The following is a 115,343-nucleotide window of genomic DNA, read 5'->3' as shown; positions in this document are numbered from 1 at the left end:
CCGAAATCATCGAAGACTTTCTTGCATACAAAGAACGCCTTAAAGAACTCGGTAAGCAACTGCACCGTAAAGCGAACACCTAACCCCCAAAGAAGCAAAACTTACTCGGCCTTCAAGCGATCTTTCATTCGCGTACGTTTCGCAGGGCTCAACACCGGTGGCGGTTCGTTTTTGGCGAGTTTACGCACCGCTTTCTGTAAAAGCTGGTTATTGGGGTATGAAATCATTTTCCCATCATCGTCGAGCAGAATAATCTGAAACAAATTAATCTCCACAATTTCACCCGTGACACTGGAAGCACCATCAATGATCTCCATCTTATCGCCGATACGCACAGGGAAGCTAAAAAAGATTAAAACACCCGCCGTGATATTACTCAAAATCGACCACTGCGCGACCAACGCCACCGCCAGCATGGCCAAAATCGAAGAAGCCACCACCACCAACCCCCGATAATCAATTCCCCAAGCCAGTAACAGCATCACCGCCGTCAGAATAATCAGCACGACCCGAAAATATTTATACACTTGCGCATGGCGGGCAGGCGGCACATTTTTGAGGTGCCCTAAGGAGGTGATAATCCGCTTCAAAAACCAGTTTAGAACAAAATAGCCCAACAGAATCAGCGCCGTCAAAATCAACGGCATTAACGAGATGGGGGAATAAGACAGCAAATCAGCCATAACAACGAATCCATTACAGTACGTATTTATTGTGACGGCGTTTCAGAAAAAAGACAATCAGTCCTTCAAAATATTTTCGGCCACCTGATTTCGGCCACCTTTTTTCGCTTGGTACAGCACCTTATCGGCCAAAGAAATCAGCTCTTCCATAGAGGGGATATGGCGGCTCTCAACCGCAACCAAACCGATACTAACGGTCACTTGGATGGTTAACCCTTCACCGACATCCATCTCGGCTTCTTCTACCGCATGACGAATCCGATGTGCAAACTCGATAGCCCCCTTAGAGGGCTGGCTTTCCAACAAAATTAAAAACTCTTCGCCCCCGTAACGGCAAATCAGGTCTTCTTTGCGACATTCATGCTCGAACAGCTCAGCCAGACCTCTTAAAACCCGATCACCGGAGTTATGCCCATAGGTATCGTTAATTTCTTTAAAAAGGTCTATATCCAACATCAGCAAACACAAAGGCTGTTGATTACGTTTGGCCAGACTCCAAACTTTGTCGGCATGCTCAAAAAACGCCTTACGGTTCATCAACCCCGTCAAATAATCCTTAGTCGCTTCATTACGCAGCTGTAATAAAACCGACCCCAGCTGCTCCATCAGTTTCATCCGATCGGTGATATCATGAATAATGCCCACAAACTTCAACTGCTCGCTCACCCTGAGCGGTGTCACCGTAATTTCGACCGAGATTTCCGAACCATCTTTTTTAAGCGCCTTTAACTCGCGCCCCTTGAACAACACTTTTTTACGCATCGAAGCCGATTTCATATAATCGGCATGGTGTTCCTTGTGCTCCCCTTCCGGAATCAGGATTTCAATTCGTTGCCCCATCAGCTCCTGTGATGTATAGCCAAACGTTTGCAAGGTAATCTCATTGAAATTCTCAATGGTGCCCTCGGCATCGGTAATAATGCAAGCATCCACCATACTGTCCAAGGTCCCCTCGTAAAGGTTCTCATAGCACAGAATTTCTTTTTGCAAGGATTGCACTTTTTTGACCAGGCCTGCCTTACGTCTCAGGAACAGCAATAATAATAAACTCAACAGCAACAACACCGTCAAAGACAGTGTCTGATAAAAGCGCACGTTATCAATTAAATTCTGATTCTTACTGAAAGATTCACTGAATAGCTGCTGATTCACTCTCACCAACTCATCCAGAGCATCCAGTGCGGCGCGGTCATTCACCTTAACCAATCCGTCGGTTCGTTGCGGCGACCACCCTTCTTGAATCGCCTGTTTCAAGATGGGCATCTTCTTCCAATATTCCTGAAACGTGTCTTCAATTTGTCGAATCAAGCGTTTTTCTTCAGGCGATGTGGCCATCTTTTGGAGAGCGGTCAAATTTTGGGTAATGGCTTGATAATTATCGGAAAGCTGCTTGATCGTATTGGAATCGTTTCGAAGAACCGCATTTTTGAAGTGATGAATAAAACCGCCGTAGCCCGACGCTTTATATAGGTTGAAGTAGAGTTTGTCTTTGGTTTCATACAAACTGTACTCATTCGCCCACTCAGCCTGCAACCATTTAATGCTCACAAAACTGACAACATTCATGGTAATGGTCAGCAAGATCATCAAGACCAGAATAATACTGTTCGATGAAAAGAGCTTTTCCAACTCCGCGAACAAGCGATGTACCAGAGATGACTGAATCGGCGTTTTCACAGAATGCTTACCACCTTATTCTTTGTGTAAGCCCCATGATATTAAAAAGCGTTTCGGATGTAAAAATAATTTCCCCCTAAATGCGTGGAAATTACACCACTTCGGCCAAATCACCTTTCTCTTCTAACCAGACTTTGCGATCCGAAGAGCGCTTTTTCGCCAACAGCATATCCATGACCCTTTCAGTGGTTTCCGTTTCCAGACTGAGCTGAATCAAGCGGCGTGTTTCCGGCATCATGGTGGTTTCTCGCAACTGCTTCGGGTTCATTTCACCCAAGCCTTTAAAGCGTGTCACTTGTACTTTACCGGGCATTTTTTCCGATTCGACACGGTCCAGAATGCCGGTTTTTTCGGCTTCATCCAACGCATAAAACACCTGTTTACCGACATCCACCCGATACAGCGGCGGCATGGCTACATAGACATGACCGTTCTCCACCAGCTTCGGGAAATGCTTCACAAACAGTGCGCAAATCAGGGTCGCAATGTGCGCACCGTCCGAATCGGCATCCGCCAGGATACAAATCTTACCGTAGCGTAAACTCGCTAAGTCTTCCGTGCCCGGATCCACGCCGATGGCGACACTGATGTCGTGAATTTCCGCCGAGGCCAACACCTGTCCCGGGTCCACTTCCCAAGTATTCAGAATCTTGCCGCGTAGCGGCATAATGGCCTGGAAGTTTTTATCACGCGCCTGCTTGGCCGACCCGCCGGCGGAATCCCCTTCCACCAGGAACAATTCCGTTCGGTTCAAGTCCGATTCGGTACAATCGGCCAATTTACCCGGCAGCGCCGGGCCGGAAGTGATTTTTTTACGGGTGATCTTCTTGGCTTTCTTATTACGGTTATTGGCGTTATTGATAACAATCTCGGCAATCTTTTCCGCCACATCGGTATGCTGGTTCAGCCACAAACTCAAACTGTCTTTCACCACCCCGGAAATAAACGGCACACATTCACGCGACGACAAGCGTTCTTTCGTCTGGCCAGCAAATTGCGGTTCACGCACCTTGGCCGACAACACAAAGGCTACATTTTGCCAAACATCTTCCGGCGTCAACTTCACCCCGCGCGGCAACAAATTGCGGAATTCACAAAACTCCCGAATCGCATCCGTCGCCCCCGCACGCAAACCGTTCACATGGGTTCCCCCCTGCGGCGTCGGAATCAGATTCACGTAACTTTCCAGCAGGTTTTCAGACGGTTCGTCCAACCAGGTAATCGCCCAGGAAACCCCTTCATTTTCATTATGCGACTCGCCGACAAAGCCTTCCAGCGGCGAGCGTTCAACGCCGTCGAGCGCCTGATTCAAATAATCGCGCAAACCATCGTCGTATTGCCACTCGATTTTTTCCTGCCCCGGCTCGTCAACAAACGTGACTTTCAGCCCTGGGCTGAGGACGGCCTTGGCACGCAATAAATGTTTTAATTTGGTCAACGCATATTTGGGTGTGTCAAAAAACGTGGCATCCGGCCAGAAGCGCAAAGCGGTACCGGTATTCTTCTTACCGACCTTACCGATCACTTCCAGCGGCTCGACCAACTCACCGTTTTCAAAGGCGATCTGATGCTGTTGCCCGCCCCGTTTGATTTGAATTTCCACCCGCTTCGACAGGGCATTCACCACCGACACGCCCACCCCATGCAAACCGCCGGAGAATTGATACGCTTTACTGGAAAATTTCCCGCCGGCATGCAGTTTGGTCAAAATGACTTCCACCCCCGGCACACCTTCTTCCGGGTGAATGTCGACCGGCATGCCTCGTCCATTGTCTTCCACCATAATGGAGCCGTCTGCGAAATGCGTCACCGTGATTTCCGAAGCATGGCCGGCAATGGCTTCATCCACACTGTTATCGATTACCTCTTGCGCCAAGTGATTGGGACGCGTGGTATCGGTATACATCCCCGGTCGTTTTCGAACCGGATCCAGCCCTGTTAAAACCTCGATTTCGGACGCATTGTAATTTTCGCTCACGTAAGGGAACTCCTAAGTGGTAAGTCATGTGGTAAGTATTTTTCAGTTGAGTTATATTAACCCTAATATTCTATGGATTCAAACGGGAAGCGAACCAATGCCTAATCGAGACTATCACGACGAACGCCGTCAATATGAGTTTGCCACACTCAATCATGCCGATTTGCATCTCGACCCTTTTCAACAGTTTTCTGAATGGATGGACTTCGCCTACGAACGAATGGCACAAGACCCGACGGCGATGAGCCTTTCCACAGTGGATGAAACCGGTCAGCCGCATAGCCGTATCGTGCTGCTGAAAGCATTTGGCCGTGAAGGCTTGGTTTTTTACACCCACTACGAAAGCGATAAAGGCCAGCAAATCATCGCGAACCCGAAAGGCGCCCTGCTGTTTTTCTGGCCGGAGCTGGACCGTCAAGTACGCATTGAAGGCACTTTGGAAAAAATATCCCGCGACGAGTCGGAAGCTTACTTTAAATCCCGCCCGCGAGACAGCCAACTGGCCGCACTGATTTCGCAGCAAAGCGCCGAAGTCCCGGGCCGAAAAACGCTGGAACAGAATATGGAAATTGCTGCCGAAGAGCATTTGGGCGAGATTCCCTGCCCGGAACACTGGGGCGGTTATCGTTTGACCCCAACCTATTTCGAATTCTGGCAAGGCCGCCCCAACCGCTTACACGACCGTTTCCGCTTCGCCCATTCCGACGAAAACGACCAGGCCTGGCATATTGCCCGATTATCGCCCTAACAACCCGAATTAAATGATGTTTAACCCGTTACAAATCAGAGAAGCTTAATGCCGCAACAGAACATTCAACTGGACCCGTCTTGGCTGGCCGTGGTCGGCCAGGAATTCGACCAACCTTACATGCAAGAGTTAAAGGCGTTTCTGACCGCCGAAAAAGCACAGGGGAAACGCATTCTTCCGAAAGGCCGTCAGTGGTTCAACGCACTCAACAGCACCCCCTTCGATAAAGTCAAAGTGGTGATTCTCGGCCAGGACCCTTATCCGACGATTGGCCATGCGCATGGCCTGAGCTTTTCGGTCTTACCGGACGTCAAGCCCTTGCCAAAGTCGCTGCTGAACATTAATAAGGAGTTGCAAGACGACCTCAATGTCAACAACCAGCACTGCGGTTATTTGCAGCCTTGGGCCGACCAAGGGGTCTTGTTGCTCAACGCCGTTCTGACCGTCGAAGCGGGCCAACCCAATGCCCACCAGAACCGAGGCTGGGAACAGTTTACCGATGCCATCATTCATGCCCTGGCGACGCAACGCGAACATTTGGTGTTTATTTTGTGGGGCGCTTACGCGCAAAAGAAAGGGCGTTTCATCGACCCGCAACGACATCTGATTTTAAAAAGCCCACACCCGTCACCGCTCTCCGCCTATCGCGGTTTTTTCGGCAGTCGGCCTTTTTCCCGTGCCAACCAATATTTAACGCAACATCAGCAAGCCCCCATTGACTGGCAGCTGCCGGTAAACTGACAAAATACCTGCCAACGACTTATTCGCTCGACCAATCATCCTTCTCAAAATTGGCGGTTACCAGAATCTGCACTCGACGGTTCAAAGCCTTGCCTTCCGGCGTGTCATTCGATGCAATCGGGCGAAACTCGCCATAACCGGCAATACCGAACAACCGCGGTGATAAATCACTGTTCTCATACAACAAGCGCATCACATTCTGCGCCCGCATGGTGCTCAAAAACCAGTTATTTCGCAGAGCCGAATTCGGATCGATTTTGTCGTTATCGGAATGCCCTTCCACCGAAATTTCCGCGCGCCACTTCATGTGGTCCGCCTCAGCGTATTCCACCACATTGTCCGGCATATCCGCGAGACTGAGTTTAAACAGTTGCAAACCGCCAAGGGCTTGCCCTAAACGTATCAGCTCATCTTTCAACGATTCGGACGGTTCAAAACCGCCTTTGACATAAGCGCCGTTCTGGTCAATATTGATTAAGATTCCGTTGGTTTTACGCGCCAAGGTAATGGCTTGTGCGCCAGCCATCTGTTCTTTCAAGTCAACATAAGCCAAATCCAACTGCTGCTCGGTCCACTTTTGAATGCGCGTAATTTCACCTTTGTTCAACACGATCATCATAATGAAAAACGTAATCAGCAACGTGATCACATCCCCAAACGAAAACAGCCAGGAACTGCGTGCTTTCAACGCCTGCGCACTCATTCTTCACCCTCCGGCACCAGTTGGGGCACCAAATAAATCTCCACCCGGCGATTTTCCGGTTCCAACGGATTATTCGTCACCGGCCGAAAACTTCCGTAACCGGCTATGGAAAAGAAATGACTGGGCAACCCGGTGTACAACTTCAGCAAACTCATAATCGCGTAGGCCCGGAAAGTACTCAACTCAAAGTTGCTGCGATACAGAGCGGTTTTCGCCAAAGGGCTGGCATCGGTGTGGCCTTCCACCCGAATGGTGACTTGGAAGGTTTCATCCGGTCGTAAAATGCTGTTGACTAACTTTTGATGGCGCTGCCCATAGGTCGGCAAATCCAATTCATTCAACAGCTGTACAAAACGGTTAATGTAAGGCAGGTAACGCGGACTCACTTTGGCCCGCGCAGGCGCAAACAGGTCTTGTTTGGCCAAATCCGATTCATCCAACGTAAATCGAACCCCTTTCGACAAGGTGTTTTCAATGTGCAGCCATTCAAGCCCCAGTTGTTTTTTTAAATGCACGGAATCCTGGTAGAGATTATTCACCAAACGCTGGTAATCACGCTTGGGTTTGGAACCCTCCAGCTCCACCATGGTAATAATCAACACAAAAAAGGCCAGCAAGGAAGTAAACAAGGCGATAAAGACAATCTGCCAGGCCTGGTTACGTTTCATGCGCTGAATGGCACGGGCTTCTTCCGCTTGAACGATGGCTTCCGATTTCATTACGCGCCTCCGTTACCTGAGCGTCAGCTCCAACCGCTCTTTGTTTTTTTCATTGACGAACGCGGTCAGGCTTTCACGCAACAACAACGGCGGCTGTTCGTTTTTCAACCCCAGCACACCATACATCAAAATTTCGTTTTTCAGCGCTTCGGCGTCCGACAAGACTTTCAACTTACCGGCAATCGGAATAAAAACAAGGTTGGCAAACAAGACACCATAGAAAGTCGTCACCAGCGCCAAGCCCATCCCTTGCAGTAGGTTATTCAACATATCATCGGACTGCCCGGGCGTATAGGTGGTGGTATCCCCCCCCATTTGCGAGGTCATCATCATAATCAACCCCATCACCGTTCCCATCATACCGAATGCCGGGGCGTAGGAAGCCATGTTATTGAACACGTCCTGACAGTTGAGGTGTCGCAACCGCATGGCATTCAAGTGGTTTTCCAAACTGGTGGCCAAGTGGTCCTTATCCCGATAGACCATCATTTCCGACAACGCAAAACGCAGAAACGAATCCGAGAGCAATTCAATCTCTTTTTCCAGGGCTAAGACCCCTTTACTTTGCGCAATGTGACTGAGGTAAACGATTTGTTCAATGGCTTCGTTTTCCGATTCCGGTTCGGATGCGAACACCTTTCCGATGCCGCGGAAAAAACAGCCCATTTGAGAGAGCGGATAATTGATGAGCGTGGCAGCGAAGGTACCGCCCAGGACGACCAGTAACCCTTGAAAATTGAAAAATGCAGACAGCAACTGGCCTTTTTCAAAATCGACCATGCTCAGAAGTACAATCAAACTTCCGAAAAAGACGCCAATGAAGGTTGCCAGTTTACTCATTTATCGTTTCGTTTCAGCGCACCCCACTCTTTTTATCGGTTGAGTTATCGTGCTGGATGTCAGAGTGCGCTAAAAACCATTCCTCTATTTTCTGGTTGATTTCGGCCACCGTCAGATCTGCAGTTTCCAACGGCGGGCTAATATGAATATCCACAATACCGGGATATTTGATAAAGCTGTTCTTGGGCCAGAACCGCCCCGCATTATGCGCCACCAAATACACTGGCACATCGGCCTTTTGGGCCAGCAGGGCGCCACCCGGCTTAATCTTGCCCGGTTCACCCGACGTCATACGAGTGCCTTCCGGAAAAATCACCACCCAAACATCCTTATGGAGACGCGCCACACCTTCGCTCACCACTTGTTTAATCGCCTGTCTTCCGGCATTCCTGTCAATCGAAATCGGGTCCAGCAACGCCAGTCCCCATCCGAAAAACGGAATCCGCAACAGTTCTTTTTTCAATACGAATGTTTGCCGTGGGAAAATTGCCTGGAAAGCCAAGGTTTCCCATGTCGATTCATGTCTAGCAAGAACCAAACCAGTTTTCGAGAAGTCCAGATTCTCCTGGCCATGCAACCGATAAGAGACACCACAAGTGATCTTCAGCCACCAGATGCAAAACCGAGCCCAATAGTGGATAAACTGGTAACGGGCGCGGTTCGAGAAAGGCCGGAACAGTTGACCCACCACCGAAAACAGGATCACCGACACCAACTGCCCGACCACGAACAAGATTGAACGGAAACCGTAAAATCCTTTTTTCAATGCGCTCATCGTAACGCCTCCGCCACCGTCAATAAATTGTCAAAAACCGGCACGCCCGACAACATCGGGTCTTGTGTCGCCAAGGTTCGTGGACCTTTTCCGGTTTTCACCAGATAGGGCATCATCCCCTTGGCCTTTGCCACGGCAATATCTGCCAAGGTATCACCCACCATCGGTTTCCCCACCAAGGACACGCCAAAACGGTTTTCAATGGCCTGAAGCATGCCCGTTCCCGGTTTACGACACGGCGAGTCATCTTCCGCCACATAAGGCGAATAACTGATCCAATCCACTTGCGCGCCCTGCTCCGCCAGCAACGCCACAAATTTCATGTGCATGGCGTGCAGCGTCTCGCGCGAATAATAACCGCGCCGAACCCCCGACTGATTAGTGGCCACCGCCACCGTCCAGCCCGCTTGTTTCAGTTTTGCGATGGCTTCCAAACTGCCCGGCACCGGGTGCCATTCATCTGGGTGCTTGATATAAGCATCCGAATCTTCGTTCACCACGCCATCACGATCCAATACAATCAATTTCATGCGATTTCCTTAACAACCCCCAATCGTAAAAATAACCAGGCCTGGTTATTTTACAGTTTCAAAGACATAGAACAAAAACGGACCCGACAGCCAGAGACTGCGAGCCCGTTTTCAATACCTACAAGGGCTTACAGGCGCGAGATATCCGCCACCTGTAAGAACAGTTGATAAATTTGATTCAACAGCGCCAAACGATTTTGTTTGACGGCTTCCGAATCGGCCATGACCATCACCTGATCGAAGAAAGCGTCCACCGGCTGACGAATAGTGGCCAACAACGCCATGGCCGCCGCATAATCGCGCCCGGCAATTTGGTTACTGACCGTTTCACGCAGGGCATCCAAGGCTTCAAACAAATCCTTTTCGGCCGTTTCTTCAAACAGCGTCGTATCGACTTCCTCCGGCAAATCGCCGTCGTATTTCTTCAGAATGTTGGCGATACGTTTGTTGGCCGCACTCAAGCTGTCAGCGCCTTCCATGTCACTGAACTGGCAGACCGCATCAATGCGTTTGCCGAAATCCAACGGATGGGCCGGCGCACAAACGCGTACCGCTTCAAATTGTTCGGCGGACACGCCTTTCGCCGCGTAGTAGGCTTTCAGACGGCTGACGATGAAATCGTAAATGTCATCCACCAAGGTCTCGGAAACCGGGATGTCGGCATGCAAATCCAAGCTGAATTGAATCAACAAACGCAAATCCAAATCCAGCTCTTTTTCGATGATGATGCGCATCAAGCCCAAGGCGGAACGACGCAAGGCAAACGGGTCTTTATCCCCGGTCGGCACCTGACCGATACCGTAAATACCGGTAATCGTATCCAGCTTATCGGCAATCGCCAGAGCTTGCGATACCGCCGATGCCGGCAAATCATCCCCGGCAAAGCGCGGCTGATACTGGCCGTCAATCGCTTCGGCCACCTGAGCGTTTTCGTTTTGCGCTTGAGCATAATAACGCCCCATCACGCCTTGCAAATCGGGGAATTCGCCCACCATTTCGCTCATCAAATCGCATTTCGACAAACGCGCGGCCCGTTCCAGCACCTGTGCTTCTTCACCCAGCGGCTTACCGATTTTTACCACCAGGGTTTCCAATCGCTCAACCTTGTCATACAAGGTACCCAATTTTTGCTGGAACACCACGGTTTTCAAACGCGGCAAAAAGTCGTCCAACGGTTGTTTACGATCCTGATCCCAAAAGAATTTGGCATCCGACAAACGCGGACGAATCACCCGTTCGTTGCCTTTTTTCACCGCTTCTGGATTGGAGCTTTCGATATTGGACAGGGTGATGAATTTCGCCATCAATCGACCGTTCGCATCGAGAATATGGAAATATTTCTGATGGCCCTTCATGGCGGAAATCAAGGCTTCGGAAGGCACATTCAGGAAACTTTCGTCAAAGTCGCCCACCACCGCCGTCGGCCATTCATTCAAGGCCGCCACTTCTTCCAGCAGGCTTTCATCAATTTCTGCTACGCCCTTGACCGACTCGGCCGCGGCGATGACTTGTTGACGAATGCGCTCTTGACGCGCATCGAAATCGGCTTCCACATAGCCTTGTTCCCGCAGTACGGTCAAATAATCACCAGGCCTGGTGATTTCAATCGCTTGTGGCGCGTGGAAACGATGGCCGTGTGTTACATTCGAGGTTTCGTGCCCCAGCACCGTGGCCGGCACCACCTGATCATCCAACAACATCAACGCCCAATGCACCGGACGCACAAACTCCACATCGGAACTGCCCCAGCGCATACGCTTTGGAATCGGCAATTTCGCCAAGGCTTGATTCACAATCTCCGGCAACAAATCGGCCGCCGCCTGACCTTTTTGCTCCAGATAATACACCATCCAGATGCCTTTATCGGTTTCCAATTCCGACAGGTCGCTGACGTCGGCACCACAGCCACGCGCGAAGCCTTGCAACGCTTTGGTCGGATTGCCGTCGGCATCAAAAGCGGCTTTTTTGGCCGGCCCTTTTCGCTCAACCGTTTTATCTTCTTGGCGGGTTTGCAAACCTTCCACCCTCACGGCCAAGCGACGAGGCGAGGCATAGGCTTGCGCGGCGTCATAGTTCAGCTCGGCGTCATCCAAGCCGGCTTTAACACCCTCCACAAACGCCTTGGAAAGGGTTTTCAAGGCCTTCGGCGGCAGCTCTTCGGTGCCAATTTCAACTAAAAAATCTGTTGTATTCATATTCATGGTCATCTTATTGCCCTCCCTCTTTGACCAGAGGGAAGCCGAGCGCTTCTCGTCCTTCATAATAGGCTTCGGCGATTTGTTTCGCCATGTTACGCACCCGCCCGATAAAGCGGGCGCGCTCCGTCACACTGATGGCATGACGTGCATCCAACAGGTTAAAGGCGTGCGAGGCTTTCAATACCTGTTCGTAAGCCGGCAGCGGTAATTTGTCCGCCACCAATTTTCCAAAGACGGCTTCGCACTCATCAAATGTACGGAACAGAATCTCGGTATCGGCCTTTTCGAAGTTATAAGTCGACATCTCCACTTCATTCTGATGAAAGACATCCCCGTAAGTGACTTTGCCTTCCGGCCCATTCACCCAGGTCAGGTCATACACACTGTTGACCCCTTGCAGATACATGGCGATGCGTTCCAGACCGTAAGTGATTTCACCGGTCACCGGACGACATTCCAAGCCGCCGACTTGCTGAAAGTAGGTGAACTGAGTCACTTCCATCCCGTTCATCCAAACTTCCCAGCCCAAGCCCCAGGCGCCCAGTGTCGGGGATTCCCAATTATCTTCCACAAAACGGATGTCATGTTCCAACGGGTCGATGCCGAGGGTTTTCAACGATTCCAAATACAATTCCTGAATATTATCCGGTGACGGCTTCAGCATCACCTGAAACTGATAATAATGCTGCAGGCGATTGGGGTTTTCACCATAGCGACCATCGGTTGGACGACGACATGGCTGTACATACGCCGCACGCCACGGCTCAGGGCCGACGGCTTTTAGAAAAGTGGATGGATGGAAGGTTCCCGCTCCCATTTCGTTGTCGTACGGTTGCATAATGACGCAACCTTGTTCCGCCCAGAAGGCTTGTAGGGTTTGAATCAACCCTTGAAAAGTTGAAATATCCGTTGCCGCGTTGTTAGACACTGTGTTTCCCTGTCTGTTTGATACTGTAATGGGTTTGAATCACCGGGGACACGCTGCGTTTGGAGGCTCCAAGCCACCGCATCACAATTTACGCAAAACCCCGGCCTTTCTGACGTAAAATACCGCTAATTATAACAACTTATTGGATAAAAAAATGCACGAACCACAGCGGATTGACGCAAAAGGACTGAAATGCCCAATGCCGGTGATTAAATTGCAGCAGCGGGTCCGCCAGTCAACACCCGGCGAACACTTGATTATCGAATGCACCGATCCAGGCGCTGAAAAGGACATTCGCAGCTGGTGCAAAGTCAACAAACACCCGTTCATTGGCACGACCCCAACGGATTACGGTTGCGAAATTGAGCTCGAAGTCGGCTAAATTCAGTTCAAACGGTTTCAAAAAACCGGAACGAGAAGGTTTTCTTCATGATTAAGGCTAGTATTTACGGTTTTTGTTCAGGTATAATCGAGTTTAACGTATTTTAGAGCAGGTACTAAATCGGCCTTCCGCCGGTTTACAAACACTTAGATAAGACTAGTGAACCAGTTAAAAGCAAGCTTACATTTTATACTGTTACTGACACTGATTTTCCTGTTTGTCGTTCAGTTCGCCACCGCCTCTCAGCCGGCGGAGAAGGAACGACTCCCTCTCCCACCGCTCATGAGCGACACCAACCTCATGACCAAGCAGCCTGAAAACAACTGGCATAAACACCACGTCACCATTCAAAAAAATGGCAGTCTGTCGCAAGCGCTGGATTCACTTGGCATCCCCGCAGGCACCACATTTAAAATTGCTTCCAGCCAACATGGCGAATGGTTAACCCAGTTACGAGTGGGCGACGCCTTAGACATTTGGACCGACCAGAACAACCAACTGCAAAAAATTCTCTACCCAAAACACGATGCCACCCATTATCAACTAGTCCGCCAGGATAACGATGATTTTTTAATTCAAAAAATCGAACATCCGGTGGAAACCAAAGTGGAAACCGCGGCCGGCACCATTCAACATTCGTTTTACCTGAGCGGTACCGAAGCCGGTCTCAGCGCAAAAACCATTATGAATTTGGCCGATATTTTTTCATGGGAAATCGACTTTATTCGTCAACTGCGCCCGGGCGATCCATTCAAGGTTATCTACGAAAAACATTTCATCAACGGAAAGTACATCGGTGACGGCGACATCCTTGCGGCGGAGGTTGTCACTGCCGGCAACGAACGTCACACTGCTTTCCTGTTGCGGGATGCCAATGACAAAACCGTGGGCTATTACGATGAAAATCGCCGCAACTTGCGCAAAGCTTTTTTACGTAATCCGGTGGACTATGTTCGCATCACGTCCCGTTACAGACCCAAACGCTACCATCCGGTTTTGAAAAAATGGCGCGCTCACCGCGGCGTGGACTACGGCGGCCCCGTCGGCACCCCCATTCACGTTACCGGTGACGGCCAAATCGTCAAACGCGCCTGGAGCCGCAGTTATGGCCGCGTAATTTTTGTCAAACATGCCGGCAAATACACCACCGTTTATGCTCACATGTCCAAATTCGGCAAATACAAGAAAGGCGCCTGGGTCAGACAAGGCGATACCATCGGCTACATCGGTCAAACCGGCTTGGCCACCGGACCGCACTTACATTACGAGTTCCGCAAAAACGGCCGCCATGTCGACCCATTGAAAGTCAAATTCCCGGATGCTGGACCGGTTCCAAGACAATACCGCGCCCAATTTGACCAATACGCCGGCTTGATGACAGCTCAAATGGAGCGCCTCAACCCTCACACCCAATTGGTGTCCAACTTTGAATAAAGCCGGAAACGGTCTAGGGAAAGATCTCTATATCGGACTCATGTCCGGCACCAGCCTGGATGGCGTTGATGCCGCTCTGGTCGATTTTTCACAAGCCCATCCTATTCTGAAAGGCTTTCTCACCCACCCTTACCCAAGCCGCTTGCAGAGCAAACTCAATCAACTCAATGAACAGCCGCAGGCCAGCTTAAAAAACCTGTGCCAATTGGAATACGACGTCGCCATACAGTTCATTCAGGCGACCCAAGCCCTGCTTGAACAGACCGGTACGCCATCGAAAACGGTGACCGCCATCGGTAGCCACGGTCAAACGGTATTCCACGCGCCAGACATTCCGATGAGCCTGCAAATCGGCCATCCAGCGTTTATCGCCAAACACACCGGCATAACCACCGTGGCTGACTTTCGCATCGACGATCTCGCCAACGGCGGACAAGGCGCCCCGCTTGCTCCGGCGTTCCACCGCACACTTTTTTCACACGCCGAGCGTCTGGCGGTCATCAATATCGGTGGCATCGCGAACATCAGCTACCTGTCACCAACAGACACGCTTGGCTTTGACACCGGGCCAGGCAATGGCTTAATGGATGACATCTGCCGCCAGCATTTTGGATGCGACTACGATGCCAATGGACTATTGGCGGCCCAAACCGAACCAGACAGCCCGTTGTTGGCACAGTTGTTAGCGGACGATTACTTTACCCAGCCCGCCCCCAAAGCCACCGGAAAAGATTATTTCAACCAGGCCTGGCTGGATCGGCAACTGGCCTCATTGGGTTCGGAACAACCGAACCCGACTGTCCTTTTATCGACACTGAACCAACTCACCGTGGACACCCTGATTCAAGGACTGCAAACCTTACCGGAGCCTCCCGTCGAGGCATTGATTTGCGGCGGCGGCGCTGAAAATAAAACACTCTTAAAACGATTGCAAGCCAAGCTGAACTACCCGATCAAGCCCACCACCGATTATGGTGTTCACCCTCATGCCATGGAAGCGATGATGTGCGCCTGGCTCGCTCAGCAGCGCCTATTGAATCAAGCCATTCCACTGGCCAGCATTACCGGCGCTAAACACGACTCCATACTAGGCGGCATCTGGCACGCTTAACACGAGCGAATGCCTTTAAATATCACCAGGCCTGGTGATATTCGGACAATAAAAAAGCCGCTCAATTGGCGGCTTTTCAGTCGGAAACAATCGTCCAATCACTCTGCGGCTTCCCGCGCATGTGACTCACCGCGTTTTTCCATCGGCAAATAACAGGAATTGCCGGCACCCGTGTAAATCTGCGTCGGACGGAAAATTTTATTATTTTGCAGTTGCTCACGCCAGTGCGCCATCCAGCCGGCGGAGCGCGCCACTGCAAAAATCGGCGTGAACAAGCCAGCGTCAAAGCCCATTTCCTTGTACAAAATACCGGAATAGAAATCGACATTCGGGTAAACCCCTTTATGGCTCAATAAATCTTCACACACTTTTTCCACTTCCATGGCCGTGGCAAACGCCTGACTCAAGGAACCGGCATCACTTTTCTTTTGCAACAATTCGGAAGACAGCTTTTGCAGAATCGTGGCGCGCGGATCTTTGGTTTTATACTCACGATGCCCCATCCCCCAAATCACTTTCTTTTCCGCCAAACGTTTTTCAATGTAAGGCCGTGCATTTTCCGGCGAACCAATTTCATCCAACATTTCGATGACTTTCTGGTTGGCACCACCGTGTAACGGGCCGGACAAGGACGCAATGGCCGAGGAAATGACCGAACAGGGGTTCGCCAACGTCGATCCGGTCACCATGGTGGTAAAAGTTGACGCATTGATGGTGTGCTCGGCGTGTAGAATCAAGCAGGCATCCAACAATCGCGCCCAGTCCTTATCGGGCTCCTCACCGGTCACCATATACAAAAAGTTTTCCGCATAGGTCAAATCTTTACGCGGCTCGATCGGATCGTAACCATTGCGCATGTGTTCCCACATCGCTACCAAGGTGCCCATATGGGAAATAATGTTCACCGTCACTTCGTTAATATACGCTTGGTTTTCGGTACCGCCTTTCATGTATTCGGTACTGGGGTAAAAGCTGGCCAAACTGGCCACCGCAACTTGCAGCATATGCATTGGGTGCGTGGTGGCCGGCAGGTTTTTCATAATCTCACGCAAATTGTATTTAACGCGACGGGCATTGCGGAGCTGGTTTTCAAAATCCGCCAATTCACTGGCCGTCGGCAAATTGCCAAACAGCAACAAAAGCGTGGTTTCCTCGAAAGAAGAATATTCAGCCAGCTCCATGATATTGTAACCACGGTAGGTCAGAATACCCTTTTGACCATCGATATAAGAAATTTCAGACTCTGTTGCAGGCACACCCGCCAGACCAGGAATGTATTCCATAATTTACCCTAGAAAATGATTTCGGACACAGCAACACACCGGGTTGACCGGGTGATGACCGTGCCGTTAAATAAAGCGTTTATCGAATTTTAAACACTGAACGATGAACCGCAACCACAGGTGGTTGTCGCGTTGGGGTTCTCAATAACAAAGCGTGCGCCTTGCAGGTCTTCAAGATAGTCAATTTTTGCACCGACAAGGTATTGAAAACTCATCGGGTCAATCATCAGCTTGACGCCCTCTTTTTCAACGACCGTGTCGTCTTCCGCTTGAGATTCGTCAAACGTAAAACCGTATTGGAAACCGGAGCAACCGCCGCCGGTGATGTAAACTCGTAATTTCAAATTCGGGTTACCTTCATCCTCAATCAAACCATTGACTTTTGAAGCCGCGGCTTCGGTGAAGTTAACCGGGGTAGGCATTTCAGACATGATCGCCTCCTACTTTATCGCAAAGTTTAATTGTAACAAAAGCCCGCGGCGGCGTCAGTAATTCATAACTGAAGTATCGAAATGGCATCACGGCATCAACGCAACTTGTTGCAACCCGGCGCTTTCCGGCAATCCGCTCAAAACATTCATATTCTGAACCGCTTGCCCAGCCGCGCCTTTCACCAAATTATCGATCACGGAAGACACCACCACCTTATTACCGCCTTCCGGACGGTATACCGCCAAACGACACATATTAGAGCCCTTCACCATCCGGGTTTCCGGCAAACTGCCCGCCGGCATCACATCCACAAACGGTTCATCGGCATAGGCGGTTTCCAGCACCGATTGCAGCTCGGCTTGCGAAGCATCTTGGGTCAAGGTCATGTAAATACTGGATTCCATGCCCCGCACCATCGGCACCAAATGCGGCACAAACGTCAAATCGACCGGTTCCCCCGCCTGCTGATGTAATTTTTCCAACATTTCCGGCAAATGACGATGCCCCGCCGCGCCATACGCCTTGAAGCTTTCACTCATCTCCGCGCCCAACATGGCAACGTTCGCGCCACGACCCGCGCCACTGACACCGGATTTACCGTCGGCGATAATGCCATCGGTTTTGACCAGACCGGCCTTTAAAAAGGGAACGGCTCCCAGCAAAATACTGGTTGGGTAACAACCTGGGTTGGCAATCACTTGCGCTTTCTGAATCTCTTTCCGAAATAATTCCGGTAACCCATAAGCCACCTGCGACATCACATCCGGGCAGGCATGCTCCATGCCATACCATTTTGACCAGGCCTGCATATCTTCAATCCGAAAGTCGGCCGCCAGGTCGATGATTTTTACACCGGCCGCCATCAGTTCTTTCGCCATGCTCATCGCCACCCCGTGCGGCGTGGCAAAGAAAACAACATCGCACCCCTTCAAAACCGCTGGCGAAGGCTCGGAAAACGCCAAGTCATAATGACCGCGCAGGTTCGGGAACAACTCCGCTACAGGCATCCCCGCTTCGCTTCGAGAAGTGATGGCGACGACCTCCGCATTCGGGTGACTGGCCAGCAAGCGCAGTAATTCCACCCCCGTATAACCGGTTCCTCCAACGATTCCTATTTTGACTGTTGCGTTTTCCATATTCCAACCATTCGGCCCTGACGCCGGTTTATTTCGTTACTATAAGACAAATATTTTAGCATTTTCGCTTTCAAAGCATAACGCCCTTTCAAACAAAACTGCCAGGCCTGGCCAATTCTTTAAAAAAACCAAACCAAATGCCAAGCACAAAAAAGCCCGCACAAAGCGGGCACTTAAATTCTTTTGACGAAATATTGGAGATTAAACGCACATAAAAGACTTGAGCATATGCACTCACCGCCAATAAAAAAGGCCAGCATAAGCTGGCCTTTGAAAATGAGCTGAAATGATTTTTCAGCCTAGACGGTACAAATTTAAGATGAGAACAAGGCGGATTTGAAACCAGCGCGCAGTGGACATTTAAGTCCATGAGCACTGGAAGTTCAAGCCCAACGCGGTTATCGCTGAAATTTGAACGCCCTAGGCGAAAAATTACATCATGCCGCCCATGCCTCCCATTCCACCGGCTGCAGCCGCCGCTGCATCCGCAGCGCCACCGTCTTTCGCCGGAAGATCCGCAATTGCCGCGCCGGTCGTCAAGACCAGACCCGCGACGGAAGCGGCGTTTTGCAAGGCCGAACGCGTGACTTTCGCCGGATCGATGATACCGGCTTCCAGCATATCGACATAGGTTTCAGAAGCCGCATCGAAGCCCATGTTATCTTTGGATTCCATCACTTTATTGACGATGACGGAACCTTCCAGACCACAGTTAGCGGCGATCTGACGCATTGGCTCTTCCATCGCGCGCAAAGCGATTTCGATACCGACTTGCTGTTCGTCGTTATCGCCTTTCACTTTTACTTTAGAACGCGCACGAACCAAGGCGACACCACCACCGGCAACGATTCCCTCTTGAACCGCCGCGCGAGTGGCGTGAAGCGCATCGTCAACACGGTCTTTCTTCTCTTTCATTTCGACTTCAGTCGCGGCACCCAGCTTGATCACCGCAACACCGCCGGACAATTTGGCCAAACGCTCTTGCAGTTTTTCTTTATCGTAATCCGATGTGGTGTTTTCCACTTGAGAGCGGATTTGGGCACAACGTGCATCAATGTCTTCTTTTGAACCGGCACCGTCGATCAATTTCGTGCTGTCTTTACCAACAACCGCAGACTTGGTTTCACCCAACATGTCCAGCGTGACGTTGTCCAATGTCAGACCCACTTCTTCAGAAATCACCGTACCACCGGTCAAGACCGCCATATCCTGAAGCATCGCTTTACGACGTTCACCGAAACCTGGCGCTTTGATGGCCGTGGCTTTGACGATACCGCGCATATTGTTGATAACCAGTGTTGCCAAGGCTTCACCGTCCACGTCTTCCGCAATGATCAACAATGGACGGCCGGCTTTGGAAACCGCTTCCAACGTTGGCAACAAATCACGGATGTTGGAGATTTTCTTGTCGTGTAGCAGGATGTATGGGTTTTCCAGCTCCGCAACCATTTTTTCCTGATTAGTCACAAAGTAAGGCGATAGATAGCCACGGTCGAATTCCATCCCTTCAACCACGACCAACTCATCATGCAAAGAAGACCCTTCTTCAACGGTGATGACACCTTCGGTCGACACTTTTTCCATCGCATCAGCAATCATCTTACCAACCGACACATCCGAGTTAGCGGAAATTGTCCCAACCTGAGCAATGGAGTCAGTCGTAGTACATGGCACAGACATTTTTTGAATTTCTTCAACAACGGCTTCCACCGCTTTGTGAATACCACGGTTCAAGTCCATTGGGTTCATACCGGCGGCAACCGACTTCATCCCTTCGCGAACGATGGATTGCGCCAAAACGGTCGCCGTCGTGGTACCGTCACCGGCCACGTCATTGGTTTGGGAAGACACTTCCTTCACCATTTGCGCGCCCATATTCATGAACTTGTCTTCCAATTCGATTTCACGGGCAACGGACACACCATCTTTAGTCACGGTTGGCGCACCGAATGATTTTTCAAGAACCACGTTACGGCCTTTAGGCCCCAAAGTAACTTTTACCGCATCCGCTAGGACATTAATCCCTTCAACCATTTTTTCGCGGGCATCTAGGCCCAATCTTACGTCTTTTGCCATCTTTTCAAATCCTTATGTTTAAAATTCTCAATAATGTTGATTATTCGACAATTGCAATAATGTCGTCTTCACGCATTACTTTCAAAGCTTGCCCGTCTTCGTCTTTGACTTCCTGACCGGAATATTGACCGAACATTACTTTGTCACCGACTTTGACCGTCATTGAGATAATGGAACCATTATCGGCCGCTTTACCTGGCCCAACAGCAACCACTTCACCCATGTTTTCTTTTTCTTGGGCGGAACCCGGCAGTAAAATACCACCCGCGGTTTCTTTCTGTTCTTCCACTTGACGAACGACCACACGGTCATGCAACGGTTTAATTTTCATAGGATTCTCCTAAACATTTGATAAATCATGGTATTAGATTACTAAAAAACTCAACAATTAGCACTCTACCACAGAGAGTGCTAATTATTTTATAAATCGGTTAGTCACTGTCAAGCCTTATGGGGTCAGTTATTTTTTTTTCAAGGAATGAAATGGAAAAATTTCAGAAAAACATAAAACGCCCAGGCCTGGGCACTTCAGGAGATGACAATGAGTGTTAAAACCTCAGTTTTTATAATATCGCCACACCCTAATGCTTTCAGCTTCGGGATGATAAAGCTCATAGTCTTTTATCGCCAATTCACTTTGTTTCGGTAAACCACTTCCCGGCCTTCCAATAACCAAAGCCTCGCCTTGCCAATAACGTTGTAAATCAGCTAATAACAAACGATATTTACCCATACTCGGGTCGGCAATGTAAGCTTCACCATAGCGAATTCCCCTCAATACCACAAAGTGATTGATGCCGTCCTTTCTCAAAAGAATCACGACCGGCCCCGATAAACGCTTTGCTTGCTCCAGCGACAATTTAACCCCCATAGCTTGATACCCAAGTCGAATCAATGTCTCTTTCATATCTAGCATGGAAAACCCTTCCTTAATACGATCTTTCGTTTCATCCTCAGTCAAACGAGCCGTCATATCGTAGATAATGACCCCTTCCCGCCAATTATCACCAAAATAATAATTTAAAATCGTCGCAATCGAAGCGGAACCACAGGAATAGTCCAACCCTTGGGCCACAACACCCTCACGTTTCATCGCCTGCCAAGTCTTCAATGTCGGCAAATCACCGCTCCCCTTCACCAGAGAAGCCGGCAAAACAACAATACTCAAACTCAGAAGAACAAATAAAGATATCTGCTTCATAATTTTTTCGAAAACGTTAAAGCCAAAGTCGGGGCACTACCGGCATCATCGTTCAGACCAAATTGAACGGTTGGCGTGGCAACTACGGTATCCCAAACGCGATAAGAACCTGAAAAACCAATATTAATCGGTTCTGAAGAAGAGCCCTGCATTTTCACACCGTCCAGTTTCATATTATCGTAGTAACTCCAGTACAACCTGGAGCTTAATGAGAAACGGCTATTAACGGCAAAACCAAACCCGGAATAAAGCCCAACTCCTTGTCCCGGTTCATATTCATGCCCATCAATTCGGTTCGCAAACGTATATTCATAAGACACACCACCGAACAAAATGACTGGATCAACATTTTTCGTAAAATCGAGACTTGGAGACACCATCCAATGCCCCGAACCATTGGACAACAAATTAAACCAGTCCTCAGGCGGTTCATAATAACTTCGCTCGCCCGTGGGGGCCGATGCCCGTAACGACAAAGTAATACTTGGGTATCCTCTTTGCTGTGGCAATGCCAAATATTGAAAACCAAACTGAACATCCCCCATTTTGGCTCTGTCTTCGTTTTTAACAAAATCGTTACCTGACACATATTCCGCATGAGAATAAACATAAGGCACACGAAACCATGTCTCCAGTCGGTTAGCAAAACCATGACGATACCCTAAAGCCAACTCCAACCGTCGCACCGTTGTATTAAAAATTTCCTTTGAATTAAACATCCCTTGATAGGTATATCTCTGACGATTGTAGCGAATTGAAAAATCCAGCTCTCCTTGCCCACTTTTAAGTAAGACAGTTGTACCACGCAAAAAATCCAAAGGTGGCTCCGTGTTTTTTTCGCCAAAATTTTCCGCTTGTTTTTTGGAGGGTGGAACATGGTTTGGAGGAAAAAGGACATCTTCTGGTGCAGAAACAGCTTTTATAGGTGAAGCTTATTTAGTAACTTATGACGGTATAAATGCGCCGATAAGTTCTTATGAAACAATTGAGGAACACTCACTCGTTGCTTACGCTATCGGCGAAGATGTTTATGGTTCGGTATATCAAAATTTCAGCAAATGGAATCGTACTTGGACAGGATGGAAATACCATACCAGCCATTACTAAATTAATTAAATAAAATGTGCAGGTTTAAGCAATATATTTAGACCTGTTAGATGCAATCTAGCTATCCCATATATCATTTTTCAACATAAGAGCTTCAAGTTTCGCTTCTTCATTGCCCTCGTAACGATTAACCAATTCATTAAATTTTTGTTTCATTTTTTCCACTTGTTCCGGCTGCTTAGCAATTTCATCAATTCGTCTATCCATTGCTAAAAAATGCGCGGTTTGTTTATCAATAACCGACTGAACATCCGGGAAATACTCTTCATATCCATATTGTTGCAATATACCCAGCAATCCGCCTATTTCAGCTTTTTTGTCATTAGTTACTGCCGATTCCATTTGCTGTTTTAACTGATTAACCACAGGCTGATTTTCAGGTAAATTTTCTGATAGAAGTTTTTTACCAGACTGAAGCAAAATAAAATCCGAGTTTTTAATTTTTTGATAAATATCTTCCGATTGGGTAGCAATGGAATCTCGAACAGAAGCTTCTTTTGCATCTTTCGAAATACTTACAGAATCACTCCCCTTTTGGGCACCTTCAGAAACATTTGATTCCAAACCGGCACTTATTGCCGGTTTAACATTAAAATTAACGGCACTGGCAATACCGATTCCAGCCGGTACATTTGAAATAGTCATATTACCCCCCTTGTACTATAATTACCTAGGTATACGTCTCTACACGCACATACCTAATATATCGACAAAACGATTACCTTCTTAAGCTTCTGCCATCACTCAAAGGCAGTTCTTAGAATACGTAATTTCAACAAGCAAAAATAACGCCAACCAATGAGAATGGTTATTAATAAAAAACGCCCAGGCCTGGGGGTTTTATGAAATGAGAGACTTCGAACAAATTTAAATGCAATCTTAATCCACCAGAACCAGATTATCGCAATGAATCAAAAACTCGCCTTCCGAATAGCCAAGCAAGTCGGCAATATCCGATGACGAATGACCGATGATTTTTTCGGCTTCGTAATAAGGGTAGTTGACCAAGCCGCGCGCGACTTCCTGGTTCTTTTCATTAACACAAATCACCATTTCGCCGCGCTGGAATTCGCCGTCGATGGCTTTGACACCAATCGGCAACAAGCTTCGGCCGGAAGATTGCAACGCTTTTACCGCGCCATCATCCAACACCAGTTGCCCTTTCGCTTGAAGATGCCCGGCCAGCCAGCGCTTACGCGCGGTCAATGGCTCCAAATCGGGAATCAATAACGTCCCCAGGTTTTCACCGGCGTGCAAACGTGGCAAGATATTTCCCTCCCGACCGGAAGCGATAAACGTGGCGGTCCCCGAACGCGCCGCGCGTTTTGCGGCCATCACCTTGGTGAACATCCCACCTTTACCAAGACTCCCCCCTTCCGGGCTGGCCATGGCTTCAATATCTTTACGACTGACTTCGGCCTCCGAAATCAGCGTGGCTTGCGGATTGGTACGGGGATTATCGTTATACAAGCCGTTTTGGTCGGTCAAGATCACCAACACATCCGCCGATACCAGGTTCGCGGTCAAGGCCGCCAGGGTATCGTTATCGCCAAAACGAATTTCATCGGTCACAACAGTATCGTTTTCATTGATAATCGGCACGACATCATGTTCTAACAAGGTTTGAATGGTATTGGACGCATTGAGATAGCGAGCGCGATTCGACAGGTCGTCGTGCGTCATCAAAATTTGCGCGGTACGCAGACCGTTTTTCGCAAACTCGGATTCATAAGCTTGCACCAGCCCCATTTGGCCGACCGCGGCGGCGGCTTGCAGTTCATTAATTTCGGACGGACGTTTCGCCCAACCCAGTCGCTGCATCCCTTCCGCGACAGATCCAGATGAAACAATCACCAGCTCAATTCCTTGTTGTTTCAACTGCACCATCTGAGAAACCCAGTCTGCCAGCGCAGTTCGATTCAGCCCTTTACCGTCATTCGTCAATAAAGCACTGCCGATTTTCACCACCCAGCGACGGGACTTTTCGTGTATGTTTGAACGTGTGACCATCTGTTACGACTCTTCGTCTGTTTCTTCCAGAGCTTTCAAACGATTTTGTTCCAGCCCGTAAGCGATCTCTTTCATTAACGCTTCGGTGCCGGTTCGATTCACGGCGGATATCGAATACACCGGCCCCTGCCAGCCTAGCTGCTCGATAATACCGTTGCACAACTCACTGGCTTCATCTTCCGGTAGCAAGTCGGTTTTATTTAAAACCAACCAACGTTCTTTGCCGGCCAAAGCATCACTGTATTTTTCCAATTCTTTTTCAATCACATGAACCGATTCGACGGGATCAGAACCGTCAATCGGCGCAATGTCCACCACGTGCAACAACAAGCCGGTTCGAGATAAGTGCTTCAAAAACTGTACGCCCAAACCGGCCCCTTCGGAGGCCCCTTCAATCAAACCGGGAATGTCCGCAATGACAAAACTCGACTCCGGCGACACCCGCACCACCCCCAAGTTTGGGTAAAGTGTCGTAAACGGGTAATTCGCTACCTTTGGACGCGCGGCGGAGACAGCGGTAATCAAACTGGATTTACCGGCATTCGGCATCCCCAACAGCCCGACATCGGCTAGAACCGACAGCTCCAACGAGAGATTACGCTCATCCCCCGGTTCACCCGGCGTGCATTGACGCGGCGTACGGTTAGTACTGCTTTTGAAATGCACATTTCCCAACCCATGGCGGCCACCCTTAGCGACCAGCAACACCTGGTCATGTTCGACCAGATCGCCAATCACTTCCTGGGTATCCAAGTCTCGCACAATGGTACCGACCGGCACGGGAACAATCAAATCCTCCCCTGCGCGGCCGGTTTTTTGCTGCCCCATTCCGGCCTGGCCATTTTGAGCTTTATAGTCTCGGGTATAACGGAAATCAATCAAGGTGTTGATATTGCGGTCGGCTATCAAATAGACACTGCCGCCATCCCCGCCGTCACCGCCGTTCGGGCCTCCAAACGGAATGTATTTTTCGCGACGAAAACTGGCCACCCCGTTCCCTCCGCGACCGGCCGCGACTCGAATATTGGCTTCATCAACAAATTGCATGATTGGAAATCCTAATGTGTCTTAATGATCACTAAGCGAATAAGAGAGCTTTGCACCCAAAGGGCATAAACACGAGATAGTTACACGAGTAAAAATGAGAGAAAATCCGTCTGATTTTTGTTGAAAAACTGGCTAATAGCTCGCTATTAGCTGCGTTTTCCGCCTCAATCAGCCAAATTTTCTCTCATTTTTCTTCGCATCCTACTCGTGCAAAGCTCTCAAAACAATTATTTTAGCTCAGCGCTTCACCTTCGCCTAGAAATAAAAAAGCCCCGACTCGCGGGGCTTTCTGTAAGCAATTACGGCTGACTGAAATCAGTCGGCTTTAATTGTTACGTAAGTACGTTGAGGCTTACCTTTGGTAACGAAAGCCACTTCACCAGTCGCTTTTGCAAACAAAGTGTCATCCTTACCGCGACCAACATTATCACCGGCGTGGAATTTGGTTCCACGTTGACGAACGATAATGCTTCCCGCTAGAACTTGCTCACCACCAAAACGCTTAACGCCTAATCGCTGAGCATTAGAGTCGCGACCGTTTTTAGTACTACCTGCAGCCTTTTTATGAGCCATGGTGACATCTCCTGTTAACCTGTCTGCTCCCTACTCAGAAACAACTCAGATTCTATTAATCAATTCAAAACTGACTGAATCAGTTCGAAATTACGCTGAAATTCCTGTGATTTCAACTTCCGTATAATTTTGACGATGGCCTTGCTTAGAACGTGATCTGTTCTTACGACGACGGAACTTGATGATTGTCACTTTTTTACCACGACCGTTTTCTGTAACGGTTGCCGCAACTTTGGCACCTTCAACAAGAGGTGCACCTACTTTAACGTCTGCACCTTCACCAACCATCATGACCTGATCGAATTCTACTTTATCCCCTTCGTTTGCATTTAGGGACTCAACACGCAGAACTTGACCTTCACGAACACGATATTGCTTACCACCGGTTTTAATTACCGCATACATCTTGGAAACTCCCGGTTTCAAATATTCATTTATTCTGTTATTTCACGCCGTCAACAACGGCAAAGGCGGGATTATATAACCTTTTATATTGCAGGTCAAACCCCATATCGGAAATAATTTATAAAATAATTTCAAACACTTTTTAAAAGTCCGACTTGGTATCAGATTACCGAAAAAACCGATTTATGACTTTGCTTCGCATGCGTTTCATACTAAACTTTGTCTCTCTGAGACTAACAAGTAACACATTACAATAAAATACATGACGCTTTCCGAAATCCGACAACTCATCCAGCACGACATCCAAGCCACCGACCAGCTAATCCTATCTCGACTGGCATCGGATGTCGTGCTCATCAACCAAATCGGCCACTACATTGTTAACAGTGGCGGAAAGCGTTTAAGACCCCTACTGGTATTATTATCGGCTCGCGCCTGTGATTACGACGGAAAAGACCACCTAACCCTGGCTGCCGTTATCGAGTTCATCCACACATCCACCCTACTCCACGACGACGTGGTGGATGAATCCGAAACCCGGCGTGGCAACAAAACCGCCAACGAAGTTTGGGGAAATGCCGCCAGTGTCCTCGTCGGAGACTTCCTTTACTCGCGTTCGTTCGAAATGATGGTAGAACCTGGCTTGATGCGCGTCATGGAAATCATGTCGGAAACCACCAACGTCATCGCCGAAGGCGAGGTGTTGCAACTGTTAAACTGCCACGATGCCGACACCACCACCGAACGCTACATGGAAGTCATCCATCGCAAAACGGCCAAGTTGTTCGAAGCCGCGACACTACTCGGCCCGGTTTTAGCGAACAAACCGGAATTGGAAGCAGGCTTTACCGCCTATGGCCGTCACCTGGGCGCGGCTTTCCAATTAATTGATGACGCACTGGATTACATGGCCGACGCGGAAGAATTAGGGAAAAATCTCGGGGATGACCTGGCGGAAGGGAAACCGACTTTACCGTTAATTTACATTCTGGAAAACGGTACCGAAGCCGAAAAGGATTTGGTGCGCCGAGCCATTGAAACCGACGGCATTGCGTTATTGCAAGAAGTCACTGACATCATTCAAAACTCTGGCGCGCTGACCTTCACACAACAGGTTGCTCAATCCGAAGCCGATAAAGCGAAAGCGGCTCTGTCTGATTTGGCCGAGTCGCCACTGAAAACCGCACTGCTTTCACTGGCCGACCTCGCCGTACAGCGCAACCATTGATATCAATGATGTAGGCGCGACGGCATTTTGCTTTTTTCGCGCTGGCCAAAGTGCTTATCTAATGTGCGTTGTAACTCATGATGTTCACGCTCAGCCTCTTCAGCCGCAATGGCTTCTTCCAATTCTTTACGCTCAACGTCCACAAACCGTTTATATAAATCCAAATTATCAATCTTGGTTTTATCCCAGTCGATACGACGCATCAACCAGTTGACGAAAAAACGAATCACATGACATTCGTCCTTACTGGCGTACAACAATTCAGGCTTGGGTCGAAAGCCATGTAAACGCTCCACCAGAATCAATTGCTGATCGACATCCGGACGAAGTCTCAAGAACCCTTGATACGCTTCATCAAAACTCGTGCTGTAATAAATCCGTACCACCTTGTTGATACTGAACATGGCTTTGGTCAAGATAGTGGATTCCCGCTTGCCATTCACCCCAACAGTGTAGATAAAAATGTTTTGAGTCATGATCGAGCGGGCAAAACGCTCCACTTCATCAAATGGAACCACTTTTTTCAGGTCTTTTTCCAGCACCTGAACCTGACGTAACTCTTCCGATTTGCGTTCCAGCTTTTTAAAGAAATACCTTAAGGCTGGGGTAATTTCCATCTTATTCATCATAGACACCTCTATAGTAGGTATCGGCCAATCCAGCAAACCATTAAACAAAAAATCACATTAAAAGCCAAAAACAAAAAAGGGCCTAAAAAGGCCCTTTTATAACAAGCGGTTAAACGCCCGGCAACCCCTAGAAGGGTACATCGTCATCGTCAAAATCATTGGCCGTGTAAGCCGGAACCTGTTGTGCCGGGGCCGGCTTATTCGGTTGCTGACCGCCACCAAAGCCTTGTTGCGGCGCTTGTTGACCAAAGTTTGGCTGTGCGGCTTGTTGCTGCGGCGCGCCGCCCATTGGGTTGCCACCCATCGGATTTGGCTGGGTCATTTGCGGTGCGGTTTGCCCGCCGCCAAAACCGTTATCGTAAGGCGCGTCCGACTGTCGGTTTCCGCCACCTAACATTTGCATCTGACCATTGAAGTCAATCACGACTTCAGTGGAGTAGCGATCTTGGCCGGTATTTTGGTCTTGCCATTTGCGCGTTTGCAACTTTCCTTCCAAATACACTTGTGACCCCTTGGTCAGATACTGCCCGGCAATCTCCGCCAATTTACCGAAAATCACCACACGGTGCCATTCGGTTTTTTCCTGCTTTTGTCCGGACGCCTTATCTGTCCATTGTTCTGAAGTAGCGACATTCAGATTGGCAATCGCATTACCGTTTGCGGCATACTTTACCTCGGGATCACGCCCCAAAGTACCAACCAAAATGACTTTATTTACTCCACGCGCCATACCTATACTCCAAAAATTCTTTCATCTTTAATCTGGAAATCATACCCTGTTTGACGTAAAAAAGATATAACTTACGCAAGGCCTTTTTCCAGATAGCCAATCAAGCCCGCCTCATCCACTTTCGTCCGATCGACCTTAAAATACACTCGCTGCTCGTCAGGCAAAAACACAACTTCGTGAACACCGTCGTAAGCCAATAGTTTTGCCGTATAAGCATCGCGCTCAGCCTCGTTCAACGCACCGGCAAACGGAACCGATGCAATGCTCAGCGGCAACGGCTTCACCATCGTGGCCGCCACCGTAAACCAGACCAATCCCATGCCGGCCGTAAACAGAAACAAACCATCGGCGCCATAGGTTTGGTAAAACCACCCACCCAAAGCACCGCCGCAGGCCGCGCCTAAAAACTGACTACTGGAATAAACACCGCTGGCCGTGCCTTTCTTATCCGCGGGCGACAACTTGACCACTAAAGACGGCAAACTGGCTTCCAATAAGTTAAACGCGGTAAAGAACACCAGCAGAATCACGAACATCGACCAAAAACCTTCTGCGCCATACAGCAATGCCAACTGCATCAGACTCACCGTCAGCACCGCGCCGACAAAAATCGGTTTCATTCGTCCTTTGGATTCCGCCTGAATGATAAACGGTACCATAAAGGCGAACGACAGCAACATCACCGGCAAATACAATTCCCAATGATGCAATGAGTCCAACCCGGCCGTATCGCGAATCAAGAATGGCACGGCAATAAACATCGCCGTCAAAATCGCATGCAGGACAAACACCCCGATATCCAATCGCAGCAATTGCGGGTTTTTGATCACATCTTTAAATTGGCTCGGGTCGGCCTCGGCTTCCCGCTGAAAGGTTTGGTTGGAAATTTTCGGCACCATAAATATGACCAACAGAACCCCCAAAATAGCCAGGCCTGCAATCACCCAAAAAATGCCTCGCACGCCAAACAATTCGCCTAACATTGGACCGGCCACCAGAGATACCGTAAACGACAAACCAATGGTTATGCCAACAATCGACATGGCGCGCAACCGGAATTGCTCCGATACTAAATCTGCCACCGTCGCCATCAGAACCGCCGCCACAGCACCCATCCCCTGAAGCGCTCGCCCGACAATCATCATTTCAATGGAATCGGCCAAAGCACACACGATTGACCCAACCATAAACACCAACATGCCGAGAATAATGAGTGGTTTACGACCGAAACGGTCCGACAGCATGCCATATGGAATCTGCAACAACGCCTGTGTTAAGCCGTAAATCCCCATCGCGATCCCGATTTGGGTCGCGGTCACACCTTCAAATTCCTCGTGCGCAAATAAAGCAAACACCGGAAAAATCATAAACAGACCCAGCATCCGGGTGGAGAAAATTCCCGCAACGGAAAAAGCGGCACGCCTTTCCGTCGGGCCCATGCGACGGCTCATTTCAGACATTTATGGTATCCTGTCATTGTTGTTTCGGTGCGGCCATCCCGACCGTTCCATGGATTTCAAAAAATTGCCCGCATTATAGCACTGTTCCACTTAACGGAAAAAGGAGCCTCAATATGAATTCAATACTTTCGATTTTGTTGGTCGCCACCCTTATCGTTTCCAGCCAGGCCTGGGCGGATGAGGATAATAACCGGTTTAACCGAATCAGCTTTGCCGAAACCGTTTCAGAAACGGTCAGCAACGACCAAGTCACCGTCCACTTTCTGGCCCGAGCACAAAACCAGGACCCGGACACGGTTGCCCGAGAAATTAACCAGAAAATGGAACAAGCCAAACGGATACTTGACCGCACCTCTGGCCTCCAAATCCAAACCGGCAATTACCGGATTCACCCGGTCTATGACAAAAACCGGAAAATTCAAGACTGGCAAGGTCAGCAATCCCTGAGCATCGAAACCCAAAACACACCAGGCCTGGCCGAAATTCTGGCGGATCTGCAAACCCTATTGAACTACAACGGCATGCAGTTTTCGGTGTCTCGCCAACAAACAGAACACGTTATGAGCCGGCTACTTAAACGCGGCATTCAGGCCTATCGCGACAAGGCCAAACAAATTGCCCGCGCCTTCGGAAAAGAGGCCTTCAACATCACCGAAACTCACATCGAAAATACAATGCCGCCCGTCCTTTACCGCCAACCACGCGCCCTGGCGATGACCGCCATGAAAGCCGAATCGGCACCCGTAATGGAAGCCGGCCAAAGTGACATCCGCCTCACCATCTCCGGCGTGGTCACAATCCGTAACGACACGTTTTAAAGAGGTTTTTCCAACCTCACAAAAGGGTGTCAGCATGTGAAATTTGCTATAATGCTTCCTTTGCTTTGATTCAACGGCAGGCGGGTTTTACATGCTAGAAGAGATTATCGTTCGTGGCGCACGCACGCACAATTTAAAAAACATCGACATTGCGCTTCCCAGAGACAAGCTGATTGTCATCACCGGCCTGTCCGGCTCCGGGAAATCGTCTCTGGCGTTCGACACCATTTACGCCGAAGGCCAGCGCCGTTATGTGGAATCCCTGTCCGCTTACGCCCGCCAATTTTTATCGGTGATGGAAAAACCGGACATAGACCATATCGAAGGCCTGTCGCCTGCCATTTCCATCGAACAAAAGTCCACGTCGCATAACCCGCGCTCCACCGTCGGTACCGTCACCGAAATTTATGACTATCTGCGCTTGCTCTATGCCCGTGCCGGCACCCCGCGTTGCCCCACTCACCACTGTGACTTAGTGGCGCAAACGGTCAGCCAAATGGTTGACCACACACTGGAATTGCCCGAAGGCAGTAAATGCTTGCTGGTTGCTCCGGTAGTACGCGGCAAAAAAGGCTCCCACCAAAACCTGTTGGACGAGCTGCAAGCGCAAGGCTATGTTCGAGCCCGTATCGACGGCAAACTCTTAGAGCTTGGCGGCGGCATCGAACTGGATAAAAAATTCAAACACGACATTGAAGTGGTGGTCGACCGCTTCAAAATCCGCCCGGACATCAAACAACGCTTGGCGGAATCCTTTGAAACCGCGTTGCACCTCGCCGACGGCATTGCGCAAGTACTTCCCATGGAGGAAAGCGACGATTTTCAGCTATTGTTTTCGGAACGGTTTTCCTGCCCACACTGCGGCTATTCTGTACCGGAACTGGAACCGCGCATTTTTTCATTCAATAATCCGCACGGTGCCTGCCCGACCTGTGACGGCCTAGGGGTCAAACAAACCTTCGACCCGGCTCGCGTCATTATGCATCCGGATTTAAGCCTGGCCGGCGGCGCGATTCGTGGCTGGGATCGCCGCCACAAGTACTATTACGACATCCTCAAGGCCGTCGCCGACCACTATGCCTTTGATGTGGAAACCCCTTGGACCGAACTGGATAAAAAACATCAAGACATCATCCTCTATGGTTCCGGCAAAGAAAAACTGCCACTGCCTCACGGCCGTTATTCGGACACACGCCGCTTTGAAGGCGTGATACCAAACATGGAACGCCGTTACGCCGAAACCGACAGCAAGGCCGTGCGCGATGAACTGGAGCGGTTCCGCGTATCGCACTTATGCAGCAGCTGCCACGGCACCCGTCTCAACGAAGCAGCGCGAAATGTATTCGTCGCTGAAAAAACGTTACCCGAACTGACTGAACAACCCATTGGCGACCTGCACACTTTCTTCACGGATCTAGAACTGGACGGCACCAAAGGTCAGATTGCCGAAAAAATCATTAAAGAAGTCCATGACCGATTATCTTTTTTGGTCAATGTCGGCCTCAACTACCTGACATTGAACCGAAGTGCTGACACCTTATCCGGTGGCGAAGCTCAGCGCATCCGTCTCGCCAGTCAGATTGGCGCCGGATTGGTCGGCGTCATGTATGTTCTGGACGAGCCATCCATCGGGCTACACCAGCGCGACAACGACCGCTTATTGAATACCCTGAACCATCTACGCGACCTGGGCAACACCGTCATCGTGGTCGAACATGATGAAGATGCCATCCGAGCCGCCGATTATGTGTTAGACATCGGTCCAGGTGCCGGAGTACATGGCGGCCGAGTCATGGCACAAGGAACGCCTGACGATATCATGGCGACCAAAGCCTCACTGACCGGACAATATCTCACCGGTGAACGCGCCATTCACATTCCGGAAAAACGTCTGCCGCGCACTAAAAGCAAAACCCTGAAAATTCAGGGCGCATCCGGCAACAATTTAAAAAACGTTGATTTGGACATTCCAGCCGGTTTATTAACGTGCATCACAGGGGTGTCGGGTTCCGGAAAATCGACTTTAATCAACGAAACCCTATACAAAATTACCGCGAATCAACTGAATAAAGCCTCGCTGGAACCCGCCACTTATGAAAAAGTTTCGGGCCTGGAACATTTTGACAAGGTCGTTAACATTGATCAAAGCCCAATCGGCCGCACCCCACGCTCCAATCCGGCCACCTACACCGGTCTTTTCACCCCGATTCGCGAGCTGCTGGCGGCGACACCCGAAGCACGAACGCGCGGCTATACCCCAGGACGTTTCAGCTTCAATGTTAAAGGCGGTCGCTGCGAAGCTTGCCAAGGCGATGGGGTTTTAAAAGTGGAAATGCATTTTTTACCCGATGTGTATGTGGCCTGCGACGTCTGCCAAGGTGCGCGTTATAACCGTGAAACCCTGCAGGTGGAATACAAAGGTAAAAACATTCATGAGATTCTGGAAATGACCGTAGAAGATGCTCGCGCCTTTTTTGACGCCATTCCCGTCATTGCGCGTAAACTGCAAATGCTGATGGAAGTCGGACTCGGCTACATCAAGCTAGGACAAAGCGCCACCACGCTTTCCGGCGGCGAAGCACAACGGGTGAAACTGGCGAAAGAACTCTCGAAACGCGATACCGGCAATACACTCTATATTTTGGACGAGCCAACAACCGGTTTGCATTTCCACGACATTGAGCTATTATTAAAAGTCATTCAGAATTTACGCGACCAGGGCAATACCATTGTGATTATCGAGCACAACCTGGACGTAATTAAAACAGCGGACTGGATTGTTGACCTCGGCCCAGAAGGCGGTTCCGGCGGCGGCGAAATCATCGCCATCGGTACACCGGAAGACGTAGCGAAAAACAAACAGTCATACACCGGCCACTACTTGAATAAAATATTGGAAAGCGGCCGAAGCAAAAACGGATAAACCACCAGGCCTGGTGGTTTTCGGCTTCCCCTGAGAGGGCTAAACCCATGCTTAACACAGCACTACGAAACATCTGGATCGGGCTTGCGCTCTTCTCGACAACGCTAATGGTTTCGGCAAGCAGTCTAACCAATGATTGGCAATCACCAGCGTACATTCAAAAAGCGTTTTCGGAGATTGCCTTGAAAAATGAATACCGGAAAACAGATGGTCGAGTCATCAAATGGCAGAAACCCATTTATTTCGAATACCAATATTATTTTCTTCCGAAAAACGACTTAGTCACACGCATGACCGATGCGCACTTAGACCAACTGAAAGAAATCACAAATCATAAAATCCAAAGCAGCGATCCTACCCACCCGGCCAACTTCAAAATTATTTTCACCAAAGACCGTTACTATCAAATGGCCATCGACACCTTTGCCCCTTCGGATGTGAAAAACTTATCTCGAGAAAGCCATTGCATGGGAACATACCATTTAAACAAACAGCATGAAATTGTGCATGCTGCCATTATCATTCCAGTGGACCACGCTATGAGCCGCGGCTTACTACCTGCATGCATTGTAGAAGAAGCCACACAGGTGATGGGGCTTCCGAATGATTCCGATTGGGTTAACCCAAGCATTGCCAATGACAAAAGCCGCATTGACCTATTAACCGGATTGGATTATATGCTACTGAAGCTACTGTACTCACCTGAAATTAAAGCCGGAATGAATCAAAATGACATTCAACCCATTATTCATCGAGAGCTGCAATTTTATCAACGTAATGGCTTGATACGCAGGGCGGGACACTTAGTCAACAAGTCCGGTTTGTACCCGCTTTTGAACTAAACCGCCAAATCCTGAATGACGATACCGGACAACATCAAACCGAAGATGCCCGGCATGTAACTGGCCGTTCCATTGACAACACGACCGCGCGCGCCCTCAATTTCTTCCATTGGGCCAGGCTCTTTCGGCAGCTCGGTGGAAAACACCACCCTAACCCCTTTATGAATGCCTTGTTTTTTTAGGCGTTGACGCATATTGCGCGCCAGGCCACAGGTATGGGTTTTCGACAAGTCGGTGATTTGGATTTTGGACGGGTCAATACGCCGTCCGGCCCCCATACTCGACACCACGTTAAACCCTTTTTGAAAGGCGGTGGCGACTAAAGCGACCTTACAATTCAAACTGTCAATCGCATCCACGACATAATCAAAGTCATTTTCAAGTAAAGAGTCCATATCTTCGGGTTTCAAAAACTGCTCAATAACCGTCACTTCGCAGTTCGGATTAATGTCTTGAATCCGGGCTTTCATTGCCATGGCCTTATTTTGTCCTTGGGTGGATCGCAAGGCAATAATTTGCCGATTCAAATTCGATGGCGAGACCTGGTCATGATCAACAATGGTGAGCCGCCCCACTCCGGCCCGAGCCAGCGCTTCCACGACAAAGCCGCCGACACCGCCTACTCCGGCCACCAAGACATGACTTTGTTGAAGGCGCTCAATGCCATCATCATCAAAAACCAACCGACTTCTTTCAAACAGGGCTTCCATTTTTATCCTTTAAAAATAATCGTTTTGCATTTTCACAGGTTGCCGTAATCACCTCTTCCGGTGAAACCTGTAATAACTCTGCTATTTTAATCGATAGAGCATCAAGGCCAGACAAAGGATTACCCTGCGGTAAATTCATGCCAAAAGGCGCATCAGACTCTAAAACCAACGATTTTAGCCCAACCGCCTGCACCATTTCATGGTATCGACGCGCATTGTCATTTAGCAAAACAGAATTCACCCCAATGAACTGACCAGCTTCGACAAACTGTTCGGCCATCTTCGCCCCTCCGGAAAATCCATGCATAACACCAGCTACCGTTAATGAACGTAAGTGACGAAGCATTAAATTAAAGGCTTTCGTACAATGAATTGAAACCGGCAATTGAAAGGTTTCGGCTAGGCCCAGCTGATGTTCAAACACCGCCTCTTGCCAAGCCATCTCCACACGCCCTTTTCCCTTATCAAGCCCAATCTCTCCGATCGCGGACAAATGGCCACGATGCGTTTTTAAAAACGCATCCAGCTCAAACAATTGTTGCTTGTAATCCGGCGTAATAAACCATGGGTGCAAACCAACAGCAGAAAAGATTTGAGGGTGTTTAAGGCTGAGTTCGACTGTTTTGAGAAAATCAGAAGAAGACGTGGCGACACTGAGAAAATAGTGTGCGTGTGTAGGGTTTTCGAATGAACTAGGCCGCAAGCTGGTTGCGAGCAGGTCATCTGAAAAAAAATCATCTGCCAGATGACAGTGTGTATCAAAAAAGCAGGACATAAAAAAGCCAGCTTACGCTGGCTTACGACTTAGTCTTCAGAGGAGTCGGCTTCGGCCCCTTCAGGGCGGTCAACCAATTCCACATAGGCCATCGGCGCATTGTCGCCTGGACGGAAGCCGCATTTCAAAATGCGAATATACCCACCAGGACGAGACTCATAGCGAGGACCCAATTCTGAAAAGAGTTTACCTACGGCAGCTTTATCACGCAAACGTGAAAAAGCAACGCGACGGTTATGAACGCTGTCTTGCTTGGCCAATGTGATTAACGGCTCAGCAACACCACGCAATTCTTTCGCTTTAGCCACTGTCGTTTTGATCACTTCATGTTCGATCAAAGACGCAGACATGTTTCTGAACATCGCTTTACGATGCGAGCTATTACGATTTAATTTACGACCACTTTTACGATGACGCATGGTAGCTTTCCTTTAAAATTATGCTGACTCTTTACTCACCAGGCTTGATGGCGGCCAGTTTTCAAGTTTTGTACCCAAACCAAGACCTCTTTGTGCAAGCACGTCTTTGATTTCTTGTAACGATTTTTTACCCAAGTTTGGTGTTTTTAACAAGCTGGATTCGGCACGCTGAACCAAATCACCAATGTAATAGATTTGCTCGGCTTTTAGACAGTTCGCAGAACGGACCGTCAATTCCAAATCATCGACAGGTTGCAAGAAAATCGGATCAAACTCATTTTCTTCTTCTTCCTGTACGACAATCTCTTTGTGTTTCAAATCAACAAAGGCAATCAACTGATAATGCAAGACAGTGGCGGCTTGTTTGATCGCGTCTTCTGGATCTAAAGTACCATCAGTCACTACATTCAAAATCAGTTTATCCAAATCGGTGCGCTGTTCAACACGAGCATTCTGAACTTCGTAGCTAACGGTTTTGACAGGGCTGAAACTTGCGTCCAGCTTCAAAACACCAATATTAGCCGATTCAGAATCGTCAGTTTGAACTGAAGCACGATAACCAATTCCTTTTTCCACTTTCAATTTCATTGAAAGTTCCGCACCTTCACTCAAGTGAGCAATGATCAAGTCTGGGTTCATGATTTCTGAATCGTGATTCAGCTGAATATCACCTGCCGTTACAACGGCTGGACCTTTTTTCGATAAGGTCAACTCGGCTTCAGAGGTTTCATTTAATTTAATGGCAACCTCTTTCAGGTTCAGCAAGATTTCCAAAACATCTTCGCGAACACCTTCGATAGCTGAATATTCGTGTAGTACACCATCAATCTGAGCTTCAACAATCGCCGCACCCGGCATTGAAGATAATAAGATTCTTCTTAAAGCATTCCCTAGAGTATGCCCAAAACCACGCTCTAGAGGCTCAAGAGTTACACGGCTATTAAAACCGCTCACTGTTTTAATATCTACTAAACGTGGAGTTAGTAGCTGCTCTAACATCTCTTGCATTAGAAGTTATCTCCGTTTCAAAGGGTTACTTAGAGTAAAGCTCGACAATTAGATTTTCTGAAATATCAGCAGATAAATCTGAACGATCAGGTACAGACTTGAATACACCTTCAAATTTGGAAGGATCAACTTCTACCCAACTTACATTGCCAGCTTGATTGCTCAACTCAAGTGCAGTTGCAATACGAGATTGGTTGCGAGACTTTTCTCTAATGCTAACAACGTCACCAGCAGACACTTCATAAGAAGGAATGTTGACCGCTTGCCCGTTTACTTGAATCGCTTTATGCGAAACCAACTGTCTTGCTTCTGCACGAGTCGAAGCAAACCCCATACGGTAAACGACGTTGTCCAATCTGCTCTCTAGCAATTGCAGAAGGTTCACACCCGTTGACCCTTTACGACGGTCGGCTTCTTTATAGTACAAACGGAACTTCTTTTCCAGAACTCCGTAAATACGACGAACTTTTTGTTTTTCTCTTAACTGTAAACCATATTCCGTCACACGCTTACGGCCGGCACCATGCTGACCTGGCAACTGATCGATTTTACATTTTGATTCGATGCTACGAACACCGCTTTTCAAAAATAGATCCGTTCCTTCACGACGTGATAGTTTACATTTTGGACCAATATATCTAGCCATCTTCTACCTCTGAATATTAAACGCGACGTTTTTTAGGCGGACGGCAACCGTTATGCGGGATTGGTGTCACATCGGCAATCGATGTAATTTTAAAACCAACACTGTTCAATCCTCTAACAGCTGAATCACGGCCGGGTCCAGGACCTTTAACCATAACATCCATATTTTTAACACCATATTCCGTAGCCATTTGGCCAGCACGTTCTGCGGCTACCTGAGCTGCAAAAGGTGTACTTTTACGTGAACCACGGAACCCACTTCCACCGGAAGTTGCCCAGCAAAGTGCATTACCTTGGCGATCCGTAATCGTCACGATGGTGTTATTAAAAGTAGCGTGAACATGCGCAACGGCGTCCGTTACAACTTGTTTTGCTTTCTTCTTAACACGTGAATTTGCTTTTGCCATATCTAATCTCTAAATTTATGCTTAACGCTTAATAGGCTTTTTAGGGCCTTTACGAGTGCGAGCATTATTTTTGGTACGTTGTCCTCGCAAAGGAAGACTTCTACGGTGACGAATTCCTCTATAGCAACCCATATCCATCAAACGTTTGATGTTCATGGTTACATCACGACGAAGATCACCTTCAATTTTGTACTTAGTCACTTCGGAACGAAGTGCTTCTAACTGTTCTTCAGTTAGTTCACGAACTTTCGTTGTTGGATCAATTTTCGTGCTCGCACAAATAGTTTGCGCTGTTGTCTGTCCAACACCGTAGATCGATCTCAATCCAATAACGACATGTTTGTTAACTGGAATGTTTACGCCGGCAATACGAGCCATTTTGCGCTCCTTAACTATCCATCTACCGAAAAACGAGCGATTATACTCATTTCCAGGATTAATTACTAGTAGTAATCTTAATTTTTAGCCAATTAAGAATTACCGCCCTTTTAAGTTAGCTTTTCTCATCATACTTTCGTATTGACCTGATTGCATGTGCGCTTGAATATTCGTCATGAAATCCATAACCACAATTACAATAATCAGCAACGATGTTCCACCAAAATAAAAAGGAACATTCCAATACAAAATTAAAAATTCAGGCAACAAACAAACCAGCGTGATGTAAATAGCACCTGCTAGTGTCAGTCGACTCATGATCGTATCAATACGACGAGCTGTTTGTTGACCCGGTCTGATTCCTGGGATATAAGCCCCTGACTTTCTCAAGTTGTCAGCCGTTTCGTTCGGATTAAAAACGATCGCCGTATAGAAAAAGCAGAAGAAAATAATGGCCATTGCATAGAACAGGATATACAAAGGCTGGCCAGGAGACATTGTCGTTGCGATGTCTTTCAGCCAACCCATGTTCTCTGCTGTTCCAAACCAACCACCAAGCGTTGCAGGAAACAGAATAATACTCGATGCAAAGATGGGCGGAATCACACCTGCCATGTTTAGCTTCAACGGCAAATGGCCTTCTTGCCCACCATACATTTTGCGGCCTCTCATTCGCTGAGCATAATGAATTGGGATACGTCTCTGCCCTCTTTCAACGAATACAACAAACGCAATCACCAAGAACACCAGTGCCAACAGAACAAAGGCAGTAATGGCATGCATCGCGCCTGTATTCACCTGCTCAAAGGTTCCACCCAAGGCTGAAGGTAATCCGGCAACGATACCGGCAAAGATAATCAACGAAATACCATTCCCTATGCCGCGCTCGGTGATTTGCTCACCCAGCCACATCAAAAAGATGGTACCGCTGACCAAGGTCGCCACCGCAATAACTTTAAACAAAAAGCCTGGATCAACCACGACAGACATCCCATTGATATTCTGGGATTCCAAGGCAATCGCAACACCCAACGCTTGGAAAGTTGCTAACACAACGGTTCCATAGCGAGTGTATTGTGTGATTTTTCGTCTTCCTGCTTCACCGTCTTTTTTCAACTGCTCCAACGTTGGAGAAACAACGGTCAGCAGTTGCATAATGATCGATGCGGAAATATAAGGCATGATTCCGAGAGCCAGAATGGACAGTCGCTCTAAAGCCCCACCCGAGAACATGTTAAACATGTCTAGGATCGTGCCCTTCTGCTGCTCAAACATGGCAGCCAGCGCAACTGGATCAATCAAAGGAACCGGAATATGAGTCCCCAAACGATAAACGATGAGGGCTCCCAAGACAAAAAAGATTTTTTGACTTAGACCACTTGTACCTGAATTTTCAATTGACTGACTTTTCATAATCAAGCTTCTACTGATCCGCCAGCCGCTTCAATAGCGGCTTTTGCACCAGCGGTTACTTTCAAACCTGAAAGTTTAACAGCCTTAGTCAACTCACCGCTATTAATCACTTTTACCGACTTAATCTTTTCAGAAACTAAATCGGCTGCTTTTAATGCTTGCAAATCGATCACATCTGAATCCACCGAAGACAGTGTATCCAAACGAATTTCAGCCGTAAAAGCGGCTTGTCTAGAGGTAAAGCCGATTTTTGGTAAGCGACGCTGCAAAGGCATTTGACCACCTTCGAAACCAATCTTCGGCATACCACCGGAGCGTGATTTTTGACCTTTATGTCCGCGCCCAGCCATTTTCCCGTTTCCGGAACCTTGACCACGACCTTTACGCTTAGCAAGTTTCTTTTCGCCTTCAGCTGGCTTTAAAGTATTTAAATGCATATTATGCTTCCTCTACTTTAAGCAAATAGGAAACTTTATTGATCATCCCTCTGTTTTCAGGGGTATCAACAACCGCTACAGTTTGGTGCATTTTTCGCAATCCTAGGCCTGCTACACAAGCTTTATGCGCAGGCAGTCGTCCGATTGTGCTTTTAACCAAAGTAACATTGACTAATTTCTTATCTGACATTTTATTCACCTAAAATTTCTTCGACGGACTTACCGCGCTTGGCCGCAATTGATTCCGGGCTACTCATTCCAGTCAAAGCATTAACAGTCGAACGTACAACGTTAACTGGTCGTGTCGTTCCAACGCATTTTGCCAATACGTCTTTCACTCCCGCCGCTTCTAAAACAGCACGCATTGCGCCACCGGCGATAATCCCAGTACCGTCAGATGCCGGCAATAACACGATATTGGCCGCACCTTGCTTGAAGTTGATCGGATACTGCAATGTACCGCCATTCAGGTGGACATCTTTCATGTTACGGCGCGCTTTTTCCATTGCCTTCTTAATTGCAACTGGAACCTCGTTTGCCTTACCACTTCCGTAGCCAACACGACCTTCACCGTCACCAACAACCGTTAGTGCTGAAAAACCGAAGACACGCCCACCTTTTACAACTTTTGCAACTCGGCGAACTGAAACCAGTTTCTCAATAAGTCCGTCTTGACCTTCTTGTAATTCTTTTGAAGACATTGTTATCCCTTCTTTTAAAACTGAAGACCGTTTTCTCGAGCAGAATCTGCTAGAACTTGAACACGACCATGATATTTAAAACCAGAACGGTCAAATGCAACAGACTCAATGCCCGCAGCCTTAGCTTTTTCCGCTATTGACTTACCAACAAGCTTCGCTGCATCTTTGTTTCCACCAAAGGCAACTTGCTTTTTAATTTCTGCTTGGACTGTAGAGCTTGACGCAACAACAGATGAACCATCTGATGAAATGATCTGAGCATAAATATGCTTAGGAGTTCTGTGCACACAAAGGCGTGCTCTATCCTGTGAAGCCAATTTTGCTCGCGTTTTTTTCGCTCTACGAAGTCGGGTAGCTTTCTTATCCATTTATAATCCCAACCTTTATTTCTTCTTAGCTTCTTTGCGCAAGATATATTCATCCGCATATTTAACACCTTTACCTTTATAAGGCTCGGGTGGGCGATAGCCGCGGATTTCGGCAGCAACTTGTCCTACAACTTGCTTATCTGCACCTTTAACTACGATTTCAGTTTGGCTTGGTGTCTCAACAGTAATACCTTCTGGCAACTCATGATTAACCGGGTGAGAAAAACCAAGCGTTAGGTTTAAAACCTTTCCTTGAGCTTGTGCACGGTAACCAACACCAACTAACTGAAGCTTTTTCTCAAAGCCTTCAGAGACACCAACAACCATATTGTTGATAATGGATCTAACCGTTCCGGCTTGAGCCCATGCATTTTTACTATTGCTCTTAGGAGCAACGGTCACTACACCATCTTCCAATGAAATCGTCACAACAGGGTTAAAAGAGTTCGAAAGCGCTCCCTTCGAACCTTTGACCGACACGTCGGACCCCTTTACAGACACTTCAACACCAGATGGCAGAGTGATAGGAGACTTTGCAATTCTAGACATTGTGATCTCCCCTTATGCTACGTAACAAATAATCTCACCGCCGATGCCAGCAGTGCGGGCATCACGATCAGACATAATTCCTTTAGAAGTCGACACAACGGCCACCCCTAAACCACCAATTACTTTCGGCAATTCATTTTTGTTTTTATAAACACGCAAACCTGGACGGCTGACACGTTTTAACATTTCAATGACCGGCTTTCCTTCGAAATACTTCAAATCAACCGACAGTTCTGACTTACCGTTCTTATCACTTACGCTGTATGCGCTAACATACCCTTCACCAGCCAAAACTTTTGCAACAGCAACCTTAACTTTGGAAGAAGGCATAACTACATTTGCATGACCAGCGATTTGGCCATTGCGAATACGGGTTAGCATATCAGCTATTGGATCAGACATACTCATAAATATTTATCCTTACCAACTTGCTTTTCTTAAACCAGGTACATCACCTTTCATTGCTAATTCTCTTAGCATGTTACGTGACAATCCAAACTTTCTATAAACACCATGAGGGCGCCCTGTCAAACGACAACGATTCTGCTGTCTTACAGGTGATGCATTACGTGGCAGTTTCGCCAATTTTTCCATTGCATCCATACGCTCTTCAAAGGTCAAAGACATATCCACTGATGCTTTTTTCAGCTCAGCTCTTTTCGCTGCGTATTTTGCAACGGTCTTTGCTCTTTTCTTTTCTCTTTCAATCATTGATTGCTTTGCCATGGGAAACCTCTACCTTACTTCTTAAATGGGAAATTAAAGGCTTCTAAAAGAGCTTTTGCTTCATCATTTGTCGAAGCAGTCGTCGCAAAGCTGATATCCATCCCGCGGATTTTATCAACCTTCTCAAACTCAATCTCTGGGAAAATGATTTGCTCTTTGATACCTAGATTGTAGTTACCACGACCGTCAAAGGCATTTGCTTTAACACCTTGAAAGTCTCTTACTCGAGGTAAAGCAACATTAATCAGCCTATCCAAAAACTCATACATTCTGGCACCGCGCAAAGTCACTTTACAGCCCAGCGGATAACCATCACGCACTTTAAAGCTTGCAACAGAACGTCTTGCCAATGTACGAATAGCTTTTTGACCAGTAATGGCTTCCATGTCTGATACGGCATTATCCAACACCTTCTTATCAGCAATCGCTTCACCAACACCCATATTGACTGTAATCTTTGTCAACTTAGGAGCCTGCATTACAGACTTATAACCAAATTTTTCTACCAATGAAGATACGATTTGGTCGTTATAAATTTTTTGTAATCTTGCCATATCTCAACCTACTTAAGCGTCTACCAAATTGCCGTTAGACTTAAAGAAACGTTTCTTAACGCCATCTTCGTCACGAACACCAACTCGGTCAGCTTTCTTTGTTTCAGGATTGTATAAAGCAACATTAGAAGCATCAATTGGCATTTCTTTTGAAACAATACCGCCTTGCTCACCCGTCATAGGGTTCGCTTTTACGTGTTTCTTAGCCAAATTAATCCCATCTACTATTAGCTTACCATTTTGCATAACCAGGGAAACAGAGCCTCGTTTACCCTTGTCCTTTCCAGCAATAACGATAACCTCATCACCTTTTTTTAGACGATTCATTATCCGTTCCTTATAAAACTTCTGGAGCCAACGAAACGATTTTCATAAACTTATCGTTACGAAGCTCACGTGTTACTGGGCCAAAAATACGCGTACCAATCGGTTCAAGCTTCGAGCTAAGGATTACTGCCGCATTCCCGTCAAACTTGATCTTAGAACCATCTGGACGTCTTACACCTTGCGCCGTACGCACTACAACCGCATCAAAAACGTCACCTTTCTTGACCTTTCCGCGCGGAGCCGCTTCTTTAACAGCTACCTTAATAACATCACCAACACTTGCGTAACGACGCTTAGAACCGCCCAACACTTTGATACATTGAACTTTTCGCGCGCCACTGTTGTCAGCAACATCAAGCACAGTTTGCATTTGAATCATGATGGAACTCCATCCATAAAATTTAAATAACACAAAAACCGCCAAAACAACTAGTTCCTTCAATAGGCTTGGTTGTTAAGACGGTAAAAAATTTGGGCAATTATATCAGATAAAACTCAAAAGTCTATCACTAAATTATAGTGCAGCTTTTTCGTCAACCGACACGAGAGACCAAGACTTTCTTTTGGAGATAGGCGTACACTCTGAAATAGTCACTCTATCACCAACTCCACAGGCATTATCCGCATCATGCGCCATAACCTTTGTGGATTTTCTCACGAATTTTTTATACTTAGGATGCTTGATATAACGGTTAGTCATAACAACAATTGACTTATCCATACCGTTGCTAACAACAACACCTTGCATTGTACGAGCTTTCTTTTCCATACCAGCCATTCTTATTTACTCACTTTTTGACGAATGATGGTTTTAACTCGAGCAACGGAACGACGAACAGTACGTAGCTGAGCCGTGTTAGACAGCTGGCCTGTCGCATGTTGCATTCTCAAGTTAAACTGTTCTTGCAGAAGATCCAACAAATCTTTTCTCAAATCTTCTACAGATTTTTCTTTCAATTCTGCAGTCATAATCACATCACCGTTCTTGTAACAAATTGTGTTTTAAACGGAAGCTTTGCGGCGGCCAATTCAAAGGCTTCGCGTGCAACAGCTTCATCCACACCTTGCATTTCATAAAGTACGCGTCCTGGCTGCACCTGTGCAACCCAGTATTCGACGCTCCCTTTACCTTTACCCATACGCACTTCTAGGGGCTTATTGGTAATTGGTTTATCAGGAAAAACGCGAATCCAAATTTTCGCACCACGTTTTACTTTACGCGTCATCACTCGACGAGCGGCTTCGATCTGACGTGACGTCATACGACCACGCTCCATCGCTTTCAAGCCGAACTCACCAAAGCTAATTTTGTTACCGACATTTGCAAGACCGCGGTTACGTCCTTTATGTACTTTTCTGAATTTTGTACGTTTTGGCATTAACATAACAACTATTCCCCTTATTTACGGCCTTTCTTGCCTTTCGACTGCTTCTTATCATCATTTACCATTGAGATTTTTTCCAGTTTTTCACCTTTAAAGATCCAAACTTTAACCCCAATTTTCCCGTAAGTGGTGTCAGCTTCGAAAGTGGCATAGTCGATATCCGCACGCAATGTATGCAACGGTACACGACCTTCACGATACCATTCTGCGCGAGCAATCTCAGCACCGTTCAAACGTCCAGAAACATGAACTTTGATGCCTTCAGCACCTAGACGCATTGCATTACTGACCGCACGCTTCATAGCACGTCTGAACTGAATACGCTTTTCCAACTGCTGGGCAATATTTTCCGCTACCAGTTTGGCATCCAATTCAGGTTTTTTAATCTCTTCGATGTTGATATTAACTGGAAGACCTGTTTTAGCAATCAAAGACTGCTTCAACTTTTCAATATCTTCCCCTTTCTTGCCAATAACAACACCAGGTCTGGCCGTATGTACCGTAACACGCACACCATTAGCAACACGCTCGATGTTGATTTGACTCACGGAAGCATGCTTCAATTTCTCATGCAATTCTTTACGAATTTCTACATCACTGATCAGGAAGTCAGAGTAGTTTTTGCTATCTGCATACCAGCGTGCATTCCAATCTTTTGTAATCCCTAAACGGATTCCAACCGGATGAACTTTTTGTCCCATTCTGACTCTCCTTACTTATCGCCAACAGTCACAGTAATATGACTGATGCGTTTTAAGATTCGATTTCCGCGACCTTTCGCTCGCGCGCGCATACGCTTCATAATCGGGCCTTCATTGACATAAGCCGCCGTTACCTTTAGCTCATCAATATCCGCACCTTCGTTATTTTCAGCATTTGCAATCGCCGAGTTCAAAACCTTCCCAATCAATTGAGAAGCTTTTTTGTCGCTGAAAGCCAAAATGTTTACAGCGGTTTCCACATCCTTACCGCGAATCAGATCTGCAACCAGACGCGCTTTCTGAGGAGAAATGCGGGCAAATCTATGAGTAGCACTAACTTGCATAATATTTCTCCTTATCTAGACTTCTTGTCTGCTGCATGACCACGATAAGTACGAGTCATCGAAAATTCACCAAGCTTATGTCCAACCATGTTTTCTGAAACATAGACCGGGATATGCTCTTTACCGTTATGTACTGCAATCGTCAAACCAATCATATCAGGAAGAATCATTGATCTTCTTGACCATGTTTTTATGGGACGTTTATTACCAGATTCTTGTGCCTCCATCACTTTTTTCAACAAGTGATGATCTACAAAAGGTCCTTTTTTAACTGAACGTGGCATAGGGTCCTTCCTTATTTGTTTCTACGACGTACAATCATTTTTTCTGTACGTTTATTACTACGAGTTTTCTTACCTTTCGTCGGAACACCCCATGGCGTAACAGGGTTACGACCACCAGAAGTACGACCTTCACCACCACCGTGAGGGTGATCCACAGGGTTCATAGCCACACCACGAACCGTCGGTCTAACACCTTTCCAACGTTTAGCACCGGCTTTACCTAGCTTTCTCAATGAATGCTCCGGGTTACCAACTTCACCAATTGTCGCGCGACAGTCGGCCAAAATTTTACGCATTTCACCGGAACGTAGCTTAACCAAGACGTAAGCGCCATCGCGGCCAGCAATCTGAGCATAAGCCCCAGCACTTCGCGCGATTTGAGCACCTTTACCAGGTCTCATTTCAAGCGCGTGCACAATCGTACCAACAGGAATATTGCGCAACGGAAGTGCATTACCCGCTTTAATTGAAACATGTTCACCTGATTCAATTGGATCACCAGCCTTCACATGTCTAGGCGCTAGAATATAGCGTCTTTCACCGTCTGAATATTTCAGCAGAGCGATGTGTGCTGTGCGATTTGGATCATATTCCAAACGCTCCACAACAGCGGTTACGCCGTCTTTATTACGCTTAAAGTCTACTTGACGATAATGCTGCTTATGACCTCCACCTTGGTGTCTAACAGTAATGCGTCCGTTCGAGTTTCTACCACCTGATTTCGATTTCTTTTCAAGTAGGGCTGCATGCGGCTTACCTTTATGTAAATCCGGCTCAACAACACTTACAACAAAACGACGGCCAGGCGAAGTAGGTTTTGATTTTTTAATAATTGCCATGACAACCTCTCTTATTCTGCGCCAACAAAGTCAATTTCTTGACCCGGCACTAAGCGAACGATAGCTTTTCTCACGCCATTACGCTTTCCAACCCGGCCTCTAAAGACTTTTGTTTTGCCCTTAATATTGATCATATTGACCGACTGAACCTTTACGTCAAACAACTCTTCTACGGCTTGCTTAACTTCAGGCTTTGTCGCACCCGGTATGACTTTAAACACATACTGCTCGGATGAATCCGCCATCAAAGCTGATTTTTCCGAAACATGAGGAGCCAATAACACTTTTAGCAAACGTTCCTTACTCATCCCAACTTCTCCTCAAGCTGCTTAACCGCACCTTGCGTTACGACAATCGACTTAAACCCAACCAAGCTGACCGGATCAATGGAAGCCACATCACAAACATCCGCATGATATAAATTGCGCGCAGAAAGGTATAGATATTCGTCAAAACCTTCTGTAATCACCAAGGCATCTTTCAAATCAAGTGTTGCTAACTTAGCAACAAATTCTTTTGTCTTAGGCGCTTCAACCTTAAAGTCATCCACAACAACCAATCGATCTGTTCGTACCAACTCAGAAAAAATTGATTTCATGGCACCGCGATACATCTTCTTATTCACTTTCTGAGAAAAATCACGATTATGCCCAGGAAAGGCACGACCACCACCAACCCAAATTGGGCTACGAGACGTACCTGCACGCGCGCGACCGGACCCTTTTTGAGCCCATGGCTTTGCACCGCCACCGCTTACAGCGGAACGATTCTTTTGGCCTTTCGTACCAGAACGTGCGCCTGCCATATAGGCATTAACCACCTGGTGAACAAGAGATTCATTAAATTCAACACCGAAAACGTCATCAGAAACGTTAACCGCCCCTGTTTCTTTTCCACTGGCTAGCTCTATTAATTTCAAATCCATCGTGCCCACCTTACTTAATTGCCTTGCGAACAATCACAGTGCTACCTTTCGCTCCAGGCAAAGCACCTTTAATCATTAGCAATGAATTTTCAACATCAACTTTAACCAATTCAAGATTTTGAGTGGTTTGCTTGACGTTACCCATGTGACCAGCCATTTTCTTACCTTTGAAGACTCGTCCAGGAGTCTGGTTTTGACCGATCGAACCAGGAGCACGGTGAGAAATAGAGTTACCGTGAGTTGCGTCTTGCATTTTGAAATTATGACGCTTCACACCACCTTGGAAACCTTTACCTTTAGTTGTACCGGTAACGTCCACCAAAGCGACTTCTGAAAACTTTTCTACTGTAATTTCAGAACCAGGCTCTAAACCTTCAACCTCTGAAACATCTTCCAATCTAAACTCCCACAGACCCACACCGGCTTCAACACCGGCCTTAGCAAAATGCCCTGCCGCAGGCTTAGTCACACGCCCAGCGTGTTTAGAGCCAAACGTTACCTGAACAGCATCATAACCATCAGACAAATCATTTTTAATCTGTGTAACACGGTTTGGAGTTACCTCAACAACCGTCACTGGAGTCGATACACCATCCTCGTTAAAAATACGAGTCATACCAATTTTGGTACCTACAACACCAATACCCATATCGTTACCTCATTATTATTTACTCACTAACCATTACGATTGATGGTTAATGCCAACCAAGACAATTTTATTATCTCAGCTCCAGCTGTACGTCCACACCAGCTGCCAGATCCAACTTCATCAACGCATCAACGGTTTTATCCGTTGGGTCAACGATATCAAGCAAACGTTTGTGCGTACGAATTTCATATTGATCTCTCGCATCTTTATTAACATGCGGAGAAATCAGTACTGTAAAACGCTCTTTTCGAGTAGGCATAGGGATAGGCCCCTTAACTTGAGCACCGGTTCTTTTAGCAGTCTCCGTGATCTCACGAGCAGACTGATCAATCAAACGATGATCAAATGCCTTCAAGCGAATTCGAATATTTTGAGTCGCCATAACATCTTTTTCTCATATTACAAAAAAAGAAAAGCAGTGGTGTGATTAACAGACCACTGCTCACTAAGGATGCGGATTGTAACAATAATCCAATTTAATATCAAGCAATTATTCAACTGCTTGAGTTAAATTTTATTATTCAATAATTTTAGCTACAACACCTGCACCAACTGTACGTCCACCTTCACGAATCGCGAAACGTAGACCTTCGTTCATTGCGATCGGGTTGATCAACTCGACAGTCATTTGTACGTTATCACCAGGCATAACCATTTCAGTTCCGGCTGGCAATTCACATGCACCTGTTACGTCCGTTGTACGGAAGTAGAACTGTGGACGGTAACCTTGGAAGAATGGTGTGTGACGACCACCTTCATCTTTGGACAACACGTATACTTCTGCTTCGAACTTGGTGTGTGGTGTAACCGTACCTTTGTGTGCTAGTACTTGACCACGCTCGATGTCTTCACGCTTAGTACCACGCAATAGGATACCAACGTTGTCACCGGCTTCACCTTGATCCAGAAGCTTACGGAACATTTCTACACCAGTAACGGTTGTCGTTGTCGTTGGGCGGATACCGACGATTTCGATTTCTTCACCAACTTTTACAACACCGGTTTCAACACGACCGGTTGCAACGGTACCACGACCTTGAATGGAGAAGATGTCTTCTACTGGCATCAAGAATGGCTTGTCTGTTTCACGCTCTGGTGTCGGAATGTATTCGTCCAATGCATCAACCAAACGACCGATCGATGGTTCACCGATTTCAGAAGTGTCGCCTTCGATGGCTTTAAGTGCAGACCCCATGATAACTGGCGTGTCATCACCTGGGAAATCGTAGGTATCTAGAAGCTCACGAACTTCCATTTCAACCAATTCTAGCAATTCTTCATCATCAACCATGTCGGCTTTGTTTAGGTATACAACGATGTATGGTACACCTACCTGACGAGATAGCAGGATGTGCTCACGCGTTTGCGGCATTGGGCCATCGGCTGCGGAACAGACTAGGATTGCGCCGTCCATTTGAGCGGCACCTGTGATCATGTTTTTAACATAGTCGGCGTGACCTGGGCAGTCTACGTGTGCGTAGTGACGCGTTTCTGATTCATACTCAACGTGTGCTGTTGAGATGGTGATACCACGTTCACGCTCTTCTGGTGCGTTGTCGATGTTAGCGTAGTCTTTCGCTTCGCCACCGAACTTCTTACCTTGTACAATTGTTAGCGCCGCCGTAAGAGTTGTCTTACCATGGTCAACGTGACCAATCGTACCAACGTTTACGTGCGGCTTACTACGTTCAAACTTTTCCTTTGCCATTTTTAAAGTCCTATTTTTTTAAATAAGTTAAATTATTCGCCTTTTTTGGCCTTAGCAATAATCTCTTCTTGAATATTGGCTGGTGCGTCCGAGTATTTATCGAACACCATGCTGTATGAAGCTCGACCTTGAGTCAACGAGCGCAACTGAGTGGCATAACCAAACATCTCAGCCAACGGTACTTCCGCTTTCAATTTCTTACCGGTCGGAATATCTTCCATGCTTTGAACCAAACCACGACGACGATTCAAATCACCCATTACATCCCCCATATACTCTTCAGGGGTTGTCACTTCAACCGCCATCATTGGTTCAAGGATCACAGGGTTAGCCGTCACGACACCGTTCTTAATACCCATACTGGCGGCCACACGGAATGCCGTCTCATTCGAGTCAACATCGTGATAAGAACCGTCAAACAAAGTCACTTTCACATCCACCATCGGATAACCGGCAATAACACCGTTCTCAAGTTGTTCCTGACAACCTTTTTCGACAGCAGGGATATATTCTCTTGGAACCACACCACCGACAATTGCATTCACAAACTCAAAACCAGCGCCCGCTTCTTCTTGCGGCTCAATCTTCAGGACAACATGACCGTACTGACCACGACCACCGGACTGACGAACAAACTTACCTTCGGCTTCAACGGCTGTTTTAATCGTTTCACGATACGAAACCTGTGGTGCACCAATATTGGCTTCCACATTAAATTCACGCTTCATACGATCAACCAGAATATCTAGGTGCAACTCACCCATACCGGACATAATTGTCTGCCCAGTTTCCTCGTCCGTGTGAACACGGAAAGAAGGATCTTCTGCAGCAAGCTTCTGCAAGGCAATACCCATTTTTTCTTGGTCCGCTTTGGTTTTCGGCTCAACTGCGATTGAGATAACCGGCTCAGGAAATTCCATACGCTCTAGAATGATCTTCGCGCTTCCATCACACAGCGTATCACCAGTGGTTGTATCTTTTAGACCAACCGCACAAGCGATATCCCCAGCACGAACTTCCTTAATCTCTTCACGCGAGTTCGCATGCATCTGCAAGATACGACCAACACGCTCACGCTTATCTTTCACGGTATTATAAACAGGGCTACCGGCTTCCAGAACACCTGAATAAACACGGAAGAATGTCAACGTCCCGACATAAGGGTCCGTCATAATCTTAAAGGCCAATGCGGCAAACGGCTCATCATCAGATGACTTACGGGTCGCCTTTTCACCATTTTCCAATTCACCTTCAATCGCAGGTACATCAACTGGAGACGGCATATAATCAATAACGGCATCCAAAAGCGCTTGAACACCTTTGTTTTTAAAAGCCGTACCGCAGAACATTGGAACGATCTCAACATCAATACAGCGCTGACGAATACCGGCTTTAATTTCCTCTTCGGAAAGCTCACCTTCTTCCAAATACTTATCCATCAACTCTTCAGACGATTCGGCCGCCGCTTCAATCATCGCTTCGCGATATTCTTCAGCTTGATCCTGCAATTCAGCTGGAATATCTTCATAGGTAAATTCCATACCCATGTTTTCTTCTTTCCAGTAAATCGCTTTCATCTTAACAAGATCAATGACACCCTTGAACTCTTCTTCAGCGCCAATTGGCAACTGCATTGGAACCGGCATCGCACCTAAGCGCGTCTTAACCTGCTCAACCACATTAAAAAAGTTCGCTCCAGAACGGTCCATCTTGTTGACAAAGCCCATGCGTGGCACGCCATACTTATCCGCTTGACGCCAAACTGTTTCAGACTGAGGCTCAACCCCGCCAACTGAACAGAAACACGTGACCGCGCCATCCAATACTCGCAAGGAACGCTCTACTTCAATCGTGAAGTCAACGTGACCCGGAGTATCGATGATATTAACGCGGTGTTCAGGGTATTGTTGAGCCATACCACTCCAGAAAGTGGTCGTGGCAGCGGAAGTGATTGTAATCCCTCTTTCCTGCTCTTGTTCCATCCAGTCCATGGCTGCACCACCGTCATGGACTTCACCAATCTTATGAGAAACACCTGTGTAAAACAAAATACGCTCTGTCGTTGTTGTTTTACCAGCATCAATATGCGCCATGATACCAATGTTACGATATCTGTTTAAGGGGGTTTTACGTGCCACTTTAATAAACCTTTTGTTTGAATATAAATAATAAAGGCCCACTTACGGGCCCAATTTAGATTACCAACGGAAATGCGAGAAAGCTTTGTTCGCTTCCGCCATTCGGTGGGTATCTTCTTTCTTCTTAATCGCGGAGCCGCGATTTTCCAAAGCGTCAGACAACTCACCTGCCAGGCGCAACATCATGCCTTTCTCACTGCGCTTTCTGGCCGCTTCAACAACCCATCTCATTGCCAAAGCTGTTTTACGTTCCGGTCTTACTTCAACAGGAACCTGATAGGTAGCACCACCTACTCGGCGAGACTTTACTTCAACCATTGGTCCAACATTTTCCAATGCTTCTCTCAAAAGCCCAGCATGCTCTCCGCCTTTTTTTCTTTCAACCACGATATCCAGTGCGTCATAAACAATTTTTTCAGCAACGGCTTTCTTTCCGCTGACCATAATCATGTTTACAAACTTGGTTAAAGTGGTATCACCGAACTTAGGATCCGGTAATACTTGTCTTTTAGGTATTTCTCTTCTTCTTGCCATTCTTACTCTTCCGGTATAAATTTACACTAAACAATTGCAAAACGTATGTTTAAGGATTAACCCTTAGGACGCTTCGCACCGTACTTAGAACGACCTTGTTTACGACCATCAACACCTGCGCAGTCCAAAGAACCACGAACAGTATGATAACGCACACCAGGTAAGTCTTTTACACGACCACCGCGAATTAGGATCACGGAGTGTTCTTGCAGATTGTGACCTTCACCACCGATATAACTTGAAACTTCATATCCGTTAGTCAAGCGCACACGTGCAACTTTACGTAGGGCAGAGTTAGGCTTTTTAGGGGTTGTTGTATAAACACGCGTACAAACACCACGACGCTGAGGACATGCCTCTAACGCACGAACGTTTGATTTTTTCGGTTTATCCTTACGCGGCTTACGCACCAACTGGTTAATAGTAGCCATTACTTCTCACTCCATATTAAGACTTTCAAAACATCTTAAATTATCAAAAATCATCGCGACACTAAAACGCCACGAATAAGGTTGTGGGATTTTAGAGATCCCACGTTACATTGTCAAGTATAAGTTAATGAAATTATTCAATGAATTTCAAACTTATTCCGACACTTCGGTTACAGACGAATCTTCTTCTACCATCTCTGGTTGAACTGTTTCATCATCCTGTGCATCCATGAAAGCGGTTAGCTCTCTCTGGGTTTTTTCATTCGCCTCTTTTCTGGCTTGGTGATATGCAAAACCGGTACCGGCAGGAATCAGGCGTCCCACAATTACATTCTCTTTCAAGCCGACCAGCTTATCTTCTTTACCGCTGACAGCCGCTTCCGTCAGAACGCGGGTAGTCTCTTGGAAAGAAGCCGCCGAGATGAAGGACTCCGTTGCCAAAGAGGCTTTGGTAATCCCCAAAAGCACTCTCTGAAAGCTTGCTTCAACATTACCTTCTGTCGTAGCCCCCTCATTCAACTCAAGCACTCTTGCAAACTCGGCTTGCTCGCCTTTAATCAAGCCCGTATCACCGGAGGCCTTAATTTCAACCTTACGCAGCATTTGGCGAACCACTGTTTCAATGTGCTTATCATTAATGCGAACACCTTGCAGGCGATAAACATCTTGTACTTCATCAACGATGTATTTCGTCAACTCCTCAACGCCCAGCAATCGAAGAATATCATGTGGGTTTGGATTACCATCCACAATAACATCCCCTTTTTCAACGCGCTCACCTTCGAACACATCAACACTACGCCATTTCGGAATCAACGTTTCATGTTGCTCGCCACTGTCTTGTGTAATGACCAGACGCTGTTTACCTTTGGTTTCTTTACCAAAGCCGACCACACCGGAAACTTCCGCCATAATAGCAGGCTCTTTTGGAATACGCGCTTCGAACAAGTCCGCCACTCGAGGTAGACCACCCGTAATATCTTTTGTTTTGGAAGATTCCTGAGGGATTCTCGCCAAGATATCACCGCCACCGACTTTATCAGCTTGGTTCACCACAACGATTGAGTTTTCTGGCAAATAATAAATCGCTGGCGTTTGAGTACCCGGGAACGGAACCACTTCACCGGTTTCATCCACCAACTGAATATAAGGTCTGGCTTCCTTCGTAGCAGAAGATCGTTCTTTGGCACTCTTAACAACATGCGTCGTTAAGCCAGTCAATTCGTCGGTATGTTCTTCAACAGCGCCTTCAAAGTTCCCGAACTGAATTTCACCTTCCGCTTCAGTAATAACTGGGTGCGTATGCGCATCCCAAGTAGCCAATACTTTACCGGAAGTTGCATCCGTACCATCCTCAACATTCAAGACAGAACCGTAAGGAATTTTGTACCGCTCTTTCTCACGACCCATCGAATCCAAAATGGAGATTTCACCAGAACGTGACGTTACAACCAGTTGGTTTTCTGAGTTTTGAATGGTTTTAAGGTTGTCAAATTTGACCTTACCTTCGTGCTTCACTTCAACCTGGCTTTGCGCCGTTGAAGCGGACGCCGTACCACCGATGTGGAAAGTACGCATGGTCAGCTGAGTACCCGGTTCACCAATGGACTGTGCCGCCATAACACCGACCGCTTCACCCAAGTTCACCATGTGACCTCTAGCCAAATCGCGTCCATAACATTTTTGACAGATACCGAATTTGGTTTCACATGTGATTGGCGAACGCACCTTGACAGAATCCACACCGGATTCATCAATCAATTTAACCAAGCGCTCATCCAACAGCGTTCCATTGGCCACAATCACTTCGCCATCCAAAGCAAGTACATCTTCAGCAACCACGCGCCCTAGAATACGTTCTTTCAACTCTTCAACAACTTCACCACCTTCAACATGAGGGGCCATAGTGATGCCGGCATTCGTACCACAGTCTGCTTCTGTCACAACAACATCTTGCGCAACATCCACCAAACGACGTGTTAGATAACCGGAGTTGGCTGTTTTCAAGGCTGTATCCGCCAAACCCTTACGTGCACCGTGCGTCGAGATAAAGTACTGCAAGACGTTCAAGCCTTCACGGAAGTTAGCGGTGATAGGTGTTTCGATGATGGAACCATCCGGCTTCGCCATCAAACCACGCATACCGCCAAGCTGACGCATCTGCGCAACGGAACCACGCGCCCCAGAATCGGCCATCATATAGACCGAGTTAAAGGAGGTTTGCTGAACTTCCTTACCTTCCGAATCCGTTACTGTTTCAAACTGCAGCTCATCCATCATGGACTTGGTAACCAACTCATTGGTATGCGACCAAATATCCACAACCTTGTTATAACGCTCGCCTTCTGTAACCAGGCCTTGCGCAAACTGCTTTTGAATCTCTGCAACCTGATCATCAGCGCGTTCAATAATCGGCGCTTTATCATCTGGAATCAACATATCGTCAGAACAGAAAGACAAACCAGCCAAAGTCGACCATTTAAAGCCGGCATACATGAGCTGATCCGCAAAAATAACGGTCTCTTTTGGCCCCAATAAACGGTAGCAAGTATTCAATGCCTTAGAAATGTTCTTTTTGGTCAAGTTCAAGTTCAACAAGTCAAAACTTAAGCCCTTCGGCAGAATGCTTAACAACAATGCTCGACCAGCCGTCGTATCCACCAAGCCTTTTTTAACGGACTCGACACCTACATCGTCAATGACCGTCTCTTCTATTTTCAGTTTGATCTTGGTATGAACGTGGACAGCACCCGCTTCCATGGCGCGCTGAACCTCCATCCAATTTGAAAATGCTTTCCCTTCACCAATCGCATTCACACGTTCACGCGTAATGTAATAAAGACCCAAGACAACGTCCTGAGACGGCACGATGATCGGATCACCATTCGCAGGTGACAAGAGGTTATTAGTGGACATCATTAACGTCCGCGCTTCCAACTGCGCTTCCAACGACAACGGAACGTGTACGGCCATTTGGTCACCATCGAAGTCGGCGTTAAAGGCCGAACACACCAATGGGTGCAAATTGATCGCTTTACCTTCGATCAGGACCGGCTCAAACGCCTGAATACCCAATCTGTGCAATGTCGGAGCACGGTTCAAAAGAACCGGGTGTTCACGAATCACTTCATCCAAGACATCCCATACTTCCGGCAAGCCTTGCTCAACCATTTTTTTGGCGGCTTTAATGGTGGTTGCCAGACCACGTTTTTGCAATTTACTGAAAATAAATGGCTTAAACAGTTCCAATGCCATTTTTTTCGGCAAACCACACTGGTGAAGGCGTAAAGACGGCCCGACCACGATAACCGAACGGCCCGAGTAATCCACACGCTTACCAAGCAAGTTTTGACGGAAACGGCCTTGTTTACCTTTGATCATATCCGCCAAGGATTTCAACTGGCGCTTATTCGTACCGGTTACGGCACGACCACGACGGCCGTTATCCAACATCGAGTCAACCGACTCCTGAAGCATACGTTTTTCGTTTCGAACGATAATGTCCGGCGCCATTAAATCCAACAGGCGCTTCAAACGGTTGTTACGGTTAATGACACGACGATATAAATCATTCAAATCGGAAGTCGCGAAACGACCACCGTCCAAAGGAACCAAAGGTCTCAACTCGGGTGGCAATACTGGCAGTACGTCCAAAATCATCCACTCTGGCTTATTACCCGATTGAATAAAAGAATCGATTAACTTCAAACGCTTTGAAATCTTTTTCTGCTTGGTCTCAGAGCTGGTGGCATCCATTTCTTCACGCAGACGAGTCGCCTCCGCATCCAAATCGATGGATTGCAGCATTTTCTTAATGGCTTCCGCACCCATTTGCGCTTCAAACTCATCACCATACTCATCCATGGCATCCAAGTATTCTTCTTCGCTCAACAGCTGCCACGGCTCCAACGGCGTCAAACCAGGATCGACAACCATAAAGGCTTCGAAATACAGAACCGCCTCAATTTCTTTCAGTGTCATATCCAGCATCAAGCCGATACGGGATGGCAAAGACTTCAAGAACCAAATATGTGCAACGGAAGTGGCTAGGTCAATATGCCCCATACGCTCACGACGCACCTTGGATTGCGTGACTTCAACACCACATTTTTCACAAATGACGCCGCGATGCTTCAAGCGCTTATATTTACCACACAAGCACTCATAATCACGAATTGGCCCGAAAATTTTGGCACAGAAAAGCCCATCTCTTTCCGGCTTGAACGTACGGTAGTTAATGGTTTCCGGTTTTTTGACTTCGCCATAAGACCAAGAACGAATCTTTTCCGGTGAAGCAAGTGTAACTTTAATCGTATCGAATTCATTCGATACATTTTGTTTTTTCAGGAATCCTAACAAATCTTTCATTATTCTTGCTCCAACTCAATATCAATACCCAAAGCGCGAATTTCTTTGCGCAATACGCTAAACGACTCTGGAATACCAGGTTCCATATACTCGTTACCATCGACAATGTTTTTATACATTTTAGTACGCCCGTTTAAGTCATCCGACTTCACCGTCAACATCTCTTGCAATGTAAAGGCCGCACCGTAAGCTTCCAATGCCCAAACCTCCATCTCACCGAAACGCTGACCACCAAACTGGGCTTTACCACCCAATGGCTGCTGAGTAACCAGACTGTAAGGTCCAGTTGAACGCGCGTGCATTTTATCATCGACCAAGTGGTTCAATTTCAAGTAGTACATGTAACCAACTGTCACCGGACGATCAAATTCTTGACCCGTCACACCATCAAACAGTGTCATTTGTCCAGATTCAGGCAAATCAGCCAAACGTAGAAGCGACTTAATTTGACCTTCCGAAGCCCCGTCAAATACCGGGGAAGCCATTGGAACACCTTTACGCAAGTTACCCGCCAGCTCAATAATTTCAGCATCACTTAGGCTATCGAAGTCAACGCTTTGACCCTGTGTTTCGTTATAGATTTGATGTAAGAAACCTTTCAGCTCCTTAATGTCAGCTTGCTGTTCCAGCATGACATTGATCTTTTCGCCCAGGCCTGCCGCGGCCAAGCCTAGGTGAGTTTCCAAGATTTGCCCGACGTTCATACGAGACGGAACACCCAGAGGGTTCAAGCAGATATCGACCGGACGCCCGGTTTCATCATAAGGCATGTCTTCAACAGGACAGATTCGAGAGATAACACCCTTGTTCCCGTGACGACCGGCCATTTTATCACCCGGTTGAATGCGACGTTTGACCGCCACATACACTTTTACCATCTTCGAAACACCCGGCTGCAAATCATCGCCTTGTGTTAGCTTTTTCTTCTTCTCTTCGAACGCATTGTTCAATTCTTCTTTCTTCAACACCAGTTGTTTTTCTAGCGCCTCTAAGTGATTGACCAATTCTTCGTCTTTCAAGTTCAGACCGAACCATTTTTCAGTCGGTAAATCTGCAAGCATTTCGGCTGTGACGGCTTTACCATCAACCAGCTTTTTGCCAACTATCATCTGCTCAATTCGTCTCAGGGTATCGACTTCCAAAATTTTATATTGCTCGTCGATATCTTTACGAACACGCTGCAACTCATCTTCCTGAATCGCCATAGCTCGCGCATCTTTCTTAACGCCTTCACGGGTGAAGACCTGAACATCAATAACCGTTCCTTCAACGCCTTTACCAACACGCAAAGACGTATCTTTAACGTCGGATGCTTTCTCACCGAAAATCGCACGTAGAAGCTTTTCTTCCGGCGTCAACTGGGTTTCACCTTTTGGCGTCACCTTACCAACCAGAATATCGCCCTGCTTCACTTCCGCGCCGACATACACGATGCCAGACTCGTCCAAGCGAGACAACGCCGCTTCACCGACATTCGGAATATCGGATGTAACCTCTTCCGGCCCGAGTTTGGTATCACGCGCCAAACACGTCAACTCTTCAATGTGAATGGACGTATAACGGTCTTCTTGAACCACGCGTTCGGAAACCAAAATGGAATCCTCAAAGTTGTAACCATTCCAAGGCATAAACGCGATGCGCATATTTTGACCAATGGCCAGTTCACCCAAATCGGTAGAAGGCCCATCAGCCAAAACATCACCGCGAGACACGGCGTCACCGGCTTTCACGATTGGCTTTTGGTTGATACAAGTGTTTTGGTTCGAACGCTGATATTTGATCAGGTTATAAATATCCACACCGGTCTCACCGACAGCGATTTCATCCTGATTCGCACGCACGACAATACGGGCGGCATCAGCGGAAACGACTTCACCGCCACGATTGGCAATCACCGTTACACCCGAGTCAATGGCAACGGTTTTTTCAATCCCGGTCCCAACCAAAGGCTTATCGGCGCGCAATGTTGGCACGGCCTGACGCTGCATGTTAGAGCCCATCAAGGCACGGTTAGCATCATCGTGTTCCAGGAATGGAATCAAGGACGCCGCCACCGAAACGATTTGCTTCGGCGAAACATCCATATAATCGATGTCTTTAGACGAGGCTAAAATGGTTTCATTTTTATGTCTCGCCGTCACCAACTCATCGGTCAGATGGTTCTTTTCATCTGTTGCCGCACTGGCCTGAGCGATGACGTACTGCGCTTCATCAATCGCAGAAACATATTCGACTTCATCGGTAACTTTACCGTCCACAACCTTGCGGTAAGGTGTTTCTAAAAAGCCATACTTATTGGTTTTTGCATAAATCGCCAAAGTATTAATCAGACCGATATTTGGTCCTTCAGGCGTTTCGATCGGGCACACACGTCCATAGTGCGTCGGGTGAACGTCACGCACTTCAAAACCAGCACGCTCGCGCGTTAGACCGCCAGGCCCCAAGGCCGAAACACGACGTTTGTGGGTGACCTCGGATAGCGGGTTCACCTGGTCCATAAACTGAGAAAGTTGGCTGGAGCCAAAGAATTCTTTAATGGCAGCCGAAACCGGCTTAGCGTTAATCAAGTCCTGCGGTAACAACCCATCGGTTTCCGCTTGGTTCAAACGCTCTTTTACAGCACGTTCAACACGTACTAAACCGACACGGAAAGCATTTTCAGCCATTTCACCCACGGCACGAATACGACGATTACCCAACGTATCAATATCATCAATAGTGCTCAAGCCATTACGGATATTCAACAACTCTTTAACCACATCAACAATGTCTTCGTTTTCAAGAACCAAACTGCCATCATTGTCTTTACGACCCAAACGACGGTTTAATTTCATACGACCAACAGAAGACAAGTCATAGCGCGAATCATCAAAGAATAAGCTGTTAAACAACGCTTCAGAAGACTCTTTCGTCGGCGGCTCACCTGGGCGCATCATACGATAAATTTCAATTTGCGCTTCTAATTGTGAAGTGGTGGTGTCCAGGTTCAGCGTATCGGAAATATAAGCACCATTTTCCAAGTCATCAATAAACAGAACTTTAAAGGACAACCCTTTGATGCCTTTGATGGTTTCCACCAGGTCTGCCGTCATGACTTCATTCGCACGAGCCACCAACTCACCGGTTTCTTCATTCATAATCCCGGAAGACAGAACCTTACCGACCAGAAACTCATCCGGGACGATAATCGATTTAATTTTCGCTTCTTGTAACTGCTTAACAGTGCGCGCCGTAATTTTCTTCCCGGCTTTTACGAACACTTCTTTACCATCGGTAATATCAAACGCTGCAGACTGACCTTTTAGCTGTTCCGGTACCAGTTTCATGACAAACTTGCCAGACTTGTAGCTAATCTCTGAATGATCAAAGAAGGTATCCAAAACCTCTTCTGTCGAGAAGCCCATGGCGCGGAAGATGACGGAAACCGGTAGCTTACGACGACGGTCAATTCGAACAAATACACAATCGTTGTGATCAAATTCAAAATCCAACCAAGAACCACGGTATGGAATAATACGGGCGTTAAACAGCACTTTACCGGAAGAGTGAGACTTACCGCGATCGCTGTCAAAAATAACCCCTGGAGAACGGTGCAACTGAGTCACAATAACTCGCTCAGTACCGTTAATAACAAAGGTGCCGTTTTCCGTCATCAACGGAACATCGCCTAGATACACTTCCTGCTCTTTAACATCCTTAACAGGGCGTTTACCCGCTGGTGCATCTTTATCAAACAACACCAAACGCATCTTAACGCGCAATGGCGAAGAATAAGTGACACCGCGTTGCTTACATTCTTTTACGTCAAACTCAGGTTGACCCATCGTATAACTGACATATTCTAAATCCGCTGTACCCGCTACACCATGAATCGGGAAAACGGAAGAAAAAGCAGCATGCAAACCGACTGGATCACGCTCCAGCGGCTTTTTATCAACTTGCAAAAACTCTTTAAAAGACTCTTTCTGCAAAGAAAGAAGATATGGAACTTCCAGAATAGAAGGTCGTCTCGCAAAATCTTTACGAATACGTTTCTTTTCAGTTAAAGAATAGGCCATCAATTACCCCAACATTCGACTAAATTAAAGGAAGAAAAAGTCTTCCCAAAAAATGCATAAAACTGTAATAACAGCGGCTTGCAACAGCCTTCCTATTGATTACACTTTTACACACTACCATAAACAACAAAAGGCCGACGCAAAGCGCCAGCCATTTTTCATGCTACAAGAGCGGAATTGAAAGTCTTACTTAACTTCGACTTCAATTCCAGCTTCTTTAAGATCGTTAGCAAGTGCTTCTGCTTCTTCTTTAGAAACACCTTCTTTAAGCGTGAACGGAGCGCTTTCAACGGCTTCTTTAGCTTCTTTAAGCCCAAGACCCGTTGCACCACGAACGGCTTTGATCGCAGCCACTTTATTGTCACCAGCGCCAGTAAGAACAACGTCAAACTCAGTTTTCTCTTCTGCCGCACCGCCAGCGTCGCCAGCAGGACCAGCTACTGCAACAGCCGCTGCAGATACGCCAAATTTTTCTTCCATTGCTTCAACAAGTTCAACAACTTCCATTACGGACATGTTAGCAACAGCTTCTAAAATATCTTCTTTTGTAATTGCCATTTTTATTTCCTTAAATTAATAATTTCGAATCAAGCGATTAGGCCGCTTCTTCTTTTTGCTCTTTAACAGCAACAAGACCGCGTGCCAATTTAGCCACAGGCTCTTTCATGACATACAACAACTTGCTCAAGGCTTCGTCGTAAGTCGGTAGTGCTGCAATAGCAGACAACTGACCAGCATCTAGAACGCCATCACCAATGGACAATGACTTCACAACCAAAGCTTCATTCGTTTTTGCGAAATCTTTGAAAACACGCGCTGCATTCCCTAACTCTTCTCCAGAGAAAGCAAAGATCAACGGACCGGAAAAAGTGTCGGCCATGTCTTCAAATTTTGTTCCCGCCACAGCACGACGAATCAATGTATTTTTCACAACTCGAATTGATACATTGGCTTCACGTGCTTTAGAACGAAGTTCGGTTAATTGCTCAACAGTCAATCCGCGATATTCAGCCGCAACCAATGAACCCGCTTCCGCTGCAATCGCAGAAACTTCTTCAACAACGGCTTTTTTATCTTCGATTTTGAGTGCCATATAACCTCCAAAACAGTTTGGTCAGAAACCAAACTCCTCCATCTACGTAGGCTTAAATCTATTAAGAATGTGCTTCACATTCGCCTACGGTCTGCGATGGGCACTCGCTTAACTTAAGGAGCCCCAATTCGCACTTCTGCAAAATGCAGAAATTCTTACAAAGTTGATTGATCAATCAACAAACCCGGCCCCATTGTGCTGGAAACACTGACTTTTTTCATGTAAGTCCCTTTCGCAGCAGCTGGCTTAGCTTTGTTCAAATCTTCAATCAACGCATTCAAATTTTCTTTCAGTTTTTCCGGTGCAAAATCCACCTTACCAATGGATGCATGAACGATACCGGCTTTATCAGCGCGGAAACGAACCTGACCGGATTTAGCGTTTTTGATTGCCCCGACAACGTCCGGCGTAACCGTTCCGGTTTTTGGGTTTGGCATCAAACCTCTTGGCCCCAATACCTGACCAAGCATACCAACCACACGCATCGCATCCGGAGACGCGATGACCACGTCAAAATCCATCATGCCGCCTTTAATTTCAGCTGCCAACTCATCCATACCAACGAAGTCCGCACCGGCTTCTTTCGCCGCTTCAGCATTCCCTTCGCCTGTAAAGACGGCAACACGCACATCTTTACCCGTACCATTCGGCATAACCGTCGCACCACGAACAACCTGATCGGATTTACGAGGATCAATACCCAATTTAATGGAAACATCTACTGATTCAACAAATTTCGCTGTTGCCAACTCGGATACCAATGAAAAACCTTCTAAAGCATCATAAGCCTTCAGGGCATCAAGTTTTTCAGCATAAAGCTTTTGTTTTTTCGTCAACTTTGCCATCTTCGATTACCCCTCTACATTCAAGCCCATGCTACGAGCGGAACCAGCAATGATTTTCACTGCGGCATCCAAATCGTTTGCATTCAAATCGGCCATTTTGGCGTTTGCAATTTCTTCCAACTGCGCACGCGTTACTGTTCCAACCTTATCCATATTTGGAACACCAGACCCTTTAGCAATACCGGCCGCTTTTTTCAGCAGGATAGACGCTGGTGGTGTTTTGGTAATGAACGTAAAGCTACGATCGTTATAAACCGTAATAACAACCGGAACAGGCAAGTTCTTTTCAAGGGATTGAGTCTGTGCATTAAATGCTTTACAGAACTCCATGATGTTCACACCGTGCTGACCCAAAGCAGGACCAACCGGTGGACTAGGGTTTGCATTTCCCGCAGGAACCTGCAACTTGATATAGGCTTCAATCTTCTTAGCCATGTCTTTCTCCTTGTGGGTATAACGTCTTTCGACTTCCCAGGGTTAAAAACTCCAGCGCTTAGCAGCGCCGGACATTAATTCTTTTCGACCTGAGTAAACTCAAGCTCAACCGGCGTAGAACGCCCAAAAATAAGCACGGAGACCTGTAACTTATTCTTATCGTAATCCACTTCCTCAACAACCGCTTCAAAGTCATTGAACGGGCCATCAATAACACGAACCATTTCGCCCGGTTCGTAAATAACTTTTGGCTTAGGCTTATCGACACCGTCTTCAACTTTTTGAAGAATTCGATCGACTTCTTTTTGCGTAATCGGCGCTGGGCGATCTGAAGTCCCGCCAATAAAACCCATCACCTGAGGCACACTTTTAACCAGATGCCAAGTTTCTTCGTTCATTTCCATCTGAACCAAAACATAACCCGGGAAGAACTTACGCTCAGACGTACGCTTTTTACCTTCGCGGATTTCAACGACTTCTTCAGAAGGCACCAAGATTTGCCCAAAGCTATCTTCTAAGCCAGCACGTTCCACGTATTCCGCCAAGCTTTTCTTGACCTTATTTTCATACCCGGAATACGCATGAACGACATACCATCTTTGAGCCATACTAACCACCTTGTCCTGTTAAGATTTGAACAGCCCACAAAAAGAACATATCCACCAACCACAAGAAAATACTCATCACGATCACCACGACAAAAACGATCAATGTCATCTGAACCGTTTCCTGGCGGGTTGGCCAAATTACTTGCTTCACTTCCTTCTGCGCATGAGAAAGGTAGCTAAACCACGCCTTGCCCTTCTCAGACTGATAAAAAACCAAACCGGCTACCACAAGACCGCCAATCAGCCCAAGCACTCTTACGACAGCATGGACATCCGAATAAATGTAATAACCGGCTAAACTCAACAAAAGCAACGCAAGAGAAACAAACACTTTCATCGTTTCGATCGCTTTGGCACTTGAGTGATTTTCTGCTTTTTGACTCATATAATTAACTATATTCTGAAATAAAAACGACCTGTCCAACCGACAAGCCGTTATAAAATATGGCAGGGGTAGAGGGACTCGAACCCCCAACACCCGGATTTGGAATCCGGTGCTCTACCAATTGGAGCTATACCCCTGTAACCGAAAACAAACTAATTTCGGCTTTCGAAAAAAAAGGGGATTATACATCCCCTTTTTTTGTTTAGCAAGTAGTCGCTATTTATTATTCAATAATTTTAGCTACAACACCTGCACCAACTGTACGTCCACCTTCACGAATCGCGAAACGTAGACCTTCGTTCATTGCGATCGGGTTGATCAACTCGACAGTCATTTGTACGTTATCACCAGGCATAACCATTTCAGTTCCGGCTGGCAATTCACATGCACCTGTTACGTCCGTTGTACGGAAGTAGAACTGTGGACGGTAACCTTGGAAGAATGGTGTGTGACGACCACCTTCATCTTTGGACAACACGTATACTTCTGCTTCGAACTTGGTGTGTGGTGTAACCGTACCTTTGTGTGCTAGTACTTGACCACGCTCGATGTCTTCACGCTTAGTACCACGCAATAGGATACCAACGTTGTCACCGGCTTCACCTTGATCCAGAAGCTTACGGAACATTTCTACACCAGTAACGGTTGTCGTTGTCGTTGGGCGGATACCGACGATTTCGATTTCTTCACCAACTTTTACAACACCGGTTTCAACACGACCGGTTGCAACGGTACCACGACCTTGAATGGAGAAGATGTCTTCTACTGGCATCAAGAATGGCTTGTCTGTTTCACGCTCTGGTGTCGGAATGTATTCGTCCAATGCATCAACCAAACGACCGATCGATGGTTCACCGATTTCAGAAGTGTCGCCTTCGATGGCTTTAAGTGCAGACCCCATGATAACTGGCGTGTCATCACCTGGGAAATCGTAGGTATCTAGAAGCTCACGAACTTCCATTTCAACCAATTCTAGCAATTCTTCATCATCAACCATGTCGGCTTTGTTTAGGTATACAACGATGTATGGTACACCTACCTGACGAGATAGCAGGATGTGCTCACGCGTTTGCGGCATTGGGCCATCGGCTGCGGAACAGACTAGGATTGCGCCGTCCATTTGAGCGGCACCTGTGATCATGTTTTTAACATAGTCGGCGTGACCTGGGCAGTCTACGTGTGCGTAGTGACGCGTTTCTGATTCATACTCAACGTGTGCTGTTGAGATGGTGATACCACGTTCACGCTCTTCTGGTGCGTTGTCGATGTTAGCGTAGTCTTTCGCTTCGCCACCGAACTTCTTACCTTGTACAATTGTTAGCGCCGCCGTAAGAGTTGTCTTACCATGGTCAACGTGACCAATCGTACCAACGTTTACGTGCGGCTTACTACGTTCAAACTTTTCCTTTGCCATGATGCAAACTCCGTTAAAACAGCGACAAACCTCAAAAGGCACGCCCGCCTATATTAAATTAAAAATGGAGCTCTCAACCAGGATCGAACTGGTGACCTCATCCTTACCATGGATGCGCTCTACCTACTGAGCTATGAGAGCAAATATTAAAAAGGCCCTCGCCATTAATCCACCTTGGTGCAGACCAACAAAGAGAGCCTTGAATTGGAGCGGGTAGGGGGAATCGAACCCCCCTCATCGGCTTGGAAGGCCGAGGTAATAGCCGATATACGATACCCGCATAATGTAAAAACTCAATTGAAAATGGTGGAGGGTAGTAGATTCGAACTACTGAAGGCATAGCCAGCAGATTTACAGTCTGCCCCCTTTGGCCGCTCGGGAAACCCTCCCAATCAAATTGATGGGCGTATTTTAAAGGAAAAATACTGGGTGTCAAGAAAAAAACCGGAATTTTTAAATTTTATCCGGAAGAGACTTTTCAGCTGATTTCACCGGTATTTTTCAACGGCAAACAGAGACATTTCAACTGAGATTCCCCACCTCAAAAACACCTTAAAAATGAATAGACGACTTAAAGCCATTCACACCCGCATTCAAGCCATTGTCGCTAAAGACTTATTCCGCTTTCCCCGCCACGGATGCCAGAGATTGCAACACGTCTGCCACCTTATTTAAGGTCGGCTTGCATTTCGACAAGTCAAAACGTTTCGCTAGGGCTTGCGGGTTTTCATAGCTTAACCACACCTTATCATCCAAATCTTGCGTAATCAGCATTTTCAATGGTAGCTCAATGCCGACTTGCGAATCGCATTGCATCAGCTTCGTACCGACTTTCGGGTTACCAAACATCACCATCGTATTCGGCGCTAAAAACAAATCCACTTTCTGAGCGCCCGCCGCATGGTCCACGGTGGCGAAAATCGTCATCCCTTCCATCTCGATAGCGCTTTTCAACTTCGTCACCGTCTGCTGAAAGTCATTTTCGCTCTGCACCTCAATCAATTCGGCCTTCGCCGACATGGACAACACCATCACCAAACCTCCAATTAAATAAGCCAGCTTTCGCATAGAGACTCCTAATTTAATTACTCAGCAAAATCCAACCGATCCTGAACCGACTCTAAGGCCTTCATGGCGCAGATCTCATCCTTGTCTCCGCCGGGCGCGCCGCTGACGCCAATCGCACCGATTCGCGCACCGGCTGCCGTAATGGGCACGCCGCCTTCCATGACAATCAAACCATCAATGTGATTCAGTTCCGGGCGAATATCCGCCCGCAGTTTTCGAAATTCGCCGGATTTCAACCCGGACATCACCACCATATTCGCTTTTTCCTGAGCAATTTGCAATGTAAACCGGGCGGCCAGGTCATCGCGCATGGCGGAACGCAAATTGCCGTTGCGATCCACCACCACGGCACTGACTTGATATCCGTCTTTTCGACAGGCCACCACACTGGCCATGGCAATTTCGTTTGCCAGCTCCAAACCAATATTTTTAGTCGTCACCACATCCGCCGCTTGAACCGGCGCCATCCCGGCCCAGAATCCCAACGCAATCCAGCCACCTAAATCACCCAGTCGTTTGAATACCCTCATCTTTTGCTCCTTTATCGCTCATTCAATGCATCGCCTCTTATTTCAGCACAAGCTTTTGTTTACAATATGCAACCTCTGTGAAACCGAAACCGGATGGCACCGCCACTGATTATTATGCATACCGACTGTCAGCTCGACCAATTCAAAATTCTCTATCAGGACGACCATCTGGTCGCCATCCACAAACCGGCCGGGTTATTAGTGCACCGTTCCCCCATCGACAAACACGAAACCCGCTTCGCGCTGCAAATGACGCGAGACGCCATCGGCCAATCGGTCCACACGTTGCACCGTTTAGACAAAGCCACGTCCGGCTTGTTGCTGTTCGCGCTGGATCGCGACACCGCCCAACGTATGGGCGAACAATTCGAAGCTCATCAGGTTGAAAAACATTACCAAGCCATTTGCCGAGGCTGGACACCCGAAAGCGGCGAAATCAACCATGCGCTGAAACACAAACTCGACAAAATTGCCGACAAACACGCTCGTCAGGACAAACCACCTCAAGAAGCCGTCACCCGGTTTCAGCGCCTCGCCACCGCGGAAATCGCACATCAAATGGGCCGTTACGACCACCAACGCTATTCACTGTTGAAACTCATGCCGCAAACCGGCCGCAAACATCAACTTCGCCGTCATCTAAACCATATCAATCACCCAATCATAGGCGACGTGCAATACGGCGACCGACACCACAACCATTTCTTTCACGACTGGCTCGGGCAACACCGCCTTTATCTCGCCGCCACGGATCTCATCTTCACGCATCCGGTCACCGGCGAACACCTACACTTGACAGCCGAACCGGAAACCGCCTTTCAAACCGCGTTCAACGCTTTGAATTGGCAAAACTCGCCAGGCCTGGACGATTAAATCCTTTTGCCCAGGCCTGAGGATTTTGAACCCTTTCCTGAAATCGGCCAGGCCTGGCCAATTTCGGTATTCGTGCAGAGTTCGATTTCCAACGGTGGGATTTGTATAATGCCCGTCTAACCGATGGCAATTTTCACCCACAACCGAACGGGGCACTTATGACGGACTGGCCAACACTTCTGGATTTCGACCAAAACCATATCTGGCACCCTTATGCCAAAATGCCCGCCGACATTCCCGCCATCGGCGTCGCCAAAACCCAGGGCTCCATCATTACCTTGGCGGACGGCACCGAACTGGTGGACGGCATGAGCTCTTGGTGGGCCGCCATGCACGGTTACAACCACCCAAAAATCCAGCAGGCCATGCACGAACAAATCGACACCATGCCGCACATTATGTTCGGCGGCTTCACCCACGAACCCGCGATTGAACTGGCCAAACGTTTGGTCAAACTCACCCCGGACGGGTTGGAAAAAGTCTTTCTGGTCGATTCCGGTTCCGTGGCGATGGAAGTCGCCATCAAAATGGCCATGCAATATTGGATCAGCCGCGAGCAACCCAATAAAAACAAACTGCTCAGTTTCGAACACGGCTACCACGGCGATACCTTCGCCACCATGGCCACCTGCGATCCGGTCAACGGCATGCACAGTTTGTTTTCACAAGTGTTACCGCAACATTTCTTCGCCCCCGCGCCACAAATGGGCTTCGACATAAGTTCCGACGACACCGACATCGCCGCCGTTCGCCAGCTTCTGGAACGGCACCATGACGACATCGCCGCCGTCACCATCGAACCGATTGTGCAAGGTGCCGGTGGCATGCGCTTTTATCGTCCGGACTTCCTGCGCCAACTGCGCGGCTTGTGCGACGAATTCAGTGTCCTGCTCATTGCCGATGAAATCGCCACCGGCTTCGGCCGCACCGGCAAACTTTTCGCCTGCGAATGGGCCGACATTCGCCCGGACATTATGGCGCTCGGCAAAACCCTCACCGGCGGCCACATCACGCTCGCCGCCACACTCGCCACCACGGACATCAGCGACACCATCAGTCAAGGCCAACCGGGCATCCTTGCACACGGCCCCACCTTTATGGGCAACCCGCTGGCCTGCCGCGCCGCCATCGCCAACATTGACGTTCTGTTGGATTCCCCTTGGCAAGACAATATCCAGCGCATTGAAGACCACTTTAACGACATCTTATTGCCGCTGAAAGCGCAAGATGGCATCGCCGACACCCGCGTGCTTGGCGCCATCGGCGTCATTGAGCTGGAACGTGGCGACTTAGGCCCGCAAATTCAAGCCGCCGGCATCGAAAACGGCATCTGGGTCCGCCCTTTCGGCCAATTGATTTACACCATGCCAGCGTATAACATCCCGCAAGCACAACTGAACCAACTGACCAACGGACTGACTCAGGCGGTCAAAACCGCCGTACAATCCGCCACCCAAAGCGCTTAAACCCTGATTCAAACTCAACGGCCGACAAACACACCCAAAAAGCGCGCAAAAACGATGACGCGCGAATAAAACTTCCCTTAAAATGGCTGGAAAACACCTCTGAATTTCCATTTGAGACCCCAGCCATGGACAACTTCAACGAGTTTATTGACCTACTCAAATCCCTGATTCGCCAACCCAGCGTGGTCGGCGCCGAACATTCTTTTTTCCGCGTTCTGCAACGCGAGCTGGAAGAGCGCGGCGCAAAAGTTACTTGGTATGAAGGCCTGTTAGTCGCGCAAGGCGACCGGCCGGACAGCACCTTTTTATCCAGCCACATCGACCGCCACGGGTTGATTTGCACCGGCCCCAACGAATTCCAATTCGCCGCTTTTATCGCCGGACGCATGACCACTTTGCACGGCAACGATGTCAGTGACGAGCTGAAAATGACCTTGATGAATCGTTTCGAAAATACGCCGGTGCTGGCGTATGAACCCTGGTCGGGCGCCTACCGCGGTTCCGGCACCATCGATAACGCCTACATCTGCGAATTCCGCAACAACCTGATTTTTGAAGTGAAGGGCCTGGAACACTTGGTCGCCGGTACCCCGGTGGGATTTCAGGACAAACTCAAAATCAATGAAGGGCTTTTATCCGGACAACTCGATAACGTACTCACCGCCGCCATGCTGGTCCACCTGTTCAGCTTGGGCTATCAGGGCACGGCGTTTTTCACCGCCGAAGAAGAGTCCGGCGGCAGCTGGCGTTATCTATTGGAATGGTTCCGCCGCTTTGGAAGCCCCACCAACCAGCTCTATGTGCTTGACACCAGCCCTTACAAAAACCGCACCGAAGCCGACAAACAGCAGGTGGTGCTCAGGAACCGCGATGAAAACGCCGAGTTCAATACCCAAGCCACCGGGCAACTGGCGCAACTCTGTTACGAATTGGACATTCCTTACAGCTTTAAGGACGAATACATCGAACAACTCAATCAACAGGCCAAGTTGAACGGCCAACCGAAACAAAGCATCGGGCGCACAGAGCTGGGCCGCATCACCGCCAATGCCAACGGCCTTGTGCACGGCACCACCTTACAGATTCCCACTACCGGTTACCACACCATGGACGAAACCGCCTCCATCGAAGCCTGCCAAGCGTTCTTGACCGTCCTGAAAAAGATCGCGGGATTGGAATGATTTTGTCAGACATCTGAAACGAAAAAACGCCCAGGCCTGGGCGTTTTTAAAGAAGGTTATTCATGTCGAATGCGCGGCCGCCGCGCAATCCCCGACCTTAGACCTCAATGATCTCGAAGTCGTGACTCATCTCAACGGAATGCTCGAGCATTTTCGACACCGAGCAATATTTTTCCGCCGACAGCTTCACCGCCCGTTCGACCTTTTTCGGGTTCAAGCCATGGCCGCTCACTTTGAAATGCACGTGAATTTTGGTGAACACTTTGGGAATGGAATCGGAACGTTCGGAGGCGATTTCCACTTGGCAATCGGTGACGTCCTGCTGGCTTTTCTGCAACATCATCATCACATCGATGCTGGTACAACCGCCCAGCCCCAGCAGCACCATCTCCATCGGACGAGCACCTTTGTTTTCCCCACCGACTTCCGGCGCCGCATCCATCAAGACAGCGTGTCCGCTTTCGGTTGTGCCTTCAAAGGCCATGCCGCCCTGCCATTTCACTACTGTGGCCATACATCCTCCTGAAATATTTACGATTCGTCTTCCGGGTGTTCAATCAAATCTTCGACCACCACCACTTTGGGTTTAGGATAATAGTTAAATTCCGAGGCGGACGCAATGGTGTAAGCGCCCATTTGTTTCGCCACCAGCACATCGCCCACCGCTAAATCCGGCAATTCAATGTCTTCGTCGATGACGTCCACACTGTCGCACGTCGGGCCCGCCAGCACGCTCGGGAAAAAATCCCCGGTCGGGTCGAACGGTTTTAACGGGGTAATCGGATATTGCGCATGGTCATACATCTGACCACTCAAGGCTCCATAAACGCCATCGTCCAGATAATACCAGGTTCGCGCACCGCGCTTGGCTTTACCGACAATCCGCAAGACCTCAATCATTGACGGCGCGGAAATAAACCGCCCCGGCTCGGCAAACACTTCAATGCCCTCCGGCACATCCAACAAAGCGTCACGAATCGGCGCACAGAAATCGTCAATCGGCATCACCGGCCCTTGATAAGACACCGGGAAACTGCCTCCGATGTCCAGCCACTTCCAATGCACATGTGTCATTTCTTGCATCGCCGCCAACGACGCCTGAATCGCATTCACTTGGGCAAACGGTGACAGGGATTGCGAGCCCACATGGAACGACAAACCGGACACGATCAGACCGTGGCTCACAGCCAAATCGACCAGGCCTGGCAGTTCTTCCAGGGCACAACCGAACTTACGGGACAAGTCCACCGTAGCGTCTTGACTGCGGAAACTGACACGAATCATCAATTCCACGTCGTCCTTATAAGGCACAAACTTCATGACCTCGGCCGGGTTATCCACCACAAACCGCCGGCAACCGAATTCCAGCGCGTGACGAATTTCCTTATCCTTTTTAATCGGATGAGTGTGAATGCACTGTTCGCCGGCCACGCCCAAACCTTTTACCAAATCCACTTCGCCGGCGGTCGCCAGGTCAAACTGGCCGCCGAGCTTTTTCAAACGGCGAATCACTGCCGGATGTGCTAGGGATTTAATGGCGTAAAAAAGCGACACACCCGGCAAAGCGTTTTGCAAAGTGTGATACTGATATTCGATTTCCTGCAAGTCCAGCACCAAAAACGGCGTCTCATGCTCCTTCAACAACTGGCTCAGCGTCGAGCGGTCGAATTGTTCGAGTTCATCCGGGTGCGTTTGTTCCGCAAAATATTGGACAAGTGCGTCTGTGTTCAAGGTCTGTTTTATCTCCTAATGGCCCGCGGGCCGAGTCATAAAATCGGTTTAACCAACGTTAAACCATGGCGTCCTGCACGTATTTCGGCAGGGCAAAAGCTCCGGCGTGTAACGCCGGTGTGTAAAAACGGGTATTCAAATTCGCGGCGTCGTAACGCTGTTGCAAAACGGCCACGCTTTGCGTGTTCAAATCGGTACGATCCGTCGCCCAGGCGAAGGTCATTATGCCGCCCACATAGGTCGGCACCGCCGCCGAATAAAACGTCGCTTCGGCAAACAACGGCGACAAGCGCTTGTAAGTGGTGGTCACTTCATCGGTTTGCATAAAGCTCACCCCGTTCTGTGCCACAAACACCCCACCGTCGTTCAAGCAATTTTGAATGCCTTGGTAAAAACGCGAGGTGAACAACACTTCACCCGGCCCAATCGGGTCGGTGGAATCGGAAATAATGACATCGAATTTTTCGCTGCACTCGGTCACGAAATCCACCCCGTCGGCAATCACAATATTGGCTTTCGGGTTCGAAAAGGCCCCGTCGGAATGATTGGACAAATATTGCACACACATATCAATCACCTGCTGGTCGATTTCCACTTGGGTAACCGATTCCACTGTGTCGTGCTTCAGCACCTCGCGCAGAATACCGCCGTCGCCGCCGCCGATAATCAGCACTTTTTTGGCGTCCCCATGCGCCAACATCGGCACGTGCGTCATCATTTCATGGTAAATAAACTCATCCTTCTCGGTGGTTTGAATCACGCCGTCCAACGCCATCACGGTGCCCCATTGCGCGTTGTTGAAAATCACCAAATGCTGGTGACCGGTATCGACTTCAAATAACACTTCATCCATCACGAACTGCTGTCCCCAGCTTGGATAAAGCGTCTCCAAATAGGTTTGAGTGGTTTTAGGCATCGGTCACTTCCCCTCTGAGAATATTTTCCAGGCCGACTCTTTCCGGCGTAAAGGCCGCTTTCAAGACATCAATGGCTTTTTCCGGCTCCGAATCGCCGCACATAAAGACATCGAAAGCGGCATAGTTACGCTCCGGCCAGCTGTGGACACTGATGTGCGATTCGGCCAGCACCGCCACACCGGAAATGCCGCCGTTCGGTGTAAAGTGATGCAGGTGAATATGCAACAAAGTCGCTTTGGCTTTTTCAACCCCCTCGCGCAGGGCTTTTTCCATCAACTTCAAGTCGTCAAGACGCGATGCGCCCCAGAAGTCGGCAATCAGATGCGTGCCGGCGAAGGTTTTGCCGTCCCGGCAAATAAAATGATCCAACGTTTGGTCTTCAATGGCTTGGTCGTGAGCCGGCCAGCAGTCGTTGACAACAGCGGTTTTTTCAATCACTTCGAAATGGTCGTTACTGGTGACCAATACGTTTTCAGAATAGGGCATGTTAGGGGTACCTTATAAAACACCCGGCCAAAAGGAGGTATGCGACCCGGATGAATGATTAAATATAATTTACTGAACAAAGGCTGAGTTCAGTAAATCCCAGCCACGTGCAACACGCACGTGAGGCAATAACCATTTTTCTTTCTGTTGCCTAAAAATTCGCGAGGCGAACTGAAGGTTTCTGTGTGAAAAAGGAAGAGCGTATTATTCCGCTTTTTCAAAAAGTTGCAAGCTTTTTATTGAAAATTTAATGCATTTTTCATGACGTATTTGGCGGCACCGGACAGCGCCGCCAAGAGAGGCTTTAACGGAACAATTCCGCCAGTTTTTCGCCCGGATTATCGGCGCGCATAAAGGCTTCGCCCACCAGAAAACTGTTGACCTGATGGTCGCGCATAGTTTGCACATCGTCCGGCCCCAAGATTCCGCTTTCGGTAATCACGATGCGATCATCCGGAATCATCTCCAACATGCGGATGGTGGTGTCCAGCGACACATCAAAGGTGTGCAGATCGCGATTATTGATGCCGATCATCGGCAACGGCAAACGTAAAGCACGTTCCATTTCGTCTTCGTTATGCACTTCCACCAACACGTCCAGCCCAAGCTGCAGGGCGGTTTCGGTCAATTCATACATCTGGGCATCGCCGATGGCGGCGGCAATCAGCAAGATACAATCAGCACCAATGACGCGCGCTTCGTACACCTGATAATCATCCACAATGAAATCTTTACGGATAATCGGCAAGTCCACCGCTTCATGCACCTGCTGCAAATACGCATTCGAGCCTTGGAAAAAATCCTGGTCGGTCAAGACCGATAAACAAGCGGCACCATGTTCGGCATAACTTTGGGCAATCTCCACCGGATTGAATGGGTCGCGCAACACGCCTTTGCTTGGCGAGGCTTTTTTGATTTCGGCAATCACCGCCGACTGACCAACGTCCAACTTGGCTTGCATCGCATCGGCAAAGCCTCGTGTCGGTGAAGTGGTCATCATCAAGGCTTTTTGTTTCATTTCCCGAAGCGGAATACGTTCGCAACCGGCTTGGATTTCTTCAAGCTTACGTAAAATGATTTTTTTCAGGATGTCCGGTGTCTGACTCATAGTGTTATTCTTACTGTCTTCTTTTATTAGGTGTTTTGTGTTGAGGTTCGGCCGCTTCCCAGCCACGCCGCCGCCAAGATCATAATGGTAAAACCAGCCAGGCCTGGGCGTTTTTGTTTAAGTGCCCTTATAAGAAGCTTTGGGTCTTTTGAATGAATTCGTTCAGTTTCTGGCGGGCTTTGCCTTCGGCAATCACCAGTTTCGCGCGCTCAACCCCTTCCTGATAAGACGGCGCCAAACCGGCCACGTAAATCGCCGCACCGGCATTCAAGCACACGATGTCTTCCGCCGCACTGTGATCGTTGGCAAACACCGCATGAATGATGTTCAAACTGTCTTGCGCGGAGTCCACGGCCAAATCGGCTAAATCCGGATGATCCATGTCAAAGTCATAAGGGTCAATGGTCCATTCGGTGATTTCACCGTTTTTCAATTCGGCCACCTGGGTCAGACTGGCGATACTGATTTCGTCCAAACCGTCGTCGGCATGCACCACCATCACGTGCTGTGCGCCCAGTTTTTGCAACACTTCGGCAAAGGGTCTCAATAACGATTTATCGTACACACCCAACACCTGAGCAGGCGCTTCGGCGGGGTTCGTCAACGGTCCCAACAGATTGAACACCGTGCGCACACCAATTTCCTTACGGACATTAACCATGTGCTTCATGGCACTGTGGTGCAAGGGTGCGAACATAAAGCCGACGCCGACAGACTCGACACATTCGGCCACTTGGTCGGCATTCAGGTTCAGATTGGCTTCGGCGGCTTCCAACACGTCGGCACTGCCCGATTTACTGGAGATGGAACGGTTACCGTGCTTGGCGACTTTACCGCCGGCGGCGGCCACCACGAAAGCGGAAGCGGTTGAGATATTAAAGGTGTTGGCGCCGTCACCGCCGGTACCGCAGGTATCGACAAGATGATTTTTGTCCGGAACCTGAACCGGCGTCGCCAGCTCGCGCATCACTTGTGCGGCGGCGGCGATTTCATCAATGGATTCGCCCTTCATTCTCAGGGCCATTAAAAAGGCACCGATTTGGGCGGGGCTGGCTTCGCCGGACATAATGTGCCGCATCACAGAAACCATTTGCTCGGAAGACAGGTCCTGATGTTCCAATAACCGTTCTAGCGCATCTTTTAACTGCATAACTCACCCCTCATCGCCCAAATTTTCAGGCCGATTTCTGATCCTTTTGTTCAAGAAAGTTTTTCAACATCGCGTGCCCTTGTTCCGTCAAAATCGATTCCGGATGGAACTGCACCCCTTCAATCGGCAACGTTTTATGACGCACGCCCATGATTTCATCCATCTGGCCTTGTTCGTCCTGGGTCCAGGCCGTGATTTCCAGACAGTCCGGCAAAGTGGCTTGCTCGATGACCAAGGAGTGATAACGCGTGGTCTCCACCGGATTCGGCAGTCCATTGAACACCCCGACATTGTGATGATACACCAGCGAGGTCTTGCCATGCATTACTTCCTTGGCGCGAACAATGTGGCCACCGAAGGCTTGACCGATACTCTGGTGACCGAGGCAAACCCCTAAAATCGGCACTTTACCGGCGAAGTGTTTAATGGCTTCCACCGAAACACCGGCTTCGTTCGGCGTACAAGGACCGGGGGAAATCACCAGATAATCCGGGTTCAGTGTTTCAATCGTTTCCAAGCTGATCTGGTCGTTGCGGTGCACATCGACATGCTGGCCGAGTTCACCGAAGTATTGCACCAGGTTATAGGTAAACGAATCGTAATTATCAATCATCAACAACATAATTTATTCTGCCTTCGACACTATCGATGTCCGACATCGGGATTATCGGTTTTCAGGCCTTTGGAAACGAATTCCACCGCCTTGAAAATGGCCCGGCCTTTGTTCATGGTTTCGTCCCATTCGGATTGCGGCACCGAATCAGCCACGATACCGGCACCGGCCTGGACGAACAGACGCTGGTCTTTAATCACCGCCGTGCGAATCGCAATGGCGGTATCCATATTGCCGTGCCAGCCGAGATAGCCAACCGCACCCGCGTAAATGCCACGCTTGACCGGCTCCAGCTCATCGATGATTTCCATCGCGCGGATTTTCGGCGCCCCGGACACGGTTCCGGCCGGGAAGGTGGCGCGCAGAACATCGACGGGCGTCATGCCCGCTTTGGCCCGACCGTTAACGTTGGAAACGATGTGCATCACGTGCGAATAACGTTCCACCACCATTTTTTCGGTCAACTCCACCGAACCGATATCGGAAATCCGCCCGACATCGTTACGGCCTAAATCAATCAACATCAAATGTTCGGCCACCTCTTTCGGATCGGACAACAAATCGACTTCCAATGCCTTGTCTTTTTCCGGCGTCACACCACGGCAGCGCGTACCGGCAATCGGCCGCACCGTGACGGTGTTGTCTTCCAGCCGTACCAAAATTTCCGGCGAGGAACCGACGACCTGAAGATCTCCAAAATCCAAGAAAAACATATAAGGCGACGGATTCAAATAACGCAAAGCACGGTACAGATCAATCGGCGCGGCGTCGTAATCAATCGACATTTGCTGTGAAATAACAATCTGCATGGCATCACCGGACAGAATGTATTCCTTGATTTTCGCCACGGCGTCTTTGAAAGGGCCTTCGCCAAAGCTGGATTCAAAATCGGCTTCTTGCGGAATAAAATCACGCGGCACGTCATTCGGCACCGGCATCGGCTGATTGATCATGGCGACGATTTCTTCGATGCGAGCTTCCGCTTGCGAATAGGCATTTTGCTGCGACAAATCCGCATGCACAATGACGTGCACCTGACCGCTTAGGTTATCAAACACTACGATTTCTTCAGACACCAACAATTGAATATCCGGCGCCTGAATGTCATCCTGCGTCGGTTCAGTGTCACGCAAACGTTCTTCAACGTAACGCACGGTATCGTAACCGAAATAGCCAACCAATCCGCCGGTAAACGCCGGTAAGCCCGCCTGCGGAAACACCTGATAACGGGCTTGATAGGCTTCAATCCATGCCAGCGGATCATCGGACACCTGCTGTTCAACCGCTTCATCACCATCCAACAATGTGATTTGGTTCCCGCAAACCTGTAATCGCTTACGACATGGCAGGCCGATAATCGAGTAGCGACCCCACTTATCTCCGCCCTGCACCGATTCCAGAAGGTAGGTTTGGGGCTGGGCGGCCACCTTATGATAGACACTCAAGGGCGTGTCGTAATCGGATAAGATGGTCCGCATCACCGGGGCGGTTTTATAGCCCTGCTGAGATAAGTTGCGGAAGTGGGCATCACTCATTGATAGCTGACTCTTTTTGATTTGAACGTTCGGCTCTTTCGAGCTTTTTAAATAAATAAGTTCGATACAATCCGGAAAACGAGCACCAGAACGGCTTGGTCAACACCAGAAAAAAGGCTTTCAGGTAGCGATACAGTTCAAACAGTCGGTGCTTCATCGTTTCAAACGCATGTCGGTTCGGATTATTTGGCTTCCAGATAGGTCGGCAGTTCCATAAAGGAATCCATCACCGCATCCGGTTCGTAGTTTCGAATATCTTCGCCATGATTATAACCGTAAGTCATGCAGAAAATGTGAAAACCAGCCGCACGCGCTGCTTTCACGTCGGATTTCGAATCACCGATCATCAAGGCGTTTTCCGGCGCTACACCCAATTGCTCCGCGGCGTGCAGCAACGGCATAGGATGCGGTTTTTTCTCTTCACAGGTATCGCCCGACACCACGACTTCAAAATAATCGTAAAGTCCTTTGTCTTTCAACAACGGAATCGTAAAGGCTTCGGCTTTGTTGGTCACACAGGCCACACGGTAACCTTGCGCTTTCATCCACTCAAGACCATCCACTACTCCGTCATAGACACAACTGCGCTTGGACGTATTGTCCTGATACAGTGACAGATACAACGGATAGGCCTTATCCATCAGTTCAGGTTCCGGCATACCGTCCAGGTCATTGATCAGAGCACGCTCCACCAAACGCTGTACGCCATTTCCGACCCAGTTGCGTACCGCTTCTTCACCGCGAAGTGGCATGCCCAGTTGTTTCATCATTTCATCTACGCAGTAGGCCAAGTCCGGCACACTGTCAATCAAAGTTCCATCCAAATCGATCAGGATGAAGCCCGGTTTAATTTTCTGTTGGCTCATTGAGGTTTCCAAATAATTCGAATTATTGTTAGAGAGCGTTTCACGAGATGGATGCACGGATAAAAATGGCTAAAATTTCCCTGAATGTCGTTGAAAAACTGGCAAATAGCTCGCTATTCGCTGCGTTTTCCGCCTAATTCAGAAAAATTTTATCTCATTTTTCTATCGCGCCCCACTCATGCAAAGCTCTCTGTTAATCTAAAGCACGACTTCATGCATCCCGAAAAATAATAGCCGTTTAAAACGACAAAACGCCAGACAGAGCTGGCGTTCCGTACCGCGCTATCCGTGATGTCTGGCTGAATTACGCTTTAGCCAATTCATCACGCATTTGTTGGATGACCGTGTCGTAACGGTTGGCATCGCCCGCGTTGGCTTTGCCGAAAATACCGGAACCGGACACAAACGTATCACAACCGGCCGCCGCGACTTCTGCGATGTTTTCCACTTTCACACCGCCGTCGATTTCCAAGCGAATATCTCGCCCGGATTCGTCGATCAGTTTGCGCGCCGCTTTTAATTTTTCCAACGCTTCCGGAATAAACGCCTGCCCGCCGAAACCAGGGTTAACGGACATGATCAAAATCATATCGATTTTATCCATAACGTGTTCCAAGTAGCTCAAAGACGTGGCTGGGTTAAAGACCAGACCGGCTTTACAACCTTCGCCCTTGATCAACTGCAAGGAACGGTCAATGTGTTCGGACGCTTCCGGGTGAAAAGTGATGTAATCCGCACCGGCGCTGGCGAAATCCGGAATAATGCGATCCACTGGCTTCACCATCAAATGCACGTCGATCGGAGCTTTCACACCTTCTGCATCCATGAATTTTTTCAAAGACTCGCACACCAACGGCCCGATGGTCAGGTTGGGCACGTAATGGTTATCCATTACGTCGAAGTGTACTACATCCGCACCGGAGGCAATAACGTCTTTGACGTCCGTTCCAAGTTTGGCGAAATCGGCCGACAAAATCGATGGCGCAATCCAGTTTTCTTTTTTAGCCATGTCGTAATCCTTTTGAGAATGAAATTGAAATTGCGGGCATTTTACCAGACTCGCCGATTTTAAAAAAGAAAACATTATCTTACCCAGGCCTAGCCAATTGTTTGATTTTAGGCAAAATGTCAAACGACGTGCCGTTTGAAATACGGCAACGCAAAACTCTCTGATAATTCCGTTGATTTGGGATAAAATCACCCACAAAAGACAACGGTTACCGCCTAGCGGATAACCACGACACAACCACATGCGTCACGAGGAGATGTCATGGATCACTTCCCGGCTTTAAAATCACTAAAACGCGGCATTCGAATCACTGAAGTCATCGGGCTGATTATCATTGCGTTGGCGACCATCATTGCCGGCATTCAAGAAGTCATGGTCATGGTGCAAAATATGAAAGTCACCCTTGGCGACCTGCTGCTACTGTTCCTTTACCTGGAAGTACTGGCCATGGTCGCCATTTATCTCGATTCCGGTAAATTACCGATTCGTTTTCCCATGTACATTGCCATTATCGCCCTGGCGCGTTATCTGATTCTGGACATGAAAAACCTCAACGAATGGCAAATGATTGCGGTGGCCGCCACCATGCTCATGATTGCCTTGGCCGTCATCATCATCCGTTACGGCCACTTGAAACTGCCCTATGGTGATCGAAAGCAGTTAGAAGAGAATTTGAAAAAATAAACTGGAAGAACGCTATGCAACCACTTTACGAGTCAAATCTGACCAGCCTGCCCTTAATCAACAAAGGGAAGGTTCGCGACCTTTATGATGTGGACGATCGTCACTTGTTGATTGTGACCACCGATCGCATTTCCGCTTTCGACGTGGTCTTGCCAACGCCGATTCCAGGGAAAGGTCGTATCCTGACCGAAACCGCTCAGTTCTGGATGAATAAAGCCTCCCATATTCTGCCAAACCAAATGGCCGACGATGTTCAATTGGCCGACATCCTGACGCCCGAAGAACTGAAACAATTGGATGGCCGCGGCATGGTGGTGCGTAAGCTTAAACCCTTGCCCGTGGAGGCCATTGTTCGCGGGTATCTGGTCGGGTCCGGTTGGAAAGAATACAAGAAAACTCAAACCGTCTGCGGCATCGAATTGCCCGCCGGTTTGAAAAAAGCCGAACAGTTGCCGGAACCGTTGTTCACGCCGTCCACCAAAGCGGAAATCGGCGATCACGACGAAAACATCTCTTATGATGAAGTGGTGAAACTCATCGGTGAGGATAAGGCCAGCCAAGTCAAGCAATACAGCCTGGCGCTATACCAAATGGCCGCAGAGTTCGCCCTAGAACGTGGCATTATCATTGCCGACACCAAATTCGAATTTGGCGAAGACGAAAACGGCGTCATCCATTTGATCGATGAAGCCTTGACCCCGGACAGTTCACGCTTCTGGCCGGCGAAGACTTACCGAGTCGGCAAAAACCCGGACAGTTTCGACAAGCAATACATTCGCGACTACCTGGAATCGCTGGACTGGAACAAAACCGCTCCCGGGCCGGAACTCCCACAAGAAGTGGTCGATATGACCTTGGAAAAATACCATGAAGCTCAGGCACGCTTAATGGAAAACTCTTAATCCAAATCATGGCAAATTACTGATGTTCCGCGCACTGCTTCCTTATGCCGACGCTTTTTTGACTGCAACCGACCCGGCCGCGCCGGACGGTTTCTTCATTACCGGCACCGACACGGAAATCGGCAAGTCTTACATCACCTGCCGCATCGCGGAATATCTATTGCAAAAACGACCAGGCCTGCTCATTTCGCCCAGAAAGCCAATTGCCTCCGGTTGTCTTCCGCAACCGGACGGTCACCTGCTATCAGAAGACGCCGACTCGGTACACCGCGCCAGTCAGACACCGGACGACTTGGAAACCGTATGCCCTTATCGCTTTGAACCCCCGATCTCACCGGCCCGTGCCATTTCGCAAGCCGATTCACCGATTGGACTGAATGAATTGGAAGAGGCCTGCCAAGCACCGAAAGGCCGCTTTCGGTTGGTGGAAGGCGCGGGAGGCCTTTATTCACCGCTTACGCCCGATGGGAATAACCTGGACTTAATTGAACGTTTAGGCCTGCCGGTTGTTCTCGTCGTCGGCAATAAACTGGGCTGCCTGAATCATGCCTTACTGACGATCCGGGCCTTGGAAGCGGCGAATCAAACGATTGCCTTAATCGTGCTCAACGACCTGTCCGACAACGCCGACCCGGAAAATTTCACCGACCTGCAATCGCTGGTCTCTTATCCCTGCGCCCACACGCCCTATCATGGTTACCAAGGCCAGCTTTAACGTTTTGCTGACAGCCTTCCGCGAACCTTCAAAAACAGCAGCACCAAGACCCCACCCAGCACCATAAACAGCAACGCCAGTGGCCACAGCGTCCAAACGATTTCCCAACCATTCGCGACCACAATACTGGTTGTCCCTATCTGCTCGGTTAACCCGTATTCCGATAACATCGCATCACTGTAAAACCACAGCAAAAACGCCAAGGCGAGCCCAATTCCAATACACATTGCATTTCTCCCTTCACTTTTGGGCAGACATAAAAAAAGCCCGATCAAAGTCGGGCTTTTCGAGTTTGAATCTTTGCGTTTAACTTACTTAACGCGCTGATCCAAAGAACCGTTTGCATAGCGAGCTTGCATTTCTTCCAGACCAAGAGACTTGATCTTATCGGCGTGACCGGCACAACCGAACGCTTCGAAACGCGCTTCACAGATACCCATCATGGCATCTTCTGCGGCTTTCAAGAACTTACGTGGGTCAAAGTTAGACTTGTTTTCTTCCAAGTGCTGACGAACCGCACCGGTAGAAGCCATACGCAAGTCGGTATCGATGTTTACTTTACGAACACCGTATTTGATACCTTCAACGATGGCGTCAACAGGCACACCGTAAGTTTGGCCCATGTCACCACCGAAGTTGTTGATGGTTTCCAACCATTCTTCTGGAACAGAAGAAGAACCGTGCATTACGATGTGCGTATCAGGAATACGCTCGTGGATTTCACGGATACGATCGATACGTAGTACATCATCAGAAGGCTTGGACGTGAACTTGTAAGCACCGTGAGACGTACCCACAGCAACCGCTAGACAGTCAACGTTCGTTTCTCTAACAAACTGTGCCGCTTCTTCCGGATCCGTTAGCAGCGCGTCAGCGTCAAGCTTCTCATCAGAGCCGTGACCATCTTCTTCACCCATCATACCGGTTTCTAGAGAACCTAGGCACCCTAGCTCACCTTCAACCGTTACACCACCCGCGTGTGCCATTTTAACCACGGCGGCCGTGATGTCACGGTTGTATTCGTAAGACGCTGGCGTCTTCATGTCAGACATCAAAGAACCGTCCATCATAACGGATGTGAAACCAGACTGAATCGCGCGCAGACAAACACCTTCATCCGAACCGTGGTCCTGGTGCATAACAACTGGAATGTGTGGGAACATTTCAACCGCACCTTCAATCAGGTGACGCAGCATTGGTTCGCCGGCATATTTACGCGCACCAGCCGACCCTTGAAGGATAACTGGCGAGTTGCATTTGTCCGCAGCACGCATGATTGCACGCACTTGTTCCATGTTGTTTACGTTAAACGCCGGCATACCGAAGTTGTTTTCTGCCGCGTAGTCCATTAGTTCACGAAGTGTAATCATCGCCATGTGCGAGACTCCTCTATTAGTTTAAAAAATCAATCGTTGTATTCTAACAAGCTTTCTTTTCATTAAAAAGCTTAATAAAGTTTTGGTTTTTAAGGTTTTCTATCGCTTTATCTTATGGAATCTTAACGATTTCCATTTGGTTGGTGCCGCCCATCAAACCGCGTGATTGACCACGCGTCACGATAATCAGATCGCCCGTTTTAGCGACACCTTTCTGTTTCAACTCATCCAGAATTTCGTTTTTCACCTCATCATCCGTCAAGTCGCTGTAATCAACGCTGGTTGGGTAAACCCCACGATACAAAGTGACTTTACGACGCGTTTCCAAATGCGGCGTCAAAGCAATGATCGGAATCCCCGAACTGATACGGGACATCAATAATGGCGTATTACCCGATTCCGTCAAGGCGGCAATGCATTTCACACCAAAGTGATTGGCGGCATACATGGCCGACATCGCGATGGTTTCGTCAATTGCGGTAAAGGATTCATCAATACGGTGAGTCGATTCACGTGTACTACGTGATTTTTCAGCTTCATGCGCAATGTCGGACATGGTCTTAATAACCAAACTCGGAGAATGGCCTGTGGCGGTTTCACCGGACAGCATGACAGCATCACTTCCGTCCATAACGGCATTCGCCACGTCAAAGACTTCGGCACGCGTTGGAATCGCGTTCTCAATCATAGTTTCCATCATCTGAGTCGCCGTGATGGTAATACGGTTCAACTGACGGGCGCGCTTAATCATTTTCTTTTGCAGGGCCGGCAACTGAGCATCACCAACTTCGACCCCCAAGTCACCACGGGCAATCATGATGACATCCGACGCCAGAATAATGCTGTCCAAGGTAAAATCATCATTAACCGCTTCGGCACGCTCAATTTTGGAAACGATGCTACACACCAACCCGGCTTTTTCAGCTAACGAACGACAAAACTCAACGTCTTCGGCGCTTCTCGGAAAAGACAAGGCCAGATAGTCACACTGAATTTCCGCCGCGGTCAAAATGTCTTCTTTGTCTTTTTCGGTCAAAGCGGATGCGGATAACCCACCGCCCAGCAGGTTAATGCCTTTGTTGTTGGACAGCTTACCACCCACAACAACAATACAGTTAACGCGCTCGCCCTCGACACTTTCGACGTCCAGCACCACTCGTCCGTCGTCCAGCAACAAACGATCGCCGGATTTAACGTCGTAAGGCAAGCTTTTATAGGTTAACCCGACTTCTTTTTGATTACCGGCCGTCGGATCAACATCGTTATCCAGTGCGAACTTATCGCCCGGTTCCAAATAAATGCTGCCTTCGGAGAAACGCGCAATACGAATCTTCGGCCCTTGCAAATCCACCAAAACACCAACTTCACGGTCCATTTTGGCGGATAACTCGCGTACTTTTTTCGCTCTGATAATATGATCTTCGGCGTTACCGTGCGACATATTAATGCGCACAACGTCCACACCGGACTGGATCATTTTTTCCAATTCGCCTTCACGATCCGTTGCCGGCCCCAAGGTCGCAACAATTTTTGTTCTTCTTAAACTCGATGGCATAAACTTTATCATCCTCAAACGTCTCATTGCGTCTCGACAGAAAGCAAGATGACTCGCGAAATAAACTTCCCTGATCGGGGACCCATCACCGGGTCAAAATTCATTTACCGAGGCATCCTCTCACCTTTCAATTACGAAGCGTCAATGAATGGTTAAATTAAAATATCAAACATAAAAGGCCAAGCCACTTTGCTTGGCCTAAAGAGTTACGGCTTATTTTTGTGCCGCTTTTTCCAGCATTTCAACAGCCGGTAGTTTTTTGCCTTCCAAGAACTCTAGGAAAGCACCGCCGCCGGTTGAGATATAAGAAACTTTATCGGCGATGTCGTACTTATCAATCGCGGCCAGCGTATCCCCACCACCCGCGATGGAGAAAGCGGACGACTCGGCAATCGCCATGGAAATCGCTTTGGTACCTCCACCAAACTGGTCGAATTCGAAGACGCCCACAGGACCGTTCCAGACAACCGTGCCAGCGTTTTTAATGATGTTCGCCAATTCAGCGGCCGAATCCGGGCCGATATCGAAAATCATGTCGTCATCCGCGACATCCGCAACGGCTTTCGTTTCCGCCGCCGCCGATTCGGAGAATTCTTTACCGCATACAACATCAGACGCTAATGGAATCGCAGCGCCGCGAGCTTCCATGATTTCGTTCAACTTTTTACAGGTTGGTACCAAGTCGCTTTCAGACAACGATTTACCAACATTATAACCAGCCGCTTCGATGAAGGTATTGGCGATACCGCCACCCACAACCAATTGATCCACTTTTTCAGACAGCGACTCAAGCACGGTCAACTTAGTGGAAACTTTGGAGCCACCTACAATCGCGACCATTGGGCGTGCTGGGTTATTCAATGCCTTACCCAACGCGTCCAATTCCGCCGCCAACAAAGGACCGGCACACGCCGTGCCAGCGAAAGCGCCCGCACCATGTGTAGACGCCTGCGCACGGTGCGCCGTACCGAATGCATCCATGACGTAAACGTCACACAAAGCCGCGTATTTTTGAGACAAAGCTTCGTCGTTTTTCTTTTCGCCGACGTTAAAACGAACGTTTTCCAACAAAACCACTTCGCCTTCCGCGATATCAACGCCGCCGTCAAGGTAGTCTTTAACCAAACGCACTTCTTTGCCTAGCTTTGCAGACAAATCGGCTGCAACCGGCGCCAAAGAGAACTCTTCTGCATATTCACCTTCCGTCGGACGCCCCAAGTGAGACATCAACATGACTTTTGCACCGGCTTCCGCCGCCATTTTAATGGTTGGCAAAGATGCACGGATACGCGCATCAGAAGTCACTTTTCCATCCTTAACCGGAACGTTCAAATCTTCACGAATCAATACTCGCTTTCCAGCCAAGTCCAAGTCAGACATTTTAATTACAGACATATTCAGTCCTCTTTCTTAAAGTTTAAAAACACTTTTCACTCGGGAAAAGCGCATTCGATTGTCAAAAATTCATTTTTCTTTTCCGCACTGAATCAATGCCGACAAGAAAAATGAATAAAAGACCGGGTCAGAGAACCCGGCCTTTACCGTCACGAATGACGCTTAGTGCGTTCCTACGTGCTCAACAACGCGCATCATGTTACAGGTATAACCGTACTCGTTGTCATACCATGCAACGACTTTAACGAAAGTAGGATCTAGTGCGATACCTGCTTTAGCGTCAAAGATGGATGGGTGAGAATCACCACGGAAGTCAGTTGAAACATTGGCTTCTTCAGTGTAACCAAGTACACCCGCCATTTCGCCTTCAGACGCTTTCTTCATCGCGGCACAAATGTCGTCATAAGAAGTGTCTTTTTCAAGCTCAACCGTTAGATCAACAACTGACACATCAGACGTTGGTACACGGAAAGCCATCCCCGTCAACTTACCGTTCAACGCTGGCAATACTTTACCGACCGCTTTCGCTGCACCAGTAGAAGAAGGGATGATATTCTCAAGAATACCACGACCACCACGCCAGTCTTTCATAGAAGGACCGTCAACGGTTTTCTGAGTGGCGGTTGCCGCATGAACAGTTGTCATCAGACCACGCTTGATACCGAAGTTGTCGTTCAAGACTTTCGCCACTGGCGCCAAACCATTAGTTGTACAAGAAGCGGCAGAAACGATTGCTTGACCAGCATATTCTTCATGGTTAACACCGTAAACGAACATTGGCGTGTGGTCTTTAGAAGGCGCGGATTGAACCACTTTTTTCGCACCGGCGTCGATATGTGCCTGACAGGACTCTTCAGTTAGGAAGAAACCAGTACATTCGATGACTAGGTCAGCACCTACATCAGACCACGCTAGGTCAGCTGGGTTACGCTCAGCGGTGATGCGGATGGTTTTACCGTTCACAACCAAGTTACCGTCTTTCACTTCAACTGTTCCGTCAAAACGACCGTGAACAGAATCATACTTCAGCATATAAGCTAGGTATTCAGGATCTAAAAGATCGTTAATTGCAACAACTTCAATATTTGCAAAATCTTTTGCTGCTGCGCGGAAAGCCATACGACCGATACGGCCAAAACCGTTAATACCAACTTTAATAGTCATTCTTATTTACTCCTAAAATACGCCAGACCCGACCGGCAAACCAGCCAGGCCTGGTAAAAAATGAAATGGGTTATTTACCAAGAACCTTGTTCGCGGTGGCCACCACCTTCTCAACAGTGAAGCCGAACTCTTTGAACAGCTCACCCGCTGGAGCAGATTCACCGAAGGTTTTCATGCAAACGCAATCACCGTCCAGGCCAACATACTTGTACCAAGACTCCGCCACACCGGCTTCGATCGCAACACGCTTAACGCCTGGAATCAACACGGAATCACGGTAAGCTTGATCCTGCTCGTCAAACGCATCCGTTGACGGCATGGAAACAACACGCACGTTTGCATCCATGGCTTCAGCAGACTCAACCGCCAAACCAACTTCAGAACCGGTCGCAATAAAGATGATGTCTGGTGTACCGTCACAATCTTTCAGTACGTAACCACCTTTTTCGATGTTTTTCACTTGCTCAGCCGTACGCTCCATTGGCGTCAAACCTTGGCGAGAGAAAACCAATGCAGTCGGTGCGTCACCACGCATAACCGCCAGTTTCCAAGCCACAGCCGACTCAATCGCGTCACACGCACGCCATGTTTGGAAGTTTGGAATCACACGCATCGTCGCCATTTGTTCGACCGGTTGGTGTGTTGGGCCATCTTCACCCAAACCGATGGAATCGTGTGTGAAGACATAAATCGTACCGATTTTCATCAAGGCCGACATACGCAAGGCATTACGCATGAACTCCATGAACATGAAGAAAGTAGCGCCGTAAACCTTGAAACCACCGTGCAGAACCATCCCGTTCATCATGTGCGCCATACCAAACTCACGCACCCCCCAAGACAGGTAGTTACCGTTTGGATTCGCATGATTCACTTTCACGGTGCCAGACCAGTTCGTCAAGTTAGACCCGGTCAAGTCAGCGGAGCCGCCGAACATTTCAGGCAAAATCGGTCCCATCGCTTCGATCGCGTTTTGAGACGCTTTACGTGAAGCGATGTTTGGCATCTCGTCTTGCGTTTTAGCGATAAACTTATCCATTTCCATTTCAAAGTTCGCTGGCAATTCACCGGCCATGCGACGTTCAAATTCCGCCGCCAATTCTGGGAATTCAGCACGATACGCTTCAAACTTAGCGTTCCATTCCGCTTCCTCTTTCGCGCCCTGCGCTTTGTGGTCCCAGCCTTCATATACGTTTTCCGGGATCACAAACGGCTCGTGTTCCCAACCTAGGTTTTCACGCGTCAACTTAATTTCTTCGTCACCCAAAGGGGCACCGTGACAGTCGTGCGTACCACACAGGTTTGGCGAACCGAAACCGATTGTCGTACGGGTACAGATCAGCGTTGGTTTGTCGTTAATGGACTTGGCTTCACGGATGGCTTTATCGATCGCATCGGCATCGTGGCCGTCAACGTCACGAATCACGTGCCAGTCGTAAGATTCAAAACGGCCCGCGACATCACGTTCCATCCAGTCAGAAATGTGACCGTCGATGGAAATATCGTTATCATCCCAGAAAGCGACCAGCTTACCAAGACCCAAAGTACCGGCCATGGCCGCCGCTTCATGAGACAAACCTTCCATCAAACAACCGTCACCCATGAAGACATAGGTATAGTGGTTCACGATGTCGTGGTTTTGTTTATTGAATTGCGCCGCCAAAGTGCGTTCGGCAATCGCCATACCCACCGCGTTTGTCAAACCTTGTCCTAGAGGACCGGTCGTGGTTTCGATACCCTCGGCATAACCGTATTCCGGGTGCCCGGCTGTTTTAGCATGCAATTGACGGAACTGCTTAATGTCTTCCATTCCTAGGTCAAACCCAGTCAAATGCAACAATGAATAAATCAGCATGGAACCGTGACCATTCGACAAAACGAAACGATCGCGATCGGCCCAGTTTGCATTGGTCGGGTTGTACTTCATGTGGTCATTCCACAAGACTTCGGCGATATCAGCCATCCCCATCGGCGCGCCTGGGTGACCAGACTTGGCTTTTTGGACGGCATCCATGCTCAACACACGGATCGCATTGGCTAGTTCTCTACGAGTTGACATTGGCAACTTCCCTCAAGTTATAAAAATTCGGTGTCCTTATTCACTTTAAATTTTTGGCCTTTTTGACCCTTTTTGAAAGTGACAAGTGCAAAATTGGACGAACATTTTCTCTCAAAATGACAAAATCATCAAGTTTTCTTATCTTTCAGCGGAGAAATAAGCACTGAAAAAAATTGGTTTTTTTCACTATTTCTTCACGCAAAACCTAATAAAACAACCGTATAGGCGGCTTGGAGTATATGATGCTTTTGATTTGCACCAGGCTGTTTGAAAGTTTTATGAAAGGCGCTCCAACCCAAAATAAATCCCTTAAAATCTATGCTAGAATCAAAATGGCTTGACGTTTTCTCTTTTCAAACAAGGAGTTCGCTATGCCTCTCAGACTGAAAGACCTCGTAAAAACGGCCAAAGCCAATATTAATGAAATCACTTGCGACCAGGTTGAAGACTATCGGGCGCAAGGCTACAAAACCCTCGATGTCCGCGAAGCCGCGGAATACCTTGACGGCACCATCCCCATGTCTCTGCATATTCCCAGAGGTATTCTGGAACCCAAGTGCGATATGTGTTTTGAAGGACATGAATCGGAGTTGTCGGACCTGAACCAGCCCTGGATTATTTTTTGCCAAGCCGGCGGGCGCGGCGCACTGGCCGCTTACACCATGAAACAGATGGGCTATACCAATGTAATCAACCTGGCCGGGGGGTTCAATGCCTGGAAAGCCTTTGACGGGGCGATTGAAACGCCCCCAATTGAAGACGGCTTGATTCGTTGCGACCACCCTTGGAACCCGGGGTTCCAAGGCGAATAACCCACATTTGGCTGAAACAGGACTTTCTAGGCCGTCTCAACGGCGGCCTGCTTTCGAGCCCGCCACCCGTCATGGAAATTTTCATACAGCGACAAGGTCGCCGGAATCACCAACAAAATCAATAAGGTCGAAAACATCAACCCAAAGGCAATGGACGCCGCCATCGGAATTAAAAACTGCGCTTGCAAGGACGTTTCAAACAGCAAGGGGGTCAAACCGGCAATCGTTGTCAGCGAGGTTAGAAACACCGCTCGAACCCGCTGCACCACCGCTTCCTCCAACGCCTGATTAATCGCCATGCCTTCTTCACGAAGCCGCTTGTAGAAACTCACCAAAATAATCGAATCGTTAACCACAATGCCGGACAAACCGAAAAAACCAAACAACGATAAAATCGTCATATCGATGCCCAGCACCCAGTGCCCCATAATCGCACCGATCAAACCGAACGGAATCGCCATCATCACCACCAGTGGCCAGCCATAGGATGCGAATACCCAAGCCAACACTATGTAAATCGTCGCCAACCCGATCAGCAACCCGATTTTCATATCGCCCATGGTTTCGGCCTGATTGGCACTCTGCCCTTCCATCGAATAACTCAATCCGTATTGCGCCACCAATGTTTTCAACGTGGTTTCTTCTAGCTGTGCCAAAATGCGATTGGCGTTATTCACACTTTTATCCACTTCCGCCTTAACCGTAATCGTCAACCGGCCATCCACATGACGCACCGCATCAAAACCTTGCTTGTTTTTCCATTTCGCGACCGAACTCAACGGCACACTTTGCCCGTCCGGCGTCATCACCTGCATGCTCCCCAGCGTCGCCAACTTAGCCTGCTCGCCACGCGGATACTGCACCCGAACCTCTACTTCGTCCTCACCATCGGTAAAAATTTGCGCCAACCGTCCGGAAAAGGCATCCGACAATTGCTGCCCAAGCGAGGCATAGGTAAAGCCCAGTGCCTGCCCTTGCGGCGTCAATTCATAAACCAACTGTTCTCGCCCGTACGGCAAATCGTCTTTCACCCCCGACACGCCGCGAATTTGCGACAACACCTGTTGTAAATCCAGCGATGCTTGTTTCAATACGCTCGGATTCGCGCCCCAAAAGCGAACTTCGATATCGCTTCCCGGCGGACCGTTACGCGGTGCTTCAATGGACAAAACGTCCAGACCTGGGACTTTTCCGGCTTTCTCCTGCCACACCTTGATGAACTCAGGGTTACGGGTTTCACGCTGATCCGACTCCACCAGTTCGATATTAATGCCCCCGAAGTTAGCCCCGGTTTCCCCGTTATTGGTTTCGTTATGATGCACCACTGCTGTTTTAACGATGCCCGGTTCCAAAGCTTGCTCCGTCTCCAGCAACGCCTGATAGAGGTTATCCACATAGCGCGCTGTCACCTCTGGCGGCGTTCCGGCCACAAAACGCACATCCGCCAACAAACGCGTCGATTCCGGCGACGGAAAAAACACAAACGCAATCCGCCCACCGGCCAGCAAACCAATGGCAAAAATCATCAACGCTAAGGTGGAAGCCAAGGTAATGGCACGATGCGACAATACCCAACGCGTTAAGCGCCGGAATTGCACTTCACGAAAATGGTCAATCGCATTATCGAGCCGATAACGGAAAGAACCCTCTTTCGGCGGTTGAATCTTTTTAAAGGCATGGCGTAAATGCCCCGGCAGCACCGCAAAACTTTCCAACAGCGACGCCATAATCACCGCAATAATGACCAGCGGAATCGCAAACAGAATGTTCCCGATTTCGGCTCCAATCAACATCAAAGGCACAAATGCCGCCGCCGTGGTGATGGACGACGCCGTGACCGGCGCCAGCATCCGGTGCGCGCCACCTTCGGCGGCTTGCAGCGCCGGTTCGCCCATTTCATAATGGGCCAGCGCGTCCTCACCGACCACGATGGCGTCATCAACGATAATCCCCAAGGCCATAATCAAAGCGAACAAACTGATCATATTGATGCTACCGCCCAGCAGATACATGATCATCAGCGTCGCCATAAACGAAATCGGAATCCCGACCGCCACCCAGAAGGCCACCCGACCGTTCATAAACAAATACAGAATCAGAATCACCAGAATCAAACCACCCACGCCGTTGTTCAGCAACAACATGATCCGCTCGTTCACCAGTGCCCATATTTCGTCATACACTTTCAACTGAATACCGCTCGGCAACGTCGGTTCGGTTTTCGCCAGCCAGTCTTGCATGATTTTTGACGACTTCAACGTATCACCGGACTCGGCGCGTTGCAGTTTCATTTCTATCGCAGGGTGCCCTTCTACCATAATGATGGGCGCATTCTTTTTCGGGCGACGCTCGATATTGGCGATGTCCCCCAACAGAACATTCTGGGTATCGGACACCACCAGCGGCAAGCGTTCGAAGTCCACTTCACTTCGTCCTTGTTTGATGGCCCGCAAATCGCGCACACTGTCGTCATCGCCCACCGAGCCAGCCGGAAAATCTCGGCTCATGCCCGCTAACTGGCTGGAAATGTCTTGCATGGTCAAGCCATAATTTTCCAAGGCTTGCTGCGGCACTTCCACCGCCATTTCCTCTTCCGGCATCCCAACGTAATCGACCTTATCAATGCCTTGGTCCAGCAACTGACGCTCAAATTGACGTGCCAGGTGACGCAACTCTCTTAAGTCACCGTTATCGCTGATCAACAATAAACGCGCCACCATCTCATATCGGATTACGCGGCTGATCATCGGGGTTTCCGAGTCCTGCGGCAAGTTGCGCAACTCATCCACTTTCTGCTTCACCTGATCGACCGCTTCGATCATATTGGTGCCTTCCTTGAACTTCAGGGTAATCGACGAAATTCCCAAAGCGGACGTGGAGGTCATTTCGTCCAGGTTATCAATATTGCGAATCACCCGCTCAATCGGATCGGTAATCGACGTCTCCACATCCTCGGCATTCGCCCCCGGCCACACCACTCTCACGGTCGCATAATCGAGTTCAAAATTCGGGAAAAACTGAACATTCAGTTTCATTAACGCCACCAAACCCAGCAAAATCATGACAATCATCATCAGGTTGGGCGCCACTTTATGGCGGGCAAAAAGCCCGATAAAGCCGTGCGACTTAAAGCGATTTTTATGCGGGTGATACCCCGAATAATCCTCTGGATGCTCTTCCGGACGGGTAATATGCGACATCTATTCCACCACCAACACTTTCAAACCGTTGATGGCATTCGGCAAATGGGTAATCGCCACCTGAGTGTTATCAGGGAAATCCCCGCGAATCATCGCCCAAACATGGCCATCCACCATGACTTCACCGAGATTTTCAATCGTCATACTTTTCAGCTTATTATCAACAATCGTGTAAATTCGGTCCGCACCATACACAGCTGAATAGGGCACCGCCATCACATTCGGCACAGGCCGACCATAAAGATTCACCTGCCACAAATCACCAGGCCTGGCGGTTTTAACCGTCGTCGGCACGGCAAAAAAAGCGTCCAAACCGCTCGGCGTCGCTTCCCCGGCCAAACGTTTCAGTGGCAATTTATACACCTGCCCGTTCAGCTTTAACTCAGCTTCCAGGGTGACGCCGTCTTCAAGCGCGTCGTAAACTTTGTCCAACTCAAAACCGGGAATTTTGGCCCGCAGTTCGAGCGTATCCAATCCATAGAACGACACCATCGGTGAATTGGCGGCCACACGATCACCTTCCGAGACCGAGACTTTAGCGACCCGCCCGTTATAGGGTGCCACCAGCCGCCCACGTTCACGGTTCACTTCCGCTTGCGCCAAATTCGCCTGCGCCTTTTCCAAGCGCGCTTTCAATTGGGCGACCTTGGCTTTATTTTCCTCAACCGCCAGTTGCGCACCGACCACGGTATATTCTTGTCGCACCAAAGCTTCTTTGGTTTTCTCCACCGTCGATTTGGAGGCCAAGTCCTTTTTAATCAATTCAACGTTACGCTCCACGTCATTCTGTTTAATTTTCAGAACGCGTTTTTCTTTATCCAGGCGCTTACGATTCGCTTCATACAACAGGCCTTGGATACGCAATTCGGCCTCGGTATCGGCCACATCCGCCTTAGCAATCTGATACGGCAATTCGATGTCCGCTTCCGCCAGCGCGACCAGGGAATCGCCTTTCTGAAAAGACTGGCCTTCTTTGACCGGCAGGCTTGCGACAACGCCGGCCACCGGTGCCGCCGCCGTGACCAATGCATTGGACTCGACCGTGCCGAATAGCGAAATCACCGGTGCCAAGCTTTCCGACTGGGCCGTCATGGCCGTCACCGGCCACACCTTTTCCTGAACCTGAACCGGTGGTTGGGCCGGTTTGGTCATTTTCAAAATCGCAAACAGGGCCACCGCCCCCAGCACAATCAGTAACGGCACCACCCCTTTTCGCATTATTCTCAGTTTTTGTAACACCGCCATAGGTTCCTCTTTCATCCTCGGGTCATCACACCCACCACACAGGGCATTCCCGGGTTCTTAAGCAAACAAGAGTCCAGATTATAATGTATCCATTTTAAAATACGTAACCCATGCACCCACAACCACATAAAAAATACTAATCCAAAGCCATTCAAAAAAACGCGCCGTAAAGACTTGCACCCATAACTTATATAAATAGAATTTATCAAGAGATTATTATTATAAATAACCTTATTTTTTATAGGAGAGAGATAGGTATGAAAAAGTCCGTACTCAGCATTGCCTTGCTAACCGGGGTGGCTTTGACCGCTCAGGCCAATCAACCGACCGAAGCGGAAGCACGTAGTTTGGTCAAAGACTACATGAGCCAGTTAAAGCCCGCTTTAATGAAAAGTATGAAGCAAGGTGGCCCGGTCAATTCCATTGAAGTTTGCCACACCAAAGCGCCGGCCATTGCCAAAGAACTGTCTGAAAAAAGCGGCTGGAACATCAATCGTGTCAGCCTGAAGCCACGCGGTGCAACCGCCACACCGGACGCTTGGGAAAAAACCGTTCTGGAACGCTTTGACGCTCAACTGGCCGAAGGAAAACCAATCAAAGGCATGGAAGTTTCCCAAGTTATTATTATGAACGGTGAAAAACAATACCGTTACATGAAAGCTATCCCGACAGCAGCGGTCTGCTTGAACTGCCACGGAACCGATGTTCAACCGGCGGTCAAGAAAGCCATCAGTGAATACTACCCTGACGATCAGGCCGTGGGCTATTCCAAAGGCCAGATTCGCGGTGCCTTCAGTTTCACCAAAGCGCTGTAACAGCGACCTCTAAAACCGGCCAGGCCTGGTCGGTTTTCACTTTCGAACCGCCCCTCTTACGATTTCGATTCCACTTCCCATTGATGATGCCCCGGCTTGTTTCGAAAACTGACCGGCTCCTGATGAATCATCACATCGGCATTCTCGAAACGACGGAGTAAACTTTCCGTCACCTCTTCGGCGATTTGATGCCCCATCCACAATGAAAGATGGTCATCCAGCTCCAAATCCAATTGAATAAACACCGTCGGCCCGGAACGAAAGGTCCGCAAATCATTAAACCCGCGTACCTGAGGGTGATTTAAAACAATCTCCCGAATCTCGTCACGCATGCTATCCGGCAACTCACGATCCAACAATTGGTTGGCCGAGGCCACCGCCAGCTTCACCGCCTGCCAACCAATCCAAGCCCCAATCACCAAGCCCAGCGTCGCATCCACCCAAAACCAAGCGGACAACAACAACCCGACCATCACCGCAAAGTTCGCCCCCAGGTCGGATAAATAATGCAACGAATCCGACTCTATAGCCGAAGAATGCGTTTTACGAATCACATAACGCTGAAACACCACCAAAGCCAAGGTCAACGCCATGGAAAACACCATCACCCAAACCCCCAAGCCAGCCTCGCGCACCGCTTCCGGAAAAAATAACCGATCCAAGGCGTGTAACACCAGATACAAGGCCGACCCGGCAATAAACACACTTTGCGCCAGAGATGCTAGAGGTTCCGCCTTGCCGTGGCCCAGGCGATGCTCATTGTCGGCCGGCATTTGCGCCACATGCACGGCAAATAAAATCATCACCGAAGCCACTACATCGACGGCCGAATCCAGCATGGACGCTAACACACCGACCGAACCGGTTTCCCACCAGGCATAGGCTTTCGTCATCAGCAATACCAACGCCACAAATACCGACACATAAGTCGCATAACGTGTGAGTCTCAACGCACTCAAAACCTTTCCTCATGCCACAAAACCACCAGGCCTGGTGGTTTTTACCCAAAAATTAAAATGATTATCAATTCAAGTTGAACTCAGCTTACCGCATCTTGTGCCGAAATAAAATCTTGAATTAAGTGGTGTCTTTCCGCTTCAATCGCCCGGCCAATGTCCGCGCCTTGCACGCCGGTCGCCAGTATCGCTTGATTATCCACTTGGCCAGCGGCTTGCGCCAACGCCAACCAAAACGCTTTTTGTGGGTATGGCTGCTGCTCAAACCCCAAACGCCCTTTGGCATCGGCTTCGCAAGCCGTCAAAAATTGTTCAAAGGTCACCAAATCTTTCAAGGCTCCGCAAGCGGTCAAGGCTTTCAAATAGGTTTTTGGTTTCAAGGCCGGGTGACCGTCTCTGTTCAGGCCTTTATGAATCAAACCATGGAATTCGGTCACTTTTTCCGCGAACTGCTGCTGCTTTTTCGGCACACGATACCGTTCACAAAAAGCTTTCACCAACGGCACGCCAGCTTGTTCATGGCCGTGGTGTTTCGGCCAAAGCGCCGGCGGCGTCACGCCTTTGCCCAAGTCGTGTAGTAAGGCCCCGAGACGGACTGACAAATCGTCCGACAGCCGGGCCGAAGCATCCAATACCATCAAGGTATGAATCCACACATCGCCTTCCGGATGGTACTTCTCCGGCTGGGTGACGCCGTGCAAGGCGTTTAATTCCGGGAACAAAACCGCGGCGGCTTCAACGCTGTCCAACGTTTCGAAAAACACACTCGGCGTGTCGGTGTTTAAGGCTTTGACCACTTCCTGCCAGACCCGTTCAGGCGTCAAGGCCGACAATTCCCCCGACGCCGTCATACGCTGCATCAGCCCAGCCGTTTCCGGCGCGAGCTTAAAACCGAAAGGCGCCAATTTGGCGGCAAAACGCGCCACACGCAACACGCGTAGCGGGTCTTCTTCAAAGGCATCCGATACATGACGCAACACCTTATTCTGTAAATCTTTCCGCCCGCCATAAGGGTCGATAATGCTACCGTCCGACTCCTGAGCCATCGCATTAATGGTTAAATCCCGTCGAATTAAATCCTCTTCCAAAGTCACCGCCGGATCGTACGACATTTCGAAGCCATGATAACCTTGGCCGACTTTGCGTTCCATACGCGCCAGAGCATATTCTTCTTTAGTTTTGGGATGCAGAAAGACAGGGAAATCCTTACCGACCTGATCGAAGCCTTGTGCCAGCATTTCCGCAGGCGTGGCACCCACCACGACCCAATCATGGTCATAAACCGGAATACCGAGCAAAGCGTCTCGTACCGCACCGCCGACAAGATAGGTTTTCATAGCGTTCTCACAACTTTCATTCATGCGCACATCATAAAACAAAAAAGCCGTCAAATGACGGCTTTTCTTGAAAGGGTTAAGAGCGTGCTATACCAGTTCGTCGGCGTCTCGACCGGCTTCCTGACGATAGAAATGATAGCGTTCACGCAAGTTGCTCGGCGCGATATAAGGCGCCAACGTATGCTCGACACTGGTCGGCATAAAGCCGAAACGACTTTCAAAATCGTTATCGGATACCAAATCGGCTTGCATCAATTTCAACTGAACCTTAGACACGGAACGGAACGGCGCCAAAGGCCCTAATGTACTCATAAAACGGGCATTCAACGAACACATCGGCAAGACAATGGCGTCGTCCTTCATCATCATATCGCGCACCAAACCGGCCAAATCCTTCAGAGACATACGCTCTTCCCCAACCAATTCGATTTTCGCGCCGAACGCGGTCTTATCATGAATGCTCATGACCAGCGCTTTAGCAAAATCCTTAACCGACAACGGCTGTACCGCTCGCCCGGCATTCGCCACCGGCAATACCGGCAGCCATTCCAATTGCGCTTTGAAACGGCTGGAAACTTCGTCCCCGTCCCCCAGCAACAAACCGGCACGTAAAATGGTCACCTTGGCCGATGCGATGGTGTGCATAATCGAATCGGCTTCACCCAATTTATACAACCAGTCATGACGGGCATTGCTCGCATCCGCGCCAATTTGGGAAAGCGACAGCACGCGCTTCACGCCGGCCGACTCAACCGCTTTTTTAATTTGCTGATTCACCTGAACCAACTCCTTGTCGGCCACCGCTTCGGTTTGAGTCGTCATATCCGCCGTCAAATTCACCACGACATCGACCCCTTTCATAGCGGCTTTCAAGCCCTCGGTTTGCAACAGGCTGTCCAGTTGAACCAAACGGGTGTTTGGAAAAAGCAAAAACTCACGGAAACGTTCCGGACGACGCACTACGACGGAAACCTCATAGCCGTTTTTTGATAATTCGTTCACAACGGAGCGCCCGACAAAACCGGTTCCGCCCAGTACAACTACTTTATTGCCCGTCATAACCTTTCCCATTTTTAAATTGATCGGAAGTGAAAACAGCCGGTAAGAATAAAGAAATTCCCCTCAGAGGTCAAGAATTTAACTCAGGCATCTCTGTTTGATTAAATCAGAGATACCCTAGGAATCCGGCTCGCTTTAAAATAAGATTTTGTTAAAATATCGCCATTTTACAGCCACCCGTTTTCAATGAAGGACATGTCGATGTCATTAACCGTATCCGCTTTTAAAAGCCCAAAAAAAGAAGAACTGTATCTGTTCGTCCCGCAAGAAGACGGACTGGAAAAACTGCCCGACGAACTGCTGGTGATGTTTGGCGAGCCAGCCCATGTAATCGATTTTGAACTGACGCCTGACCGTAAAATGGCGCGTGTCGATATCGAAGAAGTTCGCACCTCCCTGGAAAGCAAAGGGTATTTTATGCAAATGCCCCCTTCCGAAATAGAAAAAATGGGGGACATGCCAGCCCCACCGGAACACCTCGATAACATTTTTTAAAGACGAACTCAGCGCCCCCAGACGCTCTCAACCCCTTCCATTAAATACCCGATTGTTTCAGTCGGGTATTGATAATTCCGGTTTTGTCGTTAAAATAGACCACACGACAACATATCGATTCACCTTGTCTTTCGGATGAATCGACACATACGAATTTCAACCCGATTCAATCAAATTTAAAGGAATGCATAATTATGGCTTTCACACTTCCTGATTTACCTTATGATTACGACGCTTTGGAAGTTTCCATCGACGCACGTACCATGGAAATCCACCACACCAAACACCATAACACTTACATCACCAACCTGAACAATGCCATTGCCGGCACTGAAAACGAAGACAAGTCATTGGACGAGTTGATTGCCAATGCCGGTTCGATTTCACCTGCGGTGCGTAACAACGGTGGCGGGCACTGGAACCACGCTTTCTTCTGGGAAGTGATGACCGGCGACAGCATGGGCACGCCAAGCGGTGCTTTGGCGGACGACATCAACGCCACTTTCGGCGGCCTGGATGCCATGAAAGAAAAATTCAACACCGCTGGTGCCACTCAGTTCGGTTCCGGTTGGGCTTGGCTAACGGTTGCCGCTGACGGTAAGCTGCAAATTTCTTCCACACCGAACCAGGACAACCCTTTGATGGACGTCGCTGAAGTGAAAGGCACGCCAATCCTGGGCTTGGACGTTTGGGAACACGCTTACTACCTACGTTACCAAAACCTGCGTCCGGCTTACATGAAAGCCTGGTGGGACGTGGTTAACTGGAATAAAGTTTCCGAGTTGTACGAAGCCGCAAAAGGCTAAATATCCTATTCGTCATGGATTGCTCTGTGACGTTTCCACTAAAAACCCGCTTCGGCGGGTTTTTTAATGTCTGGAAAATGGCTTCACGCCGTTAGTGCAAACACAAAATATCCGGACGGCTTTCGGCATCGGTCACCATGCGTTCCAAACATTCCTGCACCGCCGTACTGGCGGTTTCCATCTTTTGCAAGGCCGATTCCATTAATTCAAAATCGTCATTTTGATACGCTTCCACGACACGACGCGCTTGCAAGTGCACTTCTTGATGCGGTTTTTCCAAATCGGCATAGCCATTCAGTTGCGAATAACATTGCACCCCTTCACCTTCATAGTACCACTGCCCCAGAGCACATTCCGTGTGTTCGTTCAATTGCAACGATTCTGCCGGCAGCGACCCCATCAAATACTGATAAACCCGCATTTTATAAAGCAAATGGTCCAACTTGACCTTGTTGGTGAAGCTGCGCAAAGCACTGGACGCAATCACTCCGCTCATGTCTTCGTTGCGACCAATCAGTTCGGACAACGCCTGAGTGGACTGCTCACTGAACGCATTCAACTGAATCATTTCTTCTCGGGCATCGTTCATTTGCTCACGAGAACGTGCAATTTCTTTCTGGATCAGCGTCACCAAGCGTGAAATATCCCGCGTGGCGGTCGCGGTTTTTTGCGACAGGTTTCGCACCTCGTCCGCCACCACCGCAAACCCGCGCCCGGCTTCCCCGGCGCGTGCCGCTTCAATGGCCGCATTCAAGGCCAACAAATTGGTTTGTTCGGAAATTTCGGTAATCATCGAAATAATGCCGTCAATCTCCACCGCACGATTACCAAGTTCTTCCGACGCCGAGGCCGCTTGAGACATCAAATCCGCCAGTTTGGTCGACTTGGAGTGGATGTTATCCACCCGGTCACGCGTCGTCGCCGACAATTGCGTGGACTCTTTGATGCTGTCACGCCCATCCATCAACACTTGCCCCTGCTGAAGCAAACCGCCCTGAAACCCTTGCAGGGAATCGGCGAAAAACCGCATCGAATAAAAGACCTTATTGCATAAATCCAGCTGGCGGGCTTGTTCGTGATCAAACGCGGGGGCGTCGGTGACTTGAATCGATGATGTGTGCAACTGTTCCAATTGTTCCGTCAGCGCCAGATTTTCATTCTTTAAGCGCTTCAGTTCCTCTTCTTGCTTTTGATAAAGCGTTTTATATTTATTATTGAAGAACATCCTAATGCATTCCTCCTGAATCACATGTTCTATTGAGTCGACTTTTTATAAGCAGAAATCATTAGCAATTTCCGTACCGGACCTAGTTTACCCAAATCACTTATCGCCGGTACATCATTCTGCTCCATACCGGGAAAAAACCGGGGCATAGATACAAAAAACCCACCAGGCCTGGTGGGTTTTCACTGTCGGCATCAAAGTGCTAATCAGTCGATACGACAAGGCTCTTTCAAAACCACCGTCATGTTTTCGTCCGACGGAATCGCCATCGGGAAACCGGCCGCTTGCCAGCCGTCCATGCCACCAACCAAGTTGGTCACGTTCTTAAAGCCCATTTCGGATAAGGTTTGAGTGGCCAACGCCGCGCGCCCGCCGGATTTACACACCACCAACCAAGCGTCATCACGGTGATCGCGCAGTGCCGGATTGGCCCCAGCGTATTCCATATCCACCGCCGGCTCCAAAACGCCTCTCGGAACATTGATCGCGCCGTCAATCGCGCCGGCCAGGAACTCGCCCGGTTCGCGTACGTCCAGTACTTTCACGCCTTTTTCAACCAATGCACGACCGTCTTCCTGAGACACTTCTTGAATCACTTGTTTGGCCGCTTCGATATAATCCATCAAACTTTTCAATTGTTTTCTCCCAATGTTCTTTTTAGTTTAATTCTCTATAATAATTCACAAGGCTCATTTTAACCCGCACCTCATCCAAAATAAGGAAATATTATGGTCAGTTTAACCACACCGGTGTGCGATTTCGGACAACCGGCCATTGATTTTAACCTGCCCGGCGTGGACGGCCAGAACTGGACGCTGGAAAAGGCCAAAGGGCCGAACGGTCTGTTGGTGATGTTCATCTGCAACCACTGCCCTTATGTCAAAGCCATCCAGACGCGCTTGGCCAACGATACCCGTATTCTACGCGATGATTATGGCCTCAACAGCATTGCCATTATGTCGAATGACCCGACCGAGTACGCCGAAGACTCTTTCGACAATATGAAACGCATTGCCGAGACGTTCGATTTTCCGTTCCCGTATGTCATGGACGAAACGCAGGAAGTGGCCAAAGCCTATGGCGCGGTCTGCACACCGGACTTCTTCGGCACGGTAAACATTTAAACTATACACTTTACTACTTTACTTTAAACCATAGACATAATTTTAAGCACCTGTTAAGCTGTATCCATTCTTAAATTATTTGGTTAGAGCTATGGCGGTACTTGAAAATATCAACCATCATTCAATGATGCTTGAACCATCTTCAATCAATTCAAAGCACGGTTTTATTTCCAATCCCAACAGAAAGTCCATCGATTCATTCCCTCAAATTTTCTTCTCAGACGGTGAACCTTGGTACGAAGCCAATAGATACGCTTTTTATCGCCATGATGATTTGCAAAAAGATTTAAAAACCGTTAGCCGTGAAATGACGCACTTGGCACGTTATGCCGACTGGTTAGAAGAAGAAGGCTTACACTGGCTACATTTCCCGAAGAAGAAAGGTGAACGTTGCTTATTCAAATTTAGAGGGTATCTGATAGACCAAAGAGATAAGGGATACCTTGCACCATCTACCGCAACGCAAACCATGACATCCTTAATAGCCTTTTATCGCTGGGCTTCAGCAACAGACTATGCAGGAGACCGCTCAAAGCTCTTTGATGACCAAACCAAAGTCATCTCCTTTTTCGATAAAGTTGGTTTTAGCCGAACCATGAACGTGACATCCTCAGAACTTTCTATTCCAAATCGAGCTAGAACAGGAACCACCCTTGAAGATGGTTTAACGCCAATTAATCAAGCTAGCACTAAAACTCTTATGGCTTACCTATCCGAACATCGTAACTATGAACTTTACTTGATGTCGAAGGTCGCACTTCAAACAGGTTGCCGCCACGAAACAGTTACAACGCTTAATATTGATGCCCTTAAAAACGCATACCCTGATCAAATGCTGGCAAACATCATGAGAGTAAAAGTTGGCCCTGGAACAGCTGTAGAAACTAAGTTTGATGTATCTGGAGATATTTATGTTCCTCAAGCACTGCTTTCGGAATTAATCGAATACTTCAATTCGGCAGAAGCTATTTTAAGACGCTCCAAAGCCTCGCACTCACTACAAAGAAATATCTTCTTAACATCTAGGGGGAACAGGTACACCACTCAGACGTTTGGCACACTACTACACCGTTTGAAAAGCGAGCTGATTGAAAGAGGACATACGGAGTTTGGTCGTTTTAAATTCCACCAGCTAAGAGCAACATTCGGGACAATGTTGATGCGAGCACTTTTAAACACCCAAGGAATGTCTTCACTGAATGCGATTGAATTTGTTCAAGAAGCGATGCTTCACAAAGAACCAAGCACCACTTGGAAGTACATCAAATTCATTGAAAAAGAGCCTGTTGAGGAAAAATTCCTCGACACTTTATGGTCAATGTTTACAGGTTCAAAAGATCAAACCAATCAAATTATTGAACATATAACCAGTGGGGAGATGTTTGATAATGAATAAATTACCTGATTTGACTATCGTGCATCATAGAATAGAAAATCAAAAAGCTCCGACTTGGAATCTAATGCCTTTTATCTACCAAAATGGAATAAAAGTTAATCGCCAGAAGACCAACTGGACAGACGATCTAGTGATATTACCCATTATCAACTCTCGAATTGAGATATTTTTTGCCCTCAAAGAATATGCAATTGGATTATTAGACTTTGGTACAACTCAAGCGAGCCTAAAAAACTATATCTACAAACTAAAATATCTAATCCGCTATATTGATGAGAACAGTAAAGACTTTGACACACCTGAAGCAATCGGACACGTTTTGTATGGTTACGCAGAATATGAATTTGAACGGACCCTGCAAAAGAAAATAAAGCCTGCATCGGCATACCATAACGTCAATCAAGTAGCCGTTTTTCTTAAAGGAGCAATAGAAGGGATTGACTTTGATATTAAGCATACTCGATTAAAAAACGAAAGAACTTCTCGTAGAGCTATAAGCCGTTCCGCAGAGAAAGCCATGTTAAGCGACGCGGCTAAATTAGCTAGGTTTTGTTTCGATATCACACAAAATTTTCTTCCAACGAGCTTAACGACAGGAAAGCTTCCTATTAAAATTAACATTAGCTCTGAACTGACAAAAAAAAGCATTAATTTAACACCTCGCAAAAAACAGCCAACGATTGTTGAAGAAAATTTTATTAACACTCACGCAGCTCAAGCATTCAATAATCGCGTTTCCGCTGAGTTAATGATTTTCCTAGCTATGACTGTTCAAAATATAGCTCCGACATTAAAATTACTTCGTACCAAATTTGACTATAAACCTCTTGGTGAACAATATGAAATTCGAGAGTATAAAAATCGACGAGGTGGTGAAGTACTGTTCAAAATACCTAAGCCATACAAACCATATTTTCATGCATACCTAAGTTTTATTGACGAATATGCTCCAAACTCAACCTTGCTGTTTCCTTTTTTACAGAAAAACATTGGATATAGAAAAAGAACTGATGCTGATTTTGCATCATTTAAAAATATCTGCATTTCAAATGACATTCCTTGGACAGCACCAACGCAATTTAGAAAAATTGGGCTGAATATTTTAATGAGGCTTTGTTCAGACGAAGAAAGCTCTGCTGAATATGCTAATCACGGTGTAACCGTATTTAGACAATCCTATGAATTTCCATCCCTTCAAAGAGCCATCATTGAAGTTACTCGGTTTTGGGAAAAGAACGATCCACTAACTCACGGCAGACCAAAGGTATCTTTATTTAATACGCCTTGTAATGGCATGCCAGAACCAATAGAAGACGCAACCAATAAGTTACCCGAACCTAACTGCATAAGTCCGACAGGATGCATAGGCTGCAAACACTATAGAGATGACAATTCATTGGACTACATTTGGAATTTGCTAAGTTTTAAATATCTGAAAACCATTGAATCAAGTTCGCATCGAACAAAAGAATTAAAACCTTCAAATATTGCGATTGACTGGGTTAATCTAAAAATCAATTGGTTTAAAAACTCTGGTAACACTCAACATAAAGAATGGGTTAAAGAGTCTGAAATGAGAGTTGAAGAAGGCGATTATCACCCGAACTGGTCTCGTAAAATAGAGAAATACGAAGGATAAACCGTGCAGCATTTGGCAAAAAATCTCCAATTTAAAGCAGACATACCTTTTGTAACAAAGAGTTCACCTTGCTTCAAATCCTTAGATTTTCCTCCAAAACATGAATTTGTCATGTCAATTGACGAAAAAGGGAATACTGTTTCCCAATATGGTGATGATGTTTGGAATTTTGAAACATTTGGCAATCCAAACCCAATGCTATTCAACGATTATGACGAGGAAAATAAGGCAAAGTTTAAACAGGTAATGTTTTATGTCATATATAGTCATTTATTTCCAGCAAAGTACATCAGTTTGAGAGTCTGGTATCACGTATTACAACCTATTTTTAGAAAATGTACGGAACTAAAAATTCAGGTAAAAGAGTTGAGCAGATATCCCAAAATAGTTGAAAGCATTGCACAGCAATTTGCCTTTAATTCTCCATCTATTTTCAAAAATAGTGTTTGGTATCTTGATCAGCTTTATAAGAATCATCAAGAAATCGGCTTTACTATTCTTGATGAAAAAAGTATTTCTTTATACAAAACTTATGACCCAGAGTATGAGCTAGGTCAAACTCCTTACATTCCTTCATCAATATGGACAAAGCTCATTAAACACCTAGATATTGTTCTTGATGATTTTGAAATATATCAAAGCAAGCTAGAATCACTTTATAAGTATCTAGTTTCAACAACCATTACTAACCAAAAAAATGGCGCAAAACACCCCAGCCCTTTCGATAAAAACCGCTGTGCAGACAAAATAAAATACGGAGGAACATTTGAAAATTATTTAAATGACAATGGGTTACTTGAACTCTTTGAAAAGTATGCTGGTCGTCGAGGAGGCACTGTTGGTTACGAAACAAGCCAATTCAATTACATTGTCAACAATACCATGGTTAGCTGTTATTTAATTGTGCTTTTTTACTCACTTATGCGCAAAAAAGAAGCGTTGTCGCTTCGTACCGATTGCCTCAAAACAGAAGTTGATGAAAGGCTTGGAGAGTTTTATTTAATTACTGGAGAAACAACCAAAACTGACACCGACAGTGATGATAGATGGATTGTAAATAATCGAGTTGCAAGGGCTGTAAATATTGCTAAAACATTAATTGATTGGAAACTACGGTACATAGAAGCACCTGAACAAGCTCCTTTTTTATTTCAACGAGTGGACGCCTGGACAAAAGGTGTACGTTCAAACAAAGTCAGAGATTTTGATCGATGCGATTATCTGATAGAGCATGGTTATAAATTTTTTAATAGAGACCAATTTATTATCACACAACAAGACTATGACGAAGCGCTTGCTTTAACTCCCACACTAGCACGAGAGAATTGGTTCAAGGTTGGCAATATTTGGCAATTTAGCTTCCACCAATTCAGACGAACCCTTGCAGTCCATTTTGCTCTCAACAAAGTCTCACCTTCATCTACTCAACTGCAAATGAAGCACGGTACTCGTGAGCAGCAATTCCACTACCAAAACAATGCAGGCAAGTTGCGTTTAAATCATTTAGCTGAACAAGAAGTCGTAAATGAGTATTACGCTGAAATGTCTCGTAATATAGCGTCGGTAGTGCATGGTGATGCAGTACTTCCTCACAAACAATCACCTGTTAAACAAGATGTCGTTTGCTTTGTAGAAGAAGGCGAAATGAAAAAGCTGCTAAAGGCTCAGAAAAACGGTGCAGTAGGTTACAGAAAAAACCTGCTTGGTGGCTGTATGAAGCAAGAGGCTTGCGAGTATGGTGGTTTTGATTCAATCACTCATTGTGCAGGTGGTACTGGCGGAAATATGTGCTCAGACCTCATTATTGACGGCTCAAGAGAGCAAGAGTTTAAAGACGATAAAGCATTCTACGAAGAACAAATGGATGAAGTTCCAGAAGACTCCCCAAGGTACGGTGCATTGAAAGCCGAAGTGCGAGGATATGAAAAAGTTTTAGAGCTTATTAAAACTAAAAAAGGCGGTGCAAAATGAGTAAAGCAGAAACACTATTCAGAGAAGCTTTTGAACGCCTCAAAACAAACACACCTATCAATCTGCCAAAAGGAACCAAGGTTAGCCAAAATAACGTTGCTAAAGAAGCAGGAAAGCACACTACAGCGCTTAAAAAAGACCGCTTCCCCTTGTTAGTACTAGAAATACAAGATTACTTAAAACAACAGGAAATTGATAGCGACATCATCAACAAGAAAAAGCAACTGCGGAAACAACGAACACTTGAAGAACGCCTTGCAGATTGCAAAAAGCAGCGCGATAAACTGGCATCAATTTGCGAAGCGCAAGCCCAGCTCATTGACGACTTGAGAGACCAATTAAGTGACTGCGAGAATGGTATTAGCAAGCCGACTAGTATTAAATAGTTGCCTAAATACGTAAAATGCACATAAAAAATATATTTCCATATAGAAAATAGAAAAACCAATGATTACTGACTTTAAACAAATAGATTCACTACTCCCTTCCGACTTTGAAATTTTCGTAAAAGAGGTTTTTGAAGATGCTGGATGGAATGATGCCGTAATTACTCAAGTAGGCAAAGAATATTCACATGGCGACGGTGGGGTTGATATTTTTGCTTACAAGAACGGAAGAAAATTTGCAATCGAGGTAAAGCAAAGGAATATAAGTACTACTGTTGATACAAAAGCCTTAAATCAGTTAGTTACTGGTGCAAAATTAGCTAACGTCCAAAACATGATTCTCGTTACAAATTCTTATTTCACCTCAGAGGTAAAAGTACGAGCCTTAAAGTTAGGCGTTGAATTATTCGACCGTGATGGACTTCAAAACTTGTGGCTTGAAAAGCACTCAGAAATTGGTCGAAACATCAAAATGCGTCAGTATCAACAAACGATCAATGATGAAGCATATGCAAAAATCAAAGAGAACAAAACAAAACTTCTAATCGAAATGGCAACAGGTCTTGGAAAAACTTACACCGTTGCAAATTTAGTAAAAACATTGATACAAGATGAACATTCTTCGATAAAAAAAGTACTATTTTTAGCTCACCAAGTTGAAATACTCCTTCAGTCTGTAACGGCATTCAAAAATATCCTAGGAATCGGTACATATTCATTTTCAGCTTGCTTCAATGGTGCTCCTCCAGAAAATACTGACTTCGTATTTGGTTCCTTTGATACCTTCTACTCCAAGATTTACCAACTTAAAAAGGATGAATTCGACCTTGTCATCGTAGATGAAGCTCACCATGTACCTGCAAGAACTTATTCTCAAGTTGTTAATTTCTTAAATCCACGGGTGCTCATTGGCCTAACAGCAACTCCATTCAGAGAAGACTTAAAAAGTGTTACGCAGTTTTTTGGAGGTCATGACGGACATATCGGGAAATATGATTTAGCTTGGGCACTAAAGCATAACAAGTTAGCGTTCCCTAAATACAAAGTGATGCTTGATGACCTAAGTAACGAACAGCTTGAAATGTTGAAAAACGGGATGTCCGTATCAGATGTAGATAAATCATTATTTTTGCACAAAAAAGATGAAGAAATTGTTCGGTTAATCGAAAAAGAAGTTTCTCAACAAAACCTTCAAACACCAAAAGGAATCGTTTTCTGTAAAAGCATTGAGCATATGCAGTACATGATTAAATTCTTCAAACCAGGTTCAGCAACACTTGTTCACTCTAAAATGCCAGATTCTCAAAGACGAGAAAATATACGTTCATTTAGGGAAGGTGACCACAGCTACATACTTGTTTGTGATCTCTTTAATGAGGGCGTAGACATCCCTGAAACGAATCTACTAGTTTTCATTAGATACACTGGTTCAAAAACTGTTTGGCTACAACAATTGGGTCGAGGTTTAAGGAAGACCAAATCTAAAGAATTTGTAGTAGTTTTAGATTTTGTGGGTTCATTGGAAAGGCTTAACGAAGTACATGCACTAGCTGAAAGCGTTAGAAACACTCCTATAGACAAGGATAATTATGAAGAAAGGACTAACGCTGAAAAGCAAGCAGAAAAAGAAAAAAAATCAGTAGTTCACAATGACTATATTGAGGTTACTTACAATGAGGCAGCCGCTGATGTCTTAGAACTAATCAAAAACCTTAATTACAGATTAAACTTCAGGTCAGAAGCTTTAAACCTCTGTAGACAATTCTATGAAGTTGAAGGTCGTTTTCCAGATTTCTATCGAATACATGATGAGCTTGAGGGCTTGAGTCGAGATCAAATTAATACTCTATTTGGCTCTTATTTATCATTTCTTATGATAGCTTTCGACATGAGCACTTTCGATTCAAAATTAAGCTTCATCCAGGAAAAATGTCATAAAATCCTAAAAGAATTTGAAGAAAGTGGATTTACTCCAAGTGATAAAGCTATTAGCCAAGAATCCATTTTTGAGCACCTTCCACTGTTTACTGAGAATGAAGTAAAAAGCATCTTAAAACAAAAAACTAAACAAGAAAAACTGAATACCAAGGAAATCATTGAGCCTAAAGAGGTCAAAACTCTAAATGGTGTTAATGAAACAACTATCAAAAACGAGAATCAACCAGAAGAAAATGAAATCGAAAAACTTGCTCTTTTGGATAAATATAAACATCTTGAAAAGATGGCAGATTTGAAAAATATACCAGATAGTGACATGAAAATTATCAAACGTCTATTTAGATCAAAACTTCTATTTTTAAGTGTGGTCACAAATGCAAAGTAAATCCTTTTCAGACTATATTGAGCTTTGCCAGTTCGTAAAAAAATTTGGTGTTAACATTGACCATAATTTCGAAAAAGTCACAAAAAAAATTTTTGCTTTAGTTGACTCAAGAATATTACCCATCAAAACAGTGACTATTGATGCATTGCTAGAAATCCAATCGATAGATTTAATAAAAATCAGAGGAGTGGGTTCAGGGTATGCTTTTTTACTTGATGAAATGCAAAAAACACTTTCTAACAAAAATTTTGACCCGCTTGAAGTGATGGATGCCTCAGAAAAAATCTGTTTTTCTAGAAAATTAATAGAAGATTTAAGATGGAGTTATAAAGGACTTAGTCAGCAAGGAGACAAATACCTGAAAAACCTAATCAAGGATATTGGTAATTTAGATTTAATCGACATCATTGATTTGGATATAGATTTATTGAAGCAACAAAAAGGATATGGAAAAAATAAAATCCAAATCATTACTGAGTTACAAGAGAAGTTTTTTAATGAGCTATTGAGAGTGACAGAATTAGGTAATAATTTTAATTATGGGCAATCCGACTTAATTACATCAATTCAAAGTAGCTTTTATTCTGATGTTGATTTGGAAGAGATAATTATTGAAGACATTGAAGATTTTGCTCTTGAATTACCTGAAAATGAAAGTGATATATTCATTGCAAGACTAGGCTTCAATCATCAAATACTTACCCTAGAAGCTCTTGGACAGAAATACGGTGTAACAAGAGAACGAATTAGACAAATTGACAAAATAGTCTTTAACCAATTCGTTAAAAAGTTTTCAATTCCTTTGAAACTCATCAAAGACCAAATTCTTTATAAAACTGAGGATAAATTCCTTACCATGCCGACTTTGTACTCCCTTTTTGATAAGGAGCAAAGTTTCTATGCTTTTTTTGCACGGCTCCTACAAAGCAGTGCAGAATTCGATGTAGGTGAATTCAAGCCATTAAGTAACCTAAACTTATTTGATGAGTTCTTCACTGAAAATAAATCACCATTTGAAAAAGACGACCTAATCAACGAGTTGGTTTCAAGTACAGGAATAAGTTTTATCAAAGCTTCTATTACTCTCGATTTTCTTACCGAGGAAGGTGTTTTTACCCAAAACCTAGAAGGCAAATATTTACCATCTAGGTTAGGAAAAAAAGAAGCCTTAGCCCATTCTCTTTTAAACTTCCCTAATGGTCTTCCCTGGAAAGATGCTGCACTTTTTACAAACAGTAAAGGATACTCTAGAAATAATGTATACACAGACAGGTTAGATGGAGCTTTTAATACATCAGAAAACATTTACCAGTCAGGTAGCGGTACTTATAAACACCTAATCTTCTCAGGCTTGAACGATGTCGATCTGGACCAGGTAATCTTAGATGCAAAAAACTTTCTTGAAAAACTTCCAAACAATTCCTGTCATTTAAATGAGTTTTTTCAAATTTATCATAAGAAAAACAATCTAGGCTACTTTGAGTTAAGGCACTCTCTTAGAGAGTATGGAGAGTTGCACGGAGTATTTTTCCAAGGTAAATCGAATCAAGATAGTATCTCATTGAATCAAGCTGCTAGCCTTGGGGGACAACGAGAATTAATTATCAACCTTCTTAACCAAGCCCCTGGTCCTCTATCAAAATCTGAAATCGCACAAAAAATTCGAAGTCAAAGCTTAAGACATGCCAATTTCTATCTATTTGAATTAATGAATGAAAAGAAAGTTATACGTGTTGAAAACATGCAATATTCAACTCCAGAAAAGATGTTTAAGAACATTAATATTGATAACTTACTTCTTCAAATTAAGGATTTGGTGACTAGTTCAACAAAACCAGTTGAAGCAGACGTACTTCGACAAAAATTAAACCTTAAAAATAGTTTGAATTATTCCAAATATTTTTATTTATCATTAGCTGATATCTACTTAGATAAAATTGGCTTGTATAGAACCAAAGGTTTTCTCTCTTCAAATCCTATCGAATTTAATGGATTATCTGGATTAACCAATCTGGTATGTGATAAACAACTTTCATTCAACGAAAATATTGAGATCGTTAAAAACAGAGTCCTAATCACAGATACGGTGGCTCAATCTGCAGTATCACAGTTCTATTACATTAGGTGATAATCATGAAAACTGACTGGATACTCCAAAACAAAGATACACGTCGAACATTTTCTAATTCGACCTGGATACCTTTAAGAGCCTCCCAAAATACTGAACATGGTGATATTAAGAGCATAGGTTACACCTGCGAAT

Annotated in this window: 120 protein-coding genes, 4 tRNA genes and 1 pseudogene (2 of these 125 running past the window's edge); 29 read left to right on the top strand and 96 right to left on the bottom strand. The window is 47.4% G+C overall.

What is annotated here, in order from left to right; genetic code table 11:
- Window positions 1-83, top strand: partial view of a PilZ domain-containing protein gene (locus AC0KH7_RS01690; protein ID WP_472370110.1) — the final stretch only. It extends 280 nt beyond the left edge of the window; the window shows 83 of its 363 coding nt (coding positions 281-363); its start codon lies off the left edge, out of view; its stop codon occupies window positions 81-83.
- An 18-nt stretch (window positions 84-101) separates the two neighbouring features.
- Here AC0KH7_RS01690 and AC0KH7_RS01685 read toward each other — a convergent pair whose 3' ends face one another.
- From AC0KH7_RS01685 to parE, 3 genes are all read right to left on the bottom strand, one after another.
- Window positions 102-683: a mechanosensitive ion channel family protein gene (locus tag AC0KH7_RS01685; RefSeq protein WP_472370108.1), complete on the bottom strand. Its 582-nt coding sequence runs from the start codon at window positions 681-683 to the stop codon at window positions 102-104.
- A gap of 57 nt (window positions 684-740) precedes the next feature.
- Complete coding sequence (locus AC0KH7_RS01680) at window positions 741-2,360, bottom strand: diguanylate cyclase (RefSeq protein WP_472370106.1); 1,620 nt, start codon at window positions 2,358-2,360, stop codon at window positions 741-743.
- Window positions 2,361-2,451: 91 nt separating this feature from the next.
- On the bottom strand, window positions 2,452-4,338 hold the full coding sequence (parE, locus tag AC0KH7_RS01675; RefSeq protein ID WP_472370105.1) for a DNA topoisomerase IV subunit B: 1,887 nt from the start codon (window positions 4,336-4,338) through the stop codon (window positions 2,452-2,454).
- Between the two features lie 97 nt (window positions 4,339-4,435).
- Here parE and pdxH point away from each other — a divergent pair, with 97 nt between their 5' ends.
- Together pdxH and ung are read left to right on the top strand one after the other, a co-directional pair.
- The gene (gene pdxH / locus AC0KH7_RS01670; protein WP_472370103.1) at window positions 4,436-5,086 is read left to right on the top strand and encodes a pyridoxamine 5'-phosphate oxidase; all 651 of its coding nucleotides are present in this window, start codon (window positions 4,436-4,438) and stop codon (window positions 5,084-5,086) included.
- 48 nt (window positions 5,087-5,134) lie between these two features.
- Window positions 5,135-5,827 (top strand): uracil-DNA glycosylase, encoded by a 693-nt coding sequence (ung, locus tag AC0KH7_RS01665; RefSeq protein WP_472370101.1) that lies wholly within the window; start codon window positions 5,135-5,137, stop codon window positions 5,825-5,827.
- A 19-nt stretch (window positions 5,828-5,846) separates the two neighbouring features.
- Here the strand turns inward: ung and AC0KH7_RS01660 are convergent, their stop codons facing one another.
- The 7 genes from AC0KH7_RS01660 to glyQ form a co-directional block, all read right to left on the bottom strand.
- Window positions 5,847-6,530, bottom strand: coding sequence for an OmpA/MotB family protein (locus AC0KH7_RS01660; protein ID WP_472370099.1), 684 nt, complete (start codon window positions 6,528-6,530; stop codon window positions 5,847-5,849).
- Window positions 6,527-7,249, bottom strand: a complete 723-nt coding sequence (locus AC0KH7_RS01655; protein ID WP_472370098.1) for an OmpA/MotB family protein — start codon at window positions 7,247-7,249, stop codon at window positions 6,527-6,529. The genes AC0KH7_RS01660 and AC0KH7_RS01655 overlap by 4 nt, the downstream gene beginning before the upstream one ends.
- A gap of 12 nt (window positions 7,250-7,261) precedes the next feature.
- On the bottom strand, window positions 7,262-8,089 hold the full coding sequence (locus AC0KH7_RS01650) for a motility protein A (RefSeq protein ID WP_472370096.1): 828 nt from the start codon (window positions 8,087-8,089) through the stop codon (window positions 7,262-7,264).
- 13 nt (window positions 8,090-8,102) lie between these two features.
- A complete protein-coding gene (locus AC0KH7_RS01645; RefSeq protein ID WP_472370094.1) occupies window positions 8,103-8,864 on the bottom strand; it encodes a lysophospholipid acyltransferase family protein in 762 nt (253 codons plus the stop codon).
- Window positions 8,861-9,394, bottom strand: coding sequence for a D-glycero-beta-D-manno-heptose 1,7-bisphosphate 7-phosphatase (gmhB, locus tag AC0KH7_RS01640; protein ID WP_472370092.1), 534 nt, complete (start codon window positions 9,392-9,394; stop codon window positions 8,861-8,863). Before gmhB ends, AC0KH7_RS01645 begins: the two co-directional genes overlap by 4 nt.
- 128 nt (window positions 9,395-9,522) lie before the next feature.
- The gene (glyS, locus tag AC0KH7_RS01635) at window positions 9,523-11,595 is read right to left on the bottom strand and encodes a glycine--tRNA ligase subunit beta (RefSeq protein ID WP_472373776.1); all 2,073 of its coding nucleotides are present in this window, start codon (window positions 11,593-11,595) and stop codon (window positions 9,523-9,525) included.
- A 7-nt stretch (window positions 11,596-11,602) separates the two neighbouring features.
- On the bottom strand, window positions 11,603-12,520 hold the full coding sequence (gene glyQ, locus AC0KH7_RS01630; RefSeq protein ID WP_472370090.1) for a glycine--tRNA ligase subunit alpha: 918 nt from the start codon (window positions 12,518-12,520) through the stop codon (window positions 11,603-11,605).
- Between the two features lie 154 nt (window positions 12,521-12,674).
- Here glyQ and AC0KH7_RS01625 point away from each other — a divergent pair, with 154 nt between their 5' ends.
- From AC0KH7_RS01625 to AC0KH7_RS01615, 3 genes are all read left to right on the top strand, one after another.
- On the top strand, window positions 12,675-12,902 hold the full coding sequence (locus AC0KH7_RS01625; RefSeq protein ID WP_472370088.1) for a sulfurtransferase TusA family protein: 228 nt from the start codon (window positions 12,675-12,677) through the stop codon (window positions 12,900-12,902).
- A gap of 159 nt (window positions 12,903-13,061) precedes the next feature.
- A complete protein-coding gene (locus AC0KH7_RS01620) occupies window positions 13,062-14,336 on the top strand; it encodes a peptidoglycan DD-metalloendopeptidase family protein (RefSeq protein ID WP_472370086.1) in 1,275 nt (424 codons plus the stop codon).
- Window positions 14,329-15,447 (top strand): anhydro-N-acetylmuramic acid kinase, encoded by a 1,119-nt coding sequence (locus AC0KH7_RS01615; RefSeq protein ID WP_472370084.1) that lies wholly within the window; start codon window positions 14,329-14,331, stop codon window positions 15,445-15,447. Before AC0KH7_RS01620 ends, AC0KH7_RS01615 begins: the two co-directional genes overlap by 8 nt.
- 98 nt (window positions 15,448-15,545) lie before the next feature.
- Here AC0KH7_RS01615 and AC0KH7_RS01610 read toward each other — a convergent pair whose 3' ends face one another.
- From AC0KH7_RS01610 to AC0KH7_RS01580, 7 genes are all read right to left on the bottom strand, one after another.
- Window positions 15,546-16,730 carry a citrate synthase gene (locus AC0KH7_RS01610; protein WP_472370082.1) on the bottom strand — a complete coding sequence of 395 codons (1,185 nt, stop codon included), beginning with the start codon at window positions 16,728-16,730 and terminating at the stop codon, window positions 15,546-15,548.
- Between the two features lie 89 nt (window positions 16,731-16,819).
- Window positions 16,820-17,161, bottom strand: coding sequence for an iron-sulfur cluster insertion protein ErpA (erpA, locus tag AC0KH7_RS01605; protein ID WP_472370080.1), 342 nt, complete (start codon window positions 17,159-17,161; stop codon window positions 16,820-16,822).
- An 87-nt stretch (window positions 17,162-17,248) separates the two neighbouring features.
- A complete protein-coding gene (argC, locus tag AC0KH7_RS01600; RefSeq protein WP_472370078.1) occupies window positions 17,249-18,298 on the bottom strand; it encodes an N-acetyl-gamma-glutamyl-phosphate reductase in 1,050 nt (349 codons plus the stop codon).
- 432 nt (window positions 18,299-18,730) lie between these two features.
- Complete coding sequence (gene groL / locus AC0KH7_RS01595; RefSeq protein WP_472370076.1) at window positions 18,731-20,374, bottom strand: chaperonin GroEL; 1,644 nt, start codon at window positions 20,372-20,374, stop codon at window positions 18,731-18,733.
- Window positions 20,375-20,414: 40 nt separating this feature from the next.
- A complete protein-coding gene (locus AC0KH7_RS01590) occupies window positions 20,415-20,705 on the bottom strand; it encodes a co-chaperone GroES (protein ID WP_472370074.1) in 291 nt (96 codons plus the stop codon).
- Between the two features lie 225 nt (window positions 20,706-20,930).
- The gene (locus AC0KH7_RS01585; protein ID WP_472370073.1) at window positions 20,931-21,575 is read right to left on the bottom strand and encodes a C39 family peptidase; all 645 of its coding nucleotides are present in this window, start codon (window positions 21,573-21,575) and stop codon (window positions 20,931-20,933) included.
- Complete coding sequence (locus tag AC0KH7_RS01580; RefSeq protein ID WP_472370071.1) at window positions 21,572-22,393, bottom strand: transporter; 822 nt, start codon at window positions 22,391-22,393, stop codon at window positions 21,572-21,574. Before AC0KH7_RS01580 ends, AC0KH7_RS01585 begins: the two co-directional genes overlap by 4 nt.
- A 10-nt stretch (window positions 22,394-22,403) precedes the next feature.
- Between AC0KH7_RS01580 and AC0KH7_RS01575 the strand changes: the two genes are divergently transcribed.
- Window positions 22,404-22,682, top strand: a complete 279-nt coding sequence (locus AC0KH7_RS01575) for a hypothetical protein (protein WP_472370069.1) — start codon at window positions 22,404-22,406, stop codon at window positions 22,680-22,682.
- A 57-nt stretch (window positions 22,683-22,739) separates the two neighbouring features.
- Here AC0KH7_RS01575 and AC0KH7_RS01570 read toward each other — a convergent pair whose 3' ends face one another.
- The 5 genes from AC0KH7_RS01570 to rplU all read right to left on the bottom strand — a co-directional run bounded on the left by AC0KH7_RS01570 (window position 22,740) and on the right by rplU (window position 26,717).
- A complete protein-coding gene (locus AC0KH7_RS01570) occupies window positions 22,740-23,327 on the bottom strand; it encodes a hypothetical protein (protein WP_472370067.1) in 588 nt (195 codons plus the stop codon).
- A gap of 234 nt (window positions 23,328-23,561) precedes the next feature.
- Window positions 23,562-24,692 carry a glutamate 5-kinase gene (gene proB / locus AC0KH7_RS01565; RefSeq protein WP_472370065.1) on the bottom strand — a complete coding sequence of 377 codons (1,131 nt, stop codon included), beginning with the start codon at window positions 24,690-24,692 and terminating at the stop codon, window positions 23,562-23,564.
- A gap of 3 nt (window positions 24,693-24,695) precedes the next feature.
- On the bottom strand, window positions 24,696-25,739 hold the full coding sequence (gene cgtA, locus AC0KH7_RS01560) for an Obg family GTPase CgtA (RefSeq protein WP_472370063.1): 1,044 nt from the start codon (window positions 25,737-25,739) through the stop codon (window positions 24,696-24,698).
- 315 nt (window positions 25,740-26,054) lie between these two features.
- On the bottom strand, window positions 26,055-26,312 hold the full coding sequence (rpmA, locus tag AC0KH7_RS01555; protein WP_029939610.1) for a 50S ribosomal protein L27: 258 nt from the start codon (window positions 26,310-26,312) through the stop codon (window positions 26,055-26,057).
- Window positions 26,313-26,402: 90 nt separating this feature from the next.
- Window positions 26,403-26,717 (bottom strand): 50S ribosomal protein L21, encoded by a 315-nt coding sequence (gene rplU, locus AC0KH7_RS01550; RefSeq protein ID WP_068647315.1) that lies wholly within the window; start codon window positions 26,715-26,717, stop codon window positions 26,403-26,405.
- Window positions 26,718-26,979: 262 nt separating this feature from the next.
- Here rplU and ispB point away from each other — a divergent pair, with 262 nt between their 5' ends.
- Complete coding sequence (ispB, locus tag AC0KH7_RS01545; RefSeq protein ID WP_472370061.1) at window positions 26,980-27,945, top strand: octaprenyl diphosphate synthase; 966 nt, start codon at window positions 26,980-26,982, stop codon at window positions 27,943-27,945.
- 2 nt (window positions 27,946-27,947) lie between these two features.
- Here the strand turns inward: ispB and AC0KH7_RS01540 are convergent, their stop codons facing one another.
- From AC0KH7_RS01540 to AC0KH7_RS01530, 3 genes are all read right to left on the bottom strand, one after another.
- Complete coding sequence (locus tag AC0KH7_RS01540; RefSeq protein ID WP_472370059.1) at window positions 27,948-28,574, bottom strand: hypothetical protein; 627 nt, start codon at window positions 28,572-28,574, stop codon at window positions 27,948-27,950.
- Between the two features lie 127 nt (window positions 28,575-28,701).
- A complete protein-coding gene (ssb, locus tag AC0KH7_RS01535; RefSeq protein ID WP_472370057.1) occupies window positions 28,702-29,304 on the bottom strand; it encodes a single-stranded DNA-binding protein in 603 nt (200 codons plus the stop codon).
- 71 nt (window positions 29,305-29,375) lie between these two features.
- The gene (locus tag AC0KH7_RS01530; protein ID WP_472370055.1) at window positions 29,376-30,764 is read right to left on the bottom strand and encodes an MFS transporter; all 1,389 of its coding nucleotides are present in this window, start codon (window positions 30,762-30,764) and stop codon (window positions 29,376-29,378) included.
- A gap of 113 nt (window positions 30,765-30,877) precedes the next feature.
- Here AC0KH7_RS01530 and AC0KH7_RS01525 point away from each other — a divergent pair, with 113 nt between their 5' ends.
- The 3 genes from AC0KH7_RS01525 (at window position 30,878) to AC0KH7_RS01515 (ending at window position 35,347) form a co-directional block, all read left to right on the top strand.
- A complete protein-coding gene (locus AC0KH7_RS01525) occupies window positions 30,878-31,582 on the top strand; it encodes an SIMPL domain-containing protein (RefSeq protein ID WP_472370053.1) in 705 nt (234 codons plus the stop codon).
- A gap of 91 nt (window positions 31,583-31,673) precedes the next feature.
- Window positions 31,674-34,505: an excinuclease ABC subunit UvrA gene (uvrA, locus tag AC0KH7_RS01520; protein ID WP_472370051.1), complete on the top strand. Its 2,832-nt coding sequence runs from the start codon at window positions 31,674-31,676 to the stop codon at window positions 34,503-34,505.
- 47 nt (window positions 34,506-34,552) lie between these two features.
- Window positions 34,553-35,347: a DUF2927 domain-containing protein gene (locus tag AC0KH7_RS01515; protein ID WP_472370049.1), complete on the top strand. Its 795-nt coding sequence runs from the start codon at window positions 34,553-34,555 to the stop codon at window positions 35,345-35,347.
- Here AC0KH7_RS01515 and AC0KH7_RS01510 read toward each other — a convergent pair.
- The 48 genes from AC0KH7_RS01510 to AC0KH7_RS01275 form a co-directional block, all read right to left on the bottom strand.
- Complete coding sequence (locus AC0KH7_RS01510; RefSeq protein WP_472370047.1) at window positions 35,344-36,057, bottom strand: tRNA threonylcarbamoyladenosine dehydratase; 714 nt, start codon at window positions 36,055-36,057, stop codon at window positions 35,344-35,346. The two genes, AC0KH7_RS01515 and AC0KH7_RS01510, sit on opposite strands and share 4 nt — an antisense overlap.
- Complete coding sequence (locus tag AC0KH7_RS01505) at window positions 36,041-36,832, bottom strand: TatD family hydrolase (RefSeq protein WP_472370045.1); 792 nt, start codon at window positions 36,830-36,832, stop codon at window positions 36,041-36,043. The genes AC0KH7_RS01510 and AC0KH7_RS01505 overlap by 17 nt, the downstream gene beginning before the upstream one ends.
- Before the next feature lie 29 nt (window positions 36,833-36,861).
- Window positions 36,862-37,251, bottom strand: a complete 390-nt coding sequence (rplQ, locus tag AC0KH7_RS01500) for a 50S ribosomal protein L17 (RefSeq protein WP_472370043.1) — start codon at window positions 37,249-37,251, stop codon at window positions 36,862-36,864.
- Between the two features lie 18 nt (window positions 37,252-37,269).
- The gene (locus AC0KH7_RS01495) at window positions 37,270-38,259 is read right to left on the bottom strand and encodes a DNA-directed RNA polymerase subunit alpha (protein WP_472370041.1); all 990 of its coding nucleotides are present in this window, start codon (window positions 38,257-38,259) and stop codon (window positions 37,270-37,272) included.
- Window positions 38,260-38,284: 25 nt separating this feature from the next.
- A complete protein-coding gene (rpsD, locus tag AC0KH7_RS01490) occupies window positions 38,285-38,905 on the bottom strand; it encodes a 30S ribosomal protein S4 (RefSeq protein ID WP_472370039.1) in 621 nt (206 codons plus the stop codon).
- A 16-nt stretch (window positions 38,906-38,921) separates the two neighbouring features.
- Window positions 38,922-39,311, bottom strand: coding sequence for a 30S ribosomal protein S11 (rpsK, locus tag AC0KH7_RS01485; RefSeq protein WP_068647290.1), 390 nt, complete (start codon window positions 39,309-39,311; stop codon window positions 38,922-38,924).
- A 21-nt stretch (window positions 39,312-39,332) separates the two neighbouring features.
- Entirely contained in the window at window positions 39,333-39,689 is a 357-nt protein-coding gene (gene rpsM, locus AC0KH7_RS01480; RefSeq protein WP_068647287.1) for a 30S ribosomal protein S13, read from the bottom strand.
- A 99-nt stretch (window positions 39,690-39,788) separates the two neighbouring features.
- The gene (gene secY, locus AC0KH7_RS01475) at window positions 39,789-41,102 is read right to left on the bottom strand and encodes a preprotein translocase subunit SecY (RefSeq protein WP_472370037.1); all 1,314 of its coding nucleotides are present in this window, start codon (window positions 41,100-41,102) and stop codon (window positions 39,789-39,791) included.
- Between the two features lie 2 nt (window positions 41,103-41,104).
- A complete protein-coding gene (gene rplO, locus AC0KH7_RS01470; protein WP_472370035.1) occupies window positions 41,105-41,539 on the bottom strand; it encodes a 50S ribosomal protein L15 in 435 nt (144 codons plus the stop codon).
- A 1-nt stretch (window position 41,540) separates the two neighbouring features.
- Window positions 41,541-41,729 carry a 50S ribosomal protein L30 gene (gene rpmD / locus AC0KH7_RS01465; RefSeq protein WP_029939593.1) on the bottom strand — a complete coding sequence of 63 codons (189 nt, stop codon included), beginning with the start codon at window positions 41,727-41,729 and terminating at the stop codon, window positions 41,541-41,543.
- Between the two features lies 1 nt (window position 41,730).
- Entirely contained in the window at window positions 41,731-42,240 is a 510-nt protein-coding gene (gene rpsE / locus AC0KH7_RS01460; RefSeq protein ID WP_029939592.1) for a 30S ribosomal protein S5, read from the bottom strand.
- Between the two features lie 14 nt (window positions 42,241-42,254).
- Entirely contained in the window at window positions 42,255-42,608 is a 354-nt protein-coding gene (gene rplR, locus AC0KH7_RS01455; RefSeq protein ID WP_068647281.1) for a 50S ribosomal protein L18, read from the bottom strand.
- A 15-nt stretch (window positions 42,609-42,623) separates the two neighbouring features.
- Window positions 42,624-43,157 carry a 50S ribosomal protein L6 gene (gene rplF, locus AC0KH7_RS01450; protein ID WP_472370033.1) on the bottom strand — a complete coding sequence of 178 codons (534 nt, stop codon included), beginning with the start codon at window positions 43,155-43,157 and terminating at the stop codon, window positions 42,624-42,626.
- Between the two features lie 12 nt (window positions 43,158-43,169).
- A complete protein-coding gene (gene rpsH / locus AC0KH7_RS01445) occupies window positions 43,170-43,565 on the bottom strand; it encodes a 30S ribosomal protein S8 (RefSeq protein ID WP_029939589.1) in 396 nt (131 codons plus the stop codon).
- 12 nt (window positions 43,566-43,577) lie between these two features.
- Window positions 43,578-43,883, bottom strand: a complete 306-nt coding sequence (gene rpsN / locus AC0KH7_RS01440) for a 30S ribosomal protein S14 (protein ID WP_472370031.1) — start codon at window positions 43,881-43,883, stop codon at window positions 43,578-43,580.
- Between the two features lie 14 nt (window positions 43,884-43,897).
- Complete coding sequence (gene rplE / locus AC0KH7_RS01435) at window positions 43,898-44,437, bottom strand: 50S ribosomal protein L5 (protein ID WP_472370029.1); 540 nt, start codon at window positions 44,435-44,437, stop codon at window positions 43,898-43,900.
- Between the two features lie 12 nt (window positions 44,438-44,449).
- Window positions 44,450-44,764: a 50S ribosomal protein L24 gene (rplX, locus tag AC0KH7_RS01430; RefSeq protein ID WP_068647273.1), complete on the bottom strand. Its 315-nt coding sequence runs from the start codon at window positions 44,762-44,764 to the stop codon at window positions 44,450-44,452.
- A 10-nt stretch (window positions 44,765-44,774) separates the two neighbouring features.
- Entirely contained in the window at window positions 44,775-45,143 is a 369-nt protein-coding gene (rplN, locus tag AC0KH7_RS01425; protein WP_068647271.1) for a 50S ribosomal protein L14, read from the bottom strand.
- Between the two features lie 135 nt (window positions 45,144-45,278).
- A complete protein-coding gene (gene rpsQ, locus AC0KH7_RS01420) occupies window positions 45,279-45,542 on the bottom strand; it encodes a 30S ribosomal protein S17 (protein WP_082672026.1) in 264 nt (87 codons plus the stop codon).
- 2 nt (window positions 45,543-45,544) lie between these two features.
- A complete protein-coding gene (rpmC, locus tag AC0KH7_RS01415; protein ID WP_068647266.1) occupies window positions 45,545-45,733 on the bottom strand; it encodes a 50S ribosomal protein L29 in 189 nt (62 codons plus the stop codon).
- Window positions 45,734-45,735: 2 nt separating this feature from the next.
- The gene (gene rplP, locus AC0KH7_RS01410; protein ID WP_029939582.1) at window positions 45,736-46,149 is read right to left on the bottom strand and encodes a 50S ribosomal protein L16; all 414 of its coding nucleotides are present in this window, start codon (window positions 46,147-46,149) and stop codon (window positions 45,736-45,738) included.
- Window positions 46,150-46,163: 14 nt separating this feature from the next.
- Window positions 46,164-46,850 carry a 30S ribosomal protein S3 gene (rpsC, locus tag AC0KH7_RS01405; RefSeq protein WP_472370026.1) on the bottom strand — a complete coding sequence of 229 codons (687 nt, stop codon included), beginning with the start codon at window positions 46,848-46,850 and terminating at the stop codon, window positions 46,164-46,166.
- 11 nt (window positions 46,851-46,861) lie between these two features.
- Window positions 46,862-47,194 carry a 50S ribosomal protein L22 gene (gene rplV / locus AC0KH7_RS01400; RefSeq protein ID WP_068647263.1) on the bottom strand — a complete coding sequence of 111 codons (333 nt, stop codon included), beginning with the start codon at window positions 47,192-47,194 and terminating at the stop codon, window positions 46,862-46,864.
- Window positions 47,195-47,205: 11 nt separating this feature from the next.
- On the bottom strand, window positions 47,206-47,478 hold the full coding sequence (gene rpsS, locus AC0KH7_RS01395) for a 30S ribosomal protein S19 (protein WP_068647261.1): 273 nt from the start codon (window positions 47,476-47,478) through the stop codon (window positions 47,206-47,208).
- A gap of 11 nt (window positions 47,479-47,489) precedes the next feature.
- Entirely contained in the window at window positions 47,490-48,317 is an 828-nt protein-coding gene (gene rplB / locus AC0KH7_RS01390) for a 50S ribosomal protein L2 (RefSeq protein ID WP_068647259.1), read from the bottom strand.
- Between the two features lie 11 nt (window positions 48,318-48,328).
- Entirely contained in the window at window positions 48,329-48,625 is a 297-nt protein-coding gene (gene rplW, locus AC0KH7_RS01385; protein WP_472370023.1) for a 50S ribosomal protein L23, read from the bottom strand.
- A complete protein-coding gene (rplD, locus tag AC0KH7_RS01380; protein WP_472370021.1) occupies window positions 48,622-49,242 on the bottom strand; it encodes a 50S ribosomal protein L4 in 621 nt (206 codons plus the stop codon). The genes rplW and rplD overlap by 4 nt, the downstream gene beginning before the upstream one ends.
- Before the next feature lie 10 nt (window positions 49,243-49,252).
- Window positions 49,253-49,891, bottom strand: a complete 639-nt coding sequence (rplC, locus tag AC0KH7_RS01375) for a 50S ribosomal protein L3 (RefSeq protein WP_472370019.1) — start codon at window positions 49,889-49,891, stop codon at window positions 49,253-49,255.
- Window positions 49,892-49,961: 70 nt separating this feature from the next.
- Window positions 49,962-50,273, bottom strand: coding sequence for a 30S ribosomal protein S10 (gene rpsJ / locus AC0KH7_RS01370; RefSeq protein ID WP_029939574.1), 312 nt, complete (start codon window positions 50,271-50,273; stop codon window positions 49,962-49,964).
- Window positions 50,274-50,408: 135 nt separating this feature from the next.
- On the bottom strand, window positions 50,409-51,599 hold the full coding sequence (gene tuf, locus AC0KH7_RS01365; protein WP_472370004.1) for an elongation factor Tu: 1,191 nt from the start codon (window positions 51,597-51,599) through the stop codon (window positions 50,409-50,411).
- A gap of 32 nt (window positions 51,600-51,631) precedes the next feature.
- Window positions 51,632-53,737, bottom strand: a complete 2,106-nt coding sequence (fusA, locus tag AC0KH7_RS01360; protein WP_472370017.1) for an elongation factor G — start codon at window positions 53,735-53,737, stop codon at window positions 51,632-51,634.
- A 60-nt stretch (window positions 53,738-53,797) separates the two neighbouring features.
- Window positions 53,798-54,271, bottom strand: a complete 474-nt coding sequence (gene rpsG, locus AC0KH7_RS01355) for a 30S ribosomal protein S7 (protein ID WP_029939572.1) — start codon at window positions 54,269-54,271, stop codon at window positions 53,798-53,800.
- Window positions 54,272-54,327: 56 nt separating this feature from the next.
- On the bottom strand, window positions 54,328-54,702 hold the full coding sequence (gene rpsL / locus AC0KH7_RS01350; RefSeq protein ID WP_068647250.1) for a 30S ribosomal protein S12: 375 nt from the start codon (window positions 54,700-54,702) through the stop codon (window positions 54,328-54,330).
- Window positions 54,703-54,855: 153 nt separating this feature from the next.
- Complete coding sequence (rpoC, locus tag AC0KH7_RS01345; RefSeq protein WP_472370014.1) at window positions 54,856-59,070, bottom strand: DNA-directed RNA polymerase subunit beta'; 4,215 nt, start codon at window positions 59,068-59,070, stop codon at window positions 54,856-54,858.
- Window positions 59,070-63,128, bottom strand: a complete 4,059-nt coding sequence (rpoB, locus tag AC0KH7_RS01340) for a DNA-directed RNA polymerase subunit beta (protein WP_472370012.1) — start codon at window positions 63,126-63,128, stop codon at window positions 59,070-59,072. The genes rpoC and rpoB overlap by 1 nt, the downstream gene beginning before the upstream one ends.
- 186 nt (window positions 63,129-63,314) lie before the next feature.
- Complete coding sequence (gene rplL / locus AC0KH7_RS01335) at window positions 63,315-63,686, bottom strand: 50S ribosomal protein L7/L12 (RefSeq protein WP_472370010.1); 372 nt, start codon at window positions 63,684-63,686, stop codon at window positions 63,315-63,317.
- A gap of 37 nt (window positions 63,687-63,723) precedes the next feature.
- On the bottom strand, window positions 63,724-64,221 hold the full coding sequence (gene rplJ, locus AC0KH7_RS01330; RefSeq protein ID WP_472370008.1) for a 50S ribosomal protein L10: 498 nt from the start codon (window positions 64,219-64,221) through the stop codon (window positions 63,724-63,726).
- A gap of 155 nt (window positions 64,222-64,376) precedes the next feature.
- The gene (gene rplA, locus AC0KH7_RS01325; RefSeq protein WP_068647240.1) at window positions 64,377-65,066 is read right to left on the bottom strand and encodes a 50S ribosomal protein L1; all 690 of its coding nucleotides are present in this window, start codon (window positions 65,064-65,066) and stop codon (window positions 64,377-64,379) included.
- Window positions 65,067-65,072: 6 nt separating this feature from the next.
- Entirely contained in the window at window positions 65,073-65,501 is a 429-nt protein-coding gene (gene rplK / locus AC0KH7_RS01320; RefSeq protein ID WP_068647238.1) for a 50S ribosomal protein L11, read from the bottom strand.
- Between the two features lie 74 nt (window positions 65,502-65,575).
- Window positions 65,576-66,109, bottom strand: a complete 534-nt coding sequence (gene nusG, locus AC0KH7_RS01315; RefSeq protein WP_029939564.1) for a transcription termination/antitermination protein NusG — start codon at window positions 66,107-66,109, stop codon at window positions 65,576-65,578.
- A 1-nt stretch (window position 66,110) separates the two neighbouring features.
- Complete coding sequence (gene secE, locus AC0KH7_RS01310) at window positions 66,111-66,494, bottom strand: preprotein translocase subunit SecE (protein ID WP_472370006.1); 384 nt, start codon at window positions 66,492-66,494, stop codon at window positions 66,111-66,113.
- A gap of 60 nt (window positions 66,495-66,554) precedes the next feature.
- Window positions 66,555-66,631, bottom strand: a tRNA-Trp gene (locus tag AC0KH7_RS01305).
- An 86-nt stretch (window positions 66,632-66,717) separates the two neighbouring features.
- A complete protein-coding gene (tuf, locus tag AC0KH7_RS01300; RefSeq protein ID WP_472370004.1) occupies window positions 66,718-67,908 on the bottom strand; it encodes an elongation factor Tu in 1,191 nt (396 codons plus the stop codon).
- A gap of 65 nt (window positions 67,909-67,973) precedes the next feature.
- A tRNA-Thr gene (locus AC0KH7_RS01295) sits at window positions 67,974-68,049 on the bottom strand.
- Window positions 68,050-68,113: 64 nt separating this feature from the next.
- Window positions 68,114-68,188: transfer RNA gene (locus tag AC0KH7_RS01290), tRNA-Gly, on the bottom strand.
- Window positions 68,189-68,212: 24 nt separating this feature from the next.
- A tRNA-Tyr gene (locus tag AC0KH7_RS01285) sits at window positions 68,213-68,297 on the bottom strand.
- 226 nt (window positions 68,298-68,523) lie between these two features.
- Window positions 68,524-68,976, bottom strand: a complete 453-nt coding sequence (locus AC0KH7_RS01280; protein WP_472370002.1) for a DUF302 domain-containing protein — start codon at window positions 68,974-68,976, stop codon at window positions 68,524-68,526.
- A gap of 17 nt (window positions 68,977-68,993) precedes the next feature.
- Window positions 68,994-69,506 (bottom strand): GlcG/HbpS family heme-binding protein, encoded by a 513-nt coding sequence (locus AC0KH7_RS01275; protein WP_472370000.1) that lies wholly within the window; start codon window positions 69,504-69,506, stop codon window positions 68,994-68,996.
- A 93-nt stretch (window positions 69,507-69,599) separates the two neighbouring features.
- Here AC0KH7_RS01275 and AC0KH7_RS01270 point away from each other — a divergent pair, with 93 nt between their 5' ends.
- The 3 genes from AC0KH7_RS01270 (at window position 69,600) to AC0KH7_RS01260 (ending at window position 73,026) form a co-directional block, all read left to right on the top strand.
- Window positions 69,600-70,379 (top strand): pseudouridine synthase, encoded by a 780-nt coding sequence (locus AC0KH7_RS01270; protein ID WP_472369998.1) that lies wholly within the window; start codon window positions 69,600-69,602, stop codon window positions 70,377-70,379.
- Window positions 70,380-70,537: 158 nt separating this feature from the next.
- On the top strand, window positions 70,538-71,845 hold the full coding sequence (locus AC0KH7_RS01265) for an adenosylmethionine--8-amino-7-oxononanoate transaminase (RefSeq protein WP_472369996.1): 1,308 nt from the start codon (window positions 70,538-70,540) through the stop codon (window positions 71,843-71,845).
- A 125-nt stretch (window positions 71,846-71,970) separates the two neighbouring features.
- Window positions 71,971-73,026 carry a peptidase M42 gene (locus AC0KH7_RS01260; protein ID WP_472369995.1) on the top strand — a complete coding sequence of 352 codons (1,056 nt, stop codon included), beginning with the start codon at window positions 71,971-71,973 and terminating at the stop codon, window positions 73,024-73,026.
- 97 nt (window positions 73,027-73,123) lie between these two features.
- On the opposite strand, the gene AC0KH7_RS01255 is transcribed toward AC0KH7_RS01260, so the two are convergent.
- The 10 genes from AC0KH7_RS01255 to rpe all read right to left on the bottom strand — a co-directional run bounded on the left by AC0KH7_RS01255 (window position 73,124) and on the right by rpe (window position 82,441).
- A complete protein-coding gene (locus tag AC0KH7_RS01255; RefSeq protein WP_472369993.1) occupies window positions 73,124-73,540 on the bottom strand; it encodes an OsmC family protein in 417 nt (138 codons plus the stop codon).
- A 17-nt stretch (window positions 73,541-73,557) separates the two neighbouring features.
- Window positions 73,558-74,757 carry a type III PLP-dependent enzyme gene (locus AC0KH7_RS01250; RefSeq protein ID WP_472369991.1) on the bottom strand — a complete coding sequence of 400 codons (1,200 nt, stop codon included), beginning with the start codon at window positions 74,755-74,757 and terminating at the stop codon, window positions 73,558-73,560.
- A 58-nt stretch (window positions 74,758-74,815) separates the two neighbouring features.
- Window positions 74,816-75,673, bottom strand: a complete 858-nt coding sequence (speE, locus tag AC0KH7_RS01245; RefSeq protein ID WP_472369989.1) for a polyamine aminopropyltransferase — start codon at window positions 75,671-75,673, stop codon at window positions 74,816-74,818.
- The gene (gene speD, locus AC0KH7_RS01240) at window positions 75,666-76,160 is read right to left on the bottom strand and encodes an adenosylmethionine decarboxylase (RefSeq protein ID WP_472369987.1); all 495 of its coding nucleotides are present in this window, start codon (window positions 76,158-76,160) and stop codon (window positions 75,666-75,668) included. The genes speE and speD overlap by 8 nt, the downstream gene beginning before the upstream one ends.
- A gap of 304 nt (window positions 76,161-76,464) precedes the next feature.
- Window positions 76,465-77,268: an indole-3-glycerol phosphate synthase TrpC gene (gene trpC / locus AC0KH7_RS01235; protein WP_472369985.1), complete on the bottom strand. Its 804-nt coding sequence runs from the start codon at window positions 77,266-77,268 to the stop codon at window positions 76,465-76,467.
- A gap of 127 nt (window positions 77,269-77,395) precedes the next feature.
- Entirely contained in the window at window positions 77,396-78,418 is a 1,023-nt protein-coding gene (gene trpD / locus AC0KH7_RS01230; protein ID WP_472369983.1) for an anthranilate phosphoribosyltransferase, read from the bottom strand.
- 25 nt (window positions 78,419-78,443) lie between these two features.
- Window positions 78,444-79,040 (bottom strand): anthranilate synthase component II, encoded by a 597-nt coding sequence (locus AC0KH7_RS01225; RefSeq protein WP_472369981.1) that lies wholly within the window; start codon window positions 79,038-79,040, stop codon window positions 78,444-78,446.
- 20 nt (window positions 79,041-79,060) lie between these two features.
- Entirely contained in the window at window positions 79,061-80,566 is a 1,506-nt protein-coding gene (gene trpE / locus AC0KH7_RS01220) for an anthranilate synthase component I (RefSeq protein ID WP_472369979.1), read from the bottom strand.
- Window positions 80,567-80,748: 182 nt separating this feature from the next.
- Entirely contained in the window at window positions 80,749-81,432 is a 684-nt protein-coding gene (locus AC0KH7_RS01215; protein ID WP_472369977.1) for a phosphoglycolate phosphatase, read from the bottom strand.
- Between the two features lie 304 nt (window positions 81,433-81,736).
- Window positions 81,737-82,441: a ribulose-phosphate 3-epimerase gene (rpe, locus tag AC0KH7_RS01210; RefSeq protein ID WP_472369975.1), complete on the bottom strand. Its 705-nt coding sequence runs from the start codon at window positions 82,439-82,441 to the stop codon at window positions 81,737-81,739.
- Window positions 82,442-82,702: 261 nt separating this feature from the next.
- Between rpe and AC0KH7_RS01205 the strand changes: the two genes are divergently transcribed.
- The 3 genes from AC0KH7_RS01205 to bioD are packed head-to-tail and all read left to right on the top strand — an operon-like array spanning window position 82,703 to window position 84,742.
- Complete coding sequence (locus tag AC0KH7_RS01205; RefSeq protein ID WP_472369973.1) at window positions 82,703-83,125, top strand: phosphate-starvation-inducible PsiE family protein; 423 nt, start codon at window positions 82,703-82,705, stop codon at window positions 83,123-83,125.
- Window positions 83,126-83,139: 14 nt separating this feature from the next.
- On the top strand, window positions 83,140-84,027 hold the full coding sequence (locus AC0KH7_RS01200; RefSeq protein ID WP_472369971.1) for a phosphoribosylaminoimidazolesuccinocarboxamide synthase: 888 nt from the start codon (window positions 83,140-83,142) through the stop codon (window positions 84,025-84,027).
- A 22-nt stretch (window positions 84,028-84,049) separates the two neighbouring features.
- Complete coding sequence (bioD, locus tag AC0KH7_RS01195; protein WP_472369969.1) at window positions 84,050-84,742, top strand: dethiobiotin synthase; 693 nt, start codon at window positions 84,050-84,052, stop codon at window positions 84,740-84,742.
- Here the strand turns inward: bioD and AC0KH7_RS01190 are convergent.
- From AC0KH7_RS01190 to tkt, 6 genes are all read right to left on the bottom strand, one after another.
- Window positions 84,739-84,969, bottom strand: coding sequence for a hypothetical protein (locus AC0KH7_RS01190; RefSeq protein WP_472365096.1), 231 nt, complete (start codon window positions 84,967-84,969; stop codon window positions 84,739-84,741). The genes bioD and AC0KH7_RS01190 overlap by 4 nt on opposite strands.
- 84 nt (window positions 84,970-85,053) lie before the next feature.
- Window positions 85,054-86,118, bottom strand: a complete 1,065-nt coding sequence (fba, locus tag AC0KH7_RS01185; protein WP_472369967.1) for a class II fructose-bisphosphate aldolase — start codon at window positions 86,116-86,118, stop codon at window positions 85,054-85,056.
- A gap of 112 nt (window positions 86,119-86,230) precedes the next feature.
- On the bottom strand, window positions 86,231-87,673 hold the full coding sequence (gene pyk / locus AC0KH7_RS01180; RefSeq protein WP_472369965.1) for a pyruvate kinase: 1,443 nt from the start codon (window positions 87,671-87,673) through the stop codon (window positions 86,231-86,233).
- A 213-nt stretch (window positions 87,674-87,886) separates the two neighbouring features.
- The gene (locus tag AC0KH7_RS01175; RefSeq protein WP_472369963.1) at window positions 87,887-89,068 is read right to left on the bottom strand and encodes a phosphoglycerate kinase; all 1,182 of its coding nucleotides are present in this window, start codon (window positions 89,066-89,068) and stop codon (window positions 87,887-87,889) included.
- Between the two features lie 162 nt (window positions 89,069-89,230).
- Window positions 89,231-90,232, bottom strand: a complete 1,002-nt coding sequence (gap, locus tag AC0KH7_RS01170; protein ID WP_472369961.1) for a type I glyceraldehyde-3-phosphate dehydrogenase — start codon at window positions 90,230-90,232, stop codon at window positions 89,231-89,233.
- 70 nt (window positions 90,233-90,302) lie between these two features.
- On the bottom strand, window positions 90,303-92,291 hold the full coding sequence (gene tkt, locus AC0KH7_RS01165) for a transketolase (protein WP_472369959.1): 1,989 nt from the start codon (window positions 92,289-92,291) through the stop codon (window positions 90,303-90,305).
- 371 nt (window positions 92,292-92,662) lie between these two features.
- Here tkt and AC0KH7_RS01160 point away from each other — a divergent pair, with 371 nt between their 5' ends.
- On the top strand, window positions 92,663-93,103 hold the full coding sequence (locus AC0KH7_RS01160; RefSeq protein WP_051673534.1) for a rhodanese-like domain-containing protein: 441 nt from the start codon (window positions 92,663-92,665) through the stop codon (window positions 93,101-93,103).
- A gap of 26 nt (window positions 93,104-93,129) precedes the next feature.
- Here AC0KH7_RS01160 and AC0KH7_RS01155 read toward each other — a convergent pair whose 3' ends face one another.
- Together AC0KH7_RS01155 and AC0KH7_RS01150 are read right to left on the bottom strand one after the other, a co-directional pair.
- A complete protein-coding gene (locus AC0KH7_RS01155) occupies window positions 93,130-96,303 on the bottom strand; it encodes an efflux RND transporter permease subunit (RefSeq protein WP_472369957.1) in 3,174 nt (1,057 codons plus the stop codon).
- Window positions 96,304-97,548, bottom strand: a complete 1,245-nt coding sequence (locus tag AC0KH7_RS01150; protein ID WP_472369955.1) for an efflux RND transporter periplasmic adaptor subunit — start codon at window positions 97,546-97,548, stop codon at window positions 96,304-96,306. It abuts the gene before it with no gap.
- Between the two features lie 257 nt (window positions 97,549-97,805).
- Here AC0KH7_RS01150 and AC0KH7_RS01145 point away from each other — a divergent pair, with 257 nt between their 5' ends.
- Window positions 97,806-98,363, top strand: a complete 558-nt coding sequence (locus AC0KH7_RS01145; protein ID WP_472369953.1) for a Tll0287-like domain-containing protein — start codon at window positions 97,806-97,808, stop codon at window positions 98,361-98,363.
- 56 nt (window positions 98,364-98,419) lie between these two features.
- Here AC0KH7_RS01145 and AC0KH7_RS01140 read toward each other — a convergent pair whose 3' ends face one another.
- The 3 genes from AC0KH7_RS01140 to AC0KH7_RS01130 form a co-directional block, all read right to left on the bottom strand.
- Window positions 98,420-99,322: a cation diffusion facilitator family transporter gene (locus AC0KH7_RS01140; RefSeq protein WP_029939532.1), complete on the bottom strand. Its 903-nt coding sequence runs from the start codon at window positions 99,320-99,322 to the stop codon at window positions 98,420-98,422.
- 80 nt (window positions 99,323-99,402) lie between these two features.
- Window positions 99,403-100,656, bottom strand: coding sequence for a multifunctional CCA addition/repair protein (locus AC0KH7_RS01135; protein WP_472369951.1), 1,254 nt, complete (start codon window positions 100,654-100,656; stop codon window positions 99,403-99,405).
- Between the two features lie 87 nt (window positions 100,657-100,743).
- Window positions 100,744-101,715: an NAD(P)H-binding protein gene (locus AC0KH7_RS01130; protein WP_472369949.1), complete on the bottom strand. Its 972-nt coding sequence runs from the start codon at window positions 101,713-101,715 to the stop codon at window positions 100,744-100,746.
- 201 nt (window positions 101,716-101,916) lie between these two features.
- Between AC0KH7_RS01130 and AC0KH7_RS01125 the strand changes: the two genes are divergently transcribed.
- Entirely contained in the window at window positions 101,917-102,210 is a 294-nt protein-coding gene (locus tag AC0KH7_RS01125; RefSeq protein WP_029939529.1) for a YcgL domain-containing protein, read from the top strand.
- 194 nt (window positions 102,211-102,404) lie between these two features.
- On the top strand, window positions 102,405-103,016 hold the full coding sequence (locus AC0KH7_RS01120; protein ID WP_472369947.1) for a superoxide dismutase: 612 nt from the start codon (window positions 102,405-102,407) through the stop codon (window positions 103,014-103,016).
- Between the two features lie 91 nt (window positions 103,017-103,107).
- On the opposite strand, the gene AC0KH7_RS01115 is transcribed toward AC0KH7_RS01120, so the two are convergent.
- Both AC0KH7_RS01115 and AC0KH7_RS01110 read right to left on the bottom strand, forming a co-directional pair.
- Window positions 103,108-104,241 carry a methyl-accepting chemotaxis protein gene (locus tag AC0KH7_RS01115; protein ID WP_472369945.1) on the bottom strand — a complete coding sequence of 378 codons (1,134 nt, stop codon included), beginning with the start codon at window positions 104,239-104,241 and terminating at the stop codon, window positions 103,108-103,110.
- Between the two features lie 206 nt (window positions 104,242-104,447).
- Window positions 104,448-104,876 carry a rhodanese-like domain-containing protein gene (locus AC0KH7_RS01110; RefSeq protein WP_472369943.1) on the bottom strand — a complete coding sequence of 143 codons (429 nt, stop codon included), beginning with the start codon at window positions 104,874-104,876 and terminating at the stop codon, window positions 104,448-104,450.
- A gap of 93 nt (window positions 104,877-104,969) precedes the next feature.
- On the opposite strand from AC0KH7_RS01110, the pseudogene AC0KH7_RS01105 reads away from it, so the two are divergent.
- From AC0KH7_RS01105 to AC0KH7_RS01070, 8 genes and pseudogenes are all read left to right on the top strand, one after another.
- Window positions 104,970-105,350, top strand: a pseudogene (locus tag AC0KH7_RS01105) (thioredoxin family protein); the annotation flags it as partial.
- Between the two features lie 106 nt (window positions 105,351-105,456).
- Window positions 105,457-106,761: a tyrosine-type recombinase/integrase gene (locus AC0KH7_RS01100; protein ID WP_472369941.1), complete on the top strand. Its 1,305-nt coding sequence runs from the start codon at window positions 105,457-105,459 to the stop codon at window positions 106,759-106,761.
- Window positions 106,754-108,400, top strand: a complete 1,647-nt coding sequence (locus AC0KH7_RS01095) for a hypothetical protein (protein ID WP_472369939.1) — start codon at window positions 106,754-106,756, stop codon at window positions 108,398-108,400. The genes AC0KH7_RS01100 and AC0KH7_RS01095 overlap by 8 nt, the downstream gene beginning before the upstream one ends.
- Window positions 108,401-108,403: 3 nt before the next feature.
- Window positions 108,404-110,371, top strand: a complete 1,968-nt coding sequence (locus tag AC0KH7_RS01090) for a hypothetical protein (RefSeq protein ID WP_472369937.1) — start codon at window positions 108,404-108,406, stop codon at window positions 110,369-110,371.
- On the top strand, window positions 110,368-110,757 hold the full coding sequence (locus tag AC0KH7_RS01085) for a hypothetical protein (RefSeq protein ID WP_472369935.1): 390 nt from the start codon (window positions 110,368-110,370) through the stop codon (window positions 110,755-110,757). The genes AC0KH7_RS01090 and AC0KH7_RS01085 overlap by 4 nt, the downstream gene beginning before the upstream one ends.
- Window positions 110,758-110,818: 61 nt before the next feature.
- The gene (locus AC0KH7_RS01080) at window positions 110,819-113,080 is read left to right on the top strand and encodes a DEAD/DEAH box helicase family protein (protein ID WP_472369933.1); all 2,262 of its coding nucleotides are present in this window, start codon (window positions 110,819-110,821) and stop codon (window positions 113,078-113,080) included.
- On the top strand, window positions 113,070-115,208 hold the full coding sequence (locus tag AC0KH7_RS01075; protein WP_472369932.1) for a sigma factor-like helix-turn-helix DNA-binding protein: 2,139 nt from the start codon (window positions 113,070-113,072) through the stop codon (window positions 115,206-115,208). The genes AC0KH7_RS01080 and AC0KH7_RS01075 overlap by 11 nt, the downstream gene beginning before the upstream one ends.
- Window positions 115,209-115,213: 5 nt before the next feature.
- A protein-coding gene (locus AC0KH7_RS01070) for a hypothetical protein (RefSeq protein ID WP_472369930.1) crosses the window boundary here: on the top strand, window positions 115,214-115,343 show its 5' portion. 1,628 nt of this gene lie beyond the right edge of the window; the window shows 130 of its 1,758 coding nt (coding positions 1-130); it begins with the start codon at window positions 115,214-115,216; the stop codon falls past the right edge of the window.

The sequence above is a fragment of the Hydrogenovibrio sp. genome (genome assembly GCF_965140365.1).
Taxonomy (GTDB): domain Bacteria; phylum Pseudomonadota; class Gammaproteobacteria; order Thiomicrospirales; family Thiomicrospiraceae; genus Hydrogenovibrio.
Note: the sequence above shows the minus strand (reverse complement) of the source record. Positions and strands in the feature narration are given on the sequence as shown.

Excerpts from the sequence above, each read along its gene's own strand:
- rpsN (WP_472370031.1), bottom strand. The coding sequence starts at position 43,883 with ATGGCAAAGCAATCAATGATTGAAAGAGAAAAGAAAAGAGCAAAGACC.
- AC0KH7_RS01510 (WP_472370047.1), bottom strand. The coding sequence starts at position 36,057 with ATGGAAGCCCTGTTTGAAAGAAGTCGGTTGGTTTTTGATGATGATGGC.
- rplR (WP_068647281.1), bottom strand. The coding sequence starts at position 42,608 with ATGGATAAGAAAGCTACCCGACTTCGTAGAGCGAAAAAAACGCGAGCA.
- AC0KH7_RS01120 (WP_472369947.1), top strand. The coding sequence starts at position 102,405 with ATGGCTTTCACACTTCCTGATTTACCTTATGATTACGACGCTTTGGAA.
- tuf (WP_472370004.1), bottom strand. The coding sequence starts at position 51,599 with ATGGCAAAGGAAAAGTTTGAACGTAGTAAGCCGCACGTAAACGTTGGT.
- rpsL (WP_068647250.1), bottom strand. The coding sequence starts at position 54,702 with ATGGCTACTATTAACCAGTTGGTGCGTAAGCCGCGTAAGGATAAACCG.
- ispB (WP_472370061.1), top strand. The coding sequence starts at position 26,980 with ATGACGCTTTCCGAAATCCGACAACTCATCCAGCACGACATCCAAGCC.
- rplN (WP_068647271.1), bottom strand. The coding sequence starts at position 45,143 with ATGATTCAAATGCAAACTGTGCTTGATGTTGCTGACAACAGTGGCGCG.
- rpsS (WP_068647261.1), bottom strand. The coding sequence starts at position 47,478 with ATGCCACGTTCAGTTAAAAAAGGACCTTTTGTAGATCATCACTTGTTG.
- rplO (WP_472370035.1), bottom strand. The coding sequence starts at position 41,539 with ATGCATTTAAATACTTTAAAGCCAGCTGAAGGCGAAAAGAAACTTGCT.
- AC0KH7_RS01125 (WP_029939529.1), top strand. The coding sequence starts at position 101,917 with ATGTCATTAACCGTATCCGCTTTTAAAAGCCCAAAAAAAGAAGAACTG.
- AC0KH7_RS01225 (WP_472369981.1), bottom strand. The coding sequence starts at position 79,040 with ATGTTGTTGATGATTGATAATTACGATTCGTTTACCTATAACCTGGTG.
- AC0KH7_RS01270 (WP_472369998.1), top strand. The coding sequence starts at position 69,600 with ATGGCACCGCCACTGATTATTATGCATACCGACTGTCAGCTCGACCAA.
- AC0KH7_RS01085 (WP_472369935.1), top strand. The coding sequence starts at position 110,368 with ATGAGTAAAGCAGAAACACTATTCAGAGAAGCTTTTGAACGCCTCAAA.
- groL (WP_472370076.1), bottom strand. The coding sequence starts at position 20,374 with ATGGCAAAAGACGTAAGATTGGGCCTAGATGCCCGCGAAAAAATGGTT.
- rpsK (WP_068647290.1), bottom strand. The coding sequence starts at position 39,311 with ATGGCAAAAGCAAATTCACGTGTTAAGAAGAAAGCAAAACAAGTTGTA.
- rplL (WP_472370010.1), bottom strand. The coding sequence starts at position 63,686 with ATGGCAATTACAAAAGAAGATATTTTAGAAGCTGTTGCTAACATGTCC.
- speE (WP_472369989.1), bottom strand. The coding sequence starts at position 75,673 with ATGCCTAAAACCACTCAAACCTATTTGGAGACGCTTTATCCAAGCTGG.
- rpsD (WP_472370039.1), bottom strand. The coding sequence starts at position 38,905 with ATGGCTAGATATATTGGTCCAAAATGTAAACTATCACGTCGTGAAGGA.
- rpsM (WP_068647287.1), bottom strand. The coding sequence starts at position 39,689 with ATGGCTCGTATTGCCGGCGTAAACATTCCAGTTAACAAACATGTCGTT.
- AC0KH7_RS01495 (WP_472370041.1), bottom strand. The coding sequence starts at position 38,259 with ATGCAAGAGATGTTAGAGCAGCTACTAACTCCACGTTTAGTAGATATT.
- bioD (WP_472369969.1), top strand. The coding sequence starts at position 84,050 with ATGTTCCGCGCACTGCTTCCTTATGCCGACGCTTTTTTGACTGCAACC.
- AC0KH7_RS01505 (WP_472370045.1), bottom strand. The coding sequence starts at position 36,832 with ATGTCCTGCTTTTTTGATACACACTGTCATCTGGCAGATGATTTTTTT.
- rplU (WP_068647315.1), bottom strand. The coding sequence starts at position 26,717 with ATGTATGCGGTAATTAAAACCGGTGGTAAGCAATATCGTGTTCGTGAA.
- rpsQ (WP_082672026.1), bottom strand. The coding sequence starts at position 45,542 with ATGGCTGGTATGGAAAAGAAAGCTCGTACAATGCAAGGTGTTGTTGTT.
- rpsG (WP_029939572.1), bottom strand. The coding sequence starts at position 54,271 with ATGGCAAGAAGAAGAGAAATACCTAAAAGACAAGTATTACCGGATCCT.
- rpe (WP_472369975.1), bottom strand. The coding sequence starts at position 82,441 with ATGGCTAAAAAAGAAAACTGGATTGCGCCATCGATTTTGTCGGCCGAT.
- AC0KH7_RS01655 (WP_472370098.1), bottom strand. The coding sequence starts at position 7,249 with ATGAAATCGGAAGCCATCGTTCAAGCGGAAGAAGCCCGTGCCATTCAG.
- AC0KH7_RS01275 (WP_472370000.1), bottom strand. The coding sequence starts at position 69,506 with ATGAGGGTATTCAAACGACTGGGTGATTTAGGTGGCTGGATTGCGTTG.
- AC0KH7_RS01150 (WP_472369955.1), bottom strand. The coding sequence starts at position 97,548 with ATGGCGGTGTTACAAAAACTGAGAATAATGCGAAAAGGGGTGGTGCCG.
- AC0KH7_RS01280 (WP_472370002.1), bottom strand. The coding sequence starts at position 68,976 with ATGCGAAAGCTGGCTTATTTAATTGGAGGTTTGGTGATGGTGTTGTCC.
- rpoB (WP_472370012.1), bottom strand. The coding sequence starts at position 63,128 with ATGGCCTATTCTTTAACTGAAAAGAAACGTATTCGTAAAGATTTTGCG.
- AC0KH7_RS01255 (WP_472369993.1), bottom strand. The coding sequence starts at position 73,540 with ATGGCCACAGTAGTGAAATGGCAGGGCGGCATGGCCTTTGAAGGCACA.
- AC0KH7_RS01660 (WP_472370099.1), bottom strand. The coding sequence starts at position 6,530 with ATGAGTGCGCAGGCGTTGAAAGCACGCAGTTCCTGGCTGTTTTCGTTT.
- AC0KH7_RS01175 (WP_472369963.1), bottom strand. The coding sequence starts at position 89,068 with ATGTCTGTAATTAAAATGTCTGACTTGGACTTGGCTGGAAAGCGAGTA.
- ung (WP_472370101.1), top strand. The coding sequence starts at position 5,135 with ATGCCGCAACAGAACATTCAACTGGACCCGTCTTGGCTGGCCGTGGTC.
- AC0KH7_RS01515 (WP_472370049.1), top strand. The coding sequence starts at position 34,553 with ATGCTTAACACAGCACTACGAAACATCTGGATCGGGCTTGCGCTCTTC.
- tkt (WP_472369959.1), bottom strand. The coding sequence starts at position 92,291 with ATGTCAACTCGTAGAGAACTAGCCAATGCGATCCGTGTGTTGAGCATG.
- AC0KH7_RS01155 (WP_472369957.1), bottom strand. The coding sequence starts at position 96,303 with ATGTCGCATATTACCCGTCCGGAAGAGCATCCAGAGGATTATTCGGGG.
- AC0KH7_RS01130 (WP_472369949.1), bottom strand. The coding sequence starts at position 101,715 with ATGACGGGCAATAAAGTAGTTGTACTGGGCGGAACCGGTTTTGTCGGG.
- AC0KH7_RS01095 (WP_472369939.1), top strand. The coding sequence starts at position 106,754 with ATGAATAAATTACCTGATTTGACTATCGTGCATCATAGAATAGAAAAT.
- rplJ (WP_472370008.1), bottom strand. The coding sequence starts at position 64,221 with ATGGCACTCAAAATCGAAGATAAAAAAGCCGTTGTTGAAGAAGTTTCT.
- rplK (WP_068647238.1), bottom strand. The coding sequence starts at position 65,501 with ATGGCTAAGAAGATTGAAGCCTATATCAAGTTGCAGGTTCCTGCGGGA.
- AC0KH7_RS01610 (WP_472370082.1), bottom strand. The coding sequence starts at position 16,730 with ATGGAATACATTCCTGGTCTGGCGGGTGTGCCTGCAACAGAGTCTGAA.
- rpsE (WP_029939592.1), bottom strand. The coding sequence starts at position 42,240 with ATGTCTTCAAAAGAATTACAAGAAGGTCAAGACGGACTTATTGAGAAA.
- rplE (WP_472370029.1), bottom strand. The coding sequence starts at position 44,437 with ATGGCAAGATTACAAAAAATTTATAACGACCAAATCGTATCTTCATTG.
- AC0KH7_RS01650 (WP_472370096.1), bottom strand. The coding sequence starts at position 8,089 with ATGAGTAAACTGGCAACCTTCATTGGCGTCTTTTTCGGAAGTTTGATT.
- rpmD (WP_029939593.1), bottom strand. The coding sequence starts at position 41,729 with ATGTCAGATAAGAAATTAGTCAATGTTACTTTGGTTAAAAGCACAATC.
- gap (WP_472369961.1), bottom strand. The coding sequence starts at position 90,232 with ATGACTATTAAAGTTGGTATTAACGGTTTTGGCCGTATCGGTCGTATG.
- AC0KH7_RS01540 (WP_472370059.1), bottom strand. The coding sequence starts at position 28,574 with ATGATGAATAAGATGGAAATTACCCCAGCCTTAAGGTATTTCTTTAAA.
- trpC (WP_472369985.1), bottom strand. The coding sequence starts at position 77,268 with ATGAGTCAGACACCGGACATCCTGAAAAAAATCATTTTACGTAAGCTT.
- rplP (WP_029939582.1), bottom strand. The coding sequence starts at position 46,149 with ATGTTAATGCCAAAACGTACAAAATTCAGAAAAGTACATAAAGGACGT.
- secY (WP_472370037.1), bottom strand. The coding sequence starts at position 41,102 with ATGAAAAGTCAGTCAATTGAAAATTCAGGTACAAGTGGTCTAAGTCAA.
- AC0KH7_RS01080 (WP_472369933.1), top strand. The coding sequence starts at position 110,819 with ATGATTACTGACTTTAAACAAATAGATTCACTACTCCCTTCCGACTTT.
- AC0KH7_RS01100 (WP_472369941.1), top strand. The coding sequence starts at position 105,457 with ATGGCGGTACTTGAAAATATCAACCATCATTCAATGATGCTTGAACCA.
- rpoC (WP_472370014.1), bottom strand. The coding sequence starts at position 59,070 with ATGAAAGATTTGTTAGGATTCCTGAAAAAACAAAATGTATCGAATGAA.
- gmhB (WP_472370092.1), bottom strand. The coding sequence starts at position 9,394 with ATGAAATTGATTGTATTGGATCGTGATGGCGTGGTGAACGAAGATTCG.
- nusG (WP_029939564.1), bottom strand. The coding sequence starts at position 66,109 with ATGGCTCAAAGATGGTATGTCGTTCATGCGTATTCCGGGTATGAAAAT.
- AC0KH7_RS01645 (WP_472370094.1), bottom strand. The coding sequence starts at position 8,864 with ATGAGCGCATTGAAAAAAGGATTTTACGGTTTCCGTTCAATCTTGTTC.
- argC (WP_472370078.1), bottom strand. The coding sequence starts at position 18,298 with ATGGAAAACGCAACAGTCAAAATAGGAATCGTTGGAGGAACCGGTTAT.
- rpsJ (WP_029939574.1), bottom strand. The coding sequence starts at position 50,273 with ATGGCGACTCAAAATATTCGAATTCGCTTGAAGGCATTTGATCATCGT.
- pyk (WP_472369965.1), bottom strand. The coding sequence starts at position 87,673 with ATGCCATCGAGTTTAAGAAGAACAAAAATTGTTGCGACCTTGGGGCCG.
- trpD (WP_472369983.1), bottom strand. The coding sequence starts at position 78,418 with ATGCAGTTAAAAGATGCGCTAGAACGGTTATTGGAACATCAGGACCTG.
- AC0KH7_RS01200 (WP_472369971.1), top strand. The coding sequence starts at position 83,140 with ATGCAACCACTTTACGAGTCAAATCTGACCAGCCTGCCCTTAATCAAC.
- speD (WP_472369987.1), bottom strand. The coding sequence starts at position 76,160 with ATGCCCTATTCTGAAAACGTATTGGTCACCAGTAACGACCATTTCGAA.
- rpmC (WP_068647266.1), bottom strand. The coding sequence starts at position 45,733 with ATGACTGCAGAATTGAAAGAAAAATCTGTAGAAGATTTGAGAAAAGAT.
- AC0KH7_RS01590 (WP_472370074.1), bottom strand. The coding sequence starts at position 20,705 with ATGAAAATTAAACCGTTGCATGACCGTGTGGTCGTTCGTCAAGTGGAA.
- rplQ (WP_472370043.1), bottom strand. The coding sequence starts at position 37,251 with ATGCGTCATCGTAAAAGTGGTCGTAAATTAAATCGTAATAGCTCGCAT.
- pdxH (WP_472370103.1), top strand. The coding sequence starts at position 4,436 with ATGCCTAATCGAGACTATCACGACGAACGCCGTCAATATGAGTTTGCC.
- AC0KH7_RS01190 (WP_472365096.1), bottom strand. The coding sequence starts at position 84,969 with ATGTGTATTGGAATTGGGCTCGCCTTGGCGTTTTTGCTGTGGTTTTAC.
- AC0KH7_RS01570 (WP_472370067.1), bottom strand. The coding sequence starts at position 23,327 with ATGACTATTTCAAATGTACCGGCTGGAATCGGTATTGCCAGTGCCGTT.
- rplV (WP_068647263.1), bottom strand. The coding sequence starts at position 47,194 with ATGCAAGTTAGTGCTACTCATAGATTTGCCCGCATTTCTCCTCAGAAA.
- rplB (WP_068647259.1), bottom strand. The coding sequence starts at position 48,317 with ATGGCAATTATTAAAAAATCAAAACCTACTTCGCCTGGCCGTCGTTTT.
- AC0KH7_RS01585 (WP_472370073.1), bottom strand. The coding sequence starts at position 21,575 with ATGAAGCAGATATCTTTATTTGTTCTTCTGAGTTTGAGTATTGTTGTT.
- rplA (WP_068647240.1), bottom strand. The coding sequence starts at position 65,066 with ATGGCAAAGTTGACGAAAAAACAAAAGCTTTATGCTGAAAAACTTGAT.
- AC0KH7_RS01530 (WP_472370055.1), bottom strand. The coding sequence starts at position 30,764 with ATGTCTGAAATGAGCCGTCGCATGGGCCCGACGGAAAGGCGTGCCGCT.
- uvrA (WP_472370051.1), top strand. The coding sequence starts at position 31,674 with ATGCTAGAAGAGATTATCGTTCGTGGCGCACGCACGCACAATTTAAAA.
- AC0KH7_RS01135 (WP_472369951.1), bottom strand. The coding sequence starts at position 100,656 with ATGAAAACCTATCTTGTCGGCGGTGCGGTACGAGACGCTTTGCTCGGT.
- AC0KH7_RS01215 (WP_472369977.1), bottom strand. The coding sequence starts at position 81,432 with ATGAGCCAACAGAAAATTAAACCGGGCTTCATCCTGATCGATTTGGAT.
- secE (WP_472370006.1), bottom strand. The coding sequence starts at position 66,494 with ATGAGTCAAAAAGCAGAAAATCACTCAAGTGCCAAAGCGATCGAAACG.
- AC0KH7_RS01205 (WP_472369973.1), top strand. The coding sequence starts at position 82,703 with ATGGATCACTTCCCGGCTTTAAAATCACTAAAACGCGGCATTCGAATC.
- ssb (WP_472370057.1), bottom strand. The coding sequence starts at position 29,304 with ATGGCGCGTGGAGTAAATAAAGTCATTTTGGTTGGTACTTTGGGGCGT.
- rplD (WP_472370021.1), bottom strand. The coding sequence starts at position 49,242 with ATGGATTTGAAATTAATAGAGCTAGCCAGTGGAAAAGAAACAGGGGCG.
- fba (WP_472369967.1), bottom strand. The coding sequence starts at position 86,118 with ATGGCGATGATTACACTTCGTGAACTAATGGACTACGCGGCAGAAAAC.
- AC0KH7_RS01625 (WP_472370088.1), top strand. The coding sequence starts at position 12,675 with ATGCACGAACCACAGCGGATTGACGCAAAAGGACTGAAATGCCCAATG.
- proB (WP_472370065.1), bottom strand. The coding sequence starts at position 24,692 with ATGGTCACACGTTCAAACATACACGAAAAGTCCCGTCGCTGGGTGGTG.
- trpE (WP_472369979.1), bottom strand. The coding sequence starts at position 80,566 with ATGAGTGATGCCCACTTCCGCAACTTATCTCAGCAGGGCTATAAAACC.
- AC0KH7_RS01115 (WP_472369945.1), bottom strand. The coding sequence starts at position 104,241 with ATGTTCTTCAATAATAAATATAAAACGCTTTATCAAAAGCAAGAAGAG.
- AC0KH7_RS01260 (WP_472369995.1), top strand. The coding sequence starts at position 71,971 with ATGGACAACTTCAACGAGTTTATTGACCTACTCAAATCCCTGATTCGC.
- AC0KH7_RS01525 (WP_472370053.1), top strand. The coding sequence starts at position 30,878 with ATGAATTCAATACTTTCGATTTTGTTGGTCGCCACCCTTATCGTTTCC.
- rpsH (WP_029939589.1), bottom strand. The coding sequence starts at position 43,565 with ATGAGTATGTCTGATCCAATAGCTGATATGCTAACCCGTATTCGCAAT.
- AC0KH7_RS01265 (WP_472369996.1), top strand. The coding sequence starts at position 70,538 with ATGACGGACTGGCCAACACTTCTGGATTTCGACCAAAACCATATCTGG.
- AC0KH7_RS01685 (WP_472370108.1), bottom strand. The coding sequence starts at position 683 with ATGGCTGATTTGCTGTCTTATTCCCCCATCTCGTTAATGCCGTTGATT.
- glyS (WP_472373776.1), bottom strand. The coding sequence starts at position 11,595 with ATGAATATGAATACAACAGATTTTTTAGTTGAAATTGGCACCGAAGAG.
- AC0KH7_RS01075 (WP_472369932.1), top strand. The coding sequence starts at position 113,070 with ATGCAAAGTAAATCCTTTTCAGACTATATTGAGCTTTGCCAGTTCGTA.
- AC0KH7_RS01160 (WP_051673534.1), top strand. The coding sequence starts at position 92,663 with ATGCCTCTCAGACTGAAAGACCTCGTAAAAACGGCCAAAGCCAATATT.
- AC0KH7_RS01145 (WP_472369953.1), top strand. The coding sequence starts at position 97,806 with ATGAAAAAGTCCGTACTCAGCATTGCCTTGCTAACCGGGGTGGCTTTG.
- tuf (WP_472370004.1), bottom strand. The coding sequence starts at position 67,908 with ATGGCAAAGGAAAAGTTTGAACGTAGTAAGCCGCACGTAAACGTTGGT.
- erpA (WP_472370080.1), bottom strand. The coding sequence starts at position 17,161 with ATGTCTGAAATGCCTACCCCGGTTAACTTCACCGAAGCCGCGGCTTCA.
- rplF (WP_472370033.1), bottom strand. The coding sequence starts at position 43,157 with ATGTCTAGAATTGCAAAGTCTCCTATCACTCTGCCATCTGGTGTTGAA.
- rplW (WP_472370023.1), bottom strand. The coding sequence starts at position 48,625 with ATGAGTAAGGAACGTTTGCTAAAAGTGTTATTGGCTCCTCATGTTTCG.
- rpmA (WP_029939610.1), bottom strand. The coding sequence starts at position 26,312 with ATGGCTCATAAAAAGGCTGCAGGTAGTACTAAAAACGGTCGCGACTCT.
- rplX (WP_068647273.1), bottom strand. The coding sequence starts at position 44,764 with ATGAATCGTCTAAAAAAAGGTGATGAGGTTATCGTTATTGCTGGAAAG.
- cgtA (WP_472370063.1), bottom strand. The coding sequence starts at position 25,739 with ATGCAATTTGTTGATGAAGCCAATATTCGAGTCGCGGCCGGTCGCGGA.
- rpsC (WP_472370026.1), bottom strand. The coding sequence starts at position 46,850 with ATGGGACAAAAAGTTCATCCGGTTGGAATCCGTTTAGGGATTACAAAA.
- rplC (WP_472370019.1), bottom strand. The coding sequence starts at position 49,891 with ATGGGTATTGGTGTTGTAGGTACCAAAATTGGTATGACTCGTATTTTT.